The 115,343-nt window shown below is 37.1% G+C and carries 102 protein-coding genes, 21 tRNA genes, 2 rRNA genes, 1 pseudogene, 1 riboswitch and 2 other annotated features (2 of these 129 running past the window's edge); of the genes and pseudogenes, 32 read left to right on the top strand and 94 right to left on the bottom strand.

All coding sequences use genetic code 11. The annotated features are described in order from the left end of the window. Positions 1-154, top strand: partial view of a M24 family metallopeptidase gene (locus Q5760_RS06160; RefSeq protein WP_428911327.1) — the end only. Its footprint begins 941 nt before the window's first position; the window shows 154 of its 1,095 coding nt (coding positions 942-1,095); its start codon lies beyond the left edge, outside the window; its stop codon occupies positions 152-154. 62 nt (positions 155-216) lie between these two features. On the opposite strand, the gene ald is transcribed toward Q5760_RS06160, so the two are convergent. Further along, positions 217-1,338 carry an alanine dehydrogenase gene (gene ald, locus Q5760_RS06155; protein ID WP_428911326.1) on the bottom strand — a complete coding sequence of 374 codons (1,122 nt, stop codon included), beginning with the start codon at positions 1,336-1,338 and terminating at the stop codon, positions 217-219. A 200-nt stretch (positions 1,339-1,538) separates the two neighbouring features. Between ald and Q5760_RS06150 the strand changes: the two genes are divergently transcribed. Then, positions 1,539-1,991, top strand: coding sequence for a universal stress protein (locus tag Q5760_RS06150; protein WP_428911325.1), 453 nt, complete (start codon positions 1,539-1,541; stop codon positions 1,989-1,991). A gap of 60 nt (positions 1,992-2,051) precedes the next feature. Here the strand turns inward: Q5760_RS06150 and argH are convergent, their stop codons facing one another. Then, positions 2,052-3,425, bottom strand: coding sequence for an argininosuccinate lyase (gene argH / locus Q5760_RS06145; protein WP_428911324.1), 1,374 nt, complete (start codon positions 3,423-3,425; stop codon positions 2,052-2,054). Continuing rightward, complete coding sequence (locus Q5760_RS06140; RefSeq protein WP_428911323.1) at positions 3,422-4,630, bottom strand: argininosuccinate synthase; 1,209 nt, start codon at positions 4,628-4,630, stop codon at positions 3,422-3,424. Before Q5760_RS06140 ends, argH begins: the two co-directional genes overlap by 4 nt. Positions 4,631-4,861: 231 nt before the next feature. On the opposite strand from Q5760_RS06140, the gene Q5760_RS06135 reads away from it, so the two are divergent. Continuing rightward, a complete protein-coding gene (locus Q5760_RS06135; RefSeq protein ID WP_428911322.1) occupies positions 4,862-5,176 on the top strand; it encodes a hypothetical protein in 315 nt (104 codons plus the stop codon). A gap of 77 nt (positions 5,177-5,253) precedes the next feature. Here the strand turns inward: Q5760_RS06135 and Q5760_RS06130 are convergent, their stop codons facing one another. The 9 genes from Q5760_RS06130 to sppA all read right to left on the bottom strand — a co-directional run bounded on the left by Q5760_RS06130 (position 5,254) and on the right by sppA (position 13,237). After that, complete coding sequence (locus Q5760_RS06130) at positions 5,254-5,766, bottom strand: MogA/MoaB family molybdenum cofactor biosynthesis protein (RefSeq protein WP_428911321.1); 513 nt, start codon at positions 5,764-5,766, stop codon at positions 5,254-5,256. Then, positions 5,763-6,605, bottom strand: coding sequence for an EcsC family protein (locus tag Q5760_RS06125; protein ID WP_428911320.1), 843 nt, complete (start codon positions 6,603-6,605; stop codon positions 5,763-5,765). Before Q5760_RS06125 ends, Q5760_RS06130 begins: the two co-directional genes overlap by 4 nt. A 116-nt stretch (positions 6,606-6,721) precedes the next feature. After that, positions 6,722-7,930: an acetate kinase gene (locus tag Q5760_RS06120; protein ID WP_428911319.1), complete on the bottom strand. Its 1,209-nt coding sequence runs from the start codon at positions 7,928-7,930 to the stop codon at positions 6,722-6,724. Positions 7,931-8,166: 236 nt separating this feature from the next. Next, on the bottom strand, positions 8,167-9,150 hold the full coding sequence (locus Q5760_RS06115) for a class I SAM-dependent methyltransferase (RefSeq protein WP_428911318.1): 984 nt from the start codon (positions 9,148-9,150) through the stop codon (positions 8,167-8,169). A gap of 386 nt (positions 9,151-9,536) precedes the next feature. Further along, entirely contained in the window at positions 9,537-10,037 is a 501-nt protein-coding gene (tpx, locus tag Q5760_RS06110; RefSeq protein WP_428911317.1) for a thiol peroxidase, read from the bottom strand. A gap of 364 nt (positions 10,038-10,401) precedes the next feature. Continuing rightward, on the bottom strand, positions 10,402-10,875 hold the full coding sequence (ytfJ, locus tag Q5760_RS06105; protein ID WP_428911316.1) for a GerW family sporulation protein: 474 nt from the start codon (positions 10,873-10,875) through the stop codon (positions 10,402-10,404). 18 nt (positions 10,876-10,893) lie between these two features. After that, positions 10,894-11,589, bottom strand: a complete 696-nt coding sequence (locus Q5760_RS06100; RefSeq protein WP_428911315.1) for a DUF2953 domain-containing protein — start codon at positions 11,587-11,589, stop codon at positions 10,894-10,896. An 87-nt stretch (positions 11,590-11,676) separates the two neighbouring features. Continuing rightward, positions 11,677-12,216 (bottom strand): RDD family protein, encoded by a 540-nt coding sequence (locus Q5760_RS06095; protein WP_428911314.1) that lies wholly within the window; start codon positions 12,214-12,216, stop codon positions 11,677-11,679. A 10-nt stretch (positions 12,217-12,226) separates the two neighbouring features. Then, positions 12,227-13,237, bottom strand: coding sequence for a signal peptide peptidase SppA (gene sppA, locus Q5760_RS06090; protein WP_428911313.1), 1,011 nt, complete (start codon positions 13,235-13,237; stop codon positions 12,227-12,229). A 138-nt stretch (positions 13,238-13,375) separates the two neighbouring features. Between sppA and Q5760_RS06085 the strand changes: the two genes are divergently transcribed. Next, entirely contained in the window at positions 13,376-14,176 is an 801-nt protein-coding gene (locus Q5760_RS06085; RefSeq protein ID WP_428911312.1) for an NAD kinase, read from the top strand. A gap of 135 nt (positions 14,177-14,311) precedes the next feature. Here Q5760_RS06085 and mbcS read toward each other — a convergent pair whose 3' ends face one another. From mbcS to ezrA, 5 genes are all read right to left on the bottom strand, one after another. After that, the gene (gene mbcS, locus Q5760_RS06080) at positions 14,312-15,898 is read right to left on the bottom strand and encodes an acyl-CoA synthetase MbcS (protein ID WP_428911311.1); all 1,587 of its coding nucleotides are present in this window, start codon (positions 15,896-15,898) and stop codon (positions 14,312-14,314) included. A gap of 179 nt (positions 15,899-16,077) precedes the next feature. Continuing rightward, on the bottom strand, positions 16,078-16,284 hold the full coding sequence (locus Q5760_RS06075; RefSeq protein ID WP_428911310.1) for a small, acid-soluble spore protein, alpha/beta type: 207 nt from the start codon (positions 16,282-16,284) through the stop codon (positions 16,078-16,080). Between the two features lie 140 nt (positions 16,285-16,424). After that, positions 16,425-17,630, bottom strand: a complete 1,206-nt coding sequence (thiI, locus tag Q5760_RS06070; protein WP_428911309.1) for a tRNA uracil 4-sulfurtransferase ThiI — start codon at positions 17,628-17,630, stop codon at positions 16,425-16,427. A 1-nt stretch (position 17,631) separates the two neighbouring features. Then, positions 17,632-18,774, bottom strand: coding sequence for a cysteine desulfurase family protein (locus Q5760_RS06065; protein WP_428911308.1), 1,143 nt, complete (start codon positions 18,772-18,774; stop codon positions 17,632-17,634). 133 nt (positions 18,775-18,907) lie between these two features. Further along, on the bottom strand, positions 18,908-20,605 hold the full coding sequence (gene ezrA / locus Q5760_RS06060) for a septation ring formation regulator EzrA (protein WP_428911307.1): 1,698 nt from the start codon (positions 20,603-20,605) through the stop codon (positions 18,908-18,910). Positions 20,606-21,108: 503 nt separating this feature from the next. Here ezrA and hisJ point away from each other — a divergent pair. Next, positions 21,109-21,915: a histidinol-phosphatase HisJ gene (gene hisJ / locus Q5760_RS06055; protein WP_428911306.1), complete on the top strand. Its 807-nt coding sequence runs from the start codon at positions 21,109-21,111 to the stop codon at positions 21,913-21,915. Here the strand turns inward: hisJ and refZ are convergent. Continuing rightward, positions 21,912-22,538: a forespore capture DNA-binding protein RefZ gene (gene refZ, locus Q5760_RS06050; RefSeq protein WP_428911305.1), complete on the bottom strand. Its 627-nt coding sequence runs from the start codon at positions 22,536-22,538 to the stop codon at positions 21,912-21,914. The genes hisJ and refZ overlap by 4 nt on opposite strands. A gap of 184 nt (positions 22,539-22,722) precedes the next feature. Continuing rightward, positions 22,723-24,555, bottom strand: coding sequence for a sensor domain-containing diguanylate cyclase (locus tag Q5760_RS06045; protein WP_428912505.1), 1,833 nt, complete (start codon positions 24,553-24,555; stop codon positions 22,723-22,725). Between the two features lie 463 nt (positions 24,556-25,018). Between Q5760_RS06045 and rpsD the strand changes: the two genes are divergently transcribed. After that, positions 25,019-25,621, top strand: a complete 603-nt coding sequence (gene rpsD / locus Q5760_RS06040) for a 30S ribosomal protein S4 (protein ID WP_428911304.1) — start codon at positions 25,019-25,021, stop codon at positions 25,619-25,621. Between the two features lie 133 nt (positions 25,622-25,754). Here the strand turns inward: rpsD and Q5760_RS06035 are convergent, their stop codons facing one another. Together Q5760_RS06035 and tyrS are read right to left on the bottom strand one after the other, a co-directional pair. Further along, positions 25,755-26,696: an aldo/keto reductase gene (locus Q5760_RS06035; RefSeq protein ID WP_428911303.1), complete on the bottom strand. Its 942-nt coding sequence runs from the start codon at positions 26,694-26,696 to the stop codon at positions 25,755-25,757. A gap of 133 nt (positions 26,697-26,829) precedes the next feature. After that, positions 26,830-28,089, bottom strand: coding sequence for a tyrosine--tRNA ligase (tyrS, locus tag Q5760_RS06030; protein ID WP_428911302.1), 1,260 nt, complete (start codon positions 28,087-28,089; stop codon positions 26,830-26,832). Positions 28,090-28,154: 65 nt separating this feature from the next. Continuing rightward, positions 28,155-28,531: a binding site (T-box leader), on the bottom strand. Positions 28,532-28,677: 146 nt separating this feature from the next. Between tyrS and Q5760_RS06025 the strand changes: the two genes are divergently transcribed. Then, on the top strand, positions 28,678-31,521 hold the full coding sequence (locus tag Q5760_RS06025) for a transglycosylase domain-containing protein (RefSeq protein WP_428911301.1): 2,844 nt from the start codon (positions 28,678-28,680) through the stop codon (positions 31,519-31,521). Between the two features lie 81 nt (positions 31,522-31,602). Here Q5760_RS06025 and acsA read toward each other — a convergent pair whose 3' ends face one another. Beyond that, positions 31,603-33,318, bottom strand: a complete 1,716-nt coding sequence (gene acsA / locus Q5760_RS06020) for an acetate--CoA ligase (RefSeq protein WP_428911300.1) — start codon at positions 33,316-33,318, stop codon at positions 31,603-31,605. Positions 33,319-33,556: 238 nt separating this feature from the next. On the opposite strand from acsA, the gene Q5760_RS06015 reads away from it, so the two are divergent. The 3 genes from Q5760_RS06015 (at position 33,557) to Q5760_RS06005 (ending at position 36,063) form a co-directional block, all read left to right on the top strand. Then, complete coding sequence (locus Q5760_RS06015; RefSeq protein ID WP_428911299.1) at positions 33,557-34,189, top strand: GNAT family N-acetyltransferase; 633 nt, start codon at positions 33,557-33,559, stop codon at positions 34,187-34,189. A gap of 63 nt (positions 34,190-34,252) precedes the next feature. Further along, a complete protein-coding gene (locus Q5760_RS06010; protein ID WP_428911298.1) occupies positions 34,253-34,903 on the top strand; it encodes an acetoin utilization AcuB family protein in 651 nt (216 codons plus the stop codon). Then, positions 34,900-36,063 carry an acetoin utilization protein AcuC gene (locus Q5760_RS06005; protein WP_428911297.1) on the top strand — a complete coding sequence of 388 codons (1,164 nt, stop codon included), beginning with the start codon at positions 34,900-34,902 and terminating at the stop codon, positions 36,061-36,063. The genes Q5760_RS06010 and Q5760_RS06005 overlap by 4 nt, the downstream gene beginning before the upstream one ends. A gap of 51 nt (positions 36,064-36,114) precedes the next feature. On the opposite strand, the pseudogene ccpA reads toward Q5760_RS06005, so the two are convergent. Together ccpA and Q5760_RS05995 are read right to left on the bottom strand one after the other, a co-directional pair. Continuing rightward, positions 36,115-37,119: pseudogene (gene ccpA, locus Q5760_RS06000) on the bottom strand (catabolite control protein A). 243 nt (positions 37,120-37,362) lie between these two features. After that, positions 37,363-38,439, bottom strand: coding sequence for a bifunctional 3-deoxy-7-phosphoheptulonate synthase/chorismate mutase (locus Q5760_RS05995; protein WP_428911296.1), 1,077 nt, complete (start codon positions 38,437-38,439; stop codon positions 37,363-37,365). Positions 38,440-38,642: 203 nt separating this feature from the next. On the opposite strand from Q5760_RS05995, the gene pilM reads away from it, so the two are divergent. After that, positions 38,643-40,820: a pilus assembly protein PilM gene (pilM, locus tag Q5760_RS05990; RefSeq protein ID WP_428911295.1), complete on the top strand. Its 2,178-nt coding sequence runs from the start codon at positions 38,643-38,645 to the stop codon at positions 40,818-40,820. Between the two features lie 46 nt (positions 40,821-40,866). Here pilM and Q5760_RS05985 read toward each other — a convergent pair whose 3' ends face one another. The 7 genes from Q5760_RS05985 to Q5760_RS05955 all read right to left on the bottom strand — a co-directional run bounded on the left by Q5760_RS05985 (position 40,867) and on the right by Q5760_RS05955 (position 49,196). Then, entirely contained in the window at positions 40,867-41,322 is a 456-nt protein-coding gene (locus tag Q5760_RS05985) for a YtxH domain-containing protein (RefSeq protein ID WP_428911294.1), read from the bottom strand. After that, on the bottom strand, positions 41,322-41,765 hold the full coding sequence (locus tag Q5760_RS05980) for a DUF948 domain-containing protein (protein WP_428911293.1): 444 nt from the start codon (positions 41,763-41,765) through the stop codon (positions 41,322-41,324). The genes Q5760_RS05985 and Q5760_RS05980 overlap by 1 nt, the downstream gene beginning before the upstream one ends. Before the next feature lie 444 nt (positions 41,766-42,209). Then, entirely contained in the window at positions 42,210-43,514 is a 1,305-nt protein-coding gene (murC, locus tag Q5760_RS05975) for a UDP-N-acetylmuramate--L-alanine ligase (protein WP_428911292.1), read from the bottom strand. Positions 43,515-43,726: 212 nt separating this feature from the next. Next, on the bottom strand, positions 43,727-46,771 hold the full coding sequence (locus Q5760_RS05970) for a DNA translocase FtsK (RefSeq protein ID WP_428911291.1): 3,045 nt from the start codon (positions 46,769-46,771) through the stop codon (positions 43,727-43,729). A gap of 176 nt (positions 46,772-46,947) precedes the next feature. Next, positions 46,948-47,742, bottom strand: a complete 795-nt coding sequence (locus Q5760_RS05965) for a DUF1444 domain-containing protein (RefSeq protein ID WP_428912504.1) — start codon at positions 47,740-47,742, stop codon at positions 46,948-46,950. A gap of 9 nt (positions 47,743-47,751) precedes the next feature. Beyond that, entirely contained in the window at positions 47,752-48,066 is a 315-nt protein-coding gene (locus Q5760_RS05960) for a thioredoxin family protein (RefSeq protein ID WP_428911290.1), read from the bottom strand. 56 nt (positions 48,067-48,122) lie between these two features. Next, positions 48,123-49,196, bottom strand: a complete 1,074-nt coding sequence (locus tag Q5760_RS05955) for a M42 family metallopeptidase (RefSeq protein ID WP_428911289.1) — start codon at positions 49,194-49,196, stop codon at positions 48,123-48,125. A 119-nt stretch (positions 49,197-49,315) separates the two neighbouring features. Between Q5760_RS05955 and Q5760_RS05950 the strand changes: the two genes are divergently transcribed. Continuing rightward, complete coding sequence (locus tag Q5760_RS05950) at positions 49,316-49,627, top strand: PepSY domain-containing protein (RefSeq protein ID WP_428911288.1); 312 nt, start codon at positions 49,316-49,318, stop codon at positions 49,625-49,627. Between the two features lie 54 nt (positions 49,628-49,681). Here the strand turns inward: Q5760_RS05950 and trmB are convergent, their stop codons facing one another. Then, positions 49,682-50,320, bottom strand: a complete 639-nt coding sequence (gene trmB / locus Q5760_RS05945; protein WP_428911287.1) for a tRNA (guanosine(46)-N7)-methyltransferase TrmB — start codon at positions 50,318-50,320, stop codon at positions 49,682-49,684. 346 nt (positions 50,321-50,666) lie between these two features. Here trmB and Q5760_RS05940 point away from each other — a divergent pair, with 346 nt between their 5' ends. Then, entirely contained in the window at positions 50,667-50,945 is a 279-nt protein-coding gene (locus tag Q5760_RS05940; RefSeq protein ID WP_428911286.1) for a YtzH-like family protein, read from the top strand. On the opposite strand, the gene Q5760_RS05935 is transcribed toward Q5760_RS05940, so the two are convergent. The 5 genes from Q5760_RS05935 to pepV all read right to left on the bottom strand — a co-directional run bounded on the left by Q5760_RS05935 (position 50,940) and on the right by pepV (position 57,709). Then, the gene (locus Q5760_RS05935) at positions 50,940-51,719 is read right to left on the bottom strand and encodes a phosphotransferase (protein ID WP_428911285.1); all 780 of its coding nucleotides are present in this window, start codon (positions 51,717-51,719) and stop codon (positions 50,940-50,942) included. The genes Q5760_RS05940 and Q5760_RS05935 overlap by 6 nt on opposite strands. A gap of 394 nt (positions 51,720-52,113) precedes the next feature. Further along, on the bottom strand, positions 52,114-54,267 hold the full coding sequence (gene pulA, locus Q5760_RS05930; protein ID WP_428911284.1) for a type I pullulanase: 2,154 nt from the start codon (positions 54,265-54,267) through the stop codon (positions 52,114-52,116). 42 nt (positions 54,268-54,309) lie between these two features. After that, the gene (locus Q5760_RS05925; RefSeq protein WP_428911283.1) at positions 54,310-55,302 is read right to left on the bottom strand and encodes an NERD domain-containing protein; all 993 of its coding nucleotides are present in this window, start codon (positions 55,300-55,302) and stop codon (positions 54,310-54,312) included. A gap of 385 nt (positions 55,303-55,687) precedes the next feature. Further along, positions 55,688-56,257 carry an RNA 2',3'-cyclic phosphodiesterase gene (gene thpR / locus Q5760_RS05920; RefSeq protein ID WP_428911282.1) on the bottom strand — a complete coding sequence of 190 codons (570 nt, stop codon included), beginning with the start codon at positions 56,255-56,257 and terminating at the stop codon, positions 55,688-55,690. Positions 56,258-56,290: 33 nt separating this feature from the next. Further along, a complete protein-coding gene (gene pepV, locus Q5760_RS05915) occupies positions 56,291-57,709 on the bottom strand; it encodes a dipeptidase PepV (protein WP_428911281.1) in 1,419 nt (472 codons plus the stop codon). Between the two features lie 315 nt (positions 57,710-58,024). Between pepV and Q5760_RS05910 the strand changes: the two genes are divergently transcribed. Then, positions 58,025-58,246, top strand: coding sequence for a DeoR family transcriptional regulator (locus Q5760_RS05910; RefSeq protein ID WP_428911280.1), 222 nt, complete (start codon positions 58,025-58,027; stop codon positions 58,244-58,246). A 111-nt stretch (positions 58,247-58,357) separates the two neighbouring features. Here the strand turns inward: Q5760_RS05910 and Q5760_RS05905 are convergent, their stop codons facing one another. Further along, a complete protein-coding gene (locus Q5760_RS05905; RefSeq protein WP_428912503.1) occupies positions 58,358-59,080 on the bottom strand; it encodes a pseudouridine synthase in 723 nt (240 codons plus the stop codon). 155 nt (positions 59,081-59,235) lie between these two features. Here Q5760_RS05905 and Q5760_RS05900 point away from each other — a divergent pair, with 155 nt between their 5' ends. Next, positions 59,236-59,439, top strand: coding sequence for a hypothetical protein (locus tag Q5760_RS05900; RefSeq protein WP_428911279.1), 204 nt, complete (start codon positions 59,236-59,238; stop codon positions 59,437-59,439). Between the two features lie 36 nt (positions 59,440-59,475). Here Q5760_RS05900 and Q5760_RS05895 read toward each other — a convergent pair whose 3' ends face one another. Beyond that, complete coding sequence (locus Q5760_RS05895; RefSeq protein ID WP_428911278.1) at positions 59,476-61,092, bottom strand: putative polysaccharide biosynthesis protein; 1,617 nt, start codon at positions 61,090-61,092, stop codon at positions 59,476-59,478. A gap of 479 nt (positions 61,093-61,571) precedes the next feature. Between Q5760_RS05895 and Q5760_RS05890 the strand changes: the two genes are divergently transcribed. Beyond that, positions 61,572-62,846, top strand: a complete 1,275-nt coding sequence (locus Q5760_RS05890; protein ID WP_428911277.1) for an NAD(P)/FAD-dependent oxidoreductase — start codon at positions 61,572-61,574, stop codon at positions 62,844-62,846. Positions 62,847-62,903: 57 nt separating this feature from the next. Here the strand turns inward: Q5760_RS05890 and Q5760_RS05885 are convergent, their stop codons facing one another. The 7 genes from Q5760_RS05885 to Q5760_RS05855 form a co-directional block, all read right to left on the bottom strand. After that, the gene (locus Q5760_RS05885) at positions 62,904-63,089 is read right to left on the bottom strand and encodes a sporulation protein Cse60 (protein WP_428911276.1); all 186 of its coding nucleotides are present in this window, start codon (positions 63,087-63,089) and stop codon (positions 62,904-62,906) included. Positions 63,090-63,316: 227 nt separating this feature from the next. Beyond that, positions 63,317-63,622 carry a rhodanese-like domain-containing protein gene (locus Q5760_RS05880; protein WP_428911275.1) on the bottom strand — a complete coding sequence of 102 codons (306 nt, stop codon included), beginning with the start codon at positions 63,620-63,622 and terminating at the stop codon, positions 63,317-63,319. Positions 63,623-63,722: 100 nt separating this feature from the next. Beyond that, a complete protein-coding gene (gene leuS / locus Q5760_RS05875; RefSeq protein ID WP_428911274.1) occupies positions 63,723-66,143 on the bottom strand; it encodes a leucine--tRNA ligase in 2,421 nt (806 codons plus the stop codon). 103 nt (positions 66,144-66,246) lie between these two features. Beyond that, positions 66,247-66,468: a binding site (T-box leader), on the bottom strand. Between the two features lie 226 nt (positions 66,469-66,694). Then, positions 66,695-68,227, bottom strand: a complete 1,533-nt coding sequence (locus Q5760_RS05870) for a solute symporter family protein (protein ID WP_428911273.1) — start codon at positions 68,225-68,227, stop codon at positions 66,695-66,697. Then, complete coding sequence (locus tag Q5760_RS05865) at positions 68,224-68,580, bottom strand: DUF485 domain-containing protein (protein WP_428911272.1); 357 nt, start codon at positions 68,578-68,580, stop codon at positions 68,224-68,226. The genes Q5760_RS05870 and Q5760_RS05865 overlap by 4 nt, the downstream gene beginning before the upstream one ends. A gap of 116 nt (positions 68,581-68,696) precedes the next feature. After that, the gene (locus tag Q5760_RS05860; protein ID WP_428911271.1) at positions 68,697-68,861 is read right to left on the bottom strand and encodes a glycogen biosynthesis protein GlgD; all 165 of its coding nucleotides are present in this window, start codon (positions 68,859-68,861) and stop codon (positions 68,697-68,699) included. A gap of 13 nt (positions 68,862-68,874) precedes the next feature. Continuing rightward, on the bottom strand, positions 68,875-69,138 hold the full coding sequence (locus Q5760_RS05855; protein ID WP_428911270.1) for a YtzC family protein: 264 nt from the start codon (positions 69,136-69,138) through the stop codon (positions 68,875-68,877). Positions 69,139-69,459: 321 nt separating this feature from the next. On the opposite strand from Q5760_RS05855, the gene Q5760_RS05850 reads away from it, so the two are divergent. Continuing rightward, positions 69,460-70,416 (top strand): TIGR01212 family radical SAM protein, encoded by a 957-nt coding sequence (locus Q5760_RS05850; protein ID WP_428911269.1) that lies wholly within the window; start codon positions 69,460-69,462, stop codon positions 70,414-70,416. Beyond that, positions 70,413-70,991 (top strand): class I SAM-dependent methyltransferase, encoded by a 579-nt coding sequence (locus tag Q5760_RS05845; protein WP_428911268.1) that lies wholly within the window; start codon positions 70,413-70,415, stop codon positions 70,989-70,991. The genes Q5760_RS05850 and Q5760_RS05845 overlap by 4 nt, the downstream gene beginning before the upstream one ends. Here the strand turns inward: Q5760_RS05845 and Q5760_RS05840 are convergent. Both Q5760_RS05840 and Q5760_RS05835 read right to left on the bottom strand, forming a co-directional pair. Then, the gene (locus Q5760_RS05840; RefSeq protein ID WP_428911267.1) at positions 70,988-72,103 is read right to left on the bottom strand and encodes a tetraprenyl-beta-curcumene synthase family protein; all 1,116 of its coding nucleotides are present in this window, start codon (positions 72,101-72,103) and stop codon (positions 70,988-70,990) included. The two genes, Q5760_RS05845 and Q5760_RS05840, sit on opposite strands and share 4 nt — an antisense overlap. 17 nt (positions 72,104-72,120) lie before the next feature. Next, positions 72,121-72,924, bottom strand: coding sequence for an alpha/beta hydrolase (locus tag Q5760_RS05835; protein WP_428911266.1), 804 nt, complete (start codon positions 72,922-72,924; stop codon positions 72,121-72,123). Positions 72,925-73,357: 433 nt separating this feature from the next. Here Q5760_RS05835 and Q5760_RS05830 point away from each other — a divergent pair, with 433 nt between their 5' ends. Beyond that, a complete protein-coding gene (locus Q5760_RS05830; RefSeq protein WP_428911265.1) occupies positions 73,358-73,885 on the top strand; it encodes a gamma carbonic anhydrase family protein in 528 nt (175 codons plus the stop codon). 78 nt (positions 73,886-73,963) lie between these two features. Here the strand turns inward: Q5760_RS05830 and metK are convergent, their stop codons facing one another. After that, positions 73,964-75,160: a methionine adenosyltransferase gene (gene metK / locus Q5760_RS05825; RefSeq protein ID WP_428911264.1), complete on the bottom strand. Its 1,197-nt coding sequence runs from the start codon at positions 75,158-75,160 to the stop codon at positions 73,964-73,966. A 268-nt stretch (positions 75,161-75,428) separates the two neighbouring features. Further along, positions 75,429-75,582, bottom strand: a riboswitch (SAM riboswitch). Between the two features lie 234 nt (positions 75,583-75,816). On the opposite strand from metK, the gene pckA reads away from it, so the two are divergent. Next, entirely contained in the window at positions 75,817-77,403 is a 1,587-nt protein-coding gene (pckA, locus tag Q5760_RS05820) for a phosphoenolpyruvate carboxykinase (ATP) (protein WP_428911263.1), read from the top strand. A 121-nt stretch (positions 77,404-77,524) separates the two neighbouring features. On the opposite strand, the gene Q5760_RS05815 is transcribed toward pckA, so the two are convergent. The 3 genes from Q5760_RS05815 to map all read right to left on the bottom strand — a co-directional run bounded on the left by Q5760_RS05815 (position 77,525) and on the right by map (position 79,422). Then, the gene (locus tag Q5760_RS05815) at positions 77,525-77,767 is read right to left on the bottom strand and encodes a DUF2584 domain-containing protein (protein ID WP_428911262.1); all 243 of its coding nucleotides are present in this window, start codon (positions 77,765-77,767) and stop codon (positions 77,525-77,527) included. Positions 77,768-77,805: 38 nt separating this feature from the next. Then, positions 77,806-78,594: an alpha/beta hydrolase family protein gene (locus tag Q5760_RS05810; protein ID WP_428911261.1), complete on the bottom strand. Its 789-nt coding sequence runs from the start codon at positions 78,592-78,594 to the stop codon at positions 77,806-77,808. 84 nt (positions 78,595-78,678) lie between these two features. Beyond that, positions 78,679-79,422 carry a type I methionyl aminopeptidase gene (gene map, locus Q5760_RS05805; protein ID WP_428911260.1) on the bottom strand — a complete coding sequence of 248 codons (744 nt, stop codon included), beginning with the start codon at positions 79,420-79,422 and terminating at the stop codon, positions 78,679-78,681. 230 nt (positions 79,423-79,652) lie between these two features. Here map and Q5760_RS05800 point away from each other — a divergent pair, with 230 nt between their 5' ends. The 4 genes from Q5760_RS05800 (at position 79,653) to Q5760_RS05785 (ending at position 83,408) form a co-directional block, all read left to right on the top strand. Next, positions 79,653-80,642, top strand: a complete 990-nt coding sequence (locus Q5760_RS05800) for a CAP domain-containing protein (RefSeq protein WP_428911259.1) — start codon at positions 79,653-79,655, stop codon at positions 80,640-80,642. A 196-nt stretch (positions 80,643-80,838) separates the two neighbouring features. Continuing rightward, positions 80,839-81,810 carry an ABC transporter substrate-binding protein gene (locus Q5760_RS05795; RefSeq protein WP_428912502.1) on the top strand — a complete coding sequence of 324 codons (972 nt, stop codon included), beginning with the start codon at positions 80,839-80,841 and terminating at the stop codon, positions 81,808-81,810. A gap of 34 nt (positions 81,811-81,844) precedes the next feature. Then, complete coding sequence (locus Q5760_RS05790; RefSeq protein ID WP_428911258.1) at positions 81,845-82,618, top strand: ABC transporter ATP-binding protein; 774 nt, start codon at positions 81,845-81,847, stop codon at positions 82,616-82,618. Then, the gene (locus Q5760_RS05785) at positions 82,602-83,408 is read left to right on the top strand and encodes an ABC transporter permease (RefSeq protein WP_428911257.1); all 807 of its coding nucleotides are present in this window, start codon (positions 82,602-82,604) and stop codon (positions 83,406-83,408) included. The genes Q5760_RS05790 and Q5760_RS05785 overlap by 17 nt, the downstream gene beginning before the upstream one ends. Before the next feature lie 7 nt (positions 83,409-83,415). Here Q5760_RS05785 and ytkD read toward each other — a convergent pair whose 3' ends face one another. Continuing rightward, complete coding sequence (gene ytkD / locus Q5760_RS05780) at positions 83,416-83,886, bottom strand: RNA deprotection pyrophosphohydrolase (protein WP_428911256.1); 471 nt, start codon at positions 83,884-83,886, stop codon at positions 83,416-83,418. Positions 83,887-83,940: 54 nt separating this feature from the next. Further along, entirely contained in the window at positions 83,941-84,258 is a 318-nt protein-coding gene (locus Q5760_RS05775; protein WP_428911255.1) for a hydrolase, read from the bottom strand. A gap of 169 nt (positions 84,259-84,427) precedes the next feature. Here Q5760_RS05775 and Q5760_RS05770 point away from each other — a divergent pair, with 169 nt between their 5' ends. Further along, the gene (locus Q5760_RS05770) at positions 84,428-84,685 is read left to right on the top strand and encodes a DUF6154 family protein (protein WP_428911254.1); all 258 of its coding nucleotides are present in this window, start codon (positions 84,428-84,430) and stop codon (positions 84,683-84,685) included. 107 nt (positions 84,686-84,792) lie between these two features. Here Q5760_RS05770 and Q5760_RS05765 read toward each other — a convergent pair whose 3' ends face one another. Beyond that, positions 84,793-85,230, bottom strand: a complete 438-nt coding sequence (locus Q5760_RS05765; protein WP_428911253.1) for a Dps family protein — start codon at positions 85,228-85,230, stop codon at positions 84,793-84,795. Between the two features lie 176 nt (positions 85,231-85,406). Here Q5760_RS05765 and ytzI point away from each other — a divergent pair, with 176 nt between their 5' ends. The 3 genes from ytzI to yidD all read left to right on the top strand — a co-directional run bounded on the left by ytzI (position 85,407) and on the right by yidD (position 87,360). Then, positions 85,407-85,562 (top strand): YtzI protein, encoded by a 156-nt coding sequence (ytzI, locus tag Q5760_RS05760; RefSeq protein WP_428911252.1) that lies wholly within the window; start codon positions 85,407-85,409, stop codon positions 85,560-85,562. Beyond that, entirely contained in the window at positions 85,559-87,028 is a 1,470-nt protein-coding gene (gene cls, locus Q5760_RS05755; RefSeq protein WP_428911251.1) for a cardiolipin synthase, read from the top strand. Before ytzI ends, cls begins: the two co-directional genes overlap by 4 nt. A 77-nt stretch (positions 87,029-87,105) precedes the next feature. Continuing rightward, positions 87,106-87,360 carry a membrane protein insertion efficiency factor YidD gene (gene yidD / locus Q5760_RS05750; protein ID WP_428911250.1) on the top strand — a complete coding sequence of 85 codons (255 nt, stop codon included), beginning with the start codon at positions 87,106-87,108 and terminating at the stop codon, positions 87,358-87,360. 55 nt (positions 87,361-87,415) lie between these two features. On the opposite strand, the gene Q5760_RS05745 is transcribed toward yidD, so the two are convergent. Beyond that, entirely contained in the window at positions 87,416-87,979 is a 564-nt protein-coding gene (locus tag Q5760_RS05745) for a beta-class carbonic anhydrase (RefSeq protein ID WP_428912501.1), read from the bottom strand. Positions 87,980-88,186: 207 nt separating this feature from the next. Here Q5760_RS05745 and Q5760_RS05740 point away from each other — a divergent pair, with 207 nt between their 5' ends. Next, on the top strand, positions 88,187-89,188 hold the full coding sequence (locus Q5760_RS05740; protein ID WP_428911249.1) for a metal ABC transporter solute-binding protein, Zn/Mn family: 1,002 nt from the start codon (positions 88,187-88,189) through the stop codon (positions 89,186-89,188). Between the two features lie 82 nt (positions 89,189-89,270). Then, positions 89,271-89,435, top strand: coding sequence for a DUF1540 domain-containing protein (locus Q5760_RS05735; protein ID WP_428911248.1), 165 nt, complete (start codon positions 89,271-89,273; stop codon positions 89,433-89,435). A 39-nt stretch (positions 89,436-89,474) separates the two neighbouring features. Here the strand turns inward: Q5760_RS05735 and Q5760_RS05730 are convergent, their stop codons facing one another. The 9 genes from Q5760_RS05730 to Q5760_RS05690 form a co-directional block, all read right to left on the bottom strand. Then, positions 89,475-90,011 (bottom strand): PepSY domain-containing protein, encoded by a 537-nt coding sequence (locus Q5760_RS05730; RefSeq protein ID WP_428911247.1) that lies wholly within the window; start codon positions 90,009-90,011, stop codon positions 89,475-89,477. Positions 90,012-90,134: 123 nt separating this feature from the next. Beyond that, the gene (locus Q5760_RS05725) at positions 90,135-90,728 is read right to left on the bottom strand and encodes a PepSY domain-containing protein (protein WP_428911246.1); all 594 of its coding nucleotides are present in this window, start codon (positions 90,726-90,728) and stop codon (positions 90,135-90,137) included. A 68-nt stretch (positions 90,729-90,796) separates the two neighbouring features. Further along, positions 90,797-92,152 (bottom strand): ATP-binding protein, encoded by a 1,356-nt coding sequence (locus Q5760_RS05720; protein WP_428911245.1) that lies wholly within the window; start codon positions 92,150-92,152, stop codon positions 90,797-90,799. Next, positions 92,149-92,844, bottom strand: a complete 696-nt coding sequence (locus tag Q5760_RS05715) for a response regulator transcription factor (RefSeq protein ID WP_428911244.1) — start codon at positions 92,842-92,844, stop codon at positions 92,149-92,151. The genes Q5760_RS05720 and Q5760_RS05715 overlap by 4 nt, the downstream gene beginning before the upstream one ends. 27 nt (positions 92,845-92,871) lie before the next feature. Further along, a complete protein-coding gene (locus Q5760_RS05710) occupies positions 92,872-94,332 on the bottom strand; it encodes an o-succinylbenzoate--CoA ligase (RefSeq protein ID WP_428911243.1) in 1,461 nt (486 codons plus the stop codon). A gap of 462 nt (positions 94,333-94,794) precedes the next feature. Beyond that, positions 94,795-95,613, bottom strand: a complete 819-nt coding sequence (menB, locus tag Q5760_RS05705) for a 1,4-dihydroxy-2-naphthoyl-CoA synthase (protein WP_428911242.1) — start codon at positions 95,611-95,613, stop codon at positions 94,795-94,797. A 72-nt stretch (positions 95,614-95,685) separates the two neighbouring features. Continuing rightward, positions 95,686-96,492, bottom strand: a complete 807-nt coding sequence (gene menH, locus Q5760_RS05700; RefSeq protein WP_428911241.1) for a 2-succinyl-6-hydroxy-2,4-cyclohexadiene-1-carboxylate synthase — start codon at positions 96,490-96,492, stop codon at positions 95,686-95,688. Beyond that, complete coding sequence (gene menD, locus Q5760_RS05695) at positions 96,492-98,243, bottom strand: 2-succinyl-5-enolpyruvyl-6-hydroxy-3-cyclohexene-1-carboxylic-acid synthase (protein ID WP_428911240.1); 1,752 nt, start codon at positions 98,241-98,243, stop codon at positions 96,492-96,494. Before menD ends, menH begins: the two co-directional genes overlap by 1 nt. 5 nt (positions 98,244-98,248) lie before the next feature. Beyond that, positions 98,249-99,652, bottom strand: a complete 1,404-nt coding sequence (locus tag Q5760_RS05690; protein ID WP_428911239.1) for an isochorismate synthase — start codon at positions 99,650-99,652, stop codon at positions 98,249-98,251. Between the two features lie 479 nt (positions 99,653-100,131). Here Q5760_RS05690 and Q5760_RS05685 point away from each other — a divergent pair, with 479 nt between their 5' ends. Then, positions 100,132-101,070 (top strand): 1,4-dihydroxy-2-naphthoate polyprenyltransferase, encoded by a 939-nt coding sequence (locus tag Q5760_RS05685; protein ID WP_428911238.1) that lies wholly within the window; start codon positions 100,132-100,134, stop codon positions 101,068-101,070. A gap of 151 nt (positions 101,071-101,221) precedes the next feature. Here the strand turns inward: Q5760_RS05685 and Q5760_RS05680 are convergent, their stop codons facing one another. Further along, positions 101,222-101,755, bottom strand: a complete 534-nt coding sequence (locus Q5760_RS05680) for an N-acetyltransferase family protein (protein WP_428911237.1) — start codon at positions 101,753-101,755, stop codon at positions 101,222-101,224. Between the two features lie 219 nt (positions 101,756-101,974). On the opposite strand from Q5760_RS05680, the gene Q5760_RS05675 reads away from it, so the two are divergent. Continuing rightward, positions 101,975-102,724, top strand: a complete 750-nt coding sequence (locus tag Q5760_RS05675; protein WP_428911236.1) for a TraR/DksA C4-type zinc finger protein — start codon at positions 101,975-101,977, stop codon at positions 102,722-102,724. Positions 102,725-102,762: 38 nt separating this feature from the next. Here the strand turns inward: Q5760_RS05675 and Q5760_RS05670 are convergent, their stop codons facing one another. The 28 genes from Q5760_RS05670 to Q5760_RS05535 form a co-directional block, all read right to left on the bottom strand. After that, on the bottom strand, positions 102,763-105,147 hold the full coding sequence (locus Q5760_RS05670) for a glycogen/starch/alpha-glucan phosphorylase (protein WP_428911235.1): 2,385 nt from the start codon (positions 105,145-105,147) through the stop codon (positions 102,763-102,765). Next, positions 105,134-106,585 (bottom strand): glycogen synthase GlgA, encoded by a 1,452-nt coding sequence (gene glgA, locus Q5760_RS05665; protein ID WP_428911234.1) that lies wholly within the window; start codon positions 106,583-106,585, stop codon positions 105,134-105,136. The genes Q5760_RS05670 and glgA overlap by 14 nt, the downstream gene beginning before the upstream one ends. Continuing rightward, the gene (locus tag Q5760_RS05660; RefSeq protein ID WP_428911233.1) at positions 106,582-107,607 is read right to left on the bottom strand and encodes a sugar phosphate nucleotidyltransferase; all 1,026 of its coding nucleotides are present in this window, start codon (positions 107,605-107,607) and stop codon (positions 106,582-106,584) included. Before Q5760_RS05660 ends, glgA begins: the two co-directional genes overlap by 4 nt. Before the next feature lie 47 nt (positions 107,608-107,654). Next, complete coding sequence (locus Q5760_RS05655; protein WP_428911232.1) at positions 107,655-108,785, bottom strand: glucose-1-phosphate adenylyltransferase; 1,131 nt, start codon at positions 108,783-108,785, stop codon at positions 107,655-107,657. Next, on the bottom strand, positions 108,733-110,670 hold the full coding sequence (gene glgB, locus Q5760_RS05650; RefSeq protein WP_428911231.1) for a 1,4-alpha-glucan branching protein GlgB: 1,938 nt from the start codon (positions 110,668-110,670) through the stop codon (positions 108,733-108,735). Before glgB ends, Q5760_RS05655 begins: the two co-directional genes overlap by 53 nt. Positions 110,671-111,165: 495 nt before the next feature. Next, positions 111,166-111,237: transfer RNA gene (locus tag Q5760_RS05645), tRNA-Glu, on the bottom strand. Positions 111,238-111,242: 5 nt separating this feature from the next. Beyond that, positions 111,243-111,333: transfer RNA gene (locus Q5760_RS05640), tRNA-Ser, on the bottom strand. A 12-nt stretch (positions 111,334-111,345) separates the two neighbouring features. Then, positions 111,346-111,420: transfer RNA gene (locus tag Q5760_RS05635), tRNA-Asn, on the bottom strand. A gap of 136 nt (positions 111,421-111,556) precedes the next feature. Next, positions 111,557-111,633, bottom strand: a tRNA-Ile gene (locus tag Q5760_RS05630). 9 nt (positions 111,634-111,642) lie between these two features. Continuing rightward, positions 111,643-111,716: transfer RNA gene (locus tag Q5760_RS05625), tRNA-Gly, on the bottom strand. 12 nt (positions 111,717-111,728) lie between these two features. Beyond that, a tRNA-His gene (locus Q5760_RS05620) sits at positions 111,729-111,804 on the bottom strand. 10 nt (positions 111,805-111,814) lie between these two features. Continuing rightward, positions 111,815-111,890: transfer RNA gene (locus Q5760_RS05615), tRNA-Phe, on the bottom strand. Between the two features lie 143 nt (positions 111,891-112,033). After that, a tRNA-Asp gene (locus tag Q5760_RS05610) sits at positions 112,034-112,110 on the bottom strand. A gap of 3 nt (positions 112,111-112,113) precedes the next feature. Further along, a tRNA-Met gene (locus Q5760_RS05605) sits at positions 112,114-112,187 on the bottom strand. A 21-nt stretch (positions 112,188-112,208) separates the two neighbouring features. Beyond that, positions 112,209-112,301, bottom strand: a tRNA-Ser gene (locus Q5760_RS05600). 9 nt (positions 112,302-112,310) lie between these two features. Beyond that, a tRNA-Ile gene (locus Q5760_RS05595) sits at positions 112,311-112,387 on the bottom strand. A 13-nt stretch (positions 112,388-112,400) separates the two neighbouring features. Further along, positions 112,401-112,477, bottom strand: a tRNA-Met gene (locus Q5760_RS05590). Positions 112,478-112,504: 27 nt separating this feature from the next. After that, positions 112,505-112,577, bottom strand: a tRNA-Ala gene (locus Q5760_RS05585). A 13-nt stretch (positions 112,578-112,590) separates the two neighbouring features. Further along, a tRNA-Pro gene (locus Q5760_RS05580) sits at positions 112,591-112,667 on the bottom strand. Positions 112,668-112,678: 11 nt separating this feature from the next. Next, a tRNA-Arg gene (locus tag Q5760_RS05575) sits at positions 112,679-112,752 on the bottom strand. A gap of 14 nt (positions 112,753-112,766) precedes the next feature. Then, positions 112,767-112,855 (bottom strand) — tRNA-Leu (locus tag Q5760_RS05570). Between the two features lie 11 nt (positions 112,856-112,866). Continuing rightward, positions 112,867-112,938, bottom strand: a tRNA-Gly gene (locus Q5760_RS05565). Between the two features lie 5 nt (positions 112,939-112,943). Further along, positions 112,944-113,025, bottom strand: a tRNA-Leu gene (locus tag Q5760_RS05560). A gap of 4 nt (positions 113,026-113,029) precedes the next feature. After that, a tRNA-Lys gene (locus Q5760_RS05555) sits at positions 113,030-113,105 on the bottom strand. Positions 113,106-113,127: 22 nt separating this feature from the next. Further along, positions 113,128-113,200, bottom strand: a tRNA-Thr gene (locus tag Q5760_RS05550). 6 nt (positions 113,201-113,206) lie between these two features. Next, positions 113,207-113,282: transfer RNA gene (locus tag Q5760_RS05545), tRNA-Val, on the bottom strand. A gap of 6 nt (positions 113,283-113,288) precedes the next feature. Then, positions 113,289-113,404: ribosomal RNA gene (gene rrf / locus Q5760_RS05540) — 5S ribosomal RNA — on the bottom strand. Between the two features lie 118 nt (positions 113,405-113,522). Next, positions 113,523-115,343 (bottom strand): 23S ribosomal RNA (locus Q5760_RS05535); it runs 1,116 nt beyond the window's last position.

Raw genomic sequence — 115,343 nt, 5'->3', positions numbered from 1 at the left:
TTCATTAAAACTAGAACCTGGAATGGTTTATACAATTGAGCCAGGAATCTATGTCCCTAATGTAGCAGGAGTTCGGATTGAAGATGATGTTCTCGTAACCGAAAATGGCGTCGAAATCCTTACAAAATTCCCGAAAGAACTGCAAAAAATCTAAAACCAAACAAAAGGCAACACGGAAAATGACAAATTTTAAATATCATTTTCTGTGTTGCCTTTCTATAATGTTTTTAGAACGTTTTCAGCATCATGATAATCAAAGCCAAAAGCCTCTGCTACAGCTTTATATGTGATAACGCCGTTAAGTGTATGAAGACCTTTCCTGAGCACGTCATCATCAAGACATGCTTGTTTATACCCTTTGTTAGCAATTTGGAGTCCATAAGGAACTGTTACATTAGTTAAGGCAATGGTGGAAGTTCTCGGCACAGCTCCAGGCATATTTGCTACAGCATAATGAACAACCCCATGTTTCACATAGGTTGGCTGATCGTGGGTCGTTACACGGTCCGTTGTTTCAAATATGCCGCCCTGATCGATCGCAATATCAACAATAACTGAACCAGGATTCATCGTCTTAATCATTTCTTCCGTTACAAGTGTAGGTGCTTTGGCCCCTGGAATGAGCACAGCCCCTATTACAAGATCTGAGTCCCTTACCGCTTGGGCGATATTAAATGGATTAGAAGCTAATGTAGAGATTTGCGACCCGAAGAGGTCATCAAGTTGTCTTAGTCGTTCTGGATTCACATCAAGAATCGTAACTTTAGCTCCTAGACCAATTGCAATTTTTGCAGCATTTGTACCTGCAACACCACCACCAATAATCGTAACATTTCCTCTAGAAACACCGGGCACACCTGATAGAAGGATACCTTTACCACCATTTATTTTTTCTAAAAATTGTGCCCCTACTTGGGTAGCCATTCTTCCTGCAACTTCACTCATTGGTGTTAATAATGGCAAAGATTTGTTTGCGAGCTGAACGGTTTCATAAGCTAGGGCAACTACCTTTTTCGCAAGCAACGCTCTCGTAAGCTCTGGTTCTGCAGCGAGATGTAAATATGTAAATAGAATTAAACCTTCTCGCAGAAAAGCATATTCGCTAGGCAATGGCTCTTTCACCTTCATCACCATATCCATCGACCATACTTCTTGTGCTGTTTGCACAATGGATGCTCCAGCACGAACATATTCTTCATCAGGAAAAGAAGCACCATCCCCTGCTCCAGACTCCATATATACTTGATGTCCAGCTTTAACAAAACTCGTTACTCCTGATGGTGTTAAGGCAACCCGATTCTCATTATTTTTAATTTCCTTAGGAATTCCAATACGCATCGTGCAGAACCTCCAATCAGAATTTCCATCCCTCATTACTATTTTTACTGTATTCTCGGCAGTTTTATTACCTGACCAATATCAAATATTCCTTTAAATTTTATATATTTTCATGTTTTAAATAATCTTTTCAAAATATTTTCACAAATAAACTCGAAAAATGTTGTATAATAAAGATGTAGAAAAAGGAGGGGATTTTAATGACACTATCTTATAAAAAAATCCTAGTAGCCGTTGACGGTTCTAAAGAAGCAGAATGGGCTTTCAAGAAAGCGATTGCAGTAGCAAAAAGAAATAACGCAAAAATTGTCATTGCCCATATTATTGATACTCGTACATTTGCAACAGTAGAAGCGTATGATCGCACCATTGCAGAAAGAGCAGAACTATTTGCTAAAGAATTAATGGAGAATTATAAAAAAGAGGCGCATGATGCAGGTGTAGCTGATGTAGAATACGTCATTGATTATGGCTCTCCAAAAATCAAAATTCCAAAAGATATTGCTAAAAAACATGAAATCGATCTAATCATGTGTGGAGCCACAGGGTTAAATGCAGTTGAACGCTTCCTAATTGGTAGCGTTTCAGAACATATTACCCGTCATGCACGATGTGATGTATTGGTTGTCCGCAGTGACGATACAGACGAATAATAGCTTGACTACGTAAAAAAGCCACGTTACACTATGTAACGTGGCTTTTAATCTAAATGATTACGCTAGGCACTTTTTCGCTTTATCAATGGCGATTTTAATTTGTTCAAAGCCTGTCCCACCTGCACTGTTACGACGTGCTACTGCCGTTTTAGGTGCTAAAACCTCATATATATCCTCTTGGAATAAATCACTCGATTGTTTAAAGTCTTCCATCGATAAATCACTTAAATAACAATTCTTTTGAACACATTGTAGAACAAGTTTTCCAACGACTTCATGCGCTTCTCTAAATGGCATACCTTTGTTAGATAAATAATCTGCTAACTCCGTCGCGTTAGAAAAATCTTGCTTCGTTGCTTGTTCCATCGCACCTGTATTCACTTTCATGGTTGAAATCATACCAGCGAAAATCTTTAAAGAACCGGAAATGGTTTTAACAGAATCAAATAACCCCTCTTTATCCTCTTGCATGTCTTTGTTATAGGCAAGTGGTAGACCCTTAAGAACCGTTAATAATCCCATTAAATTCCCATATACTCGTCCTGTTTTCCCGCGAATCAATTCAGCCATATCTGGATTTTTCTTTTGTGGCATGATACTGCTACCAGTAGAAAAGCTATCGTCAAGCTCAATAAAACGAAATTCCTGACTAGACCAAAGAATAATCTCTTCACTTAAACGTGAAAGGTGCATCATTAAAATGGAACTATCAGAATGAAATTCCAGCATAAAATCACGGTCGCTAACAGCATCCAAACTATTCTCATAAATCCCTTCAAAACCTAAAAGCTGGGCACTATAATCACGATCTATTGGAAAAGTCGTTCCAGCTAATGCTCCTGCACCAAGTGGAGAGATGTTAATTCTCTTAAGACTTTCCGTAAAACGCTGCTTATCACGCTCTAACATCCAAAAATAAGCCATTAAATGATGGGCAAAAGAGATCGGCTGTGCTCTTTGTAAATGAGTATAACCTGGCATGATCGTTTCAATATGATTTTCTGCTTTTTCTAATAGTGCATGTTGTAATTCAGACACTAAATCAATGATCATGTTAACTTGTTCTCTTAAATATAAGTGAATATCAGTAGCAACTTGGTCATTACGACTTCTTCCTGTATGCAGCTTACCACCAACAGGTCCAATTAATTCGGTTAACTGGCTTTCGAGATTTAAGTGGATGTCTTCAAGTGCTACTGAATATTCGATCTCATCATTTAGTGCTTTAGCTTTTAAGGTTTCTAAACCGTTTTTGATCTGCTGCGCTTCTTCTTCTGTTAAAATACCTGTTTTGGCAAGCATCGTCACATGGGCGATGCTGCCAGTAATATCCTCTATTACTAATTCTTGGTCAAATGAAATGGAGGCTCCAAATTCATCGACCCATTCTTCTGCCGATTTTGTAAATCTTCCGCCCCAAAGCTTTTTCACACTTTCACCTTCTTGTTGTTTTGCACAATGCTTTGTACTTTAGTTGGAAGACCCCATAGCTTGATAAAGCCTACCGCTGCTGTATGATCAAATTCATCATCTGAAGTGTATGTCGCTAGGTTTTCATCATATAAGGAGTACTCTGACTTTCTTCCTTCCACAATCGCATGACCTTTGAATAATTTAACTCTTACTGTACCTGTAACAAACTCTTGAGTCTCTGCTAAAAATGCTTTTAATGCTGTTGTTAAAGGTGAGAACCATAGTCCTTCATAAATAATTTCCGTTAATTTTTTCTCAATCACTGGTTTGAAGTGTGCCACTTCTTTAACAAGCGTTAAGTCTTCTAATTCTTTATGTGCTTTAATTAATGTCATTGCTGCTGGACATTCATATACTTCTCTCGATTTAATTCCAACTAAACGATTTTCTACATGGTCAATTCTTCCGACTCCATGTTTTCCAGCAACAGCATTTACTTCTTGAATTAAGTTCGCTAATGTATAAGACTGTCCGTTCAATGTAACTGGTACACCTTTTTCAAAACCAATTTCAATAATATCTGGTGTATCAGGAGTATCTTCTAATTCAGCTGTTAATTCATATGCATCTTTTGGCGGTGTCGCCCATGGATCTTCTAAAATTCCACATTCATTTGCTCTTCCCCATAGGTTTTGGTCGATTGAATAGGGGCTATCTAAATTAATCGGAATCGGAATATTTTTTTGTTTTGCATATTCAATTTCTTCTTCCCTTGACCATGCCCATTCACGCACAGGTGCAAATACTTGTAATTCTGGATTTAATGCTTGGATTGAAACTTCAAAACGAACTTGGTCATTTCCTTTTCCCGTACATCCATGTGCAACTGCAACTGCTCCAACTTCCTCTGCCACTTCCACTAACTTTTTAGAAATTAATGGTCTTGAAAGTGCTGAAACCAGTGGATATTTACCTTCATATAAAGTGTGTGCTTGCAGGGAGACTAAAGCAAAGTCTTTTGCAAATTCTTCTTTAGCGTCAATCACATATGATTGAACAGCTCCAACCTGTAATGCCTTTTCTTTAATAAAATCTAAGTCTTTTCCTTCACCTACATCTAAACAGCAAGCAACTACATCATAACCTTGATCCTTTATCCAATTGATTGCTACTGATGTATCCAAACCTCCGGAATATGCAAGAACTACTTTTGGATTTGACATTTATATTTCCCCCTTGATATCATCAACGAATATTTATACATCTTTTTATATTTTTATTCATGTCTATGAATAACACTTTAACAACTTTTCTTATAAAATTCAAGTAGGAAAATAAATATTTTATATAAAAATATTCAAGAAAACTTTAATTGAGTTTGTCTATATAGAAGATAAGGGGTATTGTGTAGTAAAATATATGAAATACGAAGATAAAATGGAGGGAACATTTAATTGGAAAAGTATTTTCACCATAATGACCGTTTAGGAATACAACTTCCTAGCATAGATAAGGAATGGGATTCTTTACCTGAAGACGCTCGACAATCCATTTTACTTCACTGGGAAAGGATTCGAGGGATGATTCCTGATCGAATTCATGATCTAGAAAAATGCATAAATACAAAACAAGAACAACTTAATAACGAAGCTGATTTTGAACGCTCCTGTCAATTAAATAGTGAAATTGCAGACCTTGCTTCCACAATCAATGATTTATGGCTTTGGTTCAGAACTAAACAAGACGTTACAGAAAAAATGCATATGTAAATAAGAAATGTGGGATCATCTTGCCCAGCTCCGTATGAACTAAAAGTAACGCATGAATTTCCATGCGTTACTTTTTACTATAAATCTTTTTGAAGCTCTTTCACGACATGACCAAGTTCTGGAAGAATGAGTTTATTCATGGCAAGTTTTACAGCTCCAGATGATCCAGGTGTGGAAAATACTGCCTTATGTCCAATTACCCCTGCGACAGCTCGGGACATGATAGCAGATGAACCGATATCTTCTGTATAACTTAACATCCTAAATAACTCGCCAAATCCATCAATTTCCTTATCGAACAAAGACTTTACCGTTTCAATCGTTACATCTCTAAGGGCAATGCCTGTGCCTCCATTTGTTAAGACTGCATCAATATTAGGATCATAGCACCCTTTTAACACCGCTTCCTTAATGGGGGCCTTTTCATCCTTTACAATCACATAATCACTAATCGTATGACCCGCATTTTCTAACAGCTCAATCATTAGTATTCCACTTTTGTCACTATCCTTATCCCTTGTATCACTGACTGTGATCACTTTACATCGGACACTTTTTAGAGCTGTTTTTTTGTGCTCTTGTAAACTCATTGATTTCGACCTTCTTTCTCAATCAAATATCTCATTTGATAATATTTGTGTGCAAAGTCAGTTACTTTTCTTGTAAATTGATAGTTCGTCATAGCTCCTATTGCCATACTTACAAAAGGAATTCCTTGAATGTTTTTTTTCCGAAAGAGCACAATCGTTATTCCTTTAAAGAATTGCTTTAATAGCTGATCCAGCCAGGTTATATTCGCTAATTCTTCGTTACCCTCGTAAAAATACAAATTAGACCCTTGCTCGATTTCATTCATTAATTCTTCCCAAGCTCTACTTTGTAAGTGATGAGGATGAATGGCAGCATTGAACACTTTTAATGCAGTCATCATTTCAAAAGGTGTGTTTACCTCTACCCCGTAAGTGGCAGCTATAAGCTGGACCGCTCTTAAATTAATAACAGCCATTCCAGGGATATCTGCTCCTAATAAAAGCGTCCCACCTGTTCCTGAGATACCACCTTGTGCTAAAGAATACATTCGATGCCGTGAAATTTGTTGATCTGCTATGTATTGAAGTTGATCGATCGAAAGGCGTTTCATATCTTCTACTGATTGTATGTCTTCATCAAAAACTCTTCCATTTGCAATCACTCTTTTTTTAGCATCCATTTGTAATTCAGAACCCTGTATCATGGAATGAAGGTGAAATAACCAATTATCAAGATTAGAAATAATTTGTTCCCTCACCTTATTAGGTAATTGTTGAAAGGCATTTTCGATATACCGATCGTATATTTGTTGAAAATCATTTGCCTCAGCTTCATATAAACGTTCTTCCCAATCACGAATTTCCCGTAGCACTTTTTGTTCCCTTGGCGTCAAAGTCATCCTAATCCCCCTTCATTCAAAATAAATCGCTTATTTTGTAACAGTATACCACACTCTAAATAGAAATTTCTTTGTACGAAAAAAGACAAAGGAATGAACCTTTGTCTTTTCATAACTTACTTGGATTGTACAGATTCTTTATTGCTTAAACGAACAACGTCTCTTGCGATCATTACTTCTTCGTCTGTTGGAATGACCATTACTTTAACTGGTGAATGTGGGTAGCTAATAAAGCGTTCTTCCCCACGAAGTTCGTTAAGAGATGGATCCCAATAAACACCCATGAACTCAAGTCCATTTAATACACGAGCGCGAATCGTATCACTGTTTTCACCTATACCTGCTGTGAAAATAATCGCATCAACACCATACATACGTGCTGCATAAGAACCAATATATTTATGGATATGGCTAGCGAATACAGATAAAGCAAGCTCTGCTCTTTCATTTCCTTCTGATGCAGCTTGCTCAATATCACGTAAATCACTAGAGAATCCAGAAAGTGCAAGCATTCCACTCTTTTTGTTTAACACATCTAATACTTCGTCAGCGCTTTGGTTTGTTTTTTCCATGATATAAGGAAGTAACGCAGGATCAATATCCCCAGAACGTGTACCCATCGTTAATCCAGCAAGCGGGGTAAAGCCCATTGTTGTATCAATCGATTTTCCACCTTCAATTGCTGTAATACTTGCACCGTTTCCAAGGTGACAAGAAATTAGACGAAGTTGACTTAAAGGTCTGCCTAACATTTCAGCTGCACGCTCTGAAACATATTTATGTGAAGTTCCATGGAAACCATACTTACGAATACCATAATCTTTATAATACTCATATGGAAGGCTGTATACGTAAGAGCTTTTTGGCATTGTTTGGTGGAAAGCTGTATCAAAAACAGCAATTGCTGGAACGTTTGGTAATACATTTTTAAATGCTTTGATTCCTGTTATGTTAGCTGGATTATGCAATGGCGCAAGTTCAGAAAGTTCTTCAATTTTTTGAAGAACATCATCAGTAATTAAAACAGAATCCGCAAATGCTTCACCACCATGTACAACACGGTGACCAACCCCTTCAATCTCATCTAATGACTTAATGATGCCAAGATCTGTTAATTTACTTAATAAAAGCTTAACAGCAACGTCATGGCTTGGAATATCAGTTGTTTCTGATTTCTTTTCCCCATTTACTGTGATATTAAAAACAGCTTCATCTAATCCAATTCTTTCAATTAAACCTTTAGTAATAACTTGTTCGCTCGGCATTTCAAACAATTGGAACTTTAGAGATGAACTGCCGGCATTAATTGCAATAATTTTTGCCATTTTTGTAACGCTCCTTTATATAAATACTATAAATATTTATCCGTATTAATGAAAGGTTGAGGTCTTACCCATATAGTTTGCCCAGTTTTTATTCATTAATATCTCTCAATTTCTCATTTAACCACTGTCAGATTTTTTATTCAAGGTATTTGCCCAAAATTATACATTTTTCGACAAAAGAAAATGTATTCAGAATTTCAGAATAAATCTGACATACCGAATACATTGTATTCAATTTACTTATTTTCTTTAATCCAATGATCAATTTTAGTCACAATATTCTCTACTCCACCTGTATTGGAGAGTGAAGGCATGTTTACCAATAAAACTTGTTTAGGAGGTTTGATATCATCAGATTTTTTTTGTAGAATTAAGATACTTTTACCTGCATCTTTATTTTTAAACATGGATAATGGGAGTTGAATAACCCCTTGGATATAAACGTTCTTGTTTAGATATTCATGTAATTTTTTTGATTGTTCACTTTCAAAGAGGCTATTTGGAATGACAAAAAATAAATAACCACTTGGTTTTACATGACGGATACTTTGCTCAATAAACAGATGATGTGCGTATGTATGACCTTCATCTACTTTTAAATCATAATCTGCAGCTCTTACATCATTAGGATAGTAACCAACAGGTAAATCACTAATAACTGCATCAACTGGTTCAATAAAAAGCGGTTCTAAACTATCTTGATTGAAAAATTGGATCGGGTGTTCCTGTAAGTTGGCACTGATATAAGCCAATTTAATTAAAAGGTCATCAATCTCAACACCGATCCCCTCAACCGTTTTTTCAGGTTCCTGATTAATCGCAGCTGTCAATAAATTACCCGTTCCTACAGCTGGGTCTAATAATCGATAATTGTTATCCTTGATGAATTTCTTTAATAAGTATCCAATTAACATCCCAATCGTATCAGGCGTCATTTGATGATTCGGTTGAACACTTTCCTTCATTCCTTTTAAAATCGCAAGTTGAAATGATTTACGAATCTCTTCTTTTGAAAATTTACCTAAATGTATACTTTCATACGATTTTTTTAACCTTTTCTTGGTTAATTCGCTTAATTCACCTTGTATAACGGATTGTTGAAAGAGGTTTTCCCCAGTTTCTGCTAGGGCTTCTAAATAAGTACAATTCATTTCTTCTTGTATTAATGTTGCTGTTTCGTTGACAACTGTAAATAATTCCTCAATCGGAGTAATTTTCACTTTTATTCCTCCTGCATTTTGTTTCGTTACCAATTTTACCTTATGTAAGTATTGTTGAAAAGTTAAATGTGGATCGTCATAAAGGAGTTTAATGGGGATATAGCATTGAATCATGAACATAAATAGAAAGCGGGATATCCGCTTTCTATTTTTAGGTTTAAGTAATTATAACTTATTGAAACTAGGATTAATGTCCAGCTCCAGCGCCTACCCCCTCTGGTCACAAGCCAATCCGTCAAGAAGATTAAAGTACAATCTTCATGCCGGCTCGTCTTGTGCTTGGCCGTACCGGCATAAGTGCAACTACTCCTCTGACTTCGCCTATCGGCTTGCCAGTCGGAGAGTTTTCTTTATCAGGGGTGAGCAAGGCGCTTGCGCTTTTCTAATTATTTCGCTTGTTTAGCTGCTTCAATTGCCGCTTCGTAATTCGGATGGTTTGTTGCTTCACTTACGTATTCAGCATATGTAACCGTATCATTTGAATCTACAACAAATACAGCACGAGCTAATAAACGATTTTCTTGGATTGCAACGCCATACGCTTCACCAAAAGAAAGGTCACGATGATCGGACAAAGTTTGAACTTTATCAACTCCAGCAGCACCGCACCAACGACCTTGAGCAAATGGAAGGTCTACACTGATTGTTAAAATATTAACATTATCAAGTTTTGAAGCTTCTTCATTAAAACGACGTGTTTGAGCATCACATACTCCAGTATCAAGAGATGGAACAACACTGATTAAGCGCACGCTTCCTTTTGTATCATCTAATGTTACAGGTGATAAGTCATTTGCTAATACCGTAAAATTAGGAGCCTTGTCTCCTACTTTTACTTCATTTCCTACTAATGTTACAGGATTTCCACCAAATGTAATTGACGCCATCTTCATTTCCTCCTTAAACAATATATGTACATTGTAAACTATATCCTTAAAATTCCATATTTGCAATCAATTTGACTTGGTTGTTTTATTGGAATAATCATCATAAAAAAGGTGTCAGTAACCATTAAACTCGTAATGGTTACTGACACCCATCTAGTTAATTTCTCATCGTTTATCAAATTCGGCCCGTCGAATTTGCGTCCGGAAGTTTCTCGAGCTTGCTCGAGAAACTTCCTTTAAAAAATCCGAGACATCCGCCGAAGGCTTTAACTTCTTTCAGTCGGGGGTTGAACCCCCACTGAATTAATAAAAGCTTGTATTCATCTCGCCACTTATTGAAGTAGGAGACTTCTGCTGAAGGAAGTTAAATATCTAATTCTTTCTTCGGTCCGTTATATTCATCTGAATTAGCTTGACCATTTGACTGTGAATTAGAATCATTCGATTCATTTTTATTTTTGTTTTCAAACATTTGCTGAATTTTATCTACTGCTTGTGGAGCAAGATCAAGAATTTTTTCATAAAGATGTGTATTTTCATCAAGATGAACCATTTTTACTCCACTTGAACTTACAATCAAAAAGGCAACAGGTGTAATTGACACACCACCACCACTTCCTCCACCAAATGGAGACTTTTTATCAGCACCAGATGATTGGCCGTCTAATGTGAATTCACTACCACCTGCTGCAAATCCGAAGCCCACTTTTGAAACAGTCAAAATCACACTGCCATCAGGTGTTTCAACGGGATCACCGATAATGGTGTTTACATCAATCATTTCTTTTAAGTTTTCCATTGCTGTTGTCATTAAACCTTGAATTGGATGATCAGACATTCTTCATTTCCTCCACTTCTATACTAGGTTGGTCTTTTTTTGGGTCAGGCTCGAAAACAGTTTAGATTGAAACTGCGGTTTTCCACCTTTCCAAAATTTAATTAATTTGATACCTGCAAACATAGCATGCCCGATTCTAAATTGAAGCATACATCGGAAAGAGGTTTGAGAAATAGGCAATTGAAAATGGGGGTGTACGGAAAGAGTTGGATTAACTTTAAGCAAACAGTAATTACTAATTATGCCTAAAATACTACCTTTTACAGCCCACACTGCACCTGTTAACATCCCTGTTAATGCTGCTTCTCCTGTACCCAACACCGTATGCCATTCGAATTGTTGGATCGAAACTTTTTTTAAAAACTTTCTAATGATAGTATGTAATGAAACAATATGTTTTAATAATTTTTCTGTGTCTTTAAAGCCTTCTAGGAAATCTTCTACAAAAAATTGACTCCGTTTTTCACTTTTTACTTCTTGGTCCTTTCCTGCTTTCGTTTCTTCCTCCGTTACGAGGGATGGAGAATTATTGTCAATTTTTATTAGTGGGATATCAACGGTATACCGAAAAAGTCCAAACCAAGCTCTAAACTTTATTTTAAATGAATCATTATCGTGAGTATGTGTAAAGATTATTGTTATTTTAAGTTTTGAAAGTAAAATAACCAACATTAATATTAAAAGAACGATAAGTCCGATCAGAATCCATTTCAATTTTTGTTCACACCTTTCGACTTTTTATTATTGGCAAAAAATGACATAAATAAACCCGTCATCTTTATTGATGACGGGCTTATATTCTTATGAAGGACGTTCGTGTATCACCGTAGTATCTGCAAACAAGTCATGAATCCCCTGTTTTTTCGGTAAAAAACCAATGATAATATACAAAATTAAAACAGTACCCGAAATAAAACGTCCGATCCATTCCCTAAACACAATTGTGGACCAATTAAGTTTCGATTCCTTTAGAGAAATAACCTTGAGTCCGAAAGCCATTTTCCCTAATGTTTGTCCAAAGTATTTCGTCATTAAAACAAAATAGGCATAAAAGATGATGGCTGTCATAATGGAAACAGGAGTGAAAATGCTATTTTCATCCATCGGGAGATCAAACAACCGGAATATCGGATAGACAAGTATTCGATTGATGCTTCCTATTACAATGATATCTAGTAAATATGCCCAAAATCGCATCCAAAAGCCTGCATATTTATAATCCTTTACATGGTCTACATTGTCCTGATTGACGCTAACCGTCGATTCCTCGATAGAATGAACTTCTTCCTGTATGTTCGAGGTTTCATTTTCTTTTTCAATATCTACTTGATCCGTACTCATTTCTCCACCCCTATTCATACAAATACATTAAACGTGGTGAATGACTTTGTGTTAACAAATTCATAATTCCAGCTAACTCAATATCTTCCTGTCCAATAAATTGTCGTGCCTTCATTGTAAACAGGGAACCGAACCCAAAGTTCTCCGTATATTTAATAACTTGTGCATCACTTAACTTATGATCTTTTTTCATCGCATCGACAACATCTTCAAAATAACCAAATTCATCAATTAAATTTAATTCTTTTGCTTGGCGACCGTCATAAATCCGTCCATCCGCGATCCTTCTAACTTGATCTTCTGGGATTTCCCGACCTTCTGAGATCACTTTCACAAAACCAACGTACGAATTATCAATCATATTTTGTAGGATCGCTCTTTCCTCTTCCGTCATTTCTCTTGTTGAACTCATGATATCCTTGTATTCTCCGCTTTTGATCGTTTCGAATTTAACTCCATATTTTTCAGCTAATCCCGCAAAATTGATCCCTTGCATAATCACACCTAGGGATCCTGTCAACGTTTCAGGACTTGCAAATATTTTATCTGCAGGTGCCGATATGTAATATCCGCCTGAAGCAGCCATCGATCCCATGGAAATGTAAACAGGTTTTTTCGCTTCTTTTTGGATTTCAACAATTTTATCATGAATTTGTGCACTTTCTACTACTCCACCACCAGGTGTGTTCACTCGAATAATAATTCCTTTCACTGATGGATCGTTCTTTGCGTAATTAAGGTTCTTTAAGAAGCCTTGATGATTATAGCCCACTGTTGAAAAAAATGATGTTGCTTCACCAGTGTCTTGAATCGTCCCATTTACATCAAGTACAGCTATTTTCTTCAATAGATTTCCGTCCTCAATTACTTCCTCAGTTAATAGGGTATTGGAGGAGTTCATCAACTCATCCATTGTACTTTGAAAATTACTGCTAACAAATGTGGAAAAAATACTCGTTATCGCAGAAAAAAAGAACAATACAGCAGCTATTCCCAATGCTGCCCAACGTTTTTTATTCACAATTTTCCCTCCTCTTTTTTTATTTCTTTCTTACATACGCATGAATCCTGCAAAATGTTTCAAAATTATTTAATAGTAACACAAGAAAGTTTGAATTCTATTAATATTCTGCTAGTATACAATTAGGGAGGGTTGGAAATGACTGATCGAAAAAACATTTATTTTTTCTATAAAGAAAGCACAAGTATACATAAGAATTTAGACAACCTTATCAATCGAATAACAGAAAATGGATTTAATGTCGTAAATGATGCGCAAGACGCTAATATTATTGCAAGTATTGGCGGAGATGGAGATTTTCTACAGTGTGTTCGCAGAACTCGTTTTCGCGATGATTGTCTATATGCTGGAATTTCAAATACAAATCAACTGAGCTTTTATTGTGACTTTTATCTAGATAACGTTGAAAAAATGATTGAAGCCATTGTTGAGAACCAAATGAAGGTTCGTAGATATCCTGTGATTGAAGTGACAATCAATGATGGTCCATCCTATGAATGTATTAATGAATTTAGTATTCAATCTGCTATCGTCAAAACCTTTATTCTTGATGTGTACATTAATAACCTTCATCTTGAAACCTTTAGAGGTGATGGTTTAATTATTTCCACTCCAACAGGTAGTACAGCATATAACAAATCTGTACATGGTGCAGTTGTTGACCCCAAACTTACCTGTATGCAAATCACAGAGCTCGGTTCTTTAAATAATAATCAATATCGAACGCTAGGATCTCCTTTTATTGTAAGTGAAGATAAAACATTAACTTTAAAAGTAGCTAAAGAAGGAAATGAGCATCCCATCATGGCCATTGATAATGAAGCCTTGAGTGTTCGCCAAGTAGAAAAAATTCAAATTAAACTAACCGGCAAAAAAATAAAAACTATTAAATTAAAGGATAATACCTTCTGGCATAAAGTTAAACGCACATTCTTATAATTCTCGATGGTGCCAGAAATAGTCATAAAAAATAAAGTTAGCCTATCAATTGGCTAACTTTATTTTTTATCCCGTATTAACCGGCAGTGAAATCCAAAAGAATAAATATTCATCAGTCGTGCAGGTTTCACTTTATTAATTTCCTACTTTTAAACCCAATTCTTGGTTTCTAAGTTCAACCCGGCGAATTTTACCAGATGATGTCTTAGGTAATTCTTGTACAAATTCAATTTTACGCGGGTATTTATAAGGCGCAGTCATAGATTTCACGTGGTTCTGAAGCGTTTTAATTAAATCACTTTCATTTTCGTTCACATCATTATTTAAGATAACAAATGCCTTTACTACATTACCACGAATCGGATCCGGGCTTGCTACCACAGCACATTCTTTTACCATAGGATGTTTAACAAGTGCATCCTCTACTTCAAATGGTCCAATCGTATATCCCGAACTAATGATAATATCGTCGCTACGACCTTCAAACCAAAAATAGCCTTCCTCATCCTTTTTCGCACGATCTCCTGTTACATAATAATCGCCACGATATTGTTTTGCTGTTCTTTCAGGATCTTTATAATATTCCTTAAACAATGCTGGGGTTTCTTTATGGACTGCTATATCTCCTACTTCTCCAACTCCACAAATTTCGCCCTCTTCATTAATGATCTCTACGGTGTTACCAGGTGTAGGCTTACCCATAGAACCTGGTTTTAATTCCATATCCTTCATGATTCCTACTAACAAAGTATTCTCTGTTTGTCCATATCCATCACGAACCTTCAGTTGAAAATGGCGATAAAATATATCGATTACTTCACGATTTAATGGCTCCCCGGCAGATACAGCACTATGAATATGGGATAGATCATAATCATCCAAATTATTCAATTTAGCTATCAATCGGTATTCAGTTGGTGTACAGCAAAGAACATTTACTTTATATTTATTTAACAATTGTAGATATTTTTCAGGTTCGAATTTCCCATGATAAGAAATTCCCGTTGCACCTGATCCTAATACAGCTAGGAATGGGCTCCAAATCCATTTCATCCACCCAGGACCTGCCGTTGCCCAAACGGTATCACTTTCCTGAATACTTAGCCAATGAGGTCCCGCTGTGCGAAGATGCGCATAAGCCCAACCATGGGTATGAACAACTGCTTTTGGATTAGCTGTAGTACCAGAAGTATAGGATAGAAATGCCATGTCATCACGGTTTGTATGGGCTATGGAAAGTTCATCAGAAGCATCAAGCATTTCTTCCTCTAATCGATTCCACCCTTCCACATCATGACCAACAACAAACTTTTGAATATGGTTTATTTCTTCAATATTTTCAAATTCACCTGTATATGGATAATAGCTAATTACCGCTTTTACATCACCATGAGTAATTCTATACTGTAAATCTTTTGTACGAAGCATTTCTGAACTTGGTATGACAACTAGACCTATTTTAAGTGCGGCTAAGTAGACTTCATATGCTTCAATTAATCGTGGCATAATAACGAGTACGACATCTCCTTTTTTTAAACCTCTTTTTAAGAAGATATTTCCTATTTTATTAGCAGCAAGTATTAAGGATTGGTACGTAATCTCTCTCGTTTCGCCAGATTGATCTTCCCACTTTACAGCGATTTTTGTATCATCTTTTGCATATTTTTCCACTTCCATCACAAGATTATATTGTAATGGTGCGATTAAATCTTCTCTATTCATATTTTCGCCTCCAAGCTTTCTGTTACTCATCATAACACATTTATGTAGAGTTTTTACATAGTATTTTCACTTGTTTATATGACCAAGTACCAAGATACGTGCAAGAACTCTTGCCTAAATTAAAAAGAAAAAAGGAGCGGGTTTACCCCCCGCCCCTTGTAGCCATCTTTATTTATTTTTTATTGTTGTGAATATCCAGATAGTTGTTGTTGAGCAGTTTGTACAAGACGCTTGGTGATTTCTCCACCAACAGATCCGTTAGCACGAGAAGTTGTTTCAGCACCAAGGTTTACTCCAAACTCAGAAGCGATTTCATATTTCATTTGCTCAAGAGCTTGCTCAACTCCCGGAACTAATAATTGGTTTGAGCTGTTGTTGTTAGCCATGTGTTCTTCACCTCCTTGTGAGTATATAATGTGTAGAATGACGTGACTTCATACAACAACAAAGCTGGTAATTCATACCCAAACTGTCAAAAAAAAGGAATACCCCAAAATATTTTGGGGTATTCCTTTAATCAACCATATTAAAAAAGCTCATCAAATACATCAAGCTTGTTACTGTTTGGCTTTACGATAATCGTTTCGATCCCATCAACTGCTTTTTGAATGTATGGTTCAAAATCAAAATAACTTTCATAATGGGTGACTTTTTCCCGTTTTGGTTTTGTTTTAGGTGATGGTGGAACGAAAATTGTACAGCAATCCTCAAATGGACGGATTGAGATGTCATGTGTACCAATCTCTTGAGCCAAACTAACAATGTCAGATTTATCCATCATGACAAGCGGTCTTAAAATCGGAGTATTCGTTACCTCGTTGATTGCAAACATACTTTCTATGGTTTGACTTGCTACTTGCCCAAGACTTTCCCCTGTTACAATCGCTAATGCTTCCTGTTTTGCTCGAATCGCGTCTGTAATTCGTAACATAAGCCTTCTAGTCGTCGTCATCGTATAGTTTTCTGGAATTTGCTTTTGAATGATCTGCTGTATTTCTGTAAACGGCACAATATGCACCACAAAACGACCATTGAAATTAGATAATTTCTCTGCTAAATCCAACACCTTTTGTTTTGCTCTTTCACTTGTATAGGGCGGGCTAAAGAAATGAACACCTTCAATGTCCAATCCCCTTTTTAATGATAGGAACCCAGCAACAGGACTGTCAATGCCCCCAGATAGCATCAGCATCGCTTTTCCACTTGAACCTGCAGGTAATCCACCAGCACCTTGGATGGTTTGACATGAAATATACGCCGCTTCTTTTCTTATTTCAATTTGCATATTAAGATCAGGTTTTTTTACATCAACCTTTAAATTTGGCACATTTTGTAAGATATGGCTGCCAAATTGATGGTTTAACTCCCCTGTATCCATAAAATAGGTTTTATCTGCGCGTTTAGTCGTGATTTTAAAGGTCTGACCTTCATGATGAACTTCTTTAAAAAGATCGAGAACAGCGTCTTTCATTTCATTTAAATCTTTTCCTGTTTTAATGACAGGACTAAAGGATTGAATTCCAAACACACCTGTTAACCGTTCACAGATTTGTTTTCCATCCTCACCATTTAAAATAACATAAGTTCTATCACGATTTCCTTTAATAATAACCTTTGGAAAATCATGTAATGCACCTCTGATACTATTGCTTAATTTCTCAACAAACTTACTGCGGTTTCTTCCTTTAGTAGACATTTCGCCATAGCGAATCAATATTCGATCATAGTTCATATTACTTCATTACCTTTCTAAGTGCGTCGATGGTTTCCTCGATCGCATCAAGAGCCATTTTTATTTCTTCCATTGTATTCCAATAAGATAAACTTACCCTTATCGCACTATTTGCTCGTTCCTTCGTTACCCCCATCGCCATTAGCGTACTGCTATTTGTTTTTTGTTTAGAAGAACAGGCAGATGTTGTGGAAACATAGATTTCTTTTTCCTCAAGGGCATGAACAAATACCTCTGACTTTATTGGTGGAATTGAAAAATTCATAATATGGGGGGCTGAGTCTATTTCAGGTGTATTGATCAAAACACCTTGAATCGAAGCCAATCCTTTTCTCAGTTCATCGGAAAGGCTTTGTAAATGATTCTTTTCATATTGGAATTTTTCCATTGTCATGCGCAATGCTTTAGCTAGACTAACAGCACCGGCAACATTCTCTGTTCCGCTTCTGAATGTAGCTTCCTGGTTTCCACCATTGAATAACGGATTTATTTTAATTCCTTCTTTCGCAAATAGCAACCCTGTACCTTTTAATCCATGAAACTTATGACCTGACATCGTACATAAATCAATATGACATTGTTCAAAATCAAGAGGGACCTTCCCTACCCCTTGAACATAATCAACATGGAATAGGGCATTCTGATATTTTTTTATCATATTGCCAATTTCTTCTATTGGTTGTATTGTACCCACTTCATTATTAACATGCATGACAGATACAAGTATCGTATCGTTACGCATCGCATTTTTGATATCCTCTGGATTCACTTTTCCATCATGATCCGCTTCAATAATTGTTATCGTAAATCCATCTTCTTTTAAACTGTGAAATACTTCTCGTACGGAGGCATGTTCAATATTTGTTGTAATAAGATGACGCCCCTTTTTGCTGTTCGCATAGGCTGCACCTTTTATCGCTAGATTATTTCCTTCCGTACCCCCTGAAGTGAAAATAAGCTCATTTGGTTTTACCGATAGTATATTAGCTACTTGTTGTCTTGCTTGCCTTAATAACTGCTCGGCCTTACCACCAAAATTATGAAGGGAAGAAGGATTGCCGAAGTAATCGGATGAGACTTTCATAAATGAATTTAATACTTCTGGAAATGGTTTCGTTGTTGCACTGTTATCAAGATAGATCACCTAATCCCCTCCTTTATGTTCGTACATTCATATTTTTAAATGTTATCACATCCAAAGCTAATTGAAAAATAAGAAGCGCAAGCATTTTTTCCAATACAAAAGGTTTGCTAATTAGCAAACCTTTTGTCTGATATTATACTTGAACAAGATCCTCGATTTGGTTTTCAATTTTCTTTAAGACATGGGGGTCAATCTTTTCTAAAGCAGCTCCTGCTTTCTCCAATGCCTCTTTATATTGATACGACCTAAATAGCATTTCTGCTTCCTTTAATGCCTGATTAACGGATGGATATCTACTTCTATAACGATTTCCATACTGGATTACTTTTTCCGCAAGTGTGACTGTTTCAAAAAGATCTGTCGTTTTTTTCGTCATATTTTCAACTGATAATACAGCAATCTCTAAATGCTCTTGAACAATCGGAATATCAAGCGGTGTCTCATTTAATTTTCCAATTACTCCCTTAATACTATCTTGTGCCTCTTCCATCATATATTGAAATGCTTGAGGAATACCAGGAATATTGCTGTTCGCAATAAGTCGAATGGTTTCAGCTATTTGTTTCTTTAACATCGCAACTTTTTCTCGAGCCTCAAGTTCATCCTTCCGTAATGTCTGCATTTTCTCAGCAAATTCTGCTTGTTCTGTTATGATGGAATGTAATGTTTCTTCTACACTTACTAGTTCAATCTGCAAATGAGAATACGCAGCTTGATTTTCACTCATTTTGTTTTCAATCAGATCAAACCGAGTAAATAACTGTTCTAAACGTTTTGCAAGATTTTCAATCATATCCATATAGGATTCTTGGAGGTGATAACTTGACTGAATTTGAATAAATTCGTTATTTAATTCTCGATTAACTTCCTTGGCTGACTGAAGCTTATTCAATATTTCACGATCATGCTTTTTAATTTCTTGTTTTGCTAAAACTTCCTTCTCCAGCAAATCGTAAAATTCATCGATCGTATTTTTCCATTCTTCTACCTTTTCTTCGATATCATCAACAGATATTTTCTCAAAATCATTTAAATATTGTTGAAGTTCCTGTGAAATCCTCCCTGTTTCTTGATCGATCAAGATATGATCTAATACATACCCCTGTGAAATCATTTCACTATATCCTTCTTTTAGTTCGTTCAATAGTGTCGGAATAATCGATTGACACTCGTTTAATAGATTTGGAATTACTTCCATTGCCTTTTTCGTTTTAGTTAATACTTCGTGGATATTGAGAACAATTTCCCTAGCAGCTAAATAATTTCCGTTTTCTGTATTTTCATCAAAAAGATTGAATTGTTTTGAGATATCCTCTAGTTTTCCTTCAAGAGGCTTTTCCATTTTGCCATATAAATAGCGATGGGCTAGAAGCTTCTTTTTGCATTCTCGATAGATTTCCTTTAGCTCATCAATTTCAACCCGGTTCTTCTCTTCACTGCCTACCAGTTCACCCAATTCATTTAAAAGGGTCGTAATGGTTTCCTCTATCTTTGAAAGGGTTGCACTCACTTCCGCTTGAACTAATTTCGCTTTTTTGAAACGGTATTTATCTATATGCTCCTCTATATAAAATAATTGTTCCTCAATATCTGGAAGTTGAGAAGATACAATATCATCCCAAACACCTCTCCAGCGTTCAAAGCGTTCTTCCGTTTCACCATTCATATTAAGTCGTTTTACTTTTTGCATCTCGTCGAGTACGGGGCGGTTCGTAATATCCATCTTCCAAGCTTCTAGACGATCTGTTTCCTTATAATATTTCTTTTTCATAAAAAACCCCGCAAGGAATATACAAATTAAAACTGCAATTCCACCAATTACGTATTCCAATGTTATGCCCCCTGTTCTTCTCCGAACCAGTAAATATATATCAAATTAGAGAATGACTTTCTCGTTACGTTTTATTTTCATAGACTCTCTTAAACTTAGTTGTTGCTTTCGGTTAGTTTGTTATGCTTCCCTCGCAGAAGCCTGTGTGTCTTCCACTGACATCTTCAATAATTTTAAATCAACATAAACCTTTAGCATAGCCAATTTATAATTTAATCACAAATAATCTGTAAATATCGTGATAAGTGTGGATGTAAGAAGAAATCTAATATTGCCGAGGTAGTAAATAATAAATTCGAGGCCCCGTACATATTCTTTTCAATGTTTTTATGATAACATGTAAACGACATTTTTTGACTATTAAAATCAAATTTTTTTCTTATTCCTATCATGATATTTCTTAATTTCGTCAGAATCAATTTTAATTCACTAGAAAACAGCATAATACTATTAAAACACAAATAGTAGAAATTGTTAAAAAATATTTCTAAGGGGATACAAAAATGGTAAAAAAAGACGGTCATATTCATACATATTTTTGTCCACATGGTACAAAGGATTCTTTTGAAGAGTATATCGAAAAAGCGATTGCGCTCAATTTTGAGGAAATCTCTTTTACAGAACACGCCCCGCTTCCAGAAGGGTTTATTGATACAACACCGACAAAAGATAGTGCGATTACACATGATCAACTTGACCTATACTTTGAAGAAATTCAACGCCATAAAGAAAAATATAAAGACCAGATAAAAATTAATTGTGGACTTGAAATCGATTTTATTGAAGGCTATGAAAATGAAATAAAAAAAGCTTTAACCAAAATAGGTCCAAAGCTTGACGATGCTATTTTGTCTGTACATTTTCTTAAAAACGGCAACAAATACGATTGCCTTGATTATAGCCCCCAATTTTTTGAACAAATGATTCATGAATATGGCTCTATCGATAAAATCTATCAAAAATACTATGAAACGGTGCAACTATCCATCGAAGCAGACTTAGGGGTCTATAAACCAAAACGAATTGGACATATTACACTTGTTCATAAATTTCAAAAACGGTTCCCCCATTCCAATAATGAACAAGACAGCATCATGACAATTTTAAAAATGATCAAAGCTCAGAACTATGCTTTAGACTATAATGGGGCGGGTACAGCAAAACCACTTTGTCGAGAGCCTTATCCTCCAAATTGGGTAATCAAAGAGGCACTCGCACTGCAAATCCCACTTGTATACGGATCTGATGCTCATCAAGCAAAAGAACTTGGGCAAGGTTACGTACAAATGAAAGCTTATTTGAATGTTTAACCTATATTTGACTTAGGAAGAGTGTCGATGGTTAAAACACTATCTAACCAACGATAAATTTCTTTTAAATATTTTTCAGCAAAATACTTCTCATGCGGAAAAATATGAAGAACCTCTGATATATATTGGCTGTTAAGGAATGGCATCGACAATAGACTTTTTAATTGTAAGATAAAATAATTGATATTGACTTTGTTGAATTCTTTTCTAAGCATCCCTTTTTCGAGGATCTGCGTGAAAAAATATCGTTCTTTAACCGAATAGGTTGACATCATTTCACGGACAATTTGGCTATCTACTGAAAGTTCACGTAAAATAAAACGGGATAAATGGCTGTTCTGATAATGGTAATTCATCAGATTTTCAATCACTTTTTTCAAACATTTGTAAGCGCCAGACTCTAGTTCAGCCATCCCATTCTCTAGTTCTATTAAATAATTTTCATAATAAGCCATAAAACAATATTCTAGTAGCCCTTCCTTGCTTTGAAAATAATAAGAAATATTTGCTACATTGACTTCCGCTTTACCTGCAATTTCACGAATCGATGTGCCATGAAACCCATTTGTATTAAATAATGAAATCGCAGCGTTCACAATGGCATCTTTAGAATTTTTCTTCACTTTTCCCACCACCCTTTCAGATCACAACCTTATGATTCCACCAAATTTCGTTGTATTGTTGCACTATCATAAACATTCGACTTATTTCCGTGGTATCCTTCATGAAAAACTCGACAAAAAACTCATGTTTTCTATAAATTTCGAGAATAACAAAAAGGACTCCCAACGTTAGGAGTCCTTTTTATTATGGTTGGGTCACCACTTTATCCTTTCCAGTTTCTTTTGCCTCATATAAAGCTTGGTCGGCACGCTTAAATAGAGTAGTATACGTATCATTGTCTTCTTTTTTCCAGTGAGATACCCCGCACGATACGGTAATCTTAGGATTAGAAGATTCCCTTACCTTCTTAACAAGTCTTTCAGCAATGTGAATGCCTGTTTCTAATGAAACCCTTGGTAAATAGATGGCCAGTTCTTCCCCGCCCCATCTTGCGCCAACATCGGTTGAGCGAATATTGGATTGAATAATCTCAGCCACTTGGATGATCACTTCATCCCCAATCTGATGTCCATACGTATCATTAATTCTTTTAAAGTTATCAATATCAATCATAATAAAGGTTCCTTCAGCATCTACACTCATAGATTCCTTTATTTTTTCATCGAGATAGCTTCGTGAATACAGTTTGGTTAAATGATCGGTAATGACCATCTTTTCAAGTTCTTCTCGTAAAAGTGTATTGGTAAAGGCCAATGTAGAATGCTGGACTAAAGATTTCAATAATTTGAATGTTTCAAACGAAAAGGCATAGGGTTCTTGATGCAAAACAATAACAAATCCATTTAGGTCACCAGCTTGTAACATAGGAACCACCATCATGGATTTAAACGCTTTTGGTTGTGTATTCTGTAACGGTAATATTAATTCACCAATAAAGAGTGATTCATGTTCATGAATAATTCGATTTTTAGAATATTCTATATAAGGGGCGGCATCAAAAGTAAAAAAGAAATCTGTGCTCCCAATCTGGACTTTCATGTCTTTCATTTTAGAGGTAATTTGTATAAACCCAACCTCCTCTGCTCCAAGTGATAGGATGATTTGCTCTGACATATATTGCATCGTTTCAGTTAATCGCAAATTAGAATTAAGTTGTTGGCTTGTCTCATTAATTAGTTGTAAGTCTGCAATTAATCTCCGTGATTGTTCATACAACTGGGCATTTTCCATTGCCTCTCCTGCTGTTTTTGCCAACAACGAGATAAATTCCACTTCATTTTTTGGAAAAATAAGAGAATCTGGAGCAATCATTTGCAACACCCCATACACCCCTTGTTTTCCCTTCAATGGTGCATACAAAATCGACGTTTTTTCAGCAAGTGAATCTTCAAATTGTATGTTTCCCGTCACATAGGCTTCCATAAGTGAATTATTTTTACTACCGTAGTCAAATTCCTTAATTGGAAGACCTTCATATCCCTCATGATCTTGTGATAAAAGGAGATAATAGGTAAAACTAGGGTAAATTTCACGCAAAGATTCAATAATTTCATTTAATACAGACTCCATGTTCATAGTCGAATGAACTTTTTCTGTAACACGAAGTAGTTGTTTATATCTTTTTTGTTCAGAAACTAAATTGATTTGAAAGGTAACTTTTTCTAAAAAATCACCACAAATTTCCCTTAATGTTTGCAGAAATGGAATCGATAATGTTGTAATTCTAGAATCCTTGTCAACTAGAAGCAGCAATCTTTGAGAATAATCCTGTTGGATGACAGGAATACTCCATCCAAAAAAACTAGTCTTCTCAAACGAGTGTATTGAGGAGTTTGATGTAGAAACGTCTATTTCACTCGGATTAAGCATCAAGTCTGAGCTTGCGGAGGCCTCGATGAATACCTTTTTATCATTATTTTGAAAGGCACAAAGCATCACTTGATTTACATTCAGGATGTCATGGATCGCCGCCACCATTTTCATTAGAATAGAATCATAGCAAGGCAGACTAATATCAGTTGTAGCGATATCATAGAATCTAGCTTTTATATGTAAAATAAAACGTTCTTCAACCATTTCCACAGTAATCCTCACCTAATTTTCGATCACTTTTTTTAATTCAGGACTTTATCACTTCCATTATACTACTCATATTATGTATTTGTGTGAATTTTTACCTATTTTATATAAAAATTCATACTAATATAGACTAACCAAACACGATATGTTTCAAATTTTCTGTCATTAATTTAAGATTATTTTTATATTTATACTTACACATTTTACACATCTTTTCCTTTAAATTCAATCATATACTTGACAGTCATATCTTTTAAATTATATAATTGCCTTTGTGTAAAATATCGCAGCAAATGTGAAGCCTTTTGGGTGCATTTTGTTCCTCTTACGCATTTCGTTGATGACGGTGTATGAGTAACCCTCCGCTGCAGGGCGAATGTACATGTAACAAAATGTCCAAGAGAAACGTCACATCTGTTTTTATTTTACCAAAAATAAAAACAAAGAGGAGGAGTCATTCATGGCTCGTTATACAGGTCCAAGTTGGAAACTGTCTCGTCGTTTAGGGATTTCTTTAAGCGGCACTGGTAAAGAATTAGAAAAGCGTCCTTACGCTCCTGGACAACATGGTCCAAACCAACGTAAAAAATTATCTGAATATGGTTTGCAATTACAAGAAAAGCAAAAGCTTCGCCATATGTATGGTCTAAATGAAAAACAATTCCGTAACTTATTCGTTAAAGCGGGTAAAATGAGCGGTATCCATGGCGAAAACTTTATGATTCTTTTAGATTCACGTTTAGATAATATTGTTTATCGTTTAGGCTTAGCGCGTACTCGTCGTCAAGCACGCCAGCTTGTTAACCACGGTCACATCTTAGTAGATGGAAAACGTGTTGATATTCCTTCATACCGTTTATCTCCTGGTCAAACAATTGGTGTTCGTGAAAAATCACGTAACCTTGACATCATTAAAGAAGCAATCGAAGTGAACAACTTTGTTCCTGATTACTTAACTTTTGATGCAGACAAGTTAGAAGGAACTTTCACTCGTTTACCAGAACGCTCTGAACTTCCAGCTGAAATTAACGAAGCATTCATCGTTGAGTTCTACTCTCGTTAATAGATGCTTTGTAAATAGCATTAACAAAAACCCTAGAATGGTTGATTTTATCAACTTTTCTAGGGTTTTCGTTTTATTTCCCATTGCTATTTCAACTTGATTTTATGTACATATAATAATTTATAACTATCTATTACTTCCCAGCTAAAATACGGTTAATCGTATCAAGTTCTTCCTTTGTGAATTTAATTTCACTTGCATGAACGTTCTCAAGAATACGCTCTTTCTTTTTGCCTCCTGGGATGACTACATCGACACCTTCTTGTGCAAGTAACCAAGCTAGAGCTAAGTTAGGAAGAGTTGTTACCTTTTTAGTTGCAATGTCCTTTAATTTTTCCACCGTTTCAAGGGTTTGTTGGAATCGCTCACCTTGGAATAAAGGGACAGAATTTCGCCAATCTTGTGGATCCAATTTAAACTCTTTAGTGAAACCGCCGCCTAAAAATCCAAACGCTAAAGGACCATATGGGATAAAAGAAATATTATTTTCAACACAATATGGCAATAATTCTGCTTCAGCCGAACGGTCTAACATATGATAAGCAGATTGTAAGACGGAAATATCACCATGAGCGTTCGCTTCTTTTAATTGTTCGAATGAAACATTCGAAATCCCGATCGCACGAATTTTCCCTTCTTTTTTTAATCGAGCCAATTCACCAACCGATTCGGAAAAAGGAGTTACACTATCTGGAAAGTGTATATAATACAAGTCAATTTCGTCTAATTGTAACCTTTGTAAACTCTTTTCAAGCGCTTCTCGTAGATATTCAGGACGAGTATTTGCTTTTACCGTACCATCCGAGAACCTTTGTCTTCCTCCCTTCGTTGCAATCACAAAATCATCTCGTTTATATTCCTTTAATACCTCACCTACCAACTCTTCAGAGCGTCCAAATCCATAAACATCTGCTGTATCAATGAAGTTTACCCCATTGTTTAACGCTGCTCGTATAAGTTCTCTTCCATCTTCTTCATTTAAATTTTCAAATAAATTATGCCCATCTACTGCATTTGTACCAAGTCCAATCACTGAAACATTAAGATCGGAATTTTTTAAAGTTGAATATCTCATGTCTGTTCCTCCTTTCATACATATATTCATCCTATCATACATAACCAAGCACAACTAAAATGAAAATCTACAATTTTTTGATAAATGAAACAACCTAGAAATATCGTTGATATTTCTAGGTTGTTAAAAAATGTTAATATTTAATTAGGAAGTATTTCTTTTTCCCACGACGAATCACAGTAAATTGACCTTCAATCCGGTCCTTTTCAGCGATTACATAATCCGTTTCAGTTATACGCTCACCATTAATCGAAATCGCACCATTCGTTACATCCTCACGAGCTTGTCGTTTAGATGAAACAATTCCCGCAGCAATGAGGAGATCCACAATTCCAATCTTTTCACCAGTTGTATGCTCGTAGGAAGGAACATCTTTAAAGCCTTGTTTAATTTCTGCAGCACTTAAATCTTGAATATTCCCTTTGAAAAGTGCCTCCGTAATTTTGATGGCTTGATCAAGTGATTCTTGTCCATGAATCAAACGAGTCATTTCTTCAGCTAACGCTTTTTGCGCTTTTCTTAAATGTGGTTCAGTTTTTACTGATTCCTCTAATGCTTCAATTTCTTCTTTTGAAAGGAATGTAAAGAATTTCAAATATTTAATGACATCTGCATCAGCCGTATTAATCCAGAATTGGTAAAACTCATATGGAGATGTTTTCTCAGGATCTAACCAAACAGCGCCACTTTCCGTTTTCCCAAATTTCGTCCCATCTGCTTTCGTTACAAGTGGAATGGTTAATCCGAATGCCTTTGAACCCTCTGGTGCCATTTTCCGTATTAATTCTAACCCGGTTGTAATGTTTCCCCACTGATCACTTCCACCGATTTGCATTTTACAATCATATTTTTCATAAAGATGTAAGAAGTCCATCGCTTGTAAAATCGTATACGTAAATTCAGTAAATGAGATACCCGTTTCTAAACGATTGGCAATCGTATCCTTCGCAAGCATATAGTTTACACCAACATGCTTTCCATAATCGCGAAGGAAAGTAACAATATCCATTGAGCCCGCCCAATCGTAGTTATTTACCATTTTTGCCCCTTGCTCACCATCAAATTCGAAAATTTTTCTCATTTGATTTTGCAGACACTGCGCATTGTGTTGAATGGTTTCAGTGGTTTGTAGTTTTCTTTCTTCACTTTTACCACTTGGATCCCCAATCATTCCTGTTGCTCCACCGACAAGAACAATTGGGCGATGTCCATGCTGTTGAAAGCGTCTTAACGTTAAGAAAGGCAATAAATGACCAATATGCATACTATCAGCCGTTGGGTCTACCCCACAATATAGGGAAATCTTTTCCTTTTCTAACGTTTCTTTAATTCCTTCTTCATCTGTTTGCTGGTAAATAATGCCTCTCCATTGTAAATCTTCCAATAATGTCATACGATTATTTTCCTCCTAAATGATTCGTGTTAATCCTTAAAAATAATAAAACGTCCCTGCAAATATGCAGGGACGCAAAATTTTCGCGCGGTACCACCCAGATTGAAGAACGTTTCTTCCATTCTTCCACTCAAAAAGATAACGGATAATCCGTTCACTGCTACTAAGAAAAGCGGAAGCGCCTTGCCCAGCCCCGACAAGCACAAGACGAGCTGTCTAGAAGGTTGCTTTTTACCTTCTAGACAGATTGGCTTGTGACCTCGATGGGCTAGGCGCTGGACCTAGACCATTCTCAAAGTTTAAATAGTTCTTTAACTATAATACCGTTCACAGTGAAAGCTCAAGGAGGTAATTCATTCATCTATTTGCACTGGCTTACAGCGACCGCCAGCTCTCTATAGCAGGGATAGATGGACTACTTGATTCCCGTCAAAGCTTTAAATTTATATACATTTATACTGATTTTTATCATATTTGTGAACCATTGTCAAATATTGCTAACAAAATCCAACAAAATAATACAACCTTTTCGGTTTCCTTCCCGTGTTTATGCTATAATGGATGATGATTTTGGAGGGGATTTATGGAATGAAATTTGACCAATCTAGATGGAAACATAGAATACAAACCTTTTTGAATCAGTTCAAAAATAAAGAAGTCACAAAAAAGATGCGGATCACCTATCAAATATTATGGAATCTTGGACTTATTTTAATCATTGTACTGGTACTAGGTACTACATTTGCTGGTGGAGTTGGTGCAGGATATTTCGCTTCTTTAGTGAAGGATGAACCGGTTCGCCCTTATGAAGAAATGAAGAAAGATATCTATAATTACGAAGAAACATCTGAATTATATTTTGCTAATCATGTATATTTAGGAAAGCTTTATAATGATATTGAACGGGAAGAAGTAAAACTAGAAAATATTTCTCCCCATTTAATTGATGCAGTTATCGCTACGGAAGATCAATATTTTTATGAACATGAAGGTGTGGTACCTAAAGCGATACTACGGGCATTACTTCAAGAAGTGACCAATTCATCCGTACAAACAGGTGGAAGTACACTGACACAACAACTTATTAAAAACCAAATTTTAACCAATGAAGTATCTTTTGAAAGAAAAGCGAAGGAAATTTTACTTGCTCTCCGCCTAGAAAAATTCTTTTCTAAAGAAGAAATTTTGGAAGCGTATTTAAATGTTTCCACATTTGGAAGAAACTCATCTGGGAGAAATATTGCTGGAGTCCAATCAGCAGCAAAAGGGATTTTTGGTGTAAATGCAAACGAACTAAGTTTACCGCAAGCAGCATTTATCGCAGGACTTCCACAAAGTCCATTCGGGTATACCCCTTACACCAATAAAGGGGAAATTAAGAAACAAGAATATCTTGAACCAGGATTAACAAGAATGAAAACCGTTCTTCATCGTATGTATGAAGATGAAAAAATCACTAAAGAACAGTACGATCATGCAGTTGGCTATGACATTACGAAAGATTTTATTACCATTCATGAAAACCCTGTAGATGAGTATCCATGGGTTACCTTTGAAATTGAAGAAAGAGCGATTGACGTCATGTCCGTTGTGCTAGCTAAAAAGGATGGGTATACGGAAGAAGATTTACAAAAAAATAAGGCGTTAAAAAAGAGGTATCTGACACTTGCGGACCGAGACATCCGCCAAAATGGTTATAAAATCCACAGTACCATTAATAAAGATATCTATGATGCTTTTCAAAAAGTGGTTGCAGATTATTCCTATTATGGTAGTGATCGAACAAAGAAAGAAGTCGATCCGGAAACAAAAGAAACAAAATTAGTTCCAGAACCAGTAGAAACTGGAGCCATGTTGATTGAAAATAAAACAGGTAGAATCATCAGCTTTGTGGGTGGTCGAAATTATCATCGGGAACAATTAAACCACGCCACAAAAGCCATCCGTCCAAATGGCTCAACGATGAAACCTTTACTTGTCTATGCTCCTGCTTTTGAATTAGGTACCCTTTCACCAGGAAGCATATTACCAGATGTACCTTTAAAGCTAGACCCTGCTGCACCAAATAAAATATGGCCAAGGAATTACGGTGGTGGTTATCACGGGTTAGTAACAGCTAGAGAAGCATTGAAAAAATCTTATAACATCCCAACTGTTAAAGCCTATATTGATATTTTAGATCAAAGGCCTGCTCAGTATTTGGAGAAAATGGGATTTAGCTCTCTAACTGAAGCTGATTTTACAAGCCGCTCAACTTCACTTGGAGGGTTAACAAACGGTGTCACTGTCGAAGAAAACACCAATGCATTTGGTACATTTGCGAACAATGGTCAATTTATTGATGCGTATATGATAGAAAAAATCACAGATAAAGAAGGGAGTATCATATATCAGCATGAAGTTAAACCGGTTGACGTATTTAGTCCACAAACTGCTTATTTAACTTACGATGTAATGAGAGATGTCATTAATTCCGGAACCGCTACATCGTTAAAAAGCCGTCTAAAGTTTAACTCAGATTGGGCTGGTAAAACCGGGACAGGTCAAGATTATAAAGATGTCTGGTTTGTCGCTACTAACCCGAATGTTTCGTTTGGTACATGGATGGGCTACGATACTCCAAAGCCAATAGAGAGAAGCTACAAAGGAATGTCTTATTCGGTTCGAAACATTAATTTATGGGCCCAATTAATGAATGCAGCTTATAATATTGCACCTGAACTTGTGGATCCAAGCGAGAACTTACCAAGGCCAAGCGGGATTGTGTCACGTTCGTTCTGTGCCATTACGGGTTTAGCCCCTACAAAAGAATGTTCTGACGCTGGACTTGTACGCACCGATTTGTTTAATGAAAAGTTTGTACCAAAGCAAGGAAACGGCAAAAATTTAGGGAAAGAACGATTTATTACGATTGGTGGCACTAAGTATTTAGCGCTAGATTCAACACCAGAAGAATTTGTTGAAACAGGATTTGTCTTAAATACAGATACCATTCAGAAATTTTTTGGGATATCAACTGATCCAAGTACACTCAAGATAAATAATAGTTCATTGAATAGTGCCTTATCGGCAACTCGTGTAATGAAGGATAATGGGAAAGAACCAACCACCTTTAATGTGACTACATCAGGAAATACGATCAGCTGGGGTAATCACCCCGAACCGGATATTATCGGATATCGCATTTTTAGGGATGGTGTTAAAATCGCCACGATAAAAGCTGGAGGATCCCTAACGTATAAAGGGGATAATGGTTCCTATTACATTACCGCTGTTGATATTGCAGGAAATGAATCAGCTCCATCCAATGAAGTTGTGATTGGACAGACGGAACCGCCTATAGATGTACCCGAGGAACAACCATTGCCTCAGGAATCATCGCCCACACAACCTGAACCTGAGACCGTAGCTGATCCAGAACAAAATCAATAAACAAAATAACCTAAGAAAAAAAGCACCTCTTCACAATAAGGGGTGCTTTTTTCTGCACGGAACAATGAATTGCCAATCTCATTAATCCTCCATCGTAGACAAATCACCTGTAGGTAAATTAAGTTCCCATGCTTTTAATACCCGACGCATGATTTTACCACTTCTTGTTTTTGGTAATTTATCACGGAATTCAATTTCTCTTGGTGCCGCATGCGCAGCAAGACCTTTTTTCACAAATTGACGAATATCATCAATCAACTCGTCTGAAACCTCATATCCAGCACGTAAAGCAATAAAGGCTTTAATGATTTCTCCTCGAACTGGATCCGGTTTCCCAATCACACCCGCTTCGGCTACAGCCGGATGTTCAACTAGCTTACTTTCAACTTCAAATGGACCGACACGCTCGCCCGAAGTCATAATGACATCATCAATTCTACCTTGGAACCAGAAATATCCTTCTTCATCCATATAAGCGGAATCGCCTGAAACATACCAGTCATTTGGCATAAAATAAGATTCATATTTTTGCGGGTTATTCCAGATTTTATACATCATAGATGGCCAGCCTTTTTTTATCGCTAAATTCCCCATTCGATTTGGCGGTAGTTCGTTCCCTTGATCATCCACAATTGCAGCCATTACACCTGGAATTGGTTTCCCCATTGATCCTGGTTTGATTTCCATACACGGATAATTACAGATAAGCTGTGCTCCCGTTTCTGTCATCCACCATGTATCATGAATTCTTAAATCAAAAACTTTATTACCCCAGCGTACGACCTCAGGATTTAAAGGTTCCCCTACACTAACAATATGTCTTAGATTGGATAAATCAAATTTTTTTACCACTTCATCCCCTGCACCCATCAGCATACGGAAAGCAGTTGGCGCACTATACCAAACAGTTACCCCGTAATCCTCTAGCATCTTGTACCATGTCTCTGGATTAAATCGACCGCCAACGATCAAATTGGAGGTACCCGTTAACCAAGGTCCAAAGATCCCATAGGAAGTTCCGGTTACCCAGCCAGGATCCGCTGTACACCAATATACATCATCATCTTTTAAATCAAGAACCCATTTAGCTGTTTGATACTGTTGGATCATCGCATTGTGAACATGTAGTACACCTTTTGGCTTTCCTGTTGAACCTGAAGTATAGTGAAGAATGAGTCCATCATATCGGTCCACCCATTCAATATCTAATTTAGAGCTGGCCTCTTGAAATCTTTTATTAAAATCAATAACCTTTTCCGTTTCATCTACATTTTCATCAATAACAAATATATGTTGTAATAAAGGTAAGTCTTGAACAGGAATCCGAGACAATAACGTCTTCGTTGTTACAATTACCTTTGCTTCACTGTCTAATAATCGGTCACGCACAGCGCCTTCCATAAAAGCCTCGAATAAAGGACCGACAATAGCTCCTAGTTTTATTGCTCCTAATACAGAGAAGTACAGTTCAGGTGAGCGCGGCATAAAGATAAACACCCGGTCCCCTTTTTCTACTCCAAATTGTTTAAATAGATTCCCCGCTTTATTTGAAAGATCCTTCATTTCCTTAAATGTATACTTATCTTTACGTTGCCCATCATCATAGTATAAAGCAATTTTATTTTTTCTATAAGATTCAGCATGTCTGTCAATTGCTTCATAAGCCATATTCCACTGACCAGTTTCATGCCAAGAAAAGTTCTTTTCTGCTTCTGTCCAGTCAAAATGCTTATAGGTTTCTTCGTAATTTGCTAGATTATATTTTCCTATACTTGCTGGTATCGCTTCAACTTTCATTCATAGGATCCTCCTTTTAACTATTATAGTACAGAAATAATTATATTCTTATTTTTTTGAATATTCAATAACAATGTTACGAAAATTTGAACCTTTTAGAAAAATATAAAAATTTTTCCGTAAAAAGAACCTTTACCGATAAATTTTTTTGTATAATAAAGATAAATGCACGGTCTTACTACTTAGTAAAACAGCATAAAACAAATCAGCTTCTAATGACAGAGTAGGTGACTAAAATTTGAAACATCATAAAACATATTATCAAAAAGAATTGTCGACACCTTTAGGTAATTTGATCATTGAAGGTCCTGTTTCAAGCGAATGTTTAAGAGATTTATCATTTCATGAAGAACTTACTGCCTTTCGCCCTCCTGAGAATCAATTTGAGGCGCTAATTGAAATAGCACATTTACCAGAGGGTAGAATTATCCTTGTTAGAGAAAACAAAACTATTGTCGGTTATGCAACTTATTTATATCCTGATCCCCTTGAGAGATGGTCTGAGGGAAATATTGATAACCTAATCGAATTAGGCGCCATTGAAATTATCCCTGCATTTCGGGGATTGGGAGTGGGGAAAAATATTTTACACGTCTCGATGATGGACGATGCGATGGAGGACTATATTATCATTACCACAGAATACTACTGGCATTGGGATTTAAAAGGAACAGGATTAAACGTTTGGGACTATCGGAAAATGTTAGAGAAAATGATGAACACTAGTGGGTTGCAATGGTATGCAACAGACGATCCCGAAATCTGTTCCCACCCCGCTAACTGTCTAATGGTAAGAATCGGAAGTCGAGTCCAACAAGAATCGATTGAAAAATTTGATCAAATTCGTTTCAAGAATAGATTTATGTATTAGTAGAAAACGATAGGGCTGTGGGGCAAAAGCACTTGCTAGACAATAGAAAGAGGGATTATTTTTATGATTGTTGAGGAAATCATGACAAAAAAATTAATTACACTGAAAGAGTATCAAACGATATTGGAAGCACATACTCTGATGCATCAGTATAAAATTAGACATATTCCGATAACAGATGAAAAAGATTGTTTAATTGGGCTCATTTCTGACCGCGATATTCGAGATGCATTACCATCCATTTTATTAGATACGGAAAAAGAAAAGGATGTGCATCAATTACCTGTAAACAAAATCATGCAGAAAGATATCATCACCGGACACCCCCTTGATTTTGTTGAGGAAATTGGGTCGATCTTTTATGAGCATAAAATTAGCTGCTTGCCTATTGTTCAAGATCATAAATTAGTTGGCATTATTACTACCTCTGATTTACTTCATTCATTGGTTGAGTTAACCGGTGCCCATCAACCAGGATCTCAAATCGAGGTTAAAGTACCCAATCAAGCGGGTGTTCTTTATGAGGTGACTAAATTTTTCCATGTTCGTAAAGCGAAGATTTTAAGTGTTCTTTTATACCCTGATAAAAAGGATGAAAGATTCAAAGTGTTTGTTATCCGGGTGCAAACCATTAACCCGATTGACATTATTGACGACTTAATAAATGCAGGCTATGAAGTATTATGGCCTAACTTACCGGGGATGAGTAAATGAAAGATGAATCCGTTTTTATTTACTCTCCTGAACTATTAAACTATAAATTTAACCAACACCATCCTTTTAATCAATTAAGAATACAAGTTACACTTGATCTTCTTGAAAAAGTGGATGCCATCCAAAATCGGCAAATTATATCACCGCGAAGAGCTACACAAGAGGAACTGCTCCTTATCCATGATCAGGATTATGTTAACGCTGTCACATCGGCAGGGCACGGTAATCTCTCAACAGAAGTGGCTGAAAATTATGGACTTGGTACTGAGGATACCCCGATATTTTTTAATATGCATGAGGCAAGTTCTCTTCTCGTTGGAGGTACTCTAACAGCGGCTGACTATGTCATGAGTGGAAAAGTACGTCATGCCCTGCATCTTGGTGGAGGTCTGCACCATGGATTTAGCGGTAAAGCCTCCGGATTTTGTATTTATAATGATTCTTCAGTCGCCATCAGATACTTACAAGAAAAATATGGAGCACGTGTATTATACATTGATACGGATGCCCACCATGGGGATGGAGTTCAATGGTCATTCTATGATGATCCAAATGTTTGTACATTATCAATACACGAAACAGGTCGCTACCTCTTTCCAGGAACTGGAAATATAACAGAAAGGGGGCAGGGACAAGGCTATGGATTCAGTTTTAACGTTCCTGTAGATGCCTTTACAGAGGATGATTCATGGCTGAACTGCTGTAAAACCGCTATGATAGAAGTGGCTGAGTTTTTTAAACCCGATGTTATTTTAACCCAAAACGGCGCTGATGCTCATTACTATGACCCTTTGACACATCTGTCGGTTACGATGAAATCATTTAAGGAAATTCCTAAAATAGCACATGAAATTGCTCATCAGTTTTGTGACGGAAGATGGATTGCAGTCGGAGGTGGAGGTTATGATATTTGGAGAGTTGTCCCTCGGGCTTGGGCCTATATTTGGCTTGAGATGACCGATAATAAGTCTGAACTTTCCGAACTCCCTTCAAGCTGGGTTAATAAATGGCAGCCTTATACTTCAGACAAGCTCCCATTAAGATGGGAAGATGACGAACAACTCTATCCCCCTATACCTAGACGCGCCGAAATTTCAGAGAAAAACAAACAAACCTTAGAGAAATCCCTATATCCCATTAGGAGTATAAAAAATAAATAAAGGTCACTGATCAATCAGTGACCTTTAACATAACTCAAAAAGTGTTTCACATTATTGTTTTGTAGAATCTCTAACTTCAATTCGATGTGGAAGTAGTACCCTTTGTTCTGTTACTTCCTCTTTATTCATTAACTTCGTTAATAAACGCATCGCTACGGCACCAATATCATATAATGGCTGAACAATTGTTGTTTATTGCGGACGAACCATTAAGGATAACTTTGTATTTTCAGACGTAATAACCTCAAAATCATCTGGGATTGTATAACCTTTATCTTCTGCCCCGTGCACAACCCCTAAGGCCATTTCGTCAGATGCTACAAATACAGCTGATGGCTTTATATCTAATTCAAGAAATTTCTCAAAAGCTTCAATTCCTGAATCATATGTATAATCGCCTTCCTGAACGAAATCCTCATTAAACTCAATGCCTGCTTCACTTAGTGCACGTTTGTAGCCAGCCATTTTTCTCTCAGAATTAACGGGTTCATGTAAAGGGCCTATCAACATGGCAATTTTCTTATGACCTTGCTCAATAAATGTATTGATGGCATCATACACAGCTTGTTCATGATCAATATTTACTGAAGGGATTCTCCCTGTTTCTTCCATTGCCCCTGCCAAAACAATCGGAACTGGAGATTTTTCAAATTCAGAGATATGTTCCTCCGTAATATTACCACTCATAAAGACAATACCGTCTACTTGTTTACCAAGCATCGTATTTAACAATCGTAATTCTTTATCCATATTTTGATCCGAATTACTTAAAATGATGTTATAGTTGTACATGGTAGCGATGTCTTCGATTCCCCTAGCTAATTCAGCAAAAATCATACTTGAAATATCAGGAATAATAACCCCTACCGTTGTCGTTTTTTTACTTGCTAAACCTCTTGCAACCGCATTGGGACGATAACCTAAACGATCAATGACTTCCATTACCTTTTTTCTAGTTGTTGGCTTTACATTTGGATTCCCATTAACTACCCGAGAAACCGTCGCCATCGATACATTGGCTTCCCGTGCCACATCATAAATCGTGATGTTGTTCATCTTTTCCACTCCTTATTGATAAATCCATTGCATCTTTTCGTTAAATTTATAATACCCTTATTTGTTAAATTCCATTTTTTAAAAAGTAAAATAGACTAAACATTTATATTTTTAAACACTTCACTTACTATACGTGAGTCCATGTAAAGCTGCAATATTAATTTCTAATTTTAACATATTTTTCATGTCTTTTTACGAAAAACTTATAAAAAAACCTTCCAAAAAGGAAGGTTTCTACATTAATTATGCATTCACGAATGCAGTTTTTTGAATTTCATTCCAGAACTCATCAAATTGAGGAATATCCATTTGCTGAGCAGAGTCTGACAGAGCTACTGCTGGATCCGGATGTACCTCAGCCATGACACCATCCGCACCGATAGCGAGCGCCGCTTTCGCACATGGAAGTAAAATATCTTTTCTACCAGTCGAATGCGTTACATCAACCATTACTGGTAAGTGCGTTTCTTGTTTAAGAATCGGTACAGCCGAAATATCTAATGTATTTCTTGTCGCTCTTTCATATGTGCGGATTCCACGTTCACATAGAATGATTTGACTGTTTCCCTGTGACATAATGTATTCAGCAGCATGAATGAATTCATCTAATGTTGCAGCAAGACCACGCTTTAAAAGCACAGGCTTATTCACAGAACCAGCAGCTTTCAGTAATTCAAAGTTCTGCATATTCCGGGCACCAATTTGAATCACATCAATATAATCTAAGGCCTTTTCAATATCCGTTGGAGTCACAATCTCACTAATAACAGCTAAATCAAACTCATCCGCAACTCTCTTTAAGATTTTTAAGCCTTCTACGCCAAGCCCTTGGAAATCATAAGGCGATGTTCTAGGCTTATAGGCCCCACCGCGAAGTAACTTCAGTCCTTTCGCTTTTACAGATGCCGCAACCGCTGCAACTTGCTCATAAGATTCAACAGAACATGGTCCAAAGACAAAGCTCGGAATACCGTTTCCAATCACTTCATCTTTTACTGTAACAAGTGTATCTTCAGCCTTCTTCTTACGAGAAACAAGTAATGCCTTTTTCTGGTCATCCTCTTGTAAATTTAAACCTGCTTTAAAAATTTGCTTAAAAAGGTGGATAATAACAGAGTCTTCAAAAGGACCATTATTCTTTTCTTTAATTAAATCTAACATATGACGTTCACGAACAGGGTCATATTTGTTAACACCCTGAGTTTCCTTTACGCGACCAATTTCTTGTACTGCTCGTGCTCTTTCATTAATTAAATCTAATAGTTGTAGGTTAATCTCTTCTACACGTTGTCTTAATTGATCCAATTCATTATTTCCCACTTTTTTCGCCCCTTTATATCGATTCAAAAAACGAATCATTAATTTTCTTATCGACCTATGAAAATATGATACATTTTTTATGATTACGGTTATTATATATGAATTAATTTTAATTGTCACGCATTTTTTCTTTTTTGCTTAAACGCTTTTATGTATTAAAGAAATTATTGTATATAAAACCTATTTTAAAGAGGTGTATCTGTTTGGAAAAACGGAAAAAACTTTTTGCCTTAGATATTGGAACTCGAACGGTCGTAGGCATTATATTAGAGGAACGGAACGAGGAAGACTATCATGTACTCGACATTTTATCAATTGAACATTCTGAACGAGCAATGTTAGATGGTCAAATTCATGATGTATTAGCTGTTTCTAAAATTATCAAAAAGATAAAAACAGAATTAGAAAAGAAACATGGTCCTTTAAATAAGGTAAGTGTGGCAGCAGCAGGTCGTGCCTTAAAGACCGAGCGTGCTAGAATGACCATTGACATTGCTGGGAAGCCGATGATTGAAAAAGACGATATATTGCATTTGGAATTAAGCGCGGTTCAACAGGCGCAAGCCCTCGTAGCAGAAAAAGAGAATAATGGTGAAAAACATCAACATTATTATTGTGTGGGTTATTCGGTTTTAAATTATCAATTGGATCATGAACCGATTGGAAATTTAATTGATCAACAAGGCGATCAAGCTTCTGTTGAAATCATTGCTACCTTTTTACCAAGAGTTGTCGTTGAATCATTAATAGCTGCACTTCAACGTTCCGAATTGGAAATGGAAGCACTAACATTAGAGCCAATTGCCGCAATTAATGTGTTAATCCCACAATCCATGAGAAGATTAAATGTTGCACTTGTAGATATCGGAGCTGGTACATCAGATATCGCCATTACAGATTCTGGAACCGTTATTGCATATGGGATGGTACCCGTAGCTGGTGATGAAATAACTGAGGCGATTAGCGATCAATACTTACTCGATTTCCCATTAGCAGAGAAAGCTAAAAGAGATCTATTAACAAATGACCAAATCCAAATCGTGGATATATTAGGATTTGAGACAGAAGTGTCGAAAAAAGAAGTCATTCAAAATATCACACCTGTACTTGACAAATTAGCAAAATCAATCTGTGAGGAAATATTAAAATTGAACAACAGTAATCCCCCTAAGGCAGTCATGCTTGTTGGTGGGGGCAGTCTTACTCCTGAAATCACTAAAAAAATGACTCAAGAATTAAATCTTCCTGAAAACCGTGTTGCCATAAGAGATATTAATGCCATTAAATCCGTTACACTAGCAGACAAGATTGAAAAAGGTCCCGAGTTAGTAACTCCAATTGGAATTGCCATCACTGCTCAAAATTCACCCGTTCAATATCGGTCCGTCTATGTAAATGAACAACCTGTTCGTTTATTTGAGGTGAATGAATTAACAGCTGGTGATTGTCTGCTTGCTAGTGGAATTAAGATCAATAAATTATTTGGAAAACCCGGAATGGCCTTAATCATCACACTCAATGGTCAAACGATAACGATTCCGGGCAGTCATGGTGAGGTTCCCACTCTTATGAGAAATGGCGTTCTATGTAGTTTAGATGATCCGATAGAAAATGGCGACTATCTTGTTGCGATTAAAGGTAAAGACGGTGAACAACCGACTGTTTATATAAAGGATTTACTGGATGGCATTCCAGAGAAAACAATTAAAATAAACGAAAAATCGTATCATATTCAGGCTACAATCACTTGTAACGGAAGTATCGCATCCCCTGAACATGTTATCTCAGACCGTGACCAGATAAAATGTGAATTTCCAGAAACAATTGAAGCTCTGTTAAAAGAGTTGAATTTGAAGAATGAATTAGAAAAACTTAGACCTTTTCAGATTAATTTAAATGGCAAAGAGACCTTCATTCCACCATTTTCAGGAAAATTATTCAAGAATGGTATAGAAGCTAAACCAACAAGTAGCTATGATCACCTAGACGAATTGGTCATTGAGGAAAAACAAAAACCGACACTACAACAATTAGCGGAAATAAAACAAATCATCCTTACACAAAGTATCCCCGTTACATTTAACGGAAAAGCTCTTCACCTAACCAAAAACATCACTGAGTTTAAAAGGGGGGACGCGATTTTATCTTTTGATGATTGGATTCATGATGGCGATGTGATTACGTATGAACAGCATAAAATGGAACCTTTTATTTTTCAAGATTTATTTAAGCATGTTCAAATTAAAATCCCACAAAAATCATCAGGTCGTTTTACTTTATTGCGAAATAATGTTCAAACCACTTTTTATGGAAAAATTGAACCGGGGGATGATCTCAAAATACAGTGGCCGATTGAGGACGAAGTTGCGCCACGACAATGAACGCTTCACCTAAACTACACACAAAAGAGGCTAAGGTTAGCCTCTTTTAATAATGCCCTAATTTATTTTCTGTTTCGTCGAAAGCCTTTTTCGTTTCATCAAGTTTTCTTTGGATTTCTGAATTTGGATCATGACCAAACAGTTCATCAACTGGATTTGCTTCATCGTCCTCTATCGGCTTTATTTTTCGAACCTTATTAACTAAACCAATTGATTGCTCTGAAACTTTTCTGGAAATGGAATTTGTCTTACCCTTTACCGTTGAGGACAGTTCACTCCCTTTATTCATTGCCTGACTGCGAAGGTGGTCCGTTTTATCTTTTATTGTATAGGCTTGATGGTTAATGTTTTGACGTAGCTCTCTCCCCGACTTTGGCGTAAAAAGAAGGGCTGCAAGCGAACCTATGATTGCTCCTGTCACTGCACCAATCACAAAATCTTTTGCATGAATCCCATCATTTCTCTTGTCTGAGTCGTAATTATTACGTTCATAGCTGCCCATTATAATTCCTCCCTTTCGGCTACATATTTTCTTTGCTTTCTCTCCTGCCATTTATCTTTAAGCTCGAAGAAAACTTGTCCCCATTGCAATATATTTACAAGCTTGTCTTTATTTTCTTCATATTGATGATTAATCGATGCTGACATATCTTGCAAGGAACCATTGAATTTTCGAACAGATGACCCAACTTCTTTAACTGCGTCAACAACACTGTTCAAGCTTTCTGCTTTCCCCTGAATATCACTAGCCAATTCATTCGTTTTATGTAAAAGGATGGTTGTTTCTTTCGTTACTCCGTCTAGTTGTTTTTCTAAACCTGATAAAGTACTTGCCAGATTATTTAATGTTCCTTGTAAGGACTTTAAAGTCTTCGATAAATAAATTACTAAAATAAGAAAAGCAATGGCAATTAATGCTACACTTAAATACAAAATGAGAATCAAAAAATAACACCTCCTCTTCCTTTTTCTATCTATTTCCGTCCTCCCATACATGTAAACCTTTATTGTACTAGATTTTTATGTATATCAAAATCTTACCATACTCATTGAGACTTTCAATTCATAACCTTGTTAAATTTTAAATTTTTTATAAGGAAGGCTCTGTTAAACCTGGTTGGGATTTCCATTCCAGGCACGTTACTTTCCACTCTGTTACGCCTATGAGCCACCTTTACAATCCTTGGCTTAAGGTGCTTCCCTAATTCGCTTCTTCCCCAAGCATCTCCTTACCTGAAATGTAAATCATCCATAGTCCAAGATCTGCATTCACCTTTACTACTCTCATTAGAAAACCGGAAGCGGTTTGCCCTGCTCTATATGAACTAGACTCTAAACTAGATTAAAAAAGGAGTATTGATGATTCAACCATCAATACTCCTTACTCGATTAGGAAAGGGTCAATAAATTTTCATAGGCAACTTGAAATTTCTGAACATCTCCCGCACCCATAAAAATGATTACGCCACTTTCATGATTTTTTAAAGGTGTCATGTCATCTTCATTGATAATTTGTGAATCAGGAATTTTATCTTGTAGATCTTGTATCGATAATTTACCATGATTCTCCCGTGCTGATCCAAAGATCTCACATAAATACGTTTTATCCGCTAATTTAAGACTTTCTGCAAAACTTTCCAAAAAGGCCTGTGTTCTTGAAAAGGTATGCGGCTGGAAAACCGCTACAATCTCTTTATCTGGATATTTCTGTCTTGCTGCTTCAATCGTTGCCTTAATCTCTGTTGGATGATGTGCATAGTCATCAATTAAGATTTGTGAGCCAACATTTTTTTCTGAAAACCGTCTTTTAACACCTTGGAAACTTAAAAGTCCATGCTTTACCAGCTCTGTATCAATTCCTTCATAATGGCATAAAGCAATCACGGCTAATGAATTCAAAATATTATGATCTCCATACCCTTTAATGGAAAAAGTATCATATAATGTGTTTCGAATAAAAACATCGAAAGTTGTACCTTCCGTTGTTTTTATAATATTACGAGCTTGGAAATCATTTTCTTCACCTAGTCCATAAAAGAGAACCGGAACTTTTGCTTGGATTTTTTGTAAGTATTCATCATCCCCACACGCAAATATTCCTTTATTTACTTGCATCGCCATCTCTTGAAAAGCCGCACATACATCATCTATATTGGCAAAGTAATCCGGATGATCAAAATCAATATTGGTCATAATGGCATAGTCAGGAAAATAAGAAAGGAAATGTCTCCGATATTCACAGGCTTCAAATACAAAATACTCTCCATTTTCTACCCCTTTACCAGTACCATCACCAATTAAATAATTAGTTGGCTTAGCTCCGCCAAGTACATGGGCAAGTAATCCTGTTGTAGAGGTTTTTCCATGTGCACCTGTCACAGCCACACTCGAGAACCGTTTCAAAAAGTCACCTAAAAATTGGTGATATCGAACAATGGGAAGACCCAGTTTCATGGCTTCTTGGATTTCCTCATGTGTATCTGGAAATGCATTTCCTGCAATAATCGTCATTCCAGGCTTTATATTTTCTTCTTGAAAAGGAAGGATCTTTATTCCTGATTGCTCTAAAGCAACTTGAGTAAAAAATCGCTTTTCTACATCAGAACCTTGAACCTGCTCGTTCATATCATGTAGAATTTGCGCAAGGGCACTCATTCCAGACCCCTTGATCCCTACAAAATGGTAATTAGTCATATAAAGAACCTCCAACCATTGTCAATCTGTAAACAGTATATGATCATTTAGTAATTTTTGCTCATTTGCCGTTACCATGAATGACTCGTTCTAATAGTATATATATGTAGTATCTCTCTCCAACAAAATCATATTAATATATTATATCATTTTTAGGAAGGAGAGAAAACTTAGTTTTTACTTTGTAAGGGCTCTCTAAGCCCTAAAGTGAATTATTGTAATGTTTCTAAATCTGCATCTGTAAGATAAACGTCCCTTGGTTTACTTCCTTTTGATTCTGAAATATAACCCTGGTTTTCCATCATATCAATTAATCTTGCTGCTCGGTTATAGCCAATCTTAAACCGCCTTTGTAATAATGACGTAGAGGCTCCGCCGTGCTCAACGACAAATTCGCAGGCTTCATAGAAGAGTTCATCCTCTTCTTCCTCCACCTGAGTCTTTTTCAGAAGTTCCTCTTGTTGAAAAAGATAGTTTGGTTCCTGCTGATCTCTAACATGGGATACCACCTGATCAATTTCTTCATCGGATACATAAGTTCCTTGAATACGAACAGGCTTTGATGTTCCATTCTCTAAAAATAACATATCCCCTTTTCCAAGCAACTTTTCGGCACCACTTATATCGATTATGGTTCGCGAATCGATTTGAGATGAAACCGAAAAAGCAATTCTTGTCGGAACATTGGCTTTAATAAGTCCTGTAATTACGTCCACTGATGGTCTTTGGGTCGCAATAATCAAGTGAATTCCACATGCTCTCGCTTTCTGCGCAATTCGACTAATAGCCTCCTCTACATCTGCAGGAGACATCATCATTAAATCAGCCAACTCATCAATAACAATCACAATATATGGCATTTTATCAGCATACTGTTTATGTAAATCGGCCATTTCGTTAAATTTCTTAATATCTCTGACACCGGAGTGGGCAAATAATTCATATCGACGCTCCATTTCATCTACAGCCCATTTTAATGCAGCTGTTGCCGCCTTTACATCTGTTATAACCGGACTCACTAGGTGTGGAATATTGTTATACGGTGCAAGCTCAACCATTTTTGGATCAATTAATAATAGCTTAAGCTGATCTGGAGTCGCTTTATATAGAAGGCTGACCAAGATCGTATTAATACAAACACTTTTCCCAGATCCTGTTGCTCCAGCAATTAAACCATGTGGCATTTTCCTTAAATCCGTCACAATCGGCTTACCAGAAATATCTAGACCTAAAACAGCTGTCAATGGTGATTCTTGATCTAAAAATTCAGGATGGTCAATAATTTCTCTTATCAATACAGCTCTACTTTTTGGATTAGGAACTTCTATTCCAATCGTATGCTTCCCTGGTATTGGGGCTTCAATCCGAATATCCCTAGCCGCCAAACTAAGTTTAATATCATCCGAAAGATTGGTAATTTTATTTACCTTTACCCCTGGTTCAGGCTGAACCTCAAATCTAGTTACTGCTGGACCTTGTGTAACATTCACTACCTGTGCACCTACATTAAAGTTTTTTAACGTGTTATTTAACAGTTCCGATTGTTCGATAATCCAATCATGGTTTCCCTCGTAGACAACAGGTGGGTTTAATAGTTCAATTTCCGGAAACAAATAATCGGTTTGATTATTTTGCTCACTTTCACTAATATCTAGAGTTTCCATTTCATCTATACTATTTTGCTGTTCGGGACCTTTACTTTCAGGCATTTGTTCTTCTTCCGGTTCCAGTTTCAGCAGTTCATTTGGTTCTGTTCGTTTTTCTTGAAGTGGTTGTACAATTGCTTGGGAATACTCTACGCTATCACTCTTTACTTCTTCCGTTTGAGATATGAGAATTGGATTTTCTTGTTGCGGAATTAGAGCATTTTGCTTTTGCATGAGCTTTAGTTTATCTTGTTTAAGCATAATGACATTAAATGGAATAGGTGACTTTTCTTTTGGTTGATCAGCATTCGAAACAGGCTCCGATTCCAATTGTATGTCTGTAGTTTCCATTTGATGCTCATTATTTATTATTAAATCATCATTTTTTATTTCAAATTGGTATATTGGTGACTCTTCCAATGCTACCGATATTTCACGACTTACAGATAATCCTTCTGGTTCGTGACTTTCAGATAGTCCCTCTGTTTCATAACTTTCAGATAAGACCTCTGGTTCATGGCTTTCAGGTAAGCCCTCTAGTTCATGACTTTCAGATAAGACCTCGGGTTCATGGCTTTCAGATAAGCCCTCTGGTTCATGGTTTTCAGGTAAGTCCTCTGGTTCATGATTTTCAGACAAGACCTCTGGTTCATGGCTTTCAGGTAAGTCCTCTGGTTCATGATTTTCAGACAAGACCTCTGGTTCATGGCTTTCAGGTAAGCCCTCTGGTTCATGACTTTCAGGTAAGTCCTCTGGTTCATGATTTTCAGACAAGACCTCTGGTTCATATCTTTCAGGTAAGCCCTCTGGTTCATGATTTTCAGGTAAGTCCTCTAGTTCATGATTTTCAGACAAGACCTCTGGTTCATAGCTTTCAGGTAAGCCCTCTGGTTCATGACTTTCAGGTAAGTCCTCTGGTTCATGATTTTCAGACAAGACCTCTGGTTCATGGCTTTCAGGTAAGCCCTCTGGTTCATGATTTTCAGGCAAGCCCTCTATTTCATGATAAGTAGAATTCTCTACAACCTTATCGATTTCAGTTCCGAATTTATTCTCTTCCCTCGCAACATTTTGGATTGCTTCGATATGACGCTGGATTTCAAGCTCTTTTTCTTCAATAAAAGAGCTTGGTCTTTCCTTAAAACCATAAATGGGTGAAGGAATCGCTGTTGGTTGAAATGGTCGCGTTCGACGAATTTCTCTTTCAGCTGTTCCATACTTCGGAGTTGTTTCTTGTCTTTTTTCACTTAATCTCGGATCCGTTTTTGCCTTTTCTTTTTTCTTGCTATATATTGGTTCTTCTTTCTCAATTATTTGCCGTTTTTTCACTTCTTTTTGTCTAGAAGGCTTTGAAGAAGGAGCTCTACCCGCTGTATGTCTGATTGATTTCTTATTATGAACACTTGAGAGTTTCCCTTTTTCCTTCTGATCGGGAACCAATGGAAAACGAAATTGACCTTTTGGATATTGATAAACTACTTTTGCTTCAACTTTTCTTCCTCTATCCAATGGCTGTTTAGTCATCATGGAGTGAACGGAATCATTTTGCTCCATACGCTCATCTATTGTTTCAGAGTCGTCTTCTTTAAAGACTCTTAATAATTTTTTCATCCAATTCAAACGAAATCACTCTTTCTATCATTCTATCATTCTTTATTTTAGCAGTATTTTACAAAAATACGAGATAAATTATTAGAATGATACTTATGTCGGATTTTGACATTTTTAAGGAAGGAAAAAACCGTATCCAATTGTGATACGGTTTTTTGTTTGTACGTCCATCTCAATCACACTTTTTTATTCTTCCCTAAAATAAAAATCGGTTCTAATTCCCCATCTTCATATAAAAAAGATAAGCCCGTAATCGGAACTCTACCACTCGCAAAAAAGCTCATTGTCATTTGTGCAAGGACATCGTAGCCTGTATCGTTTTTAATATCTGCAATAATTAATACATCTTGATGTGGAACAGCTACAGCCATCGTTCCTTGGATCCTACGATTCATGTCTTTTAAAAAAGAATCATTCAAAATTCGACTTGCATCATAACCATCATTCTTATTTAAAAAATAAAAGGTATTTCCAGCCACATGATCTTCTTTCAAATCGGTCGAAAGGGAACGGACATTAAATAAAGCCATCTCCTTAATCCTTTTTTCATTCCACTGTTCTTTTTCCATTATTTTTTTATCGATCAGTCGATAGGTATTTCCTAAATCGAGAGCATAATATATTCTCGTTTCGGCCGTATGCTCGTCATAGATAAAGGGGATCTTTTCTTTTGTTTCTATCGGGAAAGAAGTTGAACGAATGACAGGATAAATTTTTTTCTCCTTTCCTGACAGTTCAGGATCCTTTTCTAAAGCTTTTAATCCCTCTTCAACATAATAAACGATCTCATCTATCGCTTTCTCCTTTTGTTCCTGCCACTTAGCTACAATACTTGACAGTGAGATCGTAATCCCTGCACCGTTCAATTTATTTTCGATTCTAAGTTGTTCTTGTTTACGATCAAATTCAAAGCGGCGATCAGGATGGGCTAACCGCTTTTGTAATTCTTTACTCATTTTATTGCTATTCATTTTTTCCATTTATTTCAGACCTTCAATAAATTGTTGAATTTCTTCCTTTGTTTTGCGGTCCTTGCTAACAAAGCGACCTAGTTCTCGACCGTTATCATAGGCAATAAAACTTGGAATTCCAAAAACATCTAGCTCAACACATAAATCGATAAATTCGTCCCGATCAATATGCACAAATGTAAATTCTTTATATTGTGCTTCAACTTCAGGCATGAATGGATCAATAAAGCGACAATCCCCGCACCAAACAGCTGAAAATAAAAAGATATGCTTTCCATTTTCACGAAGTTCCTTAAATTGTTCCACACTTTCTAGATTTTGCATGTTATCACTCCTACCTTTTTTATAATGATTTATTATCCGTTACTGATGATGATTCATCAACCATTTTGCAAAATCGTATTGACTGTTGTTTCATCAGTTGTTCTCACTAAGGTAACAAGTAATTCCTTAGCAGCCTCATAATCATCAACATGAATGATACTTGCAGGTGTGTGAATATAACGTGAGCAAATTCCGATTACAGCACTTGGAACTCCTTCATTTGAAAGGTGGACCCGTCCAGCATCCGTTCCTCCTTGTGAAGTGAAATATTGATATGGAATTCCGTGTGTTTCTGCTGTATCAAGTACAAACTCTCTCATCCCTCTATGAGTAACCATCGTGCGATCAAAAATCCTTAATAAAGTACCTTTACCAAGCTGACCAAACTCATTTTTATTGCCTGAAGCATCATTGGCTGGACTCGCATCAAGAGCATAGAAGATATCTGGTTTAATCATATTGGCTGCTGTCTGCGCACCTCGCAACCCCACCTCTTCTTGCACAGTGGCACCGGAGTATAATATATTTGGTAAAGGTTCATTGTGAACCTCTTGAAGTAATTCGATTGCTAATCCGCATCCATAGCGATTATCCCAAGCTTTTGCCATAATTTTTTTCTGGTTAGCCATTGGAGTAAATGGACAAATAGGAACGATTGCCTGACCTGGGACGATTCCCATTCTTTTCGCATCTTCTTTATCGTCTGCACCAACGTCAATCAACATATTTTTAATCTCCATCGGTTTCTTACGTTTTTCTTCATCAAGTAAATGAGGTGGAACAGACCCAATAACTCCTTGAATCCTTCCATTTTTCGTGATAATTTCAACTCTTTGAGCTAGAAGCACCTGGCTCCACCAACCACCTAATGTTTGAAAACGAACCATTCCATTATCGGTGATGTGACTAACGAGGAACCCTACTTCGTCCATGTGCCCAGCCACCATTACTGTAGGACCATTTTCTTTTCCTCTTTTAACACCAAATATACTACCAAGACGGTCCTGAACAATTTCATCGCTATAGGGACTTAATTGCTCCCTCATAAATTTTCTAACCTCATGCTCGTATCCAGAGGGACCAGGTAGTTCTGTTAATGTTTTAAAAAGCTGCAAGGTTTTTTCATTCATGCTCTTCATCTCCTTTTATAAAAATACATTGTTCTCAACATAAATATTTTAGAATTTTTGATTGGTTTGATACTATAATATCAAAGAATATAGACATTAATCTATTAGGGGGTTAAGTTGTGAATTGGAAAACCTTTCTTATTGGAGCAGGAGCAGGAGTGGTTGCTAGCCTTTTGGTAAGTACAACCTTAAATCAAAATGGGGACATTACTCCAGAAAAAGCATTAAGCATAGCTAAATCAGCTTTCAAAAAACACGGCCCGATTCAGGGCTCATGGATTCAAATGAAAAAACAACCTTATAAAAAAGAATTTCTTCAATATGATGTCTTTGTTGGAGGAATCTCTAGAAAAGTGGAAGAACGTTTAGAGCAATATGAATTTATCGTAGACAGTAAAACAGGCGCCATCCTAGATGCTTATCCCATATAAAAAATAAAAGGTGTCATACTTTCAAACGAGAAATCTGACACCTTTTTGTATCCATTAACGGAATTGTACTTCACATCGATAAATCCGGTTTCCTTTACTTGAGAACTTTTCTTCATACTCAGTCATAATATTGCCTTCAAAATCACTCTTATGCAAATCAAGACTAATATATTTCAACAACATTCCATATTGGGAGAAACTAGTTAACGAATATTCAAATAAGCCTTGATTATCGGTTTTAAAATGAACCTCCCCTTGTTTTGGAAGCAACTCTTCGTAAATCTGTAGAAAGCTTTTATAGGTTAAACGACGCTTTTCATGGCGTACTTTTGGCCATGGATCTGAAAAATTCAAATAGATCCTAGAGATCTCTCCTTTTTCAAAATACTGTGGCAAGTCTACAGCATTGGCATTTAATAATTTTACATTTGGAATTTCTGCCTCAATGATCCGATCAAGCGCAGAAACAATCACACTTTCTTGTAATTCAATTCCTAAATAATTAGTAGACGGATTGGCTCTTGCCATCTCCGTAATAAAACGACCTTTTCCTGTCCCAATTTCAATATGTAAGGGTTGTTGATTTTCAAAAACCGTTCCCCATTTTCCTTTTAAACTTTCTGGTTGTGAAATCACATATTGTGGATACTGTTCGAGCTTTTCTTTTGCCCATGGTTTATGTCTTAAGCGCATGGTGACACCCCTCTTTTATCAATTTGCCTCGGCAAATTTGCGCCCAGATTTGTCGAGCTTGATCGACAAAAATCAATTAAAAATCTGAAGAATCCGCCGGAGGCTTAAACTTCATTAAGCAAGTATTTTATTCAATCGAGCTTTAATCCTTATACTCGCCATTCATCCCCTATTCATTTAATTGCGGGAATTCTGCTGAATGAAGTTAGTTTTTTCTTACGTACTAGCATAATGGATTGTACAACATTTTTCCACAAGCCACGAATAATTAAAAAAAGAACTCACAAACTAAATGTGAATTCTCTTCAGGTAAGACGCTTAGTTTGAATAGAAAGGATGCTCATAGATGCCTCTCCAATATCAAGATCAAATTAATTTAATTAAAGATATTTTAACCAATCATCAGTCCGATTGCTGTGGTTCGGTTTCAGAATGTGAACAACTAGAACGGCTAGTCAAATCACTAATGGCGAATCAGCATTTAAATCAACAAGATGCCAATACTCTTAATCAAATTTACTCTTATAGCCAAAATGGTGTTAATTCTACCGATTTAGATCAACATATCGAATCTCACCAACACCAACTAACCCAATGGGTTGAAAATATGGATCAATTATCATAAAGAAAGATATTGTTCTAATAAATCAATCCAGTGATTCATTTCCGAAAATCGAGATTTATCTTTATGCCATTGAATGGATTGTAAGGTTTGCGCAATCACATACCATTTCATCCTAAGAATCAAGTGATCATCCAATTTTAATCCATATAGATTTAACCAATTTTCCCACTCATTTCGTGGAATATACCAGTACAACAATGATCCAATATCTATAGCAGGATCTGCAACAACGGCTCCGTCCCAATCAATTAAATACAACTGGTTGTTTTCATCAAGCAGCCAGTTGTTATGGTTAACATCACAATGGCAGACTACTTTATGCTCAAAATGAATGTTCTCCGAGTTTTCTTTTAGAAACGTAATCGACTCTTGAACAATCGAGAGTTTGTCTATATCTTCATCTAATTGTTGATGAAGATTTTGTATGATATGTGCGGGTTGTAAGGGTGATTTCCCTAACCTTTTTAACATATTAAGCAGATGTTTAGACTGATGAATTTTTTTGAGTAGCTTTGCAACATTTTCTTGAACCATTTCAGCAGGCTTCAACTCCCGACCATTTAACCATTGTTGGGCGGTAAAAACATCACCGGTTTCCATTCTTTTAGTCCAGACCAGTTTTGGAACAATTCCTTCCGCCGAAAGGCTCGCCAAAAAAGGAGAAGTATTTCGTTTTAAAAAATATCGATTCTTTTCATGTTGTGCAAAAAAGGCCTCTCCAGTTGCTCCACCAGCAGGAACAATCTCCCAATCATGACCAAAATAATCTTCCAATGCTGTTCACCTGCAGTTCCGTACTACTCAAAATAAAAGCGCAAGCGCATGCTCACCCTTAAGTCTGCACAAGACGCGCCGGCATGAAGATTGTTTTTTATCTTCTTGACGGATTGTTAGAAATGTATAGGCGACTGTCCAGTGACGAAGGGCGTAAGACAAGTACTTCTTAAGGCGTTCTTTGCCTTCAGAAGTACTTGGCTAGACCTGTGTCCCTAGGAGCCGACACTAGATACGCTTGTGACCTCGAGGGGGTGTCTGCTTGCGCTAGATATCAAAATAAAATATGGCTATTGTTTAATACTATACTACAATAGCCATACTCTAATCTAAATTTTATCGTCACAGTTCAAAACCGTCAAGACAATCCTTTTGTAAAGAATTTTCCTAATTATTAGTCGTTATGAAATAGGACATATAGACTAACAGCATCTAGGCTCATTCTTCCTTGAACCGTATGAATTCCTGGTTCAAGACAAACAACGCTTCCATTCGCGACAATCCTCCAATTCCCTTCTGGCAAATCTACTGTTTTAGCTTCCTTTGAAGGATTTATAAAAATCGTAATAGTGTCGGCTGGACCAAATTCTTTCACATTTTCAAATTTCCAGCCAATTAGCGGTTTGGAAAGCGGGAGTAATGTCATATGTTTTCGTATTAATTCAGCTCGAGGTAATCGAAATGCACGATGAGATTTCCTTAGTTGAATGAATCCTTTTATATATTCAATATGTTCTTCATTATTTTGCTTTAAAGTCCAATCTAACCAATTCACATGATTTGGTGATCGATAGCTATTTCCGTCCCCTTTTTTCGTACGAAAGAATTCCTGACCACTATGCAAAAAAGGAATTCCTTGGGATAGGAGAACAATCGCAGTACCTAGACGATGGACTTTCTTAATGATTTCCATATCCTCATCCGCAAGACAAACCATCAATTTATCCCACAGAGTATGATTATCATGTGACTCTACATAGTTAACACTCTGAGTCGGTTCTGCGAACAAGCCTTCTTTCGAATGTTTATAACCGACACTTCCTGCCATTACTTGAATGCATACATCGTAATAATGGTCATTGCCGCATATAAATCCTTTATCATAAAGATTAAACGTACTCCCTTTTATTGAATCTCGAAACCAATCATTAAATTGACCAATACGAGGCAGTAATTTTTGATTATGAATGTTAGCCTTTCTTGGGGTTGGCAACGGAGTATTCAAATCCCACCCTTCTCCTATGAGGATAATTGATGGTTCTATTTGATCCACTTCTTCTCTAATTTTGCTCATCGTTTCAATGTCCAATATCCCCATTAAGTCAAAACGGAAGCCGTCTACTTTATATTCATTTAACCAATACAAAACAGAGTCGACAATGAATTTTCTTACCATCTTCCTCTCTGATGCGATATCATTTCCTACTCCTGTTCCATTAGAAGGCATCCCATGATGATCGTGACGAAAATAATACCCGGGTACGATTTTTTCAAAGGAAGAGGTTTCCCTCTTATACACATGATTATAAACAACGTCCAATATGACACGAATTCCATGTTGATGAAGTGTATCAATAAGATGCTTTAATTCAAGGATTCTTTTATATGGATTACTAGGATCCAAACTATAACTCCCATCCGGAACATTATAATGCAGTGGATTATACCCCCAATTATATTCCTTTCGAGGTGAGAGTTCATCCACACCCTCAAAATCATGTAAGGGCATTAATTCTAAGTGGGTAATTCCGAGGCTTTTCACATACGAAAGGCACGTTACATTTCCATCATCATCTTTTGTTCCAAACTCAGCAGCCCCAATATAGGACCCTTTATGGTTCACACCACTGTTTGGATGAATCGTAAAATCCCTTATATGAGTTTCATAGATAATGCTATCTGTTTCACACTCTAAAGGCGGTAAATCACGTTTTTGAATAGTCGTTTTACTTAAGTCAATTACAACCCCTTCTGCACCGTTTTCCGTTACAGCAACAGCATAGGGATCAACCGCCTCTTCCCAATGACGATTGACACAAACTAAATACACATAACGATAGTTCTCTACATTTCCCTGAAGGGTTACAGTCCATACTCCTTTTACCCCTCTATTCATCTTAAAGATTTCTGAATGGCTATCATCAGGAAATTTTATTTTGAGTTTTACAGAGGTTGCAGTAGGTGCCCATAATGCAAACGTACTCTCATGGCGTCCATACTGCACTCCTAATTTTCCATCATAATAAAAAAAATGATCAAATTCTTCAGTTCTTGTAACGGCACCTATTTGTAGGTCGGTTTCTCTTTGTAGGGAATCAACGATCCAATATTTATCACCGATATTATGAATCGAATCCTTCATTCTACATACGTATTTGACGAAATTCTCGTGTAGAATTCTATTAATAATCTTAAGAGGAGCTTCCCCATGAGTATGTTTTAAAAAAAAGGAGCTTTTATCACCTTGATCTAAAGGATAAGGGATTAAAATGGTAATGATGTTCATCTCATCTAAATACGCTTCAAAATCCCTTTCAATGGTCGTCATTTGCTTTCACTCCTTTATAAGGAAAACCTAATAAGAAAGCTTTTATTTTGAAGGACGATCCCAAACTTCCCATTCGATTCTCTTAACAGCAGAAGTTTGACAAAATTGTAATAAAGCTTCTGCCCCCTTTAGCTGTGCCGCTTTTAAAGGAGAACGTAAGCTTCTAAGGTTCTGAAACCACTCCTCGTAATTTCGTTTATCAATCATTACAACATCATATGGTGAGGTTGGATGATCAATAAACCCATTTCTACATAACAGCACCTTATGAACTGGAAGTTGAACTTCAGAAAGCTCAAGTATTTTTTTCACGATTTTCCCCATTCGATTTAAAGCAATTAAGGGATTGATGATTTTCTTTTCGTGATTTTTATTACGAATTGACCAGAACTTCTCCTGATTTCCGATAAACACAGAAAGATCAGCATCTTCTACAAACGTAATACACCATATATCAGTGGGACCAATTAAAATCGTTTCCACCTCAATCGTTGCCTTTTTTAATTTAAAAACAGGGCGATAAAGGGTCAGATACGTATCTGGAAAGCGCTGTAAAAAATACTTTAACCTTTCATCATAATAAAATCGTTTATTAACGAAAGACTTTTCAACTAAAGTTGAAGTTGCCCAAGTCATTTGAAATTCGAATAGTTGATTTAAAAACAACCTTTTTAACTCATCAATCGTCGCAGGCCTGTTTTCTAAATCGAAAATTTCTTTAAAACTAGAAAACTCATTTTCCTCTAAAGACTGCGTTTCTTGATTTGAAAGATCCTCTATTTCTGAGAGATTGGAATGACCTCTTTGAAATAAGGTTTTTATTTTTTCTAAAAAAGTATACTTGTTCTCGTCTACATCTCCTGTTTCAATGGACTCGTAGATATTGGATCGATCAGAATAATTACCAGGATTATCCCAATTTTTACGTACTTTCTCCCATTGTTGCTTTTTCAGCGTAACAAAACGAGCTGAATAATGATAAATATTCTGTTCGTATCGTGATGTATAATCTTGTAATTTAATTAATTGTCCCATTTATTTAATCCTCACATACATTCCCTATCTTAAAAAACTTCTTATTACAAATCTCCTAAATTTAGATTGATGTCTAGCGCAAGCAGCCATCCCCCTCGAGGTCACAAGCGTGTCTAGTGTCGGCTCCTAGGGACTAGGGTCATAAGCCAAGTACTTCTGAAGGCAAAGAACGCCTTAAGAAGTACTCGTCTTACGCCCTTCGTCCCTGGACAGTCGCCTATACATTTCTATCAATCCGTCAAGAAGATTAAAGAACAATATTCATGCCGGCTCGTCTTGTGCTTGTCGGGGGTGAGCACATCAGGGAAAGCTTCCTTGAATTTGCTTCACAGGAACAAAAGACTTTTTGTTCCGAAGGCGCTTCCGCTTTTCTTTTAATAATAATCTATTCACCTACTAACGAAAAGGTTGCAATTGGCTCATATTTTGGTGATCTTTCAATATGGGTCTGATATAAGACAACCTCTTTCACCATAAAAGACAATGGTTCAACACCGAATGGATTATATTTTTGCAAAAACTCATGTTGGAAATCAGGACCTACCCAATTCCGCGCTAATGTAAGATGCGGCTGGTAGGCCCGAGATTCCAATGTAAAACCCGCTTCTAGACAATTTTTATAGACATTTTCCTGTAATTGGTGAAGTCTTTCTTCATGATTAACGGCTGCCCAGAATATTCGTGGAGACTTTCGACTACCAAATGTTTGAATCCCCTGAATCTGTAAAGGGAAAATGGCTTCGTTTTTTATTCCTTTTTGAACAAAATCGATACATACATTTAGTTTTGAAGCTTCTACAGCACCAAGAAAAGCAAGTGTAATATGATAATCCTCTTTATGAACCCAACGTTTAAAAGCAAAAACATTTTTAAGTTCGTTAAAGCGTTCATAAATGCTTTGTTTTATATCATCTGGAATACGTACAGCCCAAAAATAATGCGGATCCCGCTCCATTTTTGAACCCCCTTTATCAATCTTTCTTTTTCATTATTGGGCCAATTCATAAATAGCTTGTGCATAAATCGCCGTAGCTTTTAAGAGATCCTCAATATACATGTACTCATCCTTTTGATGAGCAATATCTTCACGTCCGGGGAAAAGTGGTCCAAAGGCAACCCCAGAGGTTAACGAACGTGCATATGTACCGCCGCCAATAGCCAAGAGTTCAGCTTTCTCTCCTGTTTGTTCCTCATATACTTTTTTTAATACTTTAATTAATTCACTATTTTCATCAACATGATGCGGCTTTGAATCTGAATAATTCTGAAGGATAAATCCCTTTTGTGATACAGTTTCCGTTAATAGGTTCTTTGTTTCGTCCATATTATTTGTCACAGGATATCGTAGATTCAACCCAAATGTCCCTCCATTGATTTGATCATAGGACATCTTTCCAACATTAATCGTTAATTCACCAGATATATCATCCTTAAACGCTACACCTAATTTATTTCCTCTTGAATCTTGATAGAGATATTCATTTGCAAGATTTAAAAACGATGTCGCACAGGAGTCATAATTATTTTCATGGAGGAACTTTGCTAGGAATAGACCTGCATTCTTCCCATTATTAGGTTCCATCCCATGCGCAGAAACCCCTTCAAGTTCAAGAATTAATTCCCCGTTGTCCACATAACATTTCCCTTTTAAAGAGTGCGCCTTCGAGAAATCATCAAATTTTTGAATAAAATAGGTCTTTTCAATATTTACTTGAACCGCCGCTTTTGCAAAATCAGGTACCATATTATATCTTCTACCTGATTCAAAACGAATTAATTCCATTTTAGGATTACGCTCTACATTCTTACAAACATCTTTTTGGACTAAGTCGAAATCAGCAATTCCCTTTTCAGCATAAATAATCGGAAAATCTGCATCTGGGGCAAATCCTAACGTTGGCATTTCTTCATGCTCAAAATAATGAGTCACACATCTCCAATCACTTTCCTCATCTGTTCCAATAATCATACGAACTCGTTTATTTAGAGGCAAACCTAACTCTTTTACGATTTTCATGGCATAATAGGCCGCCATAGTCGGTCCCTTATCATCAATAGCTCCTCTTGCAAAAATTTTTCCATCACGAATTTCTGCTTCATATGGGTCGCTGAACCAACCATCTCCTTCGGGAACAACATCTACATGACATAAAATACCAACAGATTCATTGCCCTCTCCAAATTCAATATGACCTGCTAGATTCCCTACGTTTTTTGAAAGGAATCCATCTTTTTCGCCCATGTTAAGCATAAAGTCTAATGCTTCTTTTACTCCTAAACCAAGCGGAGCATCAGGTGTTACATGTTCTTCATCTAAAACACTTTTAATTTGTAAAAGCTTTTGTGTATCCTCAATTAATTGATCTTTTCTCTTCATTACTTCATTCAACCATTTTATATCCGCCATAAAAAAACCTCCATTTACTTTTAAAATTCCATTAATATATCTTAAATATTCTGCGTATGTATAAGTAGATATCTATAATATACATAAGTTTAACAAGAAAACATAAATGTTTTGTAAATTTGAAACTCTTTTGTGGAAATCTTATGATATTATGGATATTATATAAATAGAAGGTATCACCTAAGTTAGATACTATATGTAGTAGAAAAGGGGTTGTCTGGGGAAAAGAAGCTGATCTCTTGAAGAGTGTATCTTCACTAAAATGTTGGATGCTGGAATTTGTCAAAGGTTTGAAAAAGGATAGGGAGTGGTTTATTGAAACCTTCAACTAACCGGATGTTAAACCGTATCAAATCCGTCTACATGTTTATTAATACTCGAGGAACTGTTACTACACAAGAGCTAGTAGAAGAATTTGGTATTACACCTAGAACGATACAACGAGACTTGAATGTTTTAGCGTACAACGATTTAGTCAGAAGCCCAAGCCGTGGAAAATGGACAACAACCAAAAAGAAAGTTAAATTATCTTCTTAACGGTCGATACAAGTGAAATCTCGAATATGTCCATAGCGGCCATCATAAGACGAGCCTCGTAAAAGCAAAAGTCTTTTGGAGGCTTGTCTTATGGACAAGAGTTAATGAGTATTATTCTTTTGGATTCATATTTTTTAATAATGAAATCTCTTCTTCGGTTAATTCCCGATATTCTCCTAAATCTAGGCTCTCATCGAGCTGAAGCTGCCCCATCGATACTCTTTTTAAATATACAACCTTCTTTCCAACTGCTTCAAACATTCTTTTTACCTGATGAAACTTCCCTTCGGTTATCGTCAACTCTATATCAGAATAGATACCAGATTTGAGTATTTTTAGTATACCTGGTTTTGTATGATATCCATCATCTAATGTAACCCCATTTTGAAAAGCTTCTATATCGCCCTCTGTTACTTCTTGATCAATGACCGCAAAATAGGTTTTTGGAACATGTTTTTTAGGTGACAATAATTGATGTGCCAACTGACCATCATTTGTTAATAAAAGCAAGCCTTCTGTATCTTTATCCAGCCTGCCAACTGGAAAAGGAGAAAATACAGAATCCTCCATTTGCAGCAAATCAATAACTGTCTGTTCATATTCATCCTCAGTTGCTGAAATAACGCCCTGCGGTTTATTCATCATTAAATAAATATATTCTTTATATTCTATGACCTCACCGTTTAAAGTTACCCTATCATGAGTTGGATTTACCTGTTCTTTCCCATCCTTAATGACATTTCCATTTACTTGTATATAGCCCTTTTTCAATAATTGTTTGACTTCTTTTCGGCTTCCATATCCTAAGTTCGCTAACATTTTATCAATTCGCAAAACAATCACTTCTTTCTATGTTAATAGGCATTTGGCCCTTTCAAATATAGACATTTTTCATAAATTGTAATCGTACAGATTAAAACCAAACTGGTTTAGCTGTTCAAATTATTAGAGAATTGATCCTTGAGATCAAGAAAGAGGAGATGTCAATGATGATGGATTATCGACAAACGCAATTTTCACCAGGTTTTCCTGGAGGCGGATTTCCTGGTGGTGGAAATACAGATCGACGTCTTGATCGTTTAGAGCGCCAAATGGATCGAGTAGAAAGACAAATTGACCAATTAAACCGCAGAGTAGATCGTATTGAAAGAAGATTAGGTATCGGTCAGGGTCCAGGTAGAGATTTTTATTAATTTTAAATTAAAAGGGTCTTTAAGTAAGACCCTTTTTTAAATTCGAAGATGTAATTTTTCCTTCACTTTTTCTACTCGTGTACCAAATAGGAAGTTAACTAATTTTGATTTTAAACCTAAGTAACCATAAATCACGATTCCTACCGTTGCCGTGATGGCAATAATGAGGATGGACTGTAAAGTTGATTCAGGGCTTAAAAATAATAAAAGTAGCTTATATATACCACCTGCCCCCAAGAACATAAACAATGTAAAGAGACTGATTAATACACTTCTCCGCCATACAATTTTAAAAGAAAAGTTTGTGCATTTTTTGATCACGATTAAATTAATGATAACTGCCGCACTATAGCCTAATACGGTCGCTAAAATGGCCCCTTGAGTTTCCATTAATTTAATCAAAGGTATGTTTAACGTCAGCTTAATTAACAAACCTACTAACAAACTTAAAACGGTATAACGTTGTTCGTTTATCCCTTGCATAATTGCAGCCGTTACTGGATAAATCGCAAATAAAAGGGCAACTGGTGCATAATAGCGCAACACTTCAGTTCCATATGGATCATAGCCATAAAAAGCCGTATAGATAGGTTCTGCCAGCAAAGCCATCCCGATCACAGCAGGTAATGTTAAATAAAAAATAACTTGAAACGTTTGGCTTATTTGAGCATGTACTTCTTTTCGATCACCGCTAATAAATGAATTTGTAATATTCGGCACAAGCGTTAGCGAGAATGCAGTTGCAAGTGAAACTGGGATAATCACTAGCTTATGTGAATAAAAGTTTAAGGCACTATAGGCAAAGTCTGCCTGCTTCGCTAAGCCAATTTCAACCATGGCACGATTGAAAGTAACTTGATCAATAAATTGAAATAATGGATTTGCCAACCCTACGAATACAAAAGGGGCTGCATAGAGAATGATCTCCTTATACATCTCTTTCAGAGAGATTTGCATCGTTCCTTTGTCTTGTAACAACAGATCATCTAAATAGGGTTTTCGCTTTCGCCAGTACCAAAATAAAACGAATAGACCACCTATAGCTCCAACAAATGCAGCAAAGGTAGAAACACTAGCAGCTGTTACAATATCGCCATCCATTACTTTTAGTACAACATAGGCTCCACCTAATAAAAATACAATCCTAACAATTTGTTCAACGACTTGTGAAACAGCTGTTGGTCCCATCGATTGATGCCCTTGGAAAAATCCACGGCTTAAACTCATAAATGGAACTACAATGAGTGCAAAACTTACGGCACGTGTTACGGTTATAACATCCTCAAGGCTCGTTACTTGATCTGTGTCTCTTATGACCATGCCAGCTAGTATTGGTGCAGTTGAATAGAGTACAAGAAACGAAACAACCCCTGATAGTATCATAATCAGTTGTCCGGACTTAAATAACTTTCTACCAACCGCGTACTCACCTAATGCGTTATATTTTGAAATAAACTTTGAAATCGCTAGTGGAATCCCTCCAGTTGCGATACTGATAAAAATGGTATATGGTACATAAGAATATTGATAAAGTGTCGTTCCTTCCTGTCCTACAATTGCATCAAAAGGGATGACGTAAAACAAACCCAGCATTTTGGATATAATAGTACCTAAAGTCAATATAAATGTTCCTCTTAAAAGCTTTGATGACATTCATTCCTTCTCCTTATCAAACTATCCTAGGAATTGAAAAGCTAGACAAAAATTAAATTCGCCCGTCGATTTTGCGCCCGTAATTTTTCATCACAGTTCAGATCGCCACATCCTGTGGCTTTCGCCTGACTCGGACGTTCTATCCGTCGTCGAACTCACTCGATAAATTACCGTAAAAAATCGCGGAGACTTAACTTCATTGGGCTAAGGGTTGTCCCCATTATCATTTAGAAAGTTTTTTACTTGTATCCACCACCTATAAAGTCAAGAATATCTGTACCTGTCGCAAGCTTTCGGTACAAAGACATTTGCTGAATGAAGTTAAATTATATACTCTTTCCTGTCCTTTATGGTAAGTAATTATGTCCATTTACCAACAATTATACTTGAAAATGCACTATTTGTAGTTTACTCTTCTTTCATAAAGAATTCTACTTAGAAGTTAAACTATTCATTTATTTATAGAAAGGATCATCAAAATGTATGATGTCATTGTAATTGGTGGTGGCCCCTCAGGACTCATGGCCGCCATATCAGCCGGTGAAGCTGGCGCAAAAGTACTGCTCATTGATAAAGGAGACAAGTTAGGACGTAAATTAGCTATCTCAGGAGGCGGACGTTGCAACGTTACGAACCGACTGCCTGTTGACCAATTGATCAAACATATTCCAGGGAATGGGCGATTTTTACATAGCGCCTTTTCGATTTTTAGTAATGAAGATATTATCATGTTTTTTAATAAACTTGGAGTCCAATTAAAGGAAGAAGACCATGGAAGAATGTTTCCAGTTAATAACAAAGCCCAATCCGTAGTGGATGCATTACTTCGAAGACTAAAGGAATTGCATATCACTGTGCGTACCAATAGTCCTGTTGATAAGGTCTCCTATCAAAAGGATAACAAAAAGATAGTAAAGCTAAAAAATGGAGATATCTATGAAACCACTGCACTCATTATTGCTGTAGGCGGTAAATCTGTACCTCAGACAGGTTCTACAGGTGATGGATACTCATGGGCAAAGAAAGCTGGACATACCATTACAGAGCTTTTTCCAACTGAAGTTCCAGTGATATCCAATGAAAAGTTTATAAAACAAAAAACGTTACAAGGTTTATCACTAAGAGATGCCGCCGTTAGTGTTTTAAATGCAAAAGGCAAAGCAATTGTCACACATAAAATGGATATGATTTTTACTCACTTTGGGATTAGTGGACCTGCTGTCTTAAGATGCAGTCAATTTATTGTAAAAGAATTAAAAAAATCCCCAAATGGTGCAGTCCTGATTAATATTGACATTTTCCCCGATAAGAAGGAAGAAGCTCTTTTTCAGGAGTTACACCAAATGTTAAAATCAGATTCAAAGAAAAGCATTAAAAATATATTCAAAAATCTAATGCCTGAACGATATTTACTTTTCTTACTTGAAAATAGTGAAATCGATCCTTCTATACAAGCAAATAACCTGTCCAACGAAAAGTTAAGGGTGTTTGTTGAAAAATGCAAGAAATTTCGTTTCCATGTTCACGGAACACAACCAATTGAAAAAGCCTTCATAACTGGAGGCGGTGTTTCAATTAAGGAAATTGAACCGAAAACGATGGTCTCTAAACTAGTAGAGGGTTTATACTTTTGTGGTGAGATCCTAGATATCCATGGATACACGGGCGGGTTTAATATCACAGCTGCTTTTGTAACAGGTCGACTCGCAGGTTTAAATGCGGCCCAGTGTAGCAAACGATTAGGTTCCCAATAATTAGAAAACGGTTATTGCAAAGGGTAAAGTTTACCATCGCAATAACCGTTTAAAATTTTAAGATCGATAAATCACCATAGCAGAAAAACAATAGATTTGGTCTTCATCCACGTCCTCTGTCAAAGCCGCTACATTGTACTTAATATCTAGCAACTGGTTCTCTTCTAAATCCTCTAAGAATTGATTCATTTCAACTTCTAAATCCTTTTCATGTTCCATATCAAACAGTTTTACTTGAATCATTTCCTTCTCTCCTAGAAAAAGTTCTTTATATTAAAATTATTCCCATAAATACTTTATCTATTCCTAATTTTTTGAATTTATTTTAGTTAAGTGATATGAACGCAGCAAAATTGTAGTATTATGTAAGTATTTAGTAGGACATAGTGTCTGGATACTTTCATAACGTACTCCATGTCCACAAAAAAAGGGCAGATATGATATTCTGCCCTTTTGCTATTACCAACTGATTATTCTACTTTCCCTCTCCACTCTAGCATACCACCAACCATATTTCTTACTTTATATCCTTGTTCCTGCATAAAGTGGCATACATGTGAACTTCGACCACCAGAACGACATATGACAATATATTCCGTTTCACGGTCAAACTCATTTAATCGTGCTGGAATTTCCATCATTTTGACATGTTTTGCTCCGGGAATCATTCCTTGCGCTACTTCTTCATCTTCTCGCACGTCGACTAAATGAAGTGTTTCTCCCGTTTCTAATTTTTTTTGCAATTCTTCTGTTGTAATAATTGGAAAGTCTTCCATTTTCACATATCCCCTTTTTATTGTTGTTAGCAAGAAAGCTGCAGCGCCCCTTTACAATGCAGCCTCTTTATTCTGTTAATGTCTAGATGAAACGCATTTCTTAATTCGCTACGATATTAACGAGCTTACCTGGTACAGCAATGACTTTTCGGACTGTTTTTCCATCAATTTGAGCTTTCACTTTATCATCATCCATTGCCAGTTGTTCCAATACAACTTTATTGGTATTGACTGGAACCACTAGCTTATGCTTTACCTTACCATTGATTTGAATGACGATTTCAACTTTATCATCCTTTAATTTAGCTTCGTCATACGCAGGCCATGATTCATAGGCAACCGTTCCACTATGACCAAGCTTTTCCCAAAGCTCTTCTGCAAGATGCGGAGTGATTGGTGCAATCAATTTCACAAAGCCTTCTACATAGCTAATCGGTAATACCTTTGCTTTATAGGCTTCATTGATAAATACCATTAATTGAGAAATCGCTGTATTAAAGCGAAGTCCTTCATAGTCTTCTGTCACTTTTTTAACGGTTTGATGATATACCTTTTCAAGCCCGCTTTCTTGCTCCACATTTTCCTTAATAATTGGGTTTATGTTCCCATTATCATCAATGAATAAACGCCAAATTCTGTCTAAGAATCTTCTAGAACCATCTACCCCATTTGCAGACCATGCGATGGATCCTTCTAGCGGTCCCATGAACATTTCATATAAACGCAATGTATCAGCACCATGACTATTCACAATTTCATCAGGATTGACAACATTACCTTTCGATTTACTCATTTTCTCGTTATTTTCACCAAGAATCATTCCTTGGTTGAACAGCTTTTGGAATGGTTCTTTTGTAGGTACAACGCCAATATCATAAAGGAATTTATGCCAGAAACGAGCATATAATAAGTGAAGTACAGCATGCTCCGCTCCACCGATGTAAATGTCTACTGGCAACCATTCTTTTAGTTTTTCTGGATCCGCAAGATACTCAGTATTATGTGGATCAATGAACCTCAAGTAATACCAGCAGCTTCCTGCCCATTGCGGCATCGTGTTTGTCTCTCTACGACCCTTTTTACCTGTAACAGGATCAACCACATTTACCCAATCATCAATATTAGCCAGTGGAGACTCACCTGTTCCAGATGGTTTGATTTTATCAGTAACCGGAAGTATTAAAGGTAGCTCTTCTTCTGGAACAGCGGTCATTGTTCCATCTTCCCAATGAATAAGCGGAATTGGCTCACCCCAATAACGTTGACGACTAAATAACCAGTCACGAAGGCGATACGTTACCTTTTTTTCACCTAATCCTTTGTCTTCTAACCACTGAATCATTTTTGTTATGGCTTCTTCTTTATTTAACCCATTTAAGAAGTCTGAATTTACATGTTCACCGTCACCCGTATAGGCTTCTTTTGTAATATCTCCACCTGCTACGACTTCGACAATATTAAGGTTAAATTTCGTTGCAAATTCATAGTCACGTTCATCATGTGCAGGTACAGCCATAATTGCACCTGTACCGTAACTTGCTAAAACATAATCCGCAATCCAAATCGGAACTTTCACATTGTTTACAGGATTAATTGCATAGGCTCCTGTAAATACACCTGTTTTTTCTTTTGCTAAATCTGTTCTCTCTAAATCACTTTTTGTTTTAATTTCTTCTAAATAACTCTCTACCGCCTGTTTTTGCTGAGGAGTTGTAATTTTTTCTACTAATTTATGCTCTGGAGCTAAAACAGTATATGTCGCACCGAAAAGAGTATCTGGACGTGTAGTGAAAACGGTAAAGGTTTCATCATGACCATCTATTTGGAAATTCACTTCTGCCCCTTCTGAACGACCAATCCAATTTCGCTGCATATCTTTAATGCTTTCAGGCCAATCTAATTCTTCTAGGTCTTCAAGTAAGCGATCTGCATATGCCGTGATTTTTAAATTCCATTGCTTCATTGGGCGTCTTTCAACAGGATGACCACCACGCTCACTTTTTCCATCGATTACTTCTTCATTTGCAAGTACAGTTCCGAGTGCTGGACACCAGTTTACCGGCACCTCATCAATATAAGCCAACCCTTTTTCATATAATTTCAGGAAAATCCATTGTGTCCATTTATAATAATTTGGATCTGTTGTATTGATTTCACGATCCCAATCATAGGAAAACCCTAATGATTTAATTTGGCGACGGAAATTATCGATATTGTGTTTTGTAAATTCAGCAGGATCGTTCCCTGTATCCAACGCATACTGTTCAGCCGGAAGTCCGAACGCGTCCCACCCCATCGGATGAAGAACATTGTATCCTTGCATTCTTTTCATCCTTGAAAGGATATCAGTTGCTGTATATCCCTCTGGATGACCTACATGTAGTCCGGCACCTGATGGATATGGAAACATATCTAGGGCATAAAATTTGCGTTTTCCTTTATTTTCATTCGTTTTAAACGTTTTATTATCTTCCCAATATTTCTGCCATTTCTTTTCAATCTCATGATGATTAAAGCTCATCTCGTGTTCCTCCTACTTATCAATGTAAAAAGCATCTAAATAAGAAGCTTTTATGTTTGTTTATGGTTAAAAGGTAAAAAAATATAAAAAACCCCTCATCCCAAATTGGGACGAGAGGATTATGTATCTCCCGCGGTACCACCCACATTAGTGATCAAGTCACTCGCTCAAAATTCCTTAACGCGGACACACGACAGATATTACTTACTTTCACATCTGTTACTCAAAGGCGAGTTCATGATGATCCTGACTGACTTGCACCTTCCGTCAGCTCTCTAAAAAGCAGGTTTTCAACACCACTACTATTCCTTATCTTAGTCATTCGGACTATTCAATTTATAATGCTATTGTATATAATTTCCCACTAAGATGCAAGTTAGGAAATTCCTCCATAATATATGTCTTTAATAAAAATTTGTTATAAGGTAAATAGATTCATTTCATCCATAAGTATGTACCTTTTTCGGGCATTTATACGAATAGTTTTAAAAAACAAATTATTTTTCCATATATAAAAGCCAACATTTCAATGTAGAAATGTTGGCGCACTCTTAACGAGTGTGAATTCCTGTGTTTGCTTTAACAATGACCTCGGCATATTTCTTTTCATCACGTCGATTCGAAACCACCGTACCAATAAAGGCACCAATAAACCCAGCAGGAATCGAAATAATAGCCGGATTGGTCAGAGTGAATATCGGATCTCCTACAAGAATGGCAACTCCAGTCTCCGGACTTAATACGTTAGGACTCACGCCCACAAGTACCAATGCAGTGATTAATCCTGTTAACATTCCCGTTACAGCACCTGTCGTATTAAATTTTCTCCAATAAATTGTGTAAATGATAACTGGTAAATTTGCACTTGCTGCTACACAGAAAGCCAAGGATACAAGGAAGGCTACATTCATCTTTTGAGCAAAAAGCGCAAGAATTATGGATAGTACAGATACGCCGATTGATGCGTATCTAGCCGCTAACATTTGTTGCTTTTCTGTAATGTTTCCTTTTTTTATAATTTGTCCATAAATGTCATGTGCAAATGCAGATGCACCTGATAAAACAAGACCAGCTACAACAGCCAATATCGTCGCAAATGCTACCGCTGAAACAAATGACATAAGAAAATCTCCTCCGAGCGCCTTAGCTAATAACGGTGCAGCCATATTCCCAGCCGCATTGGCGCTAATAATATCTTGCGAACCAACAAAAGCAGCTGCTCCAAACCCTAAAAATATCGTTAATATATAGAATATACCAACTACCCATGTTGCCGTAACAACGGAGCTTCGAGCTGTCTTAGCATCTTTAACGGTAAAAAATCTCATTAAAATATGAGGCAGCCCTGCCGTTCCTAATACAAGTGCAGCCATCATAGAAATGGTATCAAGTCCATTCGTATATTTAACACCTGGATTTAGATAATCTTCCCCGAGTGGCGTTAACGTTTTCATTTCACTAAACATAGTAAAAATATTAAAATTAAATTTCATCAACACTAAAAAAGAAATCACGACAGTCCCAATCATTAATAAAACAGCTTTTATAATTTGGACCCAGCTAGTTGCCGTCATTCCCCCAAATAATACATAGATGGTCATCATAAAGCCAACGATTAATACAGCCATCCAATAATCAATTCCCAATAATAGTTGAATAAGCGCACCAGCACCGACCAATTGAGCGATCATATAAAAAATGACGATCGTAATCGTGCTTAAGGCGGCGACCCCACGAACTTTTTTTTGATCAAATCGGGCATTAATCATGTCAGCTATCGTATATTTACCTAAATTTCTTAAGGGCTCTGCAACAATATAAAGTACAACTAAATAAGCAACTAAATATCCGATTGAAAAGAAAAATCCATCAAAGCCATTCAATGCAATCGCACCAGCAATACCTAGAAAAGATGCTGCCGATAAATAATCCCCAGCGATGGCTAATCCATTTTGCCATCCCGTTAATCCCCCGCCAGCTGTATAAAATTCACTTGCTGTTTTTGTTCTCTTTGCGGCCCAATACGTAATCACAAGGGTCATCCCAACAATAACAACAAATAAAACAAGTGCGACCATACTCATACGTTATGATCTCCTTCGTTTCCATATTTTTCAATAATTTGTTTCGCTGATTGGTCATACTGTCCTGCTTTTTTCACATATATCATACATAAAACCCATGTCATAATAAACAACCCCAGTGAATAAACCCATGTCCAAGATACAGAACCAATCGCGGGCTTATTCAAAATAGTCGTATACGAAGTTAAAATCGGTAGTAAAAAATATAAGGCCAAAAATAAACCAGTTAACGGAACTAAAAATTTTCTCTTTGACTCCATTAACTTCCCAAATTCCGGACTACTAGCAATCTTTTCAAAATCAAAATTGTGTTCTTCCTTTTTTCTTACATCTTCTTTCGCTAAATGTTCCAATATAACTCCTCCTTTAAATTTTCAGAATTATATTTATATTCTAATAATTATCTTTAGAAATAGCAACATTTTTTTGTATAAAAAGAGCTGATTCAAAAAGAATCAGCTCCCCTTTATTATTCCGGACGTTGTTTTGATTTAACAGGTTGCCCACCTTGTTTTTCATATTTTATTTTAGATTGCTTGATAAGATCAAAATCTGCACCTAATTCCAAATCTTGATTATTTACGCCGTTACGGGTTTTCTGTTCAGGATTCTGTTGTTTTGAACGTTTTTTCATTTAAGATATCCTCCTAATGTTGCAGAAGTATCATTTTATTTTGGACCTGTTGAATTTGCAATCGTAATCGGTGAAGCTCTTCTCTTTGTTGCCCATTTGCACTATGCGCCATCGTCGCAATATCATTATAGGCACCTTCTAATTGTTGTAATGCTTGTATATAATTATCGTCATTGTATTGTTGTTGGAGGCTACTTTCTTGATATTGATCATTTGCAAATCGAAGGACGTCTTCACACTTTTGTTTTAACTCTTCCATTGAATCTCGAGTTGCCATTCCGAACCCCTCCTGTTGATTCATTGCAAAGCTAAAAAGAATAAAGCTTCACTTCTTTATTTTGCTCCAATCCGGTTTTCTTACCCAAAAGAAAACTGCTTATTTTTAACAATCTCGTTTAGAGAATTGGATAACCAAACAATATATGTTAAAATACTTGAATTGAAATTAATGGCTTTGTTAAACTTGATTGTTGATTATCGTTTCAATGCACTACGCCATCAGTGAGCGATGGCAGGAGTATAATGCATCCCAACCAGGAGAGTAAAGAAATCAACTTTTAACTATTAGCACAGTCAAATTAAAAAGAGGTAGATCAAGATGAATCAACAAAATCCTTTCCCATATGCTTTTGATCATAAACGTTATCATACATTGAATTACCATTTACAAAAAGAATTCGGGTCTAAGGTGTTTAAAGTCAGCTTAGATGGCGGATTTGATTGTCCAAACCGGGATGGAACAGTTGCCCACGGCGGATGCACATTTTGTTCAGCAGCTGGCTCTGGAGATTACGCTGGAAATCGCGGAGATGATCTCGTTCAGCAATTTAATGATATTAAGGGTAAAATGCACACGAAGTGGAAAAACGGTAAATATTTAGCTTATTTTCAAGCTTTCACGAATACCCATGCACCTGTCAGTGAACTTCGGGAGAAATTCGAATCCGTATTAAATCTAGATGGAGTTGTCGGACTTTCCATTGCAACAAGACCGGACTGCTTACCTGATGACGTGGTTGAATACTTAGCAGAGTTGCATGAACGAACCTATTTATGGGTAGAATTAGGCCTTCAAACTGTACATGAGAAGACGGCTCATTTAATTAATCGCGCCCATGATTACCAAACCTATGTTGAGGGGGTCGAAAAACTTCGTAAGCATGGAATTCGAGTTTGTTCTCATATTATTAATGGACTTCCCCTTGAAACAACAGAAATGATGATGGAAACTGCTCAAGAAGTGGCAAAACTAGATGTACAAGGTATTAAAATCCATCTTCTACACTTATTAAAAGGAACACCAATGGTTAAGCAATATGAAAAAGGAATGTTAGAATTTCTATCTTTCGATGACTATGTAAGCTTAGTCTGTGATCAATTAGAAATTTTACCCCCAGAAACGATTGTTCATCGAATTACAGGTGATGGACCCATTGATTTAATAATTGGTCCAATGTGGAGTGTAAATAAATGGGAAGTTCTCAATGCTATTGATCATGAGTTGCAACGCAGAAACAGTTGGCAAGGGAAACGTTGGAGTGAAGTGAAAATATGAAGGTTATGCAAATACTTCCATTTGCAAGGAACTTATTAGAAAGAACTTGTTCCAATGGAGATATTGTCGTAGATGGAACCTTAGGTAATGGACATGATACAGAGTTTTTAGCCCACCTAGTTGGTCCTACAGGGCAGGTATTTGGATTTGATATCCAAGAACAGGCGATCTTGAATACAAGGAAAAGACTTGAAGACCTACATCTTAATCAACAAGTCACCTTGTTCCATCATGGGCATGAAAAAATCAAAGAGAGCATTCCAAGTGATTTACACGGAAAGATTAAAGGGGCCATATTTAATCTTGGTTATTTACCTGGTGGGGATAAATCAATTGTGACAAAGCCTGAAACAACCATCGCTGCTATTAGGCAGCTTTTAGAGTTGATGGCGATCGAAGGAATTATTGTCTTAGTGATTTATCACGGGCATCAAGAAGGTGCTGTTGAGCGGGATGCGATTATTGAGTTTACCCAATCGATTGATCAGCAAAAAGCCCATGTCATTCAATATGGTTTTATTAATCAAAATAATCATCCCCCTTTTATCATTGCTATTGAAAAAAGAAGAGATTAGCCCACATATCGTGCTGATCTCTTTTTTGCTTTGCTGCTCTGCGATCCTATGTTCATACTTTTGAGTTTTCGATAAAAATATGCATTTATATAGAAAAAGTAACAAATAGGTCCACCGGCTTTCATTAGACCTTTGGCTAATTTACGAATATCTTTTTGTTCTCTTACCTTCTCATCTGATAAATAAAGTCCTAACAATCCACGATTGATTAATTGATGAAATCGTTTAAACGGCAAGTTTTTCGTATACAGATCTGATTGTTTCATAAAGTGCTTTAATCGTGTGAACAACTGATCATGATCCTTAAAATAGGAGCAAAAGTTCAAATCACCAAATCTTTTATCTTCCTCTTGATCAATAAAATAATCCAATAAAATATGTAACCCCTGTATGTATGGAAAATATCCATTCTGAATATGTTGAACATCCTCCTCTTTGTACTGGTGATTCATACTATATGAAACCATACAAAAAATCCCTAAGGTAGATCCAGAGCAAGCTGAAAATTCATACCACTCCATATCAGGAACAGAGTGACTATTTTCATCGAACCAGTCCATTAACCTAGGCACCCGTTCTTTTGGGTCTACATGTTTATGGATTTGCAAATCACAATAATAATGACACAGCTCTAAAAGACTATTTTTAATGGAACGATAGGCTTGACTCCTTTTTAACACATCTTGGCATGTAGCCACTAAATCATTTAAATAGTTCCCATCTTCCCGTTCGTTTCTGTTTCGATAATAATCGCTATTTCCCGCATCAATGGTTAAGGCATCAGACATCGCTTCATGTAAGGCCGCAAAATCAGCAGGGTCCAATGAAGTACTACGATCACATAAATTATCTAAATAATCACTAATGGTTTGATAGGCAACGATAAATCGAATTGCCTCTTTATACTCTTTATTTGCAAGTAAGGCCATAATGGCCCCGCCCTCACAATGAAACGTTTTATGCTTGATGCTGGCGAGTGCCTGATTTCTTAATTCGGCATCCGGAATATCCTCAGCTCGTTTTTGCCAATAAGCTAACTCCTTATGAACAGTTGGAAAAATATAGCGATACGCCTTTGCCATTAACGTAATGGAGCTAGTTGGAACTGTCATGATGATTGATCCCTCTCTTAGACGATATACCCAATAGACTTTAATTGACTATAAAAAAAGTCCTTTGCATATTCGAAAACTTCTTCTCGTTCTGGCTCATTAAAAATTTCATGATAACATTTAGGCCATTCCTTAAATCTCTTTTCAGATAATGGAACGATATTAAACCAGTTCTTTACCGCATTTTTACTAACAATACTATCGTCTCCACCTTGCATCACAAGAAAAGGAACATCTTGAATGTGCTCAATCTGTTCAAAGGAAGATTTGATAGCATCAACAAGCTCTCGATACCATCTGATCGAGACTTTTGTGACATATAACGTATCATTTAAATCTGCATCCCTTACTTCCTTATTTCTTGTCGCCATTTCTACTGTCACACTCGAACTTACTCTAATGCTAGGCATAATCATATTTAATGGATAACTTAAAAGATCTACTAATTTTGAAGGAGCCTTTGCTAATCCTAGGCACGGTGAAGATAAAACAACCCCAGCCAAGTTCAGTTTTTCCTCCTCTAATAGACGTATGGCAATTAAGCCACCCATACTATGTCCAATTAAAAAAACAGGTAAGTCGAATTGATACGCTGCTTGAATCCAATCTTTCACTTCATATAGATATTCATCAAAGGAATCAATGTGGCCTCTATTTGCTCTCGTTGTCATTCCTTGGCCTGGAAGGTCTCCCATGATGACATGAAAACCGGATAAACGCCACATTTCTATTAACCATCCATAACGACGGTGATGTTCAAATGCACCGTGTACAATGACGACGACTGCCTTTGCTTCACCTTCCGCTTCCCACTTCCACATTGTTTCTTCCTCCAATTAATCAAATTCGCCCCAACGAATTTACGTCCGGATTTTTATCACACTCGGATAAGCCACATCCGCATGACTCGTCTGACTCGGACGTCCTGTCCGTCGTCAAGCTTGATCAATCATCTCCTATTAAAAAACCGTGACATCCGCTGGAAACTTAACTTCATTCATCTGGGTTTGTCCCCTCACTGAATCGGTAAACTTTTTGCTTGAATCCCCAACATATAGAAGGGGGAGAATTCTGTACCTGTACAAACTTCGGCACAAAAGCTCTTGCCCAATGAAGTTAATCGAATTACTCTACTATAAGAATATTAATGTATCTTTATTATGGCTAAAAACAAATCTTTTGACAAATTTAACTAACCATTAGATAGTAAAATATATCATTTTGATCTACTTTGAGTTTTAAGGAGCGTGAATCATGATCTATCCATACAAAGGAAAGGTCCCCAAAATTGCCCAATCCGCGTTTATTGCTGATTATGTTACCATTACAGGAGATGTTGTCATTGGTGAGGAATCATCGATTTGGTTTAATACCGTTATAAGAGGTGACGTTTCCCCGACAGTAATCGGAAATAGAGTAAACATCCAAGATAACTCGGTACTGCACCAAAGTCCCAATACTCCCCTAATCATCGAAGATGGCGTAACGATCGGTCATCAAGTCATACTTCATAGTTGCAGAATAAAAGAAAACGCCCTTATCGGGATGGGATCCATCATTTTAGATGATGCCGAAATTGGTGAAGGAGCATTTATTGGCGCTGGCAGCCTTGTCCCACAAGGTAAAAAGATTCCACCTGGTACCCTCGCCTTCGGAAGACCAGTCAAAGTAATTCGTGAACTTACTGCAGAAGATAAAGCTGATATGGATCGGATTAGAAATGATTATGTTGTGAAAGGGATCTATTATAAATCGCTAAATGAAAAGCCTAATTATCTATAGTATCTTCCACTTTTCCAACATTATCCTGATTAATCAAAAAAGGATTGCATATCGATATGCAATCCTTTTTTGATTATATTATAGCCCTGCATGTTTACGTAGTATTTCTGCTTTATCGGTACGTTCCCATGGTAAATCCAAATCTGTGCGACCAAAATGACCATATGCCGCTGTTTGTTTATAAATTGGGCGACGGAGATCAAGCATCTTGATGATACCTGCTGGACGTAAATCAAAATATTTACTTACCAATTCTTCTAAGATCTCCTCTTCAACTTTTCCGGTTCCAAACGTATCAATAGAAATGGAAACAGGACGTGCTACACCAATTGCATATGCAAACTGTACTTCAACTTTATCCGCTAATCCAGCGGCTACAATATTTTTAGCCACATAGCGCGCTGCGTACGCTGCTGAACGATCCACTTTCGTTGGATCCTTACCTGAAAAGGCTCCTCCACCGTGGCGTGCATATCCACCATACGTATCCACAATTATTTTTCTACCTGTAAGTCCAGCATCTCCTTGTGGTCCGCCGATCACAAAGCGTCCAGTTGGATTAATGAAATATTTCGTTTTTTCATCAATTAATGCCTTTGGAACTACTGGTTTGATAACAAATTCTTTTAGATCACGTTGAATATGCTCAAGACTGACTTCTGGATCATGTTGTGTTGAGATAACGATTGTGTCAATTCGAACAGGTTGATTATTTTCATCATATTCAACTGTTACTTGTGTTTTTCCATCTGGACGAATATAAGATAAAACCTCTTCTTTTCTAACCTCAGCAAGACGGAGCGATAGTTTATGCGCTAAAGAAATGGGTAAAGGCATTAACTCTTCCGTTTCATTACAGGCGAACCCAAACATTAAGCCTTGGTCACCTGCTCCAATTGCCTCAATTTCTTCTTCCGTCATTGTTCCTTCACGTGCTTCTAATGCTTTATCAACACCCATAGCAATATCTGGAGATTGTTCATCAATAGAAGTTAGTACTGCACAAGTTTCAGAATCAAAACCATATTTTGCTCTCGTATAACCAATGTCTTTTATCGTTTTACGAACTATTTTGGGAATATCCACATATGTTGAAGTGGTAATTTCACCGGCAACTAATACTAAACCTGTGTTTACAGATGTTTCAGCTGCCACTCGTGCATTAGGATCCTTTGCGATAATGGCATCTAAAATCGCATCAGATATTTGGTCACAAATTTTATCAGGATGTCCTTCTGTTACAGACTCTGAAGTAAACAAGCGTCGTTTTGACAATCTGATTTCCTCCTTATATATGTAAAGAGTATTCGAATTATATCCTCATTACCCCTTTTGATACGGAACTCATTTTCCCTAAGTAGTAGTATGGAAAAATTGTGGGTTTGCTATCCACATTTAAGACAGGGCTCATTAATTTTTATACATGAGCTTGTACACAAAAAACCTTGTGCACCTTAAGTTTATTGATATGGCTTTTAAAAGATAAATACAAAAAACCTTTTCATAAGTGAAAAGGTTGTAAGCAAATGATTTGCACCCTTCACTCTTATCGTTCAAGGAATATTTCCCTGCAACAGATTAGCACCTTTACTCTTCAGACGTTATAAATTACTTAATAATCAAATAAAAAGTTAACGTAAGAATAGCAGGTTGCTGGGTTTCATAGGGTCTGTCCCTCCACCAGCTCAGGATAAGAGAGTATCCGTTCAAGTCATCATGTTATCGTACTGTTAAAAAAGTGTCAATGAATTTAAACGTTTTTACTAATTTGATTACTTTTTCACAATATAAATAAGAAGGAAAAAATTACTAAAAAAACCAAAAATCTTTTCTATTAGTATAGACTAATAAAATAATTGTGCTATACTACTTTTATAATAAAATGTCACACTGAATAATCAAAATATTTAATAAAGGAAGGTATCAACTGGATGAGTTCTGTAGGTATTGAACATGAAATTACTCAATTTCTCAAAGGTCAAAATGTTCGAATTCAACTTTCTGTTCCACAACTCGTTGAAAAAGTATTATCCCGTAACGAAGGACAATTAACCTCAACTGGAGCTATTGTTGCAACAACTGGTAAATATACAGGTAGATCACCAAAGGATAAATTTATCGTTGAAGAGGATTCTGTAAAAGATAAAATTGACTGGGGATCTATTAATCAACCAATCTCAAAGGAAATATTTGCTAATCTTTATCACAAGGTATTAGATTATTTAAAGGAAAAAGACGAAATATTTGTTTTCAAAGGATTCGCTGGAGCGGATAAGAATAATCGCTTACCAATCCAAGTCATCAATGAATTTGCATGGCATAATCTTTTTGCACACCAACTATTCATCCGACCTTACAAAGATGAATTACTTGAGCATGATGCTGGCTTCACGGTTATTTCTGCACCTAATTTTAAAGCAGATCCAGCCATTGATGGTACAGATTCAGAAACCTTTATTATTATTTCTTTTGAACAAAGAACGGTATTAATCGGTGGGACGGAATATGCAGGAGAAATCAAAAAATCCATTTTCTCCGTCATGAACTACCTATTACCTGAGAGCGGTATCTTACCAATGCATTGTTCTTCTAATGTTGGTAGAGAGGGCGATGTCGCCTTATTCTTTGGTTTATCGGGTACCGGAAAGACGACTCTATCTACCGATCCAAACAGAAAGCTAATCGGTGACGATGAACATGGCTGGACCAATAATGGTGTATTCAATATTGAAGGAGGTTGCTATGCAAAATGTATCAACCTTTCTTATGAAAAAGAGCCTCAAATTTTTGATGCGATTGCATTTGGTGCTGTTCTTGAAAACGTTATAATAGATTCAGAATCAAGAGTAGCGGATTACGATGATGGCTCTTTAACTGAAAATACTCGTGCCGCCTACTCCCTACAAGCCATTGATAATATTGTTGATCCAAGTGTTGCAGGGCATCCAAATACCATTGTATTCCTAACAGCAGATGCCTTTGGTGTATTGCCTCCTATTGCGAAGTTAACAAAAGAACAAGCTATGTACCACTTCCTAAGCGGCTATACTTCCAAGCTAGCTGGAACAGAACGTGGAGTTACATCCCCAGAAGCGACTTTCTCGACATGCTTTGGGGCACCGTTCTTACCACTTCCTGCTACACGTTATGCTGACATGTTAGGTGAGAAGATCAGTGAGCATAATGCCAATGTATTTCTTGTCAATACTGGATGGACAGGTGGAGAATACGGCGTAGGAAGTCGTATGAAACTCTCATATACACGCGCCATGATTCAAGCCGCATTAGAAGGTGAATTATCTAACGTTGAAACTAAAAAAGATGAAATCTTTGGTTTAGATATTCCTTTACATGTTCCTGGTGTCCCTGATCAAGTATTGCAGCCCAATCTTACATGGGATGATCAAAAACATTATGAAGAAAAAGCAAAAGAACTGGCAAAAAAATTCCGTGAGAATTTCAAAAAATTCTCAAATGTTTCACCAGAAATAGTTACGAAAGGTGGGCCCATTGCCTAATCTCTTTCTATTGTAAATTTATTGTTAAGTGTTCCATTTGCTTCTACTAATTATGACATACTAATGAGTGAATAAAAAAACCGCAACCCGTTTTATACCGTTGCGGTTTTTTCTATTTCATTTAATTTGTCGAATGAAGAGAAATCAAACGATACGTAATGGTCGTTAAATTGTTTTCCCACTCTAATTTGTTAATCATGGCCATTGCTGTTATTTCTCCATCTTTCGTTTTTCGAACCTCGATTGGAATTTCAAGCGGGTATAATCGATAATCGTCTTTTACCAATACGAAATCATTATCGCTTATTCTTTTTTCTCTTCCCTTTGTCACGATCATGGTATTCAACTCTAAAGGCATTCCCATAAGAACCCCACCTTAGCTTGAGTAATTTTGATTCACTTTCATTCTATCATATCTGTTTGGATTTTCATCCATGTTGCTAAGTCGGTCACAATTTTTCGATTCATTGCCGGAGGAAAATAATGTGTATAGTCCTCAAAATACCAAGTTTCTACTTTTTTGTTTAATTCTTTAAGTCTTTTTTCTAATCGGTAAGCGTGTTCCACCGAAACATTTGTATCCTTACAACCGTGTATAATTAACACAGGTGTTTGAAGTTGCTCTAATTCGTATAAGGGTGTGCGAAATTCATATTCATCAGGCACTTTCGTAGGAGTTCCCCCAATCACCCTTTTCATCATTCTTCGTAAATCTTTGCGCTCCTCATATGTTAAACTCATATCACTAACGCCACCCCAAGTAACGATAGATGCAGCATTTGGAAACGTAAGCCCCGTTAATAGAGCCATTACTCCTCCACGGGAAAATCCAAATATATGGATGTTCTTTACCCTTTCCATCGAAGAGAGTACCTGGAATCCTGCAAACGCATCTTCACGGTCTTCGCCAGCAAAGTCCTCATTTCCCTCTCCCCCTTGATTGCCTCGATAAAAAGGAGCAAATACAATAAACCCTTCTGAAGCAAACTGAACAATTCGAGCGGGCCTCACTCTGCCAACATTTTTAATTCCACCTCGTAAATACAAAAAGCCGTCGTAAGCCTTCCCATCTTTCGGCTCCGCTAAAAGCCCCTTCACTTTTAAACCATGAACATCATAGGTCACTATTGATAATTGGATTCCAGGGTGTGGTGATGGAAATTTTTGTTTATGTAAAATAATGTTTTTCATGTTTTCACCTAAAACGTAATATTTTAACCTTATTATAACCAAAAAGTCCTCAAGTGTTCAGGAACTCTTGAGGACGATATATTCTTACTTTGTGATAATCAACGGTCCATCTTTGGTCACGATAACCGTATGTTCGATTTGAGCAACAAAGCTTTTATCTTCAGTTGCGTAGGTCCATCCATCGTTTTTTTGGTAAACTTCTTGGGCACCAGTGGAAATAAATGGTTCGAAGGCAATAACCTGACCTTCTTTTAATAATTCTTTATCCCATGAATCATAATAATTTAAAATATGATCCGGTGCTTCATGTAAGGCTCTTCCAACCCCATGTCCGGTCAAATTCATAATCACGGTTAAGCCATTGGCTCTTGCAGTTTGATATACCATTTTACCGATGGCATTTTTCCGTCCACCAACTCTAAACTTCGATAATCCCGCCTCAAATGCATTTTTTGCAACGTCACAAATTTTATAAAGAATTGGGTCACCTTCACCTACAACAAAAGACAAACCAGTATCTGCAAAGTAGCCATTTTTGGAACCAGATACATCAATATTTACCAAATCGCCCTCTTGGATAACACGGTCTCCTGGAATCCCATGAGCAACTTCATCATTTACACTTATACAAGTAAAGCCTGGGAAATCATATTCGCCTTTTGGACCAGAAATGGCTCCATATTTTTCAAATAATTCACCAGCAAAATCATCTAATTCCTTTGTGGTAACACCCGGTTTTGTCATTTTAATCATTTCATCCCGGATTGTCCCCATTATTTTTCCCACTTCTTGTAAACTTTTCAATTCTTCCTCAGTTTTTACAATCACAAGTACTACCTTCTTTCTTAAATGTATAAAAAATACATTTCGAGCTTATAGACATTCTCTTATTTTACCATAATTCCTTCTTTAGACCAATGAACGTCGCAGATTTGTTAAATCCGGATGGTAAAGCATTTTAAAATATACACTCCCAAATTAAACGGTTATTGCCATCAATACTTTTTGTCATTACCGAGAAAATAATAACGTATTCCACAAATAAGGAGGCAATACAAATGATAAAAAGAAAATTGAAAGTTTTAATCGCCCCTGCGCTTATATTAGGCCTTGCAGCTTGTAACAATGACAATGATACTGCAATGGATGTACAAAATCGAAACCAAGGCAACACAACGTGGAATCGAAACAATACGGATGACAGTTATTTAAATAGAGTGAATTACCGGGCAAATCAAACGAGAAACAACGATAACAATAATCGCATGAATGTCTTAGACCGCGAAGGTATTTTTGCGGATGATCACGACAACAACTTAATGGATCATCGTGGACCATTAACAGAAAATTACGATAACCGAAAAGGCGGTAATGAGTATGACTTAACCGCAGTTAATAATCGAAATGGATCGCTTTCCAGCTTAACAACGTCAAAATCAAGCAAAGATTATCCACACACAAGAGCGATTCGTATTCAAGAAGCACGATACAAATTTGTCCCTATTAATGAATATCAAGAAGGTAGAAGAACTACGCAGGGACAAAGGAATCAAGCCCAAGTTGGGATCGAACAGCCTAGACAGCAACAGCAAAAAAATACGACAGCACAAAACAACCAGCAGACACCGAATACAACAAAGCCTGCACAACAACAGCAAACCTCTGGAAATATTAGTAATTACGCAAAGCAAGTGGTTGATTTAACAAATGAACAACGTCGTAAAAATGGATTATCTGATCTGCAACTTGATACTAAGTTAAGTAATGTTGCTCAAACGAAATCAGAAGACATGCAAAAAAATGGGTATTTCTCACATACAAGTCCAACATACGGTTCTCCATTTGATATGATGAGAGACTTTGGCGTTTCTTACCGAACAGCTGGGGAAAATATTGCCCAAGGTCAGAGAACCCCACAGGAAGTTGTTAACGCTTGGATGAACAGTGAAGGTCACCGTAAAAATATTTTAAATGGCAACTTCACACATATCGGAGTTGGTTATGAACAGACCGGAAACCACTGGACACAAATGTTTATAGGAAAATAAAATATTTTACAAATGTACCCCATTCTCAATTTTAAAGTGATGGGGTACTTTTATTTAAAAATAGTTTTAATTCCAGTGAAATTAGGCATTCACACATTTTTTCCTACTACATACTATAATCTAGGCTACTTAAATGATTTGAGTTAAAAGGAGGATTTTTTATTTGAAAAGGTGGAGAAAGATCTTATTCCTCTTTATGGTTTCTATTCTAATGGTGGGGCTTGCTGCTTGTAATTTCGGTTCTAAGGATTCAGATTTAGAAAAGGTTCGTGTCGCAGAGGTAACTCGTTCTGTCTTTTATGCACCATTATATGTTGCAGTTGAACAAGGTTTTTTTGAAGAAGAAGGTCTAGAAGTTGAAGTGACAACAGTTTGGGGCGGAGATAAAACCATGACAGCTCTTATTTCGGATGGAGCAGACATTGCTTTAGTTGGGTCTGAAACATCCATTTATGTTTCATCTCAAGGGTCTACTGATCCGATCATCAATTTTGCACAGCTTACTCAAACAGATGGTACATTTCTTGTTTCACGTGAGAAAATAGAGGACTTTAGCTGGGATATGCTGAAAGACAGCGATTTTTTGGGTCAAAGAAAAGGCGGCATGCCACAAATGGTCGGTGAATTTGTCCTTAAGCAACATGGGATACATCCTCACAATGATTTAAATTTAATTCAAAATATTGATTTTGCAAACATTGCCAATGCATTTATCTCAGGAACAGGCGATTTTGTTCAACTATTTGAGCCACAAGCCAGCATGTTTGAAAAAGAAGGTAGAGGGTATATTGTAGCTTCCTTTGGAACTGAATCAGGTCATGTCCCATATACAACCTTTATGACAAAAGAAAGCTATTTAACTGAAAATGATGAAACGGTTGAAAAGTTTACTACTGCGATCTATAAGGCACAGCAATGGGTTTATGAAAATAGTTCTACCGATACCGCTAAACTAATTGAAAAATATTTCGCCGATACAGATTTAGAAATTATTGAATCTTCGATTGAACGTTATAAAAGTCAAGAATCCTTTGCAACGAACCCTGTCTTAGATGAAGAAGAGTGGGAGAATCTACAAAATATTATGGATGAAGCTGGTGAGCTTCCAGAGCGTATTGACTATGAGGAGCTTGTGAACACTGAATTTGCAGAAAAGGTCATGAAATAGCGGTTATTACATTTTTTTAGGAGGGCAATCGATCATGGTCTTTTTGAAAATTAAAAACGTCAGTCATACTTATTTCACAAAAACAACGGCAACAACCGCCCTCTCTGATATTTCCCTTAATATCGAGGAAGGAGAATTTATTTCCTTTATCGGTCCTAGTGGCTGTGGTAAAACGACCTTGCTTTCCATCATCGCTGGGTTATTACGGCCAACCGAGGGGGTTGTTACATTAGAGGGTAAATCAATCAATCCTAAAGAAAATGACATTGGTTATATGCTTCAACAGGATTACTTGTTTCCTTGGAAAACGATTGAAGAAAACATTTTGCTAGGTTTAAAAATAAGTGATAGGCTAGATGAATCAAAAAAACAAAAAACGCTGGAATTGCTTAACAAGATGGGCTTAAATGGGTTCGAAGGTCAATATCCTAAACAGCTATCTGGTGGCATGAGACAGCGTGTTGCGTTGGTTAGAACATTGGCAACGGAACCAAAACTATTAATGCTTGACGAACCTTTTTCAGCGCTTGATTTCCAAACGAAACTTCATTTAGAAGATCTTGTATCAGAAACCTTAAAGTCTTTTCAAAAAACAGCCATCTTGGTTACTCATGATATTGGTGAAGCGATCGCGATGAGTGACCGCATCTTTCTCTTCTCTGCCCGCCCAGGTCAAATCCATAAGACATTTCTCGTCCCAGAAGAATTGCGCCACCTTCCTCCTTTCCAAGCTCGAAATCACGAAACATACCAACAGCTATTTCAAATTATATGGAAGGAGCTGGAGTCCTTTGAAAACACCAACTAAAATACAGCAGCTTCATCAAAATTATATTTCTACATTAAAAAAGGAAAAACGCTGGGTCCGTTTTTATCAGATGATCATTTTTCTTGTTTTCTTTAGTGGATGGGAAATAGCCAGCCGTCAACATTGGATTGATCCGCTCATTTTTAGTGCCCCATCGAAGGTATGGCAATTATTTCTTGTTAAAATCCAAGACGGCTCCCTTTTACTTGACTTAAGTATTACATTAGGAGAAACGGTTTTCGGATTTTTAGCAGGGACCATTTTAGGGACTGTACTCGCGGCGATTTTATGGTGGTCGCCGATGCTTTCTAAAATACTAGATCCCTATTTAGTCGTTTTAAATGCCATGCCTAAAATTGCACTCGGACCTATTCTCATCGTTGCGCTCGGACCTAATTTTACATCCATTATGGCGATGGGAGCCTTAATTTCAATTATTATTACGACGATCGTTGTCTATACATCATTCCGTGAAGTTGATCCAAACTATATTAAGGTTCTCCGCACATTTGGAGCTACTCGTATACAATCATTTAAAGAAGCGATTTTACCAGCTTCTTTCCCAACGATCATTTCAACCATTAAAGTAAATGTTGGATTGTCTTGGGTTGGGGTCATTGTTGGTGAATTTCTCGTTTCTCAAAGAGGACTTGGCTATATGATCATATACGGTTTCCAAGTGTTTAATTTCACGCTAGTGTTCCTTTCGCTTTTTGTGATTGCAATATTAGCAACGGTTATGTATCAACTCGTTGAACTACTAGAAAAGAAGTTAATAAAAAATAATTAACGGCTTCCTAGCCGTTTTTTTCTTGAATCTTATTCATTACCTTTTCGATAACCCTATCCTGCATAATAAAACTATAGGAATCTTGCATTCGAAGGGTTAATAGATCCCCACTTACCAGTACAGGACCGTTTGTTTCAAAATAGTCCGATTTTGGATGAATGCTCTCTACTTCCCCATAAAAGATGGCCTTTACAAAAGAATTTTGATCATCTGATACCTGATATTCTCCGATGAAATCTAAACTATTTAATGTCGCACCTGTTTCTTCATAGACTTCTCTAGTAGCTGCCTCCTCAAGGGCTTCTCCCGCTTCCCTTTTTCCACCTGGAAATTCAAGTCCCCTTTGTTTATGCTTTGTTAATAACCATTGCTTATAAAGTTGACAGATAACAAGGACATGCTCAGGCTTTTGGGTAAACGCATTTTTTGTAAAAGATAATTTAACCGTACTTCCGTTCACATCTTTAAAAGTTTCCATCCCTACACCCCGCTTTTCAACCAAATTATAGATGAAATGTAAGAGGATGGGCAATTAATTATTACCTAATATTCCAATGCTTTCAATTTGTCTCTTTGTTTCTTCATTTCCATATTGATGAATAAATTGATAAATTTGTTTAAGTGCCTCATCTTGTCGATCATTTACATTATCATGATGGTATTCACGAAAAGGGATATGAGCCCGAATAAAGTTAGGAAAATCACCTGCTTCATTTTGATCAAAAAACTTCCTTAGTGTGTAAATTTCATCTTCTGTTGCTTCGATTTGATAATTCCACGGCGAATCAACACCACTTTGTGAAATTTCTCCAGAAGCAATGTTTATATAGTATGTTTTTTTTACATCCACCAGACATCACCCTTCCTTTCAATGTATTCTCTAGTCTCGGAATTTCATTCTGTTTTATGCATTTTTACAGTCTTTGTCGTAAAAACATTTTTTTCATATTATTAGGCAATGATAAATATAATGTAAAAATCGTTGAGTAGATATATACTATAGAGAGGGGGGATAAAAAATGAAGCTAGTGGATGAACTTTTTGAGCTGTATCGAGATAAATTAACGGGTGATGAAGAAGACATTGATATGTTAGCGTTTGCATTTTTAGAAGAAATGACTCGTGAAGATTTATTACGATTAATCCAAGAAATGGATGAACAAGAGCTCCATACCTTAATGGGACTGTATCTGATCGAAAGTCTTAAGGGAAAATTTGCAAAAGAAGACTATGGTCAACGTCAAAGCCCGATTATCAACCAACGGAATATCCATTAAATATACATAATCACTCGCCATATTAGACTGCTTTTAAAGAGGCAGTCTTTCCTTTTGCAAAAAAGAAGAATGCTTTTACACTATGCTTAAGCATCCTTCTTCCATTCTTATCCAATATATGCTTGTAACATCCAAACATGCTTTTGCAAACCACTTACAATGGAAAGTAACATGTCGCTAGTCCCTTGATCATCTTCTTTTTCCGCTAAATCCATAGCTGTTTGACATTCTCCGATGATTGTTTGAAAATCGGAAATGGTTTCACGTACCATTTCTTCTTCAGTTTCGTTTCCTTTTGCTTCTGTTAGTGAAGATATTTCAAGACATTCTTTTAATGTTGAAACGGGACTTCCACCAATAGATAAAATCCTTTCTGCCAATTCATCAATATGTTCGTTAGCTTCATCATATAACTCTTCAAACTTTTCATGTAAAGTAAAAAAATGATGTCCTTTTACATACCAATGATAATGATGTAACTTCACATAAAGAACCATCCAGTTTGCCACTTGTTTGTTAACAGCTTGAGTTAATTCTTGACTCATTTTTATCATCCTCCCTTTAATAAGATATCCATTCCAATAGGAAACATCCTTATAAATCCACTTTTTTAGGGTAAAATCATCCTATAATTTTAAGATTCATGATATCATGAACTTTTATAGGATATCTTTTTACCTTTCTTTTGAAATACTATACTGGAGTAAGGGAGGGGTTACTTTTGCTTACAACCATTTTGATCGTTTCAGTAGTTATTATCACAATCGTTCTCATCCTAAGTGTTGTTACAACATCGAAAGCCTATCAATTTAAACACACAATTGATCCATCACCCTTAGAAAAAGATACTAATATAGAACAAGAGGAATCAAAATGACTGAGTTTTTTCAAAACATTGATATTCTAACCCTTTTAGGTACAGTCATTTTATTTCTAAATATGATTTTGGCAACCGTTGTGATCTTTTTAGAAAAGAGAAATGCAGGATCCACTTGGGCTTGGTTACTAGTACTTTATTTTGCTCCCATTTTAGGCTTTATTTTATATTTAGTTTTAGGCAAAAAGCTGCCAAAAGGGCATCTATTTGAATGGGAAGATCAAAAGAAAATTGGAATTGAAGAAATGATCGCTGAGCAAATAGCTTATTTTCAATCCGATCGGTTTACACCTCATAATGAATCCGTTCAGGACTATAGCGGTCTTATTTATATGCTCTTAGATAACAATGATGCAATTTTAACAACGAATAATTCCATCAAGATTTTTACAGACGGAAAGGAGAAATTCCGGTCTCTTTTTGATGATATTCAAAATGCGAAAGACACCATCCATTTGCAATACTATATTTTTAAACATGATAACTTAGGTAGTCAATTGATCGAACTACTAACTGAAAAGGCCAAGCAGGGTATCAAGGTACGTATTCTTTATGATGATTTAGGCTCACGGGGCACGCGAAAAAAACACTTTAAAAACCTAATCGCCGCTGGTGGTGAAGTTGAGGCCTTTTTCCCTTCAAGTTTTGCTATTATCAATTATCGAATTAATTATCGAAATCACCGTAAATTAGTCATTATCGATGGAAGGATTGGATACGTCGGAGGATTTAATGTTGGAGATGAATATTTAGGGTTAAATAAGAAATTTGGGTACTGGCGTGATACACACCTTCGAATCATAGGAAATTCCGTTCATGCCATTCAGACAAGATTTATATTAGATTGGAACCAAGCATCTAACAGTCATGATATTGCCTATTCGCCTAATCTATTTCCTACCATACAATCGACAGGACAAATTGGTATGCAAATTGTAACGAGTGGACCTGATTCGGAATGGGAACATATTAAGTATGGATACATTAAAATGATTTCATATGCAAGAGAATCGATTTGGATTCAAACCCCCTATTTCATCCCTGATGCCAGTCTGCTAGATTCTTTAAAGATTGCTTGTCTAACAGGGAAAGATGTCCGTATTATGATTCCAAACAAACCAGATCATCCCTTCGTTTACTGGGCTACCTATTTCCACGTAGGCGAAATGTTGAAGGCAGGAGCAAAGGTATATATCTACGATAATGGATTTATACACGCAAAAACGATTGTTGTAGATGGAAAATTATCGTCCGTTGGAACTGCAAATATTGATGTTCGCAGTTTTAAACTAAATTTTGAAGTGAATGCTTTTCTTTACGATCAAGGAACTGCTGCTTTCTTGACGGAAAGCTTTAATCGAGACTTAGTCTTTTCAAGGGAATTAACATTGGATGAGTATAAACAGCGGTCTTTAAAAATTCGTTTCAAGGAATCCATATCAAGACTGCTTTCACCTATTTTGTAATAGCGTTCCTCGTCCACTTTTTAGACTCTACTTAAAAAGTGTGGTATTGTGAAGAAAAAGATAGAAGGAATTTCTTAATGTTCAAATCAATCTCTATCGGAATAATTCGTTTTTATCAAAAATTTATTTCACCATTAAAGCCACCTACCTGTCGTTTTTACCCTACTTGTTCCCATTACGGGCTTGAATCCATAAAACGTTTTGGTGCCATTAAAGGTGGATATTTAACCATTGTTCGGATTTTAAAATGTAATCCACTTCATCCTGGTGGTATTGATGAAGTTCCTGATCAGTGGCCTGGGATCATTTCTAAACATAATGATCGACCATAAACATATATATAGGGAGGTGCAAGATTATCCTGATCTTTACACTTCCCTGTTTTGATTAATTGTCGTAACCGTTTATGACCAAATCTAACTTTCCTGTTTCCGGATTAATGACTAGCCCATGAACAGGAACATTGCTAGGTAGTAGAGGATGATTTTTAATCACGTCAACACTATGAGCGACACTATCCTCCACATTACTGAAACCCTTTAACCAATTTTGGAAATCAATTCCTGAATATTCAAGTGTATCTAGAGTCTCTTGCGAAACACCTCTTTGTTTCATTTGAGCGATCATTTCATCGGCTTTCAATCCACCCATTCCGCAATCGTGATGCCCGATAACAAGAACTTCTTCTGCCTTTAACTGATAAAGCGCTACTAATATACTTCTCATGACACTTCCGAATGGATGGGCAATGAGGCCACCAGCATTTTTTACCAATTTAATGTCTCCATTTCGTGCATTCAAGGCACGAGGCAGTAACTCAACTAAGCGTGTATCCATACAAGTGAGAATGACCATTTTTTTATTAGGAAGTTTACTTGTGGCATATTTTTCATATTTTTTTTGAGCAACAAATTCTTCATTATATGTTAATACTTCATCTAGAATTCTCATATTCATTCCATCCCCTTATTTAATTGTTTATTTTCTAGCATACCGATTTTTTTTCTATCTTGCAATTTCAAAGTTTTTTTTGTATGATTACATAGGTATAATCGTAATGATTACGAATTAACACAATAGAGAGAAAAAATAAATAATCACTTATTTTGCGATATAAATCGTAACGAATTCGATTTAAAAGGTGAGAGGGGAAAAAGAATGAAAAAACAATTTCTTTTATTTATTGGCTTTTTACTACCAATAAGCATGTTTTTGGCAGCTTGTGGAAATGATGTTGACTCAACTGCTAAAGATGATGCTAAATTAACAGTATATACAACTGTTTATCCATTACAATTTTTCACAGAGGAAATAGGAGGAGATGCGGTACACGTTGAAACGATTTATCCTCCTGGTGCTGATGAACATACTTTTGATCCGTCACAAAAGGATATGATGGCATTAGCTGATTCAGATTTATTTTTCTATGTGGGTCTCGGTCTTGAAGGTTTTGTTGAAAAAGCAAAAGAGTCTTTATCAAAAGAAGATGTAGCAATGGTTGCAACTGGAGATTCGATCATAACAACAGAAGCCTTTGCTCAGCAACCTACCGATCCAGAGCATAGTGAAGAAGAAATAGCCCATGGGGACCATGAAGACCATGAAGAAGAAACAGAACATGATGATCATAACCATGGTGATATTGACCCACATGTATGGATTGATCCTGTTTATGCCAAGGAAATGGCTTATTCAATTAAAAATGCGCTAATATCCGAAATGCCCGAAAAAGAAGCGGAGTTCACCAAAAATTACGAGGCTTTAGTGAAAAAACTAGATGCGCTAAATCAGAAATTTACAGATTTAGTTAGTAATGCCAAAAATAAAGAAATCATTGTTTCTCATGCCGCTTATGGATATTGGGAATCCCGCTATGGATTAGAACAAATCAGTGTTTCCGGATTATCAACGTCAAGTGAACCGTCACAAAAAGACCTGGAAACGATTATTGATAAAGCAAAAGAACTAGATCTTAACTATATCTATTTCGAACAAAATGTAAGTTCAAAAATTACAGAAATCATCCAAAATGAAATTGGTGCAGAAGCGCTTGTTCTTCATAATTTATCAACCCGAACGGATGAAGATATTGAGAATAATCGCGATTATTTCGCCATAATGGAAGATAATCTAACGGCTTTAGAAAAAGGCCTCCGTTAATATCTCCAGCATTTGTTATGTGTGAAAGGGCTCAAATCTGCCATTCTAATAGTGTATCCACTAATTTAAAGGAGTGATACAAATGGCAAAAGATGTCCTATGTGAAGTGAATAATTGTGTGTTCTGGGAAAGCGGAAACCTATGTAGCGCCGATCAAATTTATGTTGTCAGCCATACAGGTGATGTAGCGGATGATTCCAGAGGAACCGATTGTAAAACATTTAGACCCGAAGCAGATTATAAATAACGAAAAAAGGTGCCAACATTAAAATTGGCACCTTTTTTCTTAATCATCCATTTCAACTTCAAGGATTTTACCCGTAACGGCATCAATTTCAACTTCTACTTCACCACGGTCCGTCCTCAATTCTACTTCATACTTATAGAAGCCGTCGTCTTCATCTCTGTCAATTTCTTTCATTTTTCCATTTACTGCATTTTCTGCAATCGCAATGGCTTCAGATTGTGAAATCATGTTTCGACTTGTTGGATTGGAATTAAAATCATCATCATGGTCATCACGATTGACAGAATAGACTTCACCTGTATAGGCGTCAAGATATAGATTATAATCAACACCATCTTTGTCAATATCCATTTCATATACAAGCCTATTCTTTTCCTTTTCTAATTCAATTTCTTCCACAACACCATCGACTTCTTGCAAAGCAATCTTTTCAGCATCAGTAGCACTTAACATTTCTTGTCTGTTAAGGTCCTTTACCATTTTGTTATTATCATCAAGATTAGAGGCCCCAACAGCAAATGCCCCTCCAAAAATAATTGCAGCTCCGAATGTACTAATTAAAATTTTCTTTTTCATCATTCTTCCTCCTTATTCATATCTCATTTCCTTACACCTTCACTATAGCCTTTTAAAATGAGAGTACAGAGAAAGAAAGATTAAAAAATGATTAGAAAAAGAAAAGTTTATCTCAGTTTATCCTTAATCATCATCGTCGTCATCATCTTGATCATCCCATGTTATGGACTCAACAGCAGCTGTTATTGCATTTATTTCAACCGTTGCTTCCCTGCCATCATTAGCTTCAACTTCTACTAAAAAGTACGATACCCCATTTTTATTTTCAAGATCAATATCATCTACTTCACCTGGGATTTGTTCAAGAGCAATGGCAATCGCCTTTTCTTCTGACAATCTCGATTGTCCTGGTTCAACCTGGTCCTGTTCTTTATTTGGCTCTTCGTTTAATTTTTGTTCATTATCAGATGTTGGATTTTTAGTTTCTACTTTTCTCTCCTGTATTCTCTTTAAAGAAGAAACCTCTCCTGTGTTGGAATTAATCTGTACCTCATATATTCCTGTATCACGCTCTAATTCGATGATATACTGGTCAGCTTCCTGTTTAATTTCTTGAACAAAACCTGAGTACCTCTGTTGCGCAATCTCTTTTGCCTCTTGCTCCGTCAATTCACTAGCAGATGAACTCCCAGGAGTAAAAAACTTGGAGAATACAATAAAAAGGATTAAAACAACAGCGACTCCTACCCCTAAAGAAACCCAAACTTTTAATTTCATGGAATCCCCACCTTATTTTTTCTTTCCATTATGCATGATGAAAATGAGAATTTCCTGAGAATCCTTAACTAATCATTGGATTGTAATTCAAGCACTACTGTTGTACCCACACCCTCGATACTTTCCATCCCTAAATCTGCATCCATCGCATCGGCAATTTCCTTTGCTAATGAAAGACCTAATCCTGATCCACCTATTTTTCGACTCCGAGCCTTATCAACTCGATAAAATCGGTCAAACACCTTTGGTAATTCTTGCTTTGAAATTCCAATCCCACGATCAATGATTCGAACGAACGGTTTATCATTCTTATTCCCGACTTCTACCGTTATCACGTCATCACTATATTTTCTAGCATTATCTAAAATAATAAAAAGAAGCTGTTTTAATTTCGGTTCATCAGCCATAGTCTCTACTTTTTCATCAAATAATTGGAAAGTAATTTCCCGATGATAGGCATTTTCAAAGACCTTGATCGTTTGTTTAACAAGCGACCCCAAGTCGATTTTTTCTAACTGGATATTCCATGATTCCTCATGTTTAGCTAGTAATAAAAGCTGTTCAATCATATCCCTCATGCGAATAGATTCTGAATGAATCGCTTCAACAGATTCAGTGAAAAGTTTTGGTTCCTTTAAACCACGTCTCTTTAATAAACTAGAATAACTTTCTATAATGGTTAACGGAGTCCTCAACTCATGTGAAGCATTTGATACAAATTGTTCCTGCTTTTCAAAATTCATTTCAAGCAGTTCCATCATATGATTGAATGTTTCTCCCATTTCATGCAACTCATCTTTTGAATCATGATTTAATTCAATCTGCTTAAAATGACCGCTTTTTCGAATATCTGTCATTGTTTGAATTAAAGAAGTAATGGGTTTCATAATCACCCTACTCAATAACCGACTAGAAATCACAACTGGAATCATTACGATGAACGTAACGATTATTAATACGATTCTTAAAATCGAAAGATCATCCATTGATCTTTGAATGCTTTTTACTACTTGTAGGTTAGCCACTTTACCATCTGCTAAAATAACAGGAGCAGAAACGAATGAATAAGATTGACCTTCAAATTTAATTTTCTCAACTTTTTCATTTATAAAAAACTGCACTGCTTTGGAACTAAGGTTCTTTTCCGAAGGTGATGTAATCGTTGATAACGCCTTTTCATCTGGTGAAATAATTTGGATCATCCCATCAACAGGCAAATAGGCCCGTAATAACGTATTAGCGTCAATAGTACCTTGTGATTGATTAAACCCTTCAACAATTTTTTCTGCTTCTGCTCTTGACTCTGTGATTTCTCGGTCAATTAATAAATGACTGAAAACAAAGTAAATCGAAATCGAACTGATGATGAATAACCCAATAAATAAAAAGCTCGTATAAAAGTTAATTTTATTCCGTAGCTTCATTTCCCTTCCCTCAAAACATAACCGACTCCTCTAACCGTATGTATGAGAGGTTCTATTCCTGGAAGATCAACCTTTTTACGAATATAACGAATATAGACATCTACGACATTCGTGTCACCATAGTAATCGTAGCCCCAAACGGCTTCAATGATTTGTTCTCGATTCAAAACAAGGGATTTATTTTTTAATAAATAGACAAGCAAATCAAACTCACGAGGAGTTAATTCGATATCATTTCCCCCTCTGGTGACTTGACGGGTTTGCTCATTCACATATAAATCAGCAAGATGAAGAGAATCTGGTATTTCTGATTGGGATGATGATTGAGGCTTAAAACGAAGTGCTGCTCGGATTCTAGCGAGTAACTCCTCAATTTGAAATGGCTTTGTTATATAATCATTTGCTCCTAAATCTAACCCAGATACTTTATCTTCAACAGAACTTTTAGCCGTCAACAAAATGACAGGTGTCGATTCATCCTGTCCACGAATACGTCGCAGCAACTCAATCCCACTTATTCCTGGAAGCATCACATCTAATAAGATCAAGTCCCATTTCTGGCTTCGGTAAACTCCCCAGGCTTCTAACCCATCTGATGCTTTTCCTACTTCATAGCCCTCATATTCAAGTTCTAGTTCTAATAATCGCAAAATTTTTTCTTCATCTTCAACAATCAAGATCGATTGCTTCATCCTTCTCCCACCCCTGTGCTGTTTCATTTATGATAGTTTAGTCCGTAACTCTCTTCTTAAGATTTTCTTTGAAGCGTTTCGCGGAATTTCATTGATAAAATAGATTGTTTGTGGGACTTTATATTTTGCAAGTTTCCTTGTACAATAATGAATAATTTCCTCTATCGTTATAGGTGATTTTTTCACGATAAACGCAACTGGGATTTCTCCCCACTGTTCATCTTGAACCCCAATCACCCCAGCATCCTCAATATTTGGATGTGATGTAAGTACCCCCTCAATTTCCGCGGGATAAATATTTTCTCCACCTGAAATAATGAGATCTGATCGTCGATCCAGTACATATAAAAAACCCTCATCATCTAAATAACCAATATCCCCCGTATGTAGCCAGCCATCCTCGAAATAATTTTCTCTATTTAAATATCCGGTTGTGACATTGGGTCCTTTGACAATAATCTCACCAGCCTCACCTGCATGAGCCTCTTCACCATTATCATGTACGATTTTAATTTGTGAAGGAAAGAGAGGTTTTCCTGCAGACCCTAACTTCCGTAAACTATCTTCGGGAGCTAGAGTCACAATTTGTGATGAGGTTTCCGTCATTCCGTAAGTTTGATATACAGGAATTTCCTTTTCCACACATTGATTTAGAAGAGCTAGTGAGGCAGGACCACCCCCTAGAAGCATACAACGGGCATACTTTGGTAATTTATTATCGTTTAGATTTTCAAGAATTCGTTTTAAGGTTGTACTGACAACCGACATAATGGTGACATGCTCTCGATGAAAATCTTCTATTACTTTTTCAACATCAAACTTTTCGTGAAGGACTATTTTCATTCCATAGATAATAGATTTCATTAGGATGGAATAACCGCTAATATGAAACAACGGTACCGTTAATAACCAGCAATCATCTTCATGAAGACCAAGATTGAGAGCCGAACCCGTTGCACTCCACCAATGATTTCCGTAGGTTTGGATCACCCCTTTTGGATGACCTGTTGTTCCGGATGTATACATGACTGTACAAATTTCATCTAAGTCGATTTCTTCTATTATATTTGGCTCTGAGTATATTCCTTGAAATATGGCTTCCTTTGTCAAAATTTGAAGACTTGGCAACTCCTTTTTCACCATTTCGATTCGATCATTGAAAAAATCTTCACTAATTAAAAAGGTTGAAGAAGAGTCACTTAGCTGCCAGGATATTTCTTGTGCTGTCAGACGGTTATTCAAAATGACGGCTCGAACGCCGATTAAATGTAAAGCTAAAAGTATAACAGCAGAATCTAGGTGGTTACTCATTAAGAGTCCTACAAATTCCTTTTGCTTCATCCCATTAGCAGCTAACTTTCCTGCTGTATTAAGTGAACGATCGTATAATTGTTTAAATGTAATCGTATTTCCATTAAACGCGATCGCCGGACGATTCGGCGTTAAAAAGGCGCGTTTTTTGAGCCAATTTGGCATAGTTTGTCCCATATTATTTTTCACCTTCCCTAAAAAGCGTAAGCGCCTTCGGAACAAATTCAAAGAAACTTTTTCTGATGTGCTCACCCCCGATAAAGAAAACTCTCCAACTGCAAGCCTTTAGGCGGAGATTAAGAGTAGTATGCACTTATGCCGGTACGACCAAGCACAAGACGAGCCGTCAAGAAGATTGACCTTTAATCTTCTTGACGGATTGTAAGAAAAGTATAGGATACTGCCCAGGGACGAAAAGATAAGACGAGTATTTCTTAAGGCGTTCTTTGCCTTCATAAGTACTGGGCTTATCCTTTCCTACCTAGGAGCCGACACCAGACAAGCTTGTGACCAAAAGAGGGGGTAGGCGCTGTAGCTAGACATTGATCTACCTTACCTTCCAAACGTAAGATATTTTAACTGTTAAAAAAACAGCCTGATGGGAGAACCATCAAGCTGACTGATTTTGTGTTCAATTGATTAAGGAAAACGAGGAAATTGACCAAAGTTTGGTTTGCGTTTTTCTTTGAACGCATCACGACCTTCTTTCGCTTCCTCCGATGTATAATAGAGTAAAGTTGCGTCACCAGCTAGCTGTTGAATACCTGCTAAACCATCTGAATCTGCATTAAAGGCCGCTTTTAAGAAGCGAAGCGCTGTTGGACTTTTTTCAAGAATTTCTTCACACCATTGAAGAGTTTCTTCTTCCACTTGGTCTAGTGGAACAACCTTATTGACTAATCCCATTTCCAATGCTTCCTGCGCATTGTATTGACGGCATAAGTACCAAATTTCACGCGCCTTTTTGTGACCCACGATTCTTGCTAAATAACCTGCACCATAACCACCATCAAAGCTTCCAACTTTAGGACCTGTTTGTCCAAAAATCGCATTGTCTGCTGCAATAGTTAAGTCACAAACAATATGTAATACATGACCGCCACCGATTGCATATCCTTTAACCATTGCAATGACTGGCTTTGGAATGACACGAATTAACCGTTGTAAATCTAATACATTTAAACGAGGAATGTTATCTTCACCAACATAACCACCGTTTCCACGCACTTTTTGATCTCCGCCAGAACAAAATGCCATATCTCCTGCACCTGTTAGGATAATAACCCCAACACTAGAGTCATCACGTGCATAAGCAAAAGCATCTAGTAATTCCATTACCGTTTTTGGACGAAATGCATTTCTTACTTCTGGTCGATTAATGGTAATCTTAGCAATCCCTTTGTAGGTTTCGTAAATAATATCCTCATAATTGCGACCCGCTACCCATTCAACTGTCATCATAATCCTCCTTTTATGTATATATAAAGCGATCCTTCCACTGCTATATGTAATCAATGGATAGTTTCTTCTTTATCGGGATAAAAATCCATCTATTATTGTACCAAATTTTTCAGAATGTTCCACATGTATTGCATGTCCACTTTTCTCAACGACTTGCCATTGGACGTTTTTCATTTTGCTTACCATCTGCTCGGCAATCGAACAAAACTTTTGATCAAGTGATCCAGTCAAAAGTAACGTTTCAATCTCACATTCATTAAGGTGATCCCACCATGAAGGTTGGACACCTGTTCCCATCCCTAACAAACTATTAGCTAAGCCAGTGGTCGAATTTTGCAATCTCTGCTCTCTAATCTCCTGTTGCTTACCTATGGGAAGAGTCTTTTGTGTAGAGAAAAGCGGGATATTCTCCCAATAATCGACAAAATCCTCAATGCCCTTTTCAAGAATAAACTGAGCTAACTTCTTATCTTGAATTTGTCGATTTTTTCTTTCCTCTTCGATTTTTAGTCCAGGGGATGAGCTTTCTAGTATTAATTTACGTACCCTATGAGGATACTTCATTGCATAACTTAAGGCTAGTCTACCACCCATTGAATATCCCAAAATATCTACTGTATCCCATTTCAAGGTTGAGATGATTTCTTCAATATCATTCGCAACAGACAAAATATCATATCGATTAAGATCTTCTGGGGAATCCGTTCTGCCATGCCCAATGATATCAACGGTAACAAGTTTATGTTTATTTTTTAATCGATTGACTGTAGTGGACCATGTAGAACCATCCCCCGTAAATCCATGCAATAAAATAAGCGGAAATCCTTCTCCTTGAATATCTAAAAAGTAAGATACATTTCCAACTGAAATATACATTATTTTCCACCTAACAACGTATTTCTTATTTCCTGGGAAACAGATTTCCACAAATCACGATGTTGTTTTACATTTTCATCACGATTTGTCACTATTTCAATCACTCTTAAACCACTTCTTGTTCGATCCTCGATCATTTCTTTTTTAAATTGATCCCAATTTTGTATTGATACAAACTGTCCTCCATACATTTCGACCGCTTTACTGTAATCTAAGTCTAATGGTGTTCCAAACAACAATTCAAAATGCTTTGGATGTTCATACTGTGGTAAAAAGGAAAAAATGCCTCCACCATTATTGTTCACAAGTAATATCGTGATATCTATTTCCTGAAGTTTAGCAGCAACCATTCCATTTAAATCGTGGAAAAATGTAAGATCCCCGAGTATTAAATAGAATGGTTGTTTTTTAGTTGCCGCACCTAACGCAGTTGAAACGGTTCCGTCAATTCCATTTGCACCACGGTTAGCCATGATTTTAATGTTTTTACGATTAAAGTGAAAAAATGAATCTACATCTCGAATCGGCATACTATTACCAACAAAAATCGTTGCATTTTCTGGTAAAAGTTCTACCAGTTGATAGTATAACTTGGCTTCACTAAGAAACGGCTGTTCATCCATTACCCTTATTAATTCTTTTGCCTTCTTATTAACATCTATCCATTTTTTGGAAAAAGAACTCTCCTGTTTTTGTCCGATTCGTTCGTCTAATTCCTTACAAAAGAGTGTTTCTTGACAATAAACCATATCTGTAGACAATAGTGAAGGATCTCTCCAGCCCCCACCACCATCTACTACGATTTGCTTAGCTGTGTGATTCTCTTTTAAAAAGAAGGTTAGATGTTTGGAAACTGGCATTGAACCAAACCGAATGATTATCTCGGGTTTCAGATGGGATCGAATGTCTTCATTTCTAAGAAATGTATCATATGCATCGATAATCAAATCTCCGGAATGAGTACCACTTCGAAGTTGTGAAAGTGGGTCTGCAATAATCGGGAAATGAAGTTTTTTTGCTAACGAAATGACTGCTTCCGGAAACCCATCTTCTTCGATTCCTCCACAAATAATGATTCCCTTATCAATGGCATTTAATTTATCACGATAATGATTATATTCTGTTTCTTGTAATGCTAATGTTGCACGCTGAATTTCAACCAAGCCTTCCTCGCTTACATCTTGATTAAATAACCCTTCATTCTCTATTTGAGGTATTAATGGTTCCCTTAAAGGGAAATTTAGATGAACAGGTCCTGCTGGGGTCCCAGAAGCTGTCGAAATTGCTCTTGCACACACGACTCTAGCGTAACGAAGCATCTCGGGCGTTCCTTCTGGTGGAGCCATTTCCATAAACCATTTCACTTGATTTCCATATAGATGTATTTGATCAATCGTTTGCGGTGCTCCAACATCCCTTAGCTCATGAGGACGGTCTGCCGTTAAAACGACTAATGGAATTCTTGAAATATTCGCTTCTACGATCGCAGGATAATAATTGGCTGCCGCAGTCCCAGATGTACATAATAGTACCGTTGGTTTACGGGTTGTCTTTGCAATTCCCAAAGCATAAAAAGCCGCAGAACGTTCATCTACTTGTATATGGAGCTTTAAAGCAGGGTGTTCAGCTAATACCATGGCAATCGGTGTTGAACGGGATCCAGGACTTACGACAACATCAATCACGCCTGAGCGAGCAAGTTCAGATACAAATGAAGCGATATACGTTGTTAAAGCTTTTCTGTGGTCCATCTATTTTATCCTCCAAGTGCCGAAAGCATCGGTTTAAATTTAATATTCGTTTCTTCAAATTCTGATTCTGATTCAGAATCCTCTACTACACCACAACCTGCAAAAATAGAAGCCTCATTCCCTTGAATTAACCCAGAACGAATCGCAACAGAAAAATCACCGTTTCCTTTGTGATCAAACCAGCCGATTGGTCCTCCAAAAAATCCACGATCTAATTCTTCCACTTCTCTTATTTTTATTAAGGCCTCATTTTTCGGTAACCCACCTAAGGCAGGTGTTGGATGCAATCTTTTTACAAGATCTAGCAATGAGGTATTAGGATTAACCTTCCCAACTACAGGTGTATATAAATGTTGAATATGCTTTAGTTTAAACAGTTGAGGGCTTTCAGGAATACAAACTTTAGAACAAGTATCATTCATCGCCTCTCGAATCATATCGACGACATATTGATGTTCGATACGATTTTTTTTATCGTCTAGCAAGGTATTACCTAGTTGAAGATCCTCTTTTTCTGACTTTCCTCTCGCTATTGAACCCGCAAGGCAAGCAGAAAAAACTTGATCTCCTTCTTTTTTGACCAATCGTTCAGGCGTTGCTCCCATAAAACAATCCCCATTTGATTCAAAGGCAAATATAAAACTATTATGTTGATCTTTAAGTAATGAGTTGAGTACCTTCTCTATGACAATCCTTTTATTGAAGATTAGCCTTAATTCTCTAGCTAGAACGACCTTTTTTAAAGAAGGATTGTTTTGTAAATCGTGGGCAACCTTGTCCACTGCCTGTTTCCATTTTTCTGGATTAATATCTATTCTTTTAACTAGTAAATGATTTTCGACTGGTAAACGATAAGTAACACTAGCTTCTACGATTTCCTTCATTTCCATCTCGATCTTATCAATCATGGTTGAATCATCTTGATCAGAACAGATGACGTTTGTTGTTAGATATACCTGGTGATCTTTAACCGTCAACATATATTTTGGAACATGGAAGATGGAATCATCAAAGTTTGACCACAATTTCGTTTTTTCTTTTAAAGGGTCAAAGGATAAACAACCAAAAGCTGTAGGACCTGTTCCTTGCGTATTTTCAGTTGTTTGAATAATGGCTTTCTCTATCAAACGATTCCATTCTTTTTCCACATGAAAAAAGCGGTCAGCTTCCTGATCCGTTACCATTCTTTTACATATTCCTAATCCTATTAAATAAAATTCCTCAGAAGGATGTTTCCAGAAAAACCTTTCTCCGTGATATTTATTAAATCCTGCCGCAAAAAAAGAAAGCGGCTCAATGGATTCGATCTTTTGAACATCGCTTACTAAAATGGAGGCAGAGGTTTTTTTTGCCTTCTCGATCCCTTTAAGAATCCCTTCTTTTAATTCAGTTTTTTGTATCGTAACCAAAAAACCACCTCCATTAGCTATCGTTTTTCGATACCATGTTGTGAAAGTCTTAACTCATTGTTTTACTAAAATATAGCTATTTTTACTACCTAATCATATCATAATCAACCTTAAATGACTATTATCACAATTAGATATTAAATGGCTAAAATCAAATGAATACTTGTTCGAATTGGTTTTATTTACTATTTTAATATAATATTTTACAGATTCACATAAAGCATTAGTTTTTCAATAGATAAAAGACTTTATGATACTATTCATAAATAAACTCTATCGTTCATATTCATTGACAGTAACAAGATATTTTCATAAACTAATTGTAACGAAATGTTCAAACTTAAGATTATTCTGATAAAGTGAAACTTGGTAAACTTGCTAAAATAGAGTTTGTTCTCTATTAATAGTGAACTGTTAGCCAGATCGGGACAACGGTTCTGACTCCAGATGTAGATGAAGGGGAAACGAGGGAAATAAATATGCAGACACAAATAAATAATCATTCCTCACTTAAAGAACAAAAAAATTGGCGTGTTTGGTGGAGATTAACTCGCCCACATACACTTACCGCATCTTTTGTTCCAGTGATCCTTGGTACTGTTATTGCGGTGAATTATGGAACTGAAGTAAATTCACTATTATTTTTTATGATGTTAGTAGCAAGTATTTTGATCCAAATTGCAACTAACTTATTTAATGAGTATTACGATTATAAAAGAGGCTTGGATCACGAAGGTTCTGTTGGAATTGGCGGCGGTATCGTCCGTGACGGAATCCGACCTAAAACCATTATGAATCTTGCTCTAAGTTTATATGGCATTTCTTTATTAATTGGAGTTTATATTTGTATGAATAGTAGTTGGACGCTGGCTTTAATAGGTCTGGCATGTATGCTAATCGGATATCTATATACAGGCGGACCGATACCAATTGCTTATACACCATTTGGAGAGCTTGCATCAGGCTTTGTCATGGGAATGGGAATTGTATTAATTTCCTTCTTTATCCAAACTGGAACCGTTACATTAGAAAGTATTTTAATTTCAACACCGATTATGATTTTAGTTGGAAGCATCAACTTGTCTAATAATATTCGCGATCTAGATGGGGATAAAGAAAATGGACGACGTACACTTGCGATTTTACTTGGGAAAAAGAAAGCTGTTTTGTTCTTAGCTAGCTCACTTGCAATTTCGTACATTTGGGTATTCAGTTTAGTTGGTTTTGGCATCATTTCCCCTTGGATTTTACTCGTTGTATTAAGTATTCCAAAGGCTCTTACTGCAGTAAAAGGATTCCTGCAAAATTATGCCCAAGCACCTATCCATATGATGCCTGCCATGAAAGCAACTTCTCAAACCAATACCTTTTTCGGACTTCTATTATCAATTGGTCTATTTATAGGGACGATTATTTAAATAACTTCTCTCTTATCATAATAGGTTCGGTTGATGGGAAGAAAAAATGAATGACAAGTTAAAACGCTCAGATTTTTTCTGAGCGTTTTTTTGGTGTTATATTTACCAACCTAATTGAACTAAAATTGCTCTAGTTCAATTAGGTATAGCTTTATTCTTCTTCCATACATAATACTGAGACATCTTTCCAGCCATAAGCAACATCATCTACTACCATACCTCCAAACTCACTCTTCCTACGAAGATATTCCTTTCCTCCCATACGTTCATAGAAACCAACCCCAGTTTTATTTTGTTCCATTACCCATACCAGCATAGAAGCAATGCCATTTTCTCTAAAATGCTTAGCAATAGCTGAAACCAGTTGTCTTCCTACACCTAATCCCCTACATTCCTGCAACAGATAAAGGGAGTATAATTCTCCATCAAAATTTTTGTCATTAATACTTTTGCCTGATGCAAAACCTATAATTTTTCCTGCATTATTAATTGCGATATAGATAAAGGGTTCATTTTCATTAATTAAAAAGTGAAGCCACCTTTGTTCGGCCTCTTCATACGATAATCTGTCCAAATAATCGTCTGGTACCAAACCGTGATAAGTAGTCCTCCAACTATCAACATAAACTTTTGCTACGACTTTTATATCTTCTTCACTTGCTTTTTTAATCTTCAAACTAATCACCTCTAATAGTACGCAATGAAATTATTATAACATTCTTATTGAACTATTCTGCGTTAGTTTAAGAACATCATTTCACAATCTATAAAGTGAAACCTCTATCAGTGGGGGTTTTCTTAAGCAGAAGCTTTTTTATTTTCTGCAATAGACAATAAAAAATCATGTTTTGTCCCTTTATCGCTCATACTAAAGGCAATGATGATTTATGATGGGGGAATAAACATGCTGACAAATCAACAGTTAAATCAATTAAAACAATTATTATTAGATGACAAAAAAGAACTTAATGGACAATTAGAAGGAAATAAAGAGAGCAGCCTTGAGGGGCGTAATCATCGAAACACAGTCGGTGAGTTATCAGCCTATGACAACCATCCCGCGGATATGGGGACTGAGCTGTACGATCGTGAAAAGGATTTTGCTTTAGAGGAACACGCAGATACAGAATTAGATAAAGTAAATGAAGCATTACGAGCGATGGACGAAGGAACATATGGTAAATGTAAAGTTTGTGGGGTAGATATTCCATTTGAACGTTTGGAAGTAGTTCCAGCTACCCTTTATTGTGTCAAACATACCAATGAACAGAATGTTCCAAGTGACCGACCAGTTGAAGAAGATGTTCTTGAATTTGCCCATGGAAACCATTTTCAGCACCATCAATTTCGTGAAGTCATTGATAATGAAGACAGTTTCCAAGAAGTAGCACGATATGGTACTTCCGAAACCCCTTCAGATTTAAAAGGCGATTATGAAGATTACAACAGCCTTTATAACATTGGACATGATGACGAAGGCTTTACAGAAGATATTGAAACCTTTCTCGCAACTGACATTACTGGGAATGAAAGAACGGTTTACTATTCAAAGAAGCATGAAGCCTACGAAGAAATGTTAGACAACGAAGGTCTAGAAACTCTTTGGGGAGATGTTCCTTACCACCAAACAGATGGTTACGAAGAAGACAAATAAAAGCAATCCAAATAATGGAAGGTGCCAGGCACCTTCCATTATTTGGAATCTATTCCCCAAATGTCTGTTGCGTATTCATTGATTGTGCGGTCACTTGAGAAGTGTCCGGATTGGGCAATATTAGTAAGACTCATTTTTAGCCATTGTTCTTGGTTTGTATAGGTGTAAGTTACTTTTTTTTGTGCGCTAACATAAGAATCAAAATCACGCAGGACAAAATATTGGTCATTTTCCATTAACAGAGAATCGTAAATCGCTTCAAATTCATCATCTATATTAGGAAAAAAGCCACTAATCAACCCTTCTAAAACTTTGCGTATTCGTTTATCAAAATGATAGTATTCCAATGAACGATATCCCTGATAGTTTAATACTTCATCAGCTTTTAAACCGAAAATAAAGATATTGTCATCTCCGACGAGCTCTTTAATTTCAACATTAGCCCCATCTAATGTTCCGATTGTGATCGCACCATTCATCATAAATTTCATATTTCCTGTACCAGAGGCTTCTTTGCTGGCGGTGGAAATTTGCTCACTTACATCTGCTGCAGGGAAGATTTCTTCTGCTAAAGAAACTCGATAATTTTCAAGGAAAATGACTTTTAATTTTTTATTTACTTCAGGATCTTTATTCACTTTTTCGGCAACTGTATTAATCAATTTAATGATTTTTTTTGCATAATAGTAGCCTGGCGATGCTTTAGCTCCAAATATAAATGTACGGGGATAGATATGTACATTAGGTTCATCCTTTAAACAGTTATATAAATGGATAATATGTAATACATTTAACAGCTGACGTTTATATGCATGTAATCTCTTTACTTGAACATCAAAAATACTTAGTGGGTCAATCTGGATTCCCGTTTGTTCTCTAATCCGTTTCGCTAATTTCAATTTATTTTGTTGTTTTATTGTCTTCAGTCTTTCTAAGAATGCGGAATCATCTCGATATCGAAGTAACTCCTGTAACTTTAAAGGCTGTCTGATCCATTCAGAACCTATCCCCTCCGTTATTAAAGATGCTAAATCTTGATTTGACTTTAGCAGCCAGCGTCGGTGGGTAATCCCGTTTGTTTTATTATTGAATTTTTCTGGAAATATTTGATAAAAATCATTCATTTCTCGATTTTTTAAGATCTCTGTATGAAGAGCCGCTACACCATTTACACTAAAACTTCCAACGAGGGCAAGATGAGCCATTTTTACTTGATCATGAGCAATAATCGCCATTTGCTCAATTCGCTGCCAGTCTCCTGGATACTTTTCCCACAACTGCTTACAAAAACGCTCGTTGATTTCATGAACAATCATATAAATTCTCGGTAATAATGGCTGAAAAATTCGAACAGGCCATTTCTCTAAAGCTTCTGAGAGGGTTGTATGATTGGTATAGGAAATGGAAGCCGTTGTCACTTCCCAGGCGTCCTCCCAGCCAAGTCCTCCTTCATCCATCAAAATTCGCATTAATTCAGGAATCGCCAGAACCGGATGGGTATCATTAATATGAATACAAACATGATGATGAAATTGCTTTAAATTTCTGTGACTTTTCATATAACTTCTTACAATTGAACAAATACTCGCAGATACTAAAAAATACTGCTGTTTCAGACGGAGAATTTTTCCTTCATCATTTGTATCATCAGGGTACAAAAATTCGGATACCATCTCGGTATTACGCTTATATTTCATCACATTTCGATGGATTGGGAATGGTGATGGTTCCGCATTCCATAACCTTAAAGTATTCACGGTATCGTTATAATAGCCAATCACAGGGACATCATAAGGGACTGCTGTGATCCTTTCAGCATCCTCATGAAGGAATTGAAGCCTCCCGTTTTCTTCAAATGACTTAATTTTTCCCCAAAAGGGAACTTCCACGGATAAATCTGCTTTGCGAACCTCCCAGACCTGACCATGTCGAAGCCATAATTCAGGAAGTTCTACTTGATAGCCCTCTACAATTTTTTGCTCAAATAGTCCATGCTTATAACGGATTCCGAACCCATGCCCTGGTAGACCCGAAGATGCTAATGAGTCAAGAAAACAGGCCGCTAAGCGTCCTAATCCACCGTTTCCTAATCCAGCATCTGATTCAATTTCTTCAATTTCATTTAAGTTAATGCCTAATTCCCTTAACCCTTCATCAACCAACTTATCAATTCCAAGGTTCATCAAGTTGCTCCGAAGTAATCGACCTAGCAAAAATTCAATCGATAGATAATAGACTTGCTTTCCATTTTTGGAGCGATAGCGCTCATTCGTACTAATCCAATTTTTACTAACATGCTCTCTAATCATATGTCCTAAAGTATCGAATTGATCATCTTTTGAACTCTCTGCAAAACTCTTTCCACACATCATCTCGAGTCTTTGCAGAAACTGTTTTTTAAACTCTTCTTTACTTGAGAACATATTCCTCACTCCTTGAAACAAGTTCACGATAAATCTGATGATATTTCCGTGCAGACTGAGACCAACTATAATTCATATTCATTGCATTTTCCTTTAAGTGACTCCAAACCGCATTTTTATGATAAAACTGGATCGCTCTTCTTATCGTATACAGCATGTCATGAGCATTAAAGTTCGAAAAACTAAATCCATTCCCTTCACAAGTATTCTCATTATATGATTGGATGGTGTCGTTTAAGCCACCTGTTTCTCTTACAATTGGAAGTGTTCCATATTTTAAGGCGATTAGCTGTCCGAGACCACATGGTTCAAACTTAGAAGGCATTAAAAATAGATCGGCTCCCGCATAAAGTTGATGCGCTATTTCTTCACTAAAACCAATATAAGCTTTAAATTGATGACCATATTGAAATTCCATTTCACGGAAAAATTGTTCGAATTCTGGGTCACCTGTACCTAGTACAATCATTTGAATCTTTTCCGCCATGATTTCAGGGAATACCCTTTTCACCAATTGTAGTCCCTTTTGATCTGTTAATCGGGTAACCATTGTGATTAAGGGAACATCTAAAGTAGGAAGACCAAAACGGCGTTGGATGTGACGCTTATTCAGTTCCTTTAATTCGATGTTTTCAATCCCGTAGTTTTGCACAATCAACGTACTTTTTTCGGGATGATAAACCGATTCATCGATTCCATTTAAAATCCCAATAAGATCTACTTTTCTTTTTACTAACAGGCCATTTAACTTCTCACCATAATAGTCCGTTTGAATTTCATCCATATATGTAGGGCTTACTGTTGTAATCTTATCAGCAGAGACCAACCCAGCCTTCATAAAATTAATATTTCCATAAAATTCAAGCTCTTCCATATTAAAATATCGTTCTTCTAGATTAAAAAAATCGTGTATTGTTTCTTTCGGCATGATTCCTTGAAATTGAAGATTATGAATCGTAAAAACAGTTTTTATTGAAGCGTACGGGGATTGATCCTGGTATCTTCTTGTTAATAAAAATGGGATCATCCCTGTGTGCCAATCATGACAATGAATAATATCCGGAAAAAAAGAAAGGTGTCTAATGCTTTCTAAAACTGCTTGACTAAAGAAAGCAAACCTTTCTCCATCATCATCATATCCATAAAGATTTTCACGTTGAAAATATCGTTCATTATCAACAAAATAATAAATAACGTCCCCATAACGATACTCTTCTATCCCGCAATACTGGTTTCTCCAGCCTACTTCAACCGTAAATTCGGCTACTTTTTCCATTTCTTTTTGAAACTCTTCGGGAATACTTTTATATTTTGGCATCATGATTCTAATATCAGCACCAAGTTTCCTTAATTCTTTTGGCAAGGAACCTGCAACATCAGCAAGTCCCCCTGATTTCACGAATGGTACGCATTCACTTACAGCAAATAATATCTTCACGAATTCATCAACGCTCCTTGTACAGTCCCTTTTTGAATAACGAGTGGATTTTTACTTGTACCAATTACCGTTGTACCTTGCTCAACAAATACATCTTTATCAAGAATCGCTGAATCAATGTTACAATTCTCACCGATTGTACACTTTTGCATAATAATGCTGTTTTTTATGACAGCATTTTTTCCAATCTTTACTCCTCTAAAAATGATACTATTTTCTACTGTTCCATCAATAATACAGCCATTGGCAACCATCGAGTGTTTGACAGAAGATTCTCTTAAATAACGAGTTGGGGGTTCATCCTTTACCTTTGTATAGATAGGCTTCTCTGCTAAAAAGATTTGTTCCCAAACCGGTGGGCTAAGCAGTTTCATACACGCATTATAGTAGCTTTGAATAGAATCTACCTTTAATGTAATACCGGAATATTCATAGGTGCATATCGTATAGGGGGACATTTCATTGACAACGTCCTTCATGCAGGTATAGCTCGTTTTTTCTCGTGATTCAATTAATGTAATCAACAAACTTGTTTTAATCACATACATATCGAGTGATTGACCGTTTTGTTGAATTTCTGTAATATCGCAACCCCAATCGATATGTCTCTCCAAAATAGGTCGAAAATCAATATTTAAAACGGTATAACTATTTGAAATAATGGCATATTCTTGTGTACTTTTATAAAAGTAATCCAAATTAGCAGCAAAACTTGCAAAGGCTCCAATCCCATTGCTCAGAACATCTAATTTTGGAGATGGAAAGAAAAATAGACCATCCTTTTTACGATTAAGTCCCCAATTTTTTCCTGATTCTAAGTGGTCCATTAATGAGCGATATTGATATTTCGGAAAAATTGCTACGCTTTGAATACCTGAGTTCACCATGGAAGACAAGACAAAATCAATTAAACGATAACGCCCTCCTAATGGAAGTGCTGCTAATGAGCGGTGTGAAGTTAGTTCATGCAACCCTACAAAGTGAGTAGTCGCATCAATGATTCCTAATAATTTTTTCATCATATAAAGATCCTCCCCCTCTTTACCATCTTTCCGGAATGTTCTGATATTTAATTCAACATATCTTCCGTTACTAAAATGACTTCATCGGTTGAATTTTGTCTAATAACGGTATTATCGGGAATGGTTATATGAGAGGGAATAATCGCTTTTTCGATAAAGACATTTTCACCAACAATAGCATCTGGCATGACAACCACTTCCCGAAGTGTAGCCCCCTTTTTGACCGTTACCCCTTGGAAAAGGACCGATTTACTCACAAACCCTTCAATAGTACATCCTTCATTTACAAGTGATTCATGTACTTCTGCTTCTGTAGAGATATAGTGTGGCTTTTGATTTGGATTAACCGAATAAATTTGCCAATCGTAATCATATAAATCCAACTCACAACTTTCGTCCAACAAGTCCATGTTCGCTTCCCATAAACTTTTAACTGTTCCGACATCTTTCCAATATCCTTTAAAGGGATAAGCAAATAATTTTTTTTGATCTTGGAGAAATTGAGGAATAATATCTTTCCCAAAATCATGAGTAGAATTTAAGTTTTCAGCATCCTTCTTTAAATACTCTCGTAACGTTTCCCACTTAAAAATATAAATTCCCATCGAAGCCAAATTATTTTTGGGCTCTTTAGGCTTTTCCTCAAACTGAATGATTCTCAAATCTGGGTCTGTGGACATAAGCCCAAATCTACTGGCTTCATGCCATGGAACCTCAATAACTGAAATCGTAGCATCCGCACCTTTTTCAATATGGTACTCCAGCATTTCCTCATAGTTCATCTTGTAGATATGATCTCCCGATAAAATAAGCACATATTCAGGATTATAAGTTTCCAGGTAATTCAAGTTTTGATAGACTGCGCTTGCCGTACCTGTATACCATTTAACTTCTGCCGATGCACTGTAAGGTGGAAGGACCGTAATTCCTCCATCTAAACGATCCAAATCCCATGCGCTGCCAATTCCAATATAAGAATTTAAGACTAGAGGCTGGTATTGGGTTAAAACTCCTACTGTATCAATCCCTGAATTGGTACAATTACTTAGTGTAAAGTCAATAATTCTATATTTACCTCCAAAAGGAACAGCCGGCTTTGCCAAATCCTTTGTTAATGAAAGTAATCTACTTCCCTTTCCACCCGCCAATAGCATCGCAACGCACTTTTTCTTGATCATTCTTTTTCTCCTTTCTCTTGTTTACCATTCTAAGTACGGATACCCCAAATGGGGGAATTGATAGTTTAATAGAGTCTACTTTTCCATGAAAGGGTTGATTAATCGTTTTAAGAATTCTTTTATTTGTTACGCCGGAACCCCCAAATTCTACTGAGTCTGTATTTAGAATTTCTCTGTAGGATCCTTTCTTCGGTACCCCTACTAAATAGTCATGATAGACAACAGGGGTAAAGTTGCATACAAATACGAGCAAATCATTTTCTTTGCTACTTTTTCTAACAAAAGAAAAAATGGATTGCTCCGCATTATTTACATCAATCCATTCAAAACCTTTAGGATGATGATCTAATTGGAATAATGGCCTTGAACGTTTATAAATTTTCAACAATTCTTTAACATATGCAAAGGTCTTTTCATGCATGTCAAAATCTAATAAATTCCAATCTAATTGACCTTGATCTTTCCATTCAGAAAAATGTCCTAATTCAAAACCCATGAACAATAACTTTTTCCCAGGATGACCAATCATAAAGGCAAGTAACAATCTTAGCTGGGCAAACTTTTGCCAGTAATCACCTGGCATTTTATCGAGGAGTGACTTTTTACCATGAACGACTTCGTCATGTGAAAATGGAAGAACAAAATTTTCATTGAAGGCATAAAGTAAGGAGAATGTCATTTGATGATGATAATGATTTCTTTGCTCAGATGGTGTCTCCATGTATGATAAGACATCATTCATCCATCCCATATTCCATTTATAGCTAAATCCTAAACCTCCATAACAGACTGGTGTTGTTACTTGTGGCAAATCAGTTGAATCTTCAGCAAACATTAGGATGGATGGGTCATACTGAAAAACCACTTTATGGAGTTTTTTTATAAAATCAATTCCGTCCTGTTTTACTTGTTTTTCAGAACGATTAGGTAGGTATATCAAATTCGCTACAGCATCTAAGCGAAGGCCATCAATATGGAAATACTCCATCCAAAAAATCGCACTAGATATTAAAAAGCTTTGTACTTCAAGTTTGCCAAGATTAAAATTTGCCGTTCCCCAAACTGGATTTTCTCTATCCTGTTCATTAGAATAATCAAAAAGATAACTGCCATCAAATTTATAAAGACCATGGTCATCTTTACAGAAATGACCGGGTACCCAATCTAGGATTACACCTAATCCGTTTTTATGGCATTCATTTACAAAATACATAAAATCGTGGGGAGTTCCATATCGACTTGTAACAGAATAATACCCTGTACCTTGATATCCCCATGAAATATCAAGTGGATGCTCCACAAGCGGAAGAATTTCTATGTGAGTGAAACCTAAGTCTTTTACATATGGAATTAACTCAATTGCAAGCTCTTGGTAACTTAGAAAATGTCCATCATCTTTTAACCTCCATGACCCCAAATGAACCTCATAGATAGCCATCGGACTAGCAAGAGGATTATGATGGCATTTTTGTTTTTGCCACTGACGATCTTCCCATTTGAAGTCATCAAGAGAATAGACAATGGATGCTGTATTGGGTCTAACCTCTGAATAGAACGCGAATGGATCGGCCTTTAATATCGTGTCACCAGTTTCAGTGATAATTTCATATTTATATAACATCCCTTCTAAATTTTCATTTAGTGTGATCGACCATATTCCTTCTTTATTTATTCTTAATAAAGAATACCCATTACCATTCCATTTGTTAAAATCACCAACTATCCTTACGTCCATTGCATGGGGAGCCCAAACGGTAAACCTCGTTCTTATTAAATGATTATCCTTTATAAGATGGGCACCAAAAATACGATAACTTTCATATAATGTTCCTTCATGAAAAAGATGCATCTGAGATTTTGAGGTTACTAAGCACGATACAACCAATTTTTCCCCACCTATACGAATTAATATTAAATGATAGATATATATATTAGGTATATATTCTTGAGATTCTATAATAATCCTTGTTATTATTATTTAAATTTTATGACATTTAAATATATAATGATTCAAAAAAGGAATATACTACACAACAGCCGACAAAAAACAACAGCAAATTGACAAGTAACAACAATGTATTTTTGTATCATAAATGGCATCTATTAAGAATTGTTATAGTCATATTACAAATAAGTGTGAATTACACTTAATGGAAAGCAGCTGTTTAGATTACATGAAAAACAAAAACGTTTCTAAATTACCACTTCTCAATGAAAGTAACGTTTCATCTAGTGAGTAAGAATCTGATAACCATTTACTTTGGGAAAAAATAACATTCTGAAAGGAATTAAATTTTGGAGGATAGGCTGTGGAAAGGTAGCATTCTTTTCTATTAAAAAAGCTCTTGACTACTTTTAGTCAAGAGCTTTTTTAATTTTATGACCCGTACGGGATTCGAACCCGTGTTACCGCCGTGAAAGGGCGGTGTCTTAACCGCTTGACCAACGGGCCATGTATGGCGGAGAAGGAGGGATTTGAACCCTCGCGCCGGTTACCCGACCTACACCCTTAGCAGGGGCGCCTCTTCAGCCACTTGAGTACTTCTCCATAGGATTGAACTGGCTCCGCAGGTAGGATTCGAACCTACGACCGATCGGTTAACAGCCGATAGCTCTACCACTGAGCTACTGCGGAATAATTAATACTTTGTCCTAAATTCAGGTAGTGGTCTTGTGCGCTAAAAGCCTAAGGCTTTTATTGCAAAACTCATCCTCTACAGGACGATGAGTTTCTCTACCACTGAGCTACTGCGGAATAATTATTATAAAAATGGTGGGCCTAAATGGACTCGAACCATCGACCTCACGCTTATCAGGCGTGCGCTCTAACCAGCTGAGCTATAGGCCCATATACTTTTGGAGCGGGTGAAGGGAATCGAACCCTCGACAACAGCTTGGAAGGCTGTGGTTTTACCACTAAACTACACCCGCAAATTTATTTAATGGGGCGGCTGATGGGAATCGAACCCACGAATGTCGGAACCACAATCCGATGCGTTAACCACTTCGCCACAACCGCCATGAAAAAATGGTGGCTCAGGACGGAATCGAACCGCCGACACATGGATTTTCAGTCCATTGCTCTACCGACTGAGCTACTGAGCCATATAAAATAATATTTCCTAAATTTATCTAGTGGTCGAACTTGTGCTTCAAAAGCCTTTGGCTTTTGTTGCAAAACGAATCCCCTACGGGACGATTCGTTTCTCTACCGACTGAGCTACTGAGCCGTATATTTTAAATAATAATGGCGGTCCGGACGGGACTCGAACCCGCGACCTCCTGCGTGACAGGCAGGCATTCTAACCAACTGAACTACCGGACCAGATTGCGGGGACAGGATTTGAACCTGCGACCTCCGGGTTATGAGCCCGACGAGCTACCAGACTGCTCTACCCCGCGATAATAGTATTTGTATTTAAATGGCGGAGGAAGAGGGATTCGAACCCCCGCGCGGTTTAACCCGCCTGTCGGTTTTCAAGACCGATCCCTTCAGCCGGACTTGGGTATTCCTCCGCATTAAAATGGTGGACCTTGTAGGACTCGAACCTACGACCGGACGGTTATGAGCCGTCTGCTCTAACCAGCTGAGCTAAAGGTCCAATAAATTAAAAATGGTAGCGGCGATAGGGATCGAACCTACGACCTTTCGGGTATGAACCGAATGCTCTAGCCAGCTGAGCTACACCGCCATAATAGATATAATTTTAAAAAACAAGTGGAGACTAGCGGGATCGAACCGCTGACCTCCTGCGTGCAAAGCAGGCGCTCTCCCAGCTGAGCTAAGCCCCCATTATAACTAACATGGTCGGGAAGACAGGATTCGAACCTGCGACCCCTTGGTCCCAAACCAAGTGCTCTACCAAGCTGAGCTACTTCCCGTATTTTTTAAGCGCGCCCGAAAGGAGTCGAACCCATAACCTTCTGATCCGTAGTCAGACGCTCTATCCAATTGAGCTACGGGCGCATTGTTAAATTAGATGGTGCCGAGGACCGGAATCGAACCGGTACGGTAGTCACCTACCGCAGGATTTTAAGTCCTGTGCGTCTGCCAGTTCCGCCACCCCGGCTTAAAAATAAGAGCGGAAGACGGGATTCGAACCCGCGACCCCCACCTTGGCAAGGTGGTGTTCTACCACTGAACTACTTCCGCATGAATGCGGGTGAAGGGAGTCGAACCCCCACGCCTTGCGGCGCTAGATCCTAAGTCTAGTGCGTCTGCCAATTCCGCCACACCCGCAAAATGGTGAGCCATGCAGGATTCGAACCTGCGACCCTCTGATTAAAAGTCAGATGCTCTACCGACTGAGCTAATGGCTCGTACTTAAAAACATATAAAACATGCCGGCCAGAGGACTTGAACCCCCAACCTACTGATTACAAGTCAGTTGCTCTACCAATTGAGCTAGGCCGGCATAATATGGTGGAGGATGACGGGCTCGAACCGCCGACCCTCTGCTTGTAAGGCAGATGCTCTCCCAGCTGAGCTAATCCTCCATTTTCGCTTGGCGACGTCCTACTCTCACAGGGGCAATGCCCCAACTACCATCGGCGCTGAGAAGCTTAACTTCCGTGTTCGGGATGGGAACGGGTGTGACCTTCTCGCTATCGTCACCAAACTATAAGACATTTTATATTATAATGCCTTTTAATATTTTTTCAAGAGGTAATTCAAAAAAATTATTCTCTCAAAACTAGATAATGATGAAGAAAGCACTATTGAGTAATGCCTTATTTTTGGTTAAGTCCTCGACCGATTAGTATTTGTCAGCTCCACATGTCACCATGCTTCCACCTCAAACCTATCAACCTGATCATCTTTCAGGGGTCTTACTAGTTTAACACTATGGGAAATCTCATCTTGAGGGGGGCTTCATGCTTAGATGCTTTCAGCACTTATCCCTTCCGCACATAGCTACCCAGCGATGCTCTTGGCAGAACAACTGGTACACCAGCGGTGCGTCCATCCCGGTCCTCTCGTACTAAGGACAGCTCCTCTCAAATTTCCTACGCCCACGACGGATAGGGACCGAACTGTCTCACGACGTTCTGAACCCAGCTCGCGTACCGCTTTAATGGGCGAACAGCCCAACCCTTGGGACCGACTACAGCCCCAGGATGCGATGAGCCGACATCGAGGTGCCAAACCTCCCCGTCGATGTGGACTCTTGGGGGAGATAAGCCTGTTATCCCCGGGGTAGCTTTTATCCGTTGAGCGATGGCCCTTCCATGCGGAACCACCGGATCACTAAGCCCGACTTTCGTCCCTGCTCGACTTGTAGGTCTCGCAGTCAAGCTCCCTTGTGCCTTTACACTCTACGAATGATTTCCAACCATTCTGAGGGAACCTTTGGGCGCCTCCGTTACTCTTTAGGAGGCGACCGCCCCAGTCAAACTGCCCACCTGACACTGTCTCCCAGCCCGATAAGGGCTGCGGGTTAGAATGTCAATACAGCCAGGGTAGTATCCCACCGATGCCTCCACCGAAGCTAGCGCTCCGGCTTCCAAGGCTCCTACCTATCCTGTACAAGCTGTACCAAAATTCAATATCAGGCTACAGTAAAGCTCCACGGGGTCTTTCCGTCCTGTCGCGGGTAACCTGCATCTTCACAGGTACTATAATTTCACCGAGTCTCTCGTTGAGACAGTGCCCAGATCGTTACGCCTTTCGTGCGGGTCGGAACTTACCCGACAAGGAATTTCGCTACCTTAGGACCGTTATAGTTACGGCCGCCGTTTACTGGGGCTTCAATTCAAAGCTTCGCGCTTAGCGCTAACCTCTCCTCTTAACCTTCCAGCACCGGGCAGGCGTCAGCCCCTATACTTCGCCTTGCGGCTTCGCAGAGACCTGTGTTTTTGCTAAACAGTCGCCTGGGCCTATTCACTGCGGCTTCTCAGGGCTTTAACACCCTAAAAAGCACCCCTTCTCCCGAAGTTACGGGGTCATTTTGCCGAGTTCCTTAACGAGAGTTCTCTCGCTCACCTTAGGATTCTCTCCTTGACTACCTGTGTCGGTTTGCGGTACGGGCACCTAATCCTCGCTAGAGGCTTTTCTTGGCAGTGTGGAATCAGGAACTTCGGTACTCTATTTCCCTCGCCATCACAGCTCAGCCTTCACGCAGGTGGGATTTTCCTCACCTGCAGCCTAACTGCTTGGACGCGCATATCCAACAGCGCGCTTACCCTATCCTCCTGCGTCCCCCCATCACTCAAACGGATTTTGGTGGTACAGGAATATCAACCTGTTGTCCATCGCCTACGCTTTTCAGCCTCGGCTTAGGTCCCGACTAACCCTGAGCGGACGAGCCTTCCTCAGGAAACCTTAGTCAATCGGTGGATGAGATTCTCACTCATCTTTCGCTACTCATACCGGCATTCTCACTTCTAAGCGCTCCACAAGTCCTTCCGGTCTTGCTTCAACGCCCTTAGAACGCTCTCCTACCACGGACATCGTAGATGTCCATCCACAGCTTCGGTGATACGTTTAGCCCCGGTACATTTTTGGCGCAGAGTCACTCGACCAGTGAGCTATTACGCACTCTTTAAATGGTGGCTGCT

It is taken from the genome of Niallia sp. Kr1, assembly GCF_050389805.1.
Classification (GTDB): domain Bacteria; phylum Bacillota; class Bacilli; order Bacillales; family Cytobacillaceae; genus Bacillus_BD.
Note: the sequence above shows the minus strand (reverse complement) of the source record. Positions and strands in the feature narration are given on the sequence as shown.

Excerpts from the sequence above, each read along its gene's own strand:
- Q5760_RS06140 (WP_428911323.1), bottom strand. The coding sequence starts at position 4,630 with ATGTCAAATCCAAAAGTAGTTCTTGCATATTCCGGAGGTTTGGATACA.
- Q5760_RS06005 (WP_428911297.1), top strand. The coding sequence starts at position 34,900 with ATGAAAGATGAATCCGTTTTTATTTACTCTCCTGAACTATTAAACTAT.
- Q5760_RS05885 (WP_428911276.1), bottom strand. The coding sequence starts at position 63,089 with ATGATTCAAGTAAAACTGTTTGATATGGAACATGAAAAGGATTTAGAA.
- Q5760_RS05685 (WP_428911238.1), top strand. The coding sequence starts at position 100,132 with ATGCAGACACAAATAAATAATCATTCCTCACTTAAAGAACAAAAAAAT.
- yidD (WP_428911250.1), top strand. The coding sequence starts at position 87,106 with ATGTTCAAATCAATCTCTATCGGAATAATTCGTTTTTATCAAAAATTT.
- Q5760_RS05840 (WP_428911267.1), bottom strand. The coding sequence starts at position 72,103 with ATGACAGTTCCAACTAGCTCCATTACGTTAATGGCAAAGGCGTATCGC.
- Q5760_RS06045 (WP_428912505.1), bottom strand. The coding sequence starts at position 24,555 with ATGGTTGAAGAACGTTTTATTTTACATATAAAAGCTAGATTCTATGAT.
- Q5760_RS05710 (WP_428911243.1), bottom strand. The coding sequence starts at position 94,332 with ATGGGACAAACTATGCCAAATTGGCTCAAAAAACGCGCCTTTTTAACG.
- Q5760_RS05735 (WP_428911248.1), top strand. The coding sequence starts at position 89,271 with ATGGCAAAAGATGTCCTATGTGAAGTGAATAATTGTGTGTTCTGGGAA.
- Q5760_RS05970 (WP_428911291.1), bottom strand. The coding sequence starts at position 46,771 with ATGAAAAAATTATTAAGAGTCTTTAAAGAAGACGACTCTGAAACAATA.
- Q5760_RS06150 (WP_428911325.1), top strand. The coding sequence starts at position 1,539 with ATGACACTATCTTATAAAAAAATCCTAGTAGCCGTTGACGGTTCTAAA.
- rpsD (WP_428911304.1), top strand. The coding sequence starts at position 25,019 with ATGGCTCGTTATACAGGTCCAAGTTGGAAACTGTCTCGTCGTTTAGGG.
- menD (WP_428911240.1), bottom strand. The coding sequence starts at position 98,243 with ATGGACCACAGAAAAGCTTTAACAACGTATATCGCTTCATTTGTATCT.
- Q5760_RS05880 (WP_428911275.1), bottom strand. The coding sequence starts at position 63,622 with ATGGAAGACTTTCCAATTATTACAACAGAAGAATTGCAAAAAAAATTA.
- tyrS (WP_428911302.1), bottom strand. The coding sequence starts at position 28,089 with ATGACATTATTGGAAGATTTACAATGGAGAGGCATTATTTACCAGCAA.
- Q5760_RS05965 (WP_428912504.1), bottom strand. The coding sequence starts at position 47,742 with ATGAATAGCAATAAAATGAGTAAAGAATTACAAAAGCGGTTAGCCCAT.
- Q5760_RS05815 (WP_428911262.1), bottom strand. The coding sequence starts at position 77,767 with ATGGGAATGCCTTTAGAGTTGAATACCATGATCGTGACAAAGGGAAGA.
- Q5760_RS05745 (WP_428912501.1), bottom strand. The coding sequence starts at position 87,979 with ATGAGAATTCTAGATGAAGTATTAACATATAATGAAGAATTTGTTGCT.
- trmB (WP_428911287.1), bottom strand. The coding sequence starts at position 50,320 with ATGCGCTTAAGACATAAACCATGGGCAAAAGAAAAGCTCGAACAGTAT.
- Q5760_RS05740 (WP_428911249.1), top strand. The coding sequence starts at position 88,187 with ATGAAAAAACAATTTCTTTTATTTATTGGCTTTTTACTACCAATAAGC.
- Q5760_RS05960 (WP_428911290.1), bottom strand. The coding sequence starts at position 48,066 with ATGCAAAATCTAGAAAGTGTGGAACAATTTAAGGAACTTCGTGAAAAT.
- thiI (WP_428911309.1), bottom strand. The coding sequence starts at position 17,630 with ATGAACTATGATCGAATATTGATTCGCTATGGCGAAATGTCTACTAAA.
- Q5760_RS05730 (WP_428911247.1), bottom strand. The coding sequence starts at position 90,011 with ATGAAAAAGAAAATTTTAATTAGTACATTCGGAGCTGCAATTATTTTT.
- Q5760_RS05790 (WP_428911258.1), top strand. The coding sequence starts at position 81,845 with ATGGTCTTTTTGAAAATTAAAAACGTCAGTCATACTTATTTCACAAAA.
- menB (WP_428911242.1), bottom strand. The coding sequence starts at position 95,613 with ATGACAGTTGAATGGGTAGCGGGTCGCAATTATGAGGATATTATTTAC.
- Q5760_RS06120 (WP_428911319.1), bottom strand. The coding sequence starts at position 7,930 with ATGGCAAAAATTATTGCAATTAATGCCGGCAGTTCATCTCTAAAGTTC.
- Q5760_RS06075 (WP_428911310.1), bottom strand. The coding sequence starts at position 16,284 with ATGGCTAACAACAACAGCTCAAACCAATTATTAGTTCCGGGAGTTGAG.
- Q5760_RS06025 (WP_428911301.1), top strand. The coding sequence starts at position 28,678 with ATGAAATTTGACCAATCTAGATGGAAACATAGAATACAAACCTTTTTG.
- Q5760_RS05655 (WP_428911232.1), bottom strand. The coding sequence starts at position 108,785 with ATGATCAAGAAAAAGTGCGTTGCGATGCTATTGGCGGGTGGAAAGGGA.
- leuS (WP_428911274.1), bottom strand. The coding sequence starts at position 66,143 with ATGAGCTTTAATCATCATGAGATTGAAAAGAAATGGCAGAAATATTGG.
- Q5760_RS05985 (WP_428911294.1), bottom strand. The coding sequence starts at position 41,322 with ATGGGCAGCTATGAACGTAATAATTACGACTCAGACAAGAGAAATGAT.
- Q5760_RS05890 (WP_428911277.1), top strand. The coding sequence starts at position 61,572 with ATGTATGATGTCATTGTAATTGGTGGTGGCCCCTCAGGACTCATGGCC.
- Q5760_RS05940 (WP_428911286.1), top strand. The coding sequence starts at position 50,667 with ATGCCTCTCCAATATCAAGATCAAATTAATTTAATTAAAGATATTTTA.
- tpx (WP_428911317.1), bottom strand. The coding sequence starts at position 10,037 with ATGGCGTCAATTACATTTGGTGGAAATCCTGTAACATTAGTAGGAAAT.
- menH (WP_428911241.1), bottom strand. The coding sequence starts at position 96,492 with ATGTATATTTCAGTTGGAAATGTATCTTACTTTTTAGATATTCAAGGA.
- mbcS (WP_428911311.1), bottom strand. The coding sequence starts at position 15,898 with ATGAATAGAGAAGATTTAATCGCACCATTACAATATAATCTTGTGATG.
- Q5760_RS05770 (WP_428911254.1), top strand. The coding sequence starts at position 84,428 with ATGAAGCTAGTGGATGAACTTTTTGAGCTGTATCGAGATAAATTAACG.
- Q5760_RS05765 (WP_428911253.1), bottom strand. The coding sequence starts at position 85,230 with ATGAGTCAAGAATTAACTCAAGCTGTTAACAAACAAGTGGCAAACTGG.
- Q5760_RS05720 (WP_428911245.1), bottom strand. The coding sequence starts at position 92,152 with ATGAAGCTACGGAATAAAATTAACTTTTATACGAGCTTTTTATTTATT.
- Q5760_RS05955 (WP_428911289.1), bottom strand. The coding sequence starts at position 49,196 with ATGAATGAAAAAACCTTGCAGCTTTTTAAAACATTAACAGAACTACCT.
- Q5760_RS05860 (WP_428911271.1), bottom strand. The coding sequence starts at position 68,861 with ATGAAAAAACGTTCAAAACAACAGAATCCTGAACAGAAAACCCGTAAC.
- acsA (WP_428911300.1), bottom strand. The coding sequence starts at position 33,318 with ATGAAAGTTGAAGCGATACCAGCAAGTATAGGAAAATATAATCTAGCA.
- Q5760_RS06125 (WP_428911320.1), bottom strand. The coding sequence starts at position 6,605 with ATGACTTTGACGCCAAGGGAACAAAAAGTGCTACGGGAAATTCGTGAT.
- hisJ (WP_428911306.1), top strand. The coding sequence starts at position 21,109 with ATGGTAAAAAAAGACGGTCATATTCATACATATTTTTGTCCACATGGT.
- Q5760_RS06095 (WP_428911314.1), bottom strand. The coding sequence starts at position 12,216 with ATGAGTACGGATCAAGTAGATATTGAAAAAGAAAATGAAACCTCGAAC.
- Q5760_RS05670 (WP_428911235.1), bottom strand. The coding sequence starts at position 105,147 with ATGTTCTCAAGTAAAGAAGAGTTTAAAAAACAGTTTCTGCAAAGACTC.
- Q5760_RS05845 (WP_428911268.1), top strand. The coding sequence starts at position 70,413 with ATGAAGGTTATGCAAATACTTCCATTTGCAAGGAACTTATTAGAAAGA.
- Q5760_RS05850 (WP_428911269.1), top strand. The coding sequence starts at position 69,460 with ATGAATCAACAAAATCCTTTCCCATATGCTTTTGATCATAAACGTTAT.
- Q5760_RS05810 (WP_428911261.1), bottom strand. The coding sequence starts at position 78,594 with ATGAAAAACATTATTTTACATAAACAAAAATTTCCATCACCACACCCT.
- thpR (WP_428911282.1), bottom strand. The coding sequence starts at position 56,257 with ATGGAGCGGGATCCGCATTATTTTTGGGCTGTACGTATTCCAGATGAT.
- Q5760_RS06130 (WP_428911321.1), bottom strand. The coding sequence starts at position 5,766 with ATGAGTTTACAAGAGCACAAAAAAACAGCTCTAAAAAGTGTCCGATGT.
- Q5760_RS05725 (WP_428911246.1), bottom strand. The coding sequence starts at position 90,728 with ATGAAATTAAAAGTTTGGGTTTCTTTAGGGGTAGGAGTCGCTGTTGTT.
- murC (WP_428911292.1), bottom strand. The coding sequence starts at position 43,514 with ATGACTAATTACCATTTTGTAGGGATCAAGGGGTCTGGAATGAGTGCC.
- Q5760_RS05660 (WP_428911233.1), bottom strand. The coding sequence starts at position 107,607 with ATGATGAAAAAATTATTAGGAATCATTGATGCGACTACTCACTTTGTA.
- pckA (WP_428911263.1), top strand. The coding sequence starts at position 75,817 with ATGAGTTCTGTAGGTATTGAACATGAAATTACTCAATTTCTCAAAGGT.
- Q5760_RS05715 (WP_428911244.1), bottom strand. The coding sequence starts at position 92,844 with ATGAAGCAATCGATCTTGATTGTTGAAGATGAAGAAAAAATTTTGCGA.
- Q5760_RS05900 (WP_428911279.1), top strand. The coding sequence starts at position 59,236 with ATGATGGATTATCGACAAACGCAATTTTCACCAGGTTTTCCTGGAGGC.
- pepV (WP_428911281.1), bottom strand. The coding sequence starts at position 57,709 with ATGGCGGATATAAAATGGTTGAATGAAGTAATGAAGAGAAAAGATCAA.
- Q5760_RS05855 (WP_428911270.1), bottom strand. The coding sequence starts at position 69,138 with ATGGCAACTCGAGATTCAATGGAAGAGTTAAAACAAAAGTGTGAAGAC.
- Q5760_RS05895 (WP_428911278.1), bottom strand. The coding sequence starts at position 61,092 with ATGTCATCAAAGCTTTTAAGAGGAACATTTATATTGACTTTAGGTACT.
- Q5760_RS05870 (WP_428911273.1), bottom strand. The coding sequence starts at position 68,227 with ATGAGTATGGTCGCACTTGTTTTATTTGTTGTTATTGTTGGGATGACC.
- ald (WP_428911326.1), bottom strand. The coding sequence starts at position 1,338 with ATGCGTATTGGAATTCCTAAGGAAATTAAAAATAATGAGAATCGGGTT.
- Q5760_RS06035 (WP_428911303.1), bottom strand. The coding sequence starts at position 26,696 with ATGAGATATTCAACTTTAAAAAATTCCGATCTTAATGTTTCAGTGATT.
- Q5760_RS05925 (WP_428911283.1), bottom strand. The coding sequence starts at position 55,302 with ATGGGACAATTAATTAAATTACAAGATTATACATCACGATACGAACAG.
- Q5760_RS05795 (WP_428912502.1), top strand. The coding sequence starts at position 80,839 with ATGGTTTCTATTCTAATGGTGGGGCTTGCTGCTTGTAATTTCGGTTCT.
- cls (WP_428911251.1), top strand. The coding sequence starts at position 85,559 with ATGACTGAGTTTTTTCAAAACATTGATATTCTAACCCTTTTAGGTACA.
- Q5760_RS05800 (WP_428911259.1), top strand. The coding sequence starts at position 79,653 with ATGATAAAAAGAAAATTGAAAGTTTTAATCGCCCCTGCGCTTATATTA.
- Q5760_RS05835 (WP_428911266.1), bottom strand. The coding sequence starts at position 72,924 with ATGTGGAAGTGGGAAGCGGAAGGTGAAGCAAAGGCAGTCGTCGTCATT.
- ytkD (WP_428911256.1), bottom strand. The coding sequence starts at position 83,886 with ATGGAAACTTTTAAAGATGTGAACGGAAGTACGGTTAAATTATCTTTT.
- Q5760_RS05830 (WP_428911265.1), top strand. The coding sequence starts at position 73,358 with ATGATCTATCCATACAAAGGAAAGGTCCCCAAAATTGCCCAATCCGCG.
- pulA (WP_428911284.1), bottom strand. The coding sequence starts at position 54,267 with ATGACGACCATTGAAAGGGATTTTGAAGCGTATTTAGATGAGATGAAC.
- Q5760_RS05675 (WP_428911236.1), top strand. The coding sequence starts at position 101,975 with ATGCTGACAAATCAACAGTTAAATCAATTAAAACAATTATTATTAGAT.
- Q5760_RS06085 (WP_428911312.1), top strand. The coding sequence starts at position 13,376 with ATGACTGATCGAAAAAACATTTATTTTTTCTATAAAGAAAGCACAAGT.
- Q5760_RS06010 (WP_428911298.1), top strand. The coding sequence starts at position 34,253 with ATGATTGTTGAGGAAATCATGACAAAAAAATTAATTACACTGAAAGAG.
- ytfJ (WP_428911316.1), bottom strand. The coding sequence starts at position 10,875 with ATGTCTGATCATCCAATTCAAGGTTTAATGACAACAGCAATGGAAAAC.